Raw genomic sequence first — 115343 nt, forward strand, 5'->3', positions numbered from 1 at the left:
CAGGTATCATGAATGCCAAATATGTAAATGGGATGCCGCTTGCACGCCAGGAGCGGGAATTCGCGCGGTATGATCTGAATCTGTCAACCAAAACGATGGCAAACTGGATCATCCTGTGTGCCGGGCGGTATCTCCAGCCGGTCTATGACCTGATGAAGGAGGAATTCCTTTGCAGCAGGTATGTCCATAGCGACGAGACACGGATCCAGGTCATAGACGAACCGGGGCAGAAAGGTACGACACAGAACTGGATGTGGGTGTATCTTACGGATGAGAATAGTGGATCTCCGAGAATGGTACTCTTCCAGTATGAGAGAACCCGGGGCGGCTACCACCCGGTGGAGTTTCTGGGAGATACATTTGAGGGTTATCTTACCTGTGATGGATACCAGGCGTACCATAGTCTCCCGGAGAAGATCACCGTGACAGGGTGTATGGCCCATGCAAGGCGGCGTTTTGATGAAGCCCTTACAACATTGAAAAAGGATTTCACCAAAGAGCAGCTGAAAGAAACAACTGCATATCAGGCAATGGAGCGGATCGGCATGCTCTATAAGATAGAAGAAATGCTCCGAGGCAAATCGCCGGAGGAAAAATATACCGAGCGTCAGAAGCAGTCAAAACCGCTTTTAGATGCCTTCTTTGAGTGGCTGCATTCCCTGGAGGATGCAGTAGACAGATCATCGAAAATAGGAGAAGCGGTATTGTACACGATAAACCAGGAACAATACCTAAGAAGATACTTGGATGACGGACATTTGAGTATCGACAATACGGCCGCTGAGAGAGCCATTAAGAACTTTGCGGTAGGACGCCGCAACTGGCTGTTTTCTAAGAGTATCAAAGGAGCAGAGGCCAGCGCAACCGTATACAGCATAACAGAAACGGCGATCCTGAACGGACTCAAGCCCTATAATTATCTGACCTACATATTGGAAAAGATGAAAGATTTGGCTCCATTTCCGACAAAAGAAGACATTCTTCCACTATTGCCCTGGTCAGAAACAATACCGGAAAACTGTCGTACCAAACGACCAGAGGGGACATCCACTTAGCAGAAACTGTTAGGTGGATTTTTTTGTCAAAGTACGGATGAATCTCTATTCATCTTTAAGGAATATTTTACCAAATGCGTAGATTTATGAACAGGTACGGATTATTTCCTACTTACTTTTGTAAGATAATAGATGGGAAGCGGAGGATATAACATCTTCCGCTTAGTTACTTTTCAGGGGTCAGGAATGCGATGAACTGCTCATTCCGTGCGAACATGATTTAGGAGTGAGGGGCGTTTTTGCGCAGCAAAACTCTAAATGTCGCCCCGAACCGTTGCTATGAGCTGCCTTCCAGGTCGTGAATAGTATCTGTTTGGTGACTACAGCCGGGTGCTTCTCTTTTTATGTCTTGAACAATGGAGATTTTCTCAGTATAATAAAACCATAGCTAACAAGGCATAGTTGACCCGGCAGACCGATTAGCCAAAGCCGACCCGGGAGTAAAGAAAGCCCATATGCCGGAAGCAGAGCTGTACATGATTTTTACAGGAGAGCGTGCCAACAGACCGGAAAGTAAAGCTTAAAGTACTTTATGGCGGCAAGGGAAATGACATCATCAGCCAATATGTTGCATTCACAAAACTATATAGTGCACAGAGGTGAGAAAATATGGGAGGAGCCGGGAGGCTATCACAGAAACCATCTGTACTTGTAAAGACGGGGACGTGCTCCAAGATCTAATACTTGGTGGCAGGCAGATACAAAAAGAAAAATATATAGAACCCCCATATACTAGTACACCGAATAACAAGTAACCAGCCATATAACTTGCCTGATTTTCCATCTGCGTCGTTGTCATCAATCGGCGTAGCGCCCGCTACGCCTCATTCCTCCGCCTTGCATATAAAAAATTATTCTGCGTTATATGGCTAGGAACTTATTTTTCGGTGTACTAGAAAAAATGGCAGGATTATAGTATGATATTGAATATAGAAGTATTGCTTTATAATCGTAGAGATTTGGAAATGGTATAGAGCAATGCATAAGATAGGTATACCGAGAGCCGGAGGAAAACAGATGAAGGATTTTTCTTTTTGGATGGAGTATGATGGAGCTGCCGAAGGTAGTGGCCGAAGTGAAAAATTATGGCTTATGAATCCGGATACAGGACAGATTGGGTTGTTTAAGTTCAAAAAGGATACAGCAACAACAGATCATGTTTCGGAGTGCATAGCCTGTGATCTGGCAGGTTTAGTAGGTCTTTCATGTGCCAAATTTGAAATAGGAGTTTATGAAGGTAGAGAAGGATCCATCAGTTACAATATTGTTGATCAAAAAGGGATTGTATTAATTGAAGGAATTTATTGTATTAGCTCAATGTATCATGGTTTTGATGAAGAACTATTGTTGGATGTGGAAACAGGAGAAAAGTATTCACTGGATATGATAAAAACAGTTTTGGAACCATTGGGTCTTTTTAATGATTTTCTTCCTATTTTGGTTTTTGATTTTCTGATTGGCAATACTGACAGGCATCAGAGTAATTGGGCATTAATATTAGAAAAAGAAAAACTCAGTATAAGTCCGCTGTATGATAACAGTTCGTCACTTTGTGCTTATGTAAAAGAATCAAAAATTAAAGATTATTTAGGAAATGATAAGCTTCTGTGGAAATCACTTGTTGATACGAAATCAAAATCATTAATACGCATTTCAAGTAATGATACGAAACAGCCAACACATATGGCAATGGTTAAGTTTCTTAAGAAGAATTATTATAGCCAAACAATAAAAATTGAAAAAAAAATTGAGACACTTGTGACAGAAGATATGGTATATGATATATTAGATAAATATAAAGAGGTGCTTACCGAACAACGGAAAAATCTAATAGGTAAATATATTTTATCAAAAGTTCAACTGCTGAGAAAAGTTTATGGAGAAAAGGAGCTTCCTGTATAATATAAAGTGTAAAGGGAGTTGATAAAAAAAGATACCTCGTATATAGTTGGATTATTACTGACCAGCCAGTTGGTAAAATCCAAAAACACAAGAGGTATCTAAGATGAATGTTAAGGCAAATCAAACAAAAAAGCAAGTAAATGTAGAAAACCAGGCAAATCTTCTTTTGTCAAAAGAAGAACTTAGAAAGAGAATGGAAGGTGTTGAAAAAGAATTAAAATCGTATACATGGAGAGAACTGGAAACAAATGGTAAATTTTCCAAGAATGACAAACTTTCCTTCATTACAGATGACATGCTTATAGTTGGATGCGATATAGGCAGTGAAACCCATTATATAAGAGCAATCGACATCAGGGGAAGGGAACTGGGCAAAGGGGCATTTGAATTCAGTAACACGGCAGAAGGTTTTGAGAATGCGAAAGCATGGATGCTGAAACATGCGGCGCAGAATGAAAAAAGACAGATCGTCCTGGGTCTTGAACCGACAGGGCACTACTGGTTTGCATTAGCTGCATGGATGATTTCGAAAGGAATCAGCGTTGTTCAGGTCAATCCATATGCTGTAAAGCAGAGCAAGGAAATCGAGGATAACAGTCAGCACAAGGATGACAGAAAGGATCCGAAACTAATTGCAAATCTTGTAAAAGACGGTAATTATGGGATGCCTTATCTTCCGGAAAAAATCTACGCAGATATGAGAAGACTCTCGATGTTCAGAGACCAGCTTACAGAAGACCGAATCAGAAATATCAACCGTCTTCACAGAGAACTTAAGATCTATTTTCCGGAATACATGGATGCATTTGGAAAAATCGATGGTGCATTCGCATTGGAAGTACTGAAAGTATCCTGCATCCCGTCTGAGATTGCAGCACTGGGAACAGAAGGGCTGAGAAACATCTGGCATGATGCGAAGCTAAGAGGACGCGGTTATAGCAGGGCCGGTAAAATCGTGAACCATGCAGAGAAAAGCGTGGGATTGGAAGATGGAACCAGTGTTGGCCGTGAGACAGTGAAGTGGTTTTCAGAACAGATCATGAAGCTGGATGAACAGCTTGCCCGGATAGAAAGTACCTTACATAAGAAATGTAAGGAAATACCTTATGCAGAAAATATTCTGGAAATCAAAGGTGTGGGTGAGAACATTTTAGCCGGGATTGTGGCAGAAATGGGGGATATCAGCAGATTTGATGACGTAAAAGAAATCCAGAAGTTAAGTGGAATGGGTCTTGTGGCATGCAGCTCAGGTAAGCACAGGGGACAGACAAAAATCAGTCACAGAGGACGCAAACGGCTCCGGTACTGGCTGTTCCAGGCGGCAAAATCAGCGGTTTCACATGCAGAAGAATTTAAACAATTGCATGTGTACTACACAACACGGGCCAGGAATCCGCTAAAAAAGATGCAGTCACTGATTGTGATAGCCTGCAAGATACTAAGGGTGATCTACACAATCCTGAAGACGGGGGCAACATATGATCCGCAAAAAATGTTGAAGGATATCAAACGCCCGGAAGCTGCACCGGCCCAGATGGCGGCATAAGAAATAAAAATGAGCAATACACTCCAGAACTCTGTCGAGTCACTGATCATAAGCATTGGAGACTGGACAGGGTTCTGGAAGAGAAACCCGTAAACGATGGAGACTGAAAGGGACTGCATCAGCCAAAAACCAACAAGAGTCTGTAGTGGTATAGCGTCCACTGATTAAGTCAGTACCATGACAGGTGAATGCAGGTTAGTAACAATCAAACAGAAAAACAAGAGCTGTAGCCGGCATCGTTTTTTTCCGTGGGGCATGACCCCGTTTAGGAGCTTGGCCGGCACTCAGTGTATGGTAGATGGGACGAAGGAAGTTGGGACACGATCCCCTTAGACACGGAAGGTTCATCATCATAGTTGATCAGAGGGAAAATAGCCTTTATAAAGCGAACCAAAAGGGATACTTTAAAAACTATACCCATTTATCAGCTGTTCGGTACATGATACAACGATATCCATCACTCCCGGCTCTGTTTTTGAGGTAAATAAAATCGTCAAAGCCTATAAAATCAATAAATTTAGGCTTGACAGAATAGGAAGGAATAACATGTCAGTTAAAGATGGGAAAGACTACCTTTATTTGATTTGGAAATCTGAACAGACCAGAAAACAATATATTATTGGTCAGTTGACAAAGAATGGCCAATATGAATTCCAATATAGTGAGGAAGTACAATCTGCTATTGCTGATGGCTTTAAACCTTTGCTTTGTTTTCCAGACTTAAATAAAGTATATAAAGATGACAGACTTTTCGCAATTTTTAAAAGCCGTTTACCAGACAGAAAGAGAAAAAATATTCAAGAGATTTTGGGAAAATACGGCTTGGAGGAATATGATGATTATATGTTACTGAAAAGAAGCGGCGCACGTCTTCCAATTGATAATCTTGAGTTTATTGATCCAATATTAAGTTTAGATAATAATGTAACCAGGATTTTTTTTATGGCGGGCGTTCGACACTATTTAGATTGTGATGGTGAAGAGTGCAATCGGTCTATTAAAGTAACCCGTGGAGATGAGGTGTTTTTACGTGAAGAACCGGAAAACTTTCATGATCAAAATGCGGTACAGTTTTTGAACACTTCAGGAAAAGTATTGGGATATATTCCACGCTACTATAGCAAAGAGGTGTGCAAATTACTAAAGCAAGGAAAAAAAATTGTATGTCATATTTATAACGTAGATAAAAATAAAAATTGCAACGAATGTATAAAGATAATTATGAAAATTGCAAATTAGTGTTTGAAAGCCTTGAGTCAGTCTAGCTGCTTTTGGGGAACTACTTAAGTAAATAGAAGAACAATTTTTAGTCTTAGCTTGACACAACCGTACCGGAGCCAGTATGGGAGCGTGAACCCGGCGGCTATTGTGGGGCCGGGAATTGCGGCTACGGCGGTGAGTACGTTGGTGGCGGTTATATATTGTAAAGTGATGGATGGAAAGCGGAGGATATAACATCTTCCGCTTTCGTAGTATCCAAGAAGAGACGAAAAAGAGTTTTAAAAGTATATTGAGAGAAACACACTTTTAGGGTATACTAAGAAAAAGAATATAGCTTAAGTAAGAAAGGTGGTAATCGGACATGTCAATTTTACAGAGACAAGTAATTCAATCCCTTGATGGCTTGTCAGAAGACAATTTAAGCTTTTTACTCGAAATAATACAGCGTTTTATGAAGCCCTCCGAAAACGAAGAAGAACATGTTGACGAGTTGGCTATGAATAAAAAGATAGTTCGAAGAATTGGCAGTTTAGAAGGCCAGGATCTTATTGATGTAGATTATGATATAGATGAGTGCAATGATGAAATTGCAGAGATGTTTGGAGTGTGTCCGTAATGAAGATATTGATAGATACGCATATAGCTGTCTGGGCAGTATTAAATGATCCTAAGTTGCCTGGGAAAGCAAAAGAATTGCTTCTTGATATGGAAAATAAGATATTATACAGTACGGCTTCTATTTGGGAAATTACAATAAAACATATGCTGCATCCAGAGAAACTTCTCATGAATGGGAATATCCTGGAAAAAGGATGCGAAGACAACGGATAATTATGATAGCCCAAGCGAAAGCAGAAAAATTAATGTTTTTAACACATGATTCACTAATTCCATATTATGAAGAAAAATTTATTATATCGGTTTAATGTATTAGATTTTACATAGGAGGACATGGTGGAAAGATTGTGAGGTGCTGTGATTAACATGAAGAGGATTTCAGAGAGAGACTGGAAATTATTTCGGCGTAAGATTGTTGATTGGCAAGAAGCATATATGGACAGGCTGAATAAAGAATATATTGAAATTCTTAGTGTGGAAGGAAATCCGTCAGATAAGTTTTGGAAACTTGAGGAACGAATTAAGACAGACAAAAAAACTTGTGGTGTTCAATGTGAGATGAGCAGATTAAATCAGTTTTATATTATGATGTCACTGTTGAACGACGGTGCAATTACGATGGACGATCTAAATGATTTTAGTGATGAGTTGAAAGATATGATAGGACATTTCGCTAAAATGTAAAAGATGTATCATATTAAAATATATCTGAAAAAGATAAGGGATTTCTTAGTCTTAGAAAAGGATGCGGGAATTTGTAGATTCCTTGAATCACTACAGGGAATATGATTCCTATTTGGACTTCTGATTTGAGAAAACTAATCTAGCATAGTGTACTGTACCGTTCATATTTCGCCAAATAAATGGCACAGTACACTAGCACGCAATCCTAGTACACCGAAAAATAAGTTCCTAGTATAGGATCAGCTCTGACGCTTAAATTTATACTTACACTCTCAGAGTACATTGGATTTTATTTTCTCATTTTGCTTTATCAACGCAATCTTATTTAAGCCATAAAATCCCTGTATTCTGCTTTTTTAACTTTTGTTGTTATCTGCTCCTTCACCACCTTTCCACATGGTCCTCTATATCAACCGTATTTGTATCTTTTTAGCGATCTCTTCCTTGTATTCTCTCAATGGAGTCTCTTTCATGGATTCCAGTATCCTCCTGTGCTTTTGCTCCCTACTCTGCTTTACCTTTTTCCATATTTTTTCCCAAGCCTCCATGATCTGGCTGATCATGTGCCCAATCTGGATCAGATAATAATGGTTTTTCAGTGCCTGATAATTCCTGCTGTACTGGTGTTCCAGATGGTATCCCTGCCTTTTCTGCGCGTTAAACCCATCATTCTCGATTCTCCATCTCATCCTTCCGCGCTCCACCAGTCCTGCCACATTTTTTCTGGTGATTGGCAGATCTGTGAGAAACCAGAATTCTTTCCGGATCGTTTCTGCTTTTCCCTTTTTCCTGCCCTTTTTGCAGATATGCTCCCCGCTTTCTCCATACTCTGCCAGATTTACCTGATGTCCTTTATAATCTATATCTGTCACGTAATCATACCATTCCTTCCCAGTCTGTGTTTCGCGCTCCTGGTAATTCTTCTCCATTTCTTTCAGTTCTCTGTATTCTTCCCCAATGCTCGGGATGCTCCCCTCCTTATACCGCAGGATATACCGCCAGTTTTTTCCTTTGCATCTCTCAAAGAAACCTTCACAGGCATACAGACTGTCCCCGCACAGGCAGATCGGCAACCTTGGAAACGCTTTTTTCAGCTTTTCCATTAAACGCCAGCAGGCCTTCCTTTCACAGTCCTGTTTCTCCATTTCTTTTCCCTCTTCATTATCCACAAATTCCGTCTGAATACTGATCAGGATTTTCGGATGCAGTACCAGCTTTGCTTCCAGCACATAATAATAGTTCTCCTGATACTCTTTTTCCGTCCCCTTGTTATGGGTCCGGTGCAGGCTTTTCCCATCCAGTTCCCTCCGGCTGCTGCAAAGCTGCGTTCCATCTATGATCACCTGCCAGTACTTGCCCCTGATTCGCATATTTTCAAAAGCCCGGCTGCAAAGAAGCCTGCTGCAAAGGCGGTTTAAGATGTCCTGCAATTTTTCCGGATCTACTTTTTCCAGATACCGGTTGATGGTTTCCCAGTAGGGAAGCTCCTCCACGGTCTGTTCCTCCCCGGATAGATGCCAGATGTTTTTGATCATTTCACTGGAATTGAATTCTTCACTTGTTTTCCTCATACTGCTGATGTAAAATAGAGAAGAAAGGATACGGGTCATAAGAAGTAACACAGCAGGATAGGTAATATAGCTCTGGTTTCTGGGATCTGGAATCTGTTTTAACAGGGGTAAAAGATCTGGGAAAAAATGCCGGATTAGCTTGGCTAATTCACATGCAAGGTTCAACTGTTCCAGGTGTTCCCTAACCTCTTTTCTTCTGATTTTTATTCTTGCTTCATAGTAAAACCTCCTCTCTTTTATGGGGGTGCGAAAAAATAGTTGTCTGGTTACTTCTATTATCGCGCATCTTCCCATAAAATGGGAGGTTTTTTTATTAATTTTTTTTAAGCGTCAGAGCTGGTATAGGATAAATTAAGTTGTTGATATTTTCAATATCTGTTATAATGGATTTAACCAATACAATTTATGGAGGCCAATTATGCCAGCATTACCTTATAGGATTACAATATCAGATGAGGAGTGTACCTATCTGAAATCATTGATTAAAACCAGAACTATTCAGGCACAGGTTGTTGACCGTGCCCGCATATTATTGTGGAAGTCTGAAGCCAAAACGGATAAGGTCATTGCAGACGGTCTTGGTATTAGCGTGAATACCGTCCGGCGCTGTATTGGCCGTTATCTCAGTAGTGGGATTGCCCTTGCTATTTTTGATGACGAACGCTCCGGCCGCCCGACTGAGATTACTGATGATGCAAAATCATGGATTACCAGTATAGCCTGTCAAAAACCCTGCGATCTTGGTTATGACGCAGAGTTATGGACATTGGCAGCGCTGCACAAACACATACAAGCACATGCTGAGGAAGCCGGCTATCCACGCTTAAAAACAGTCACAAAACCATGGCTTCAAAAATATCTCAAAAAGATGGATATCAAACCGTTCAAAATCAAGTATTACCTTGAGCGTAAAGACCCTGATTTTGACAATAAGATGCATGATGTCCTTCTGGTTTATAAACAGGTCGAAATGCAGTTGGATGATAATGGAACTATCACCATACCAGACAGCGGGCACATGACACATACTGTTTCGTATGATGAAAAACCCGGCATTCAGGCTGTTGCCAACAAATATCCTGACCATAACCCAACGGTGGAAAACGGGTATGTCCGCCGGGATTATGAGTATGTGCGGTTTGGAACGCTGTCACTGCTTGCAGGTATTGACCTCCTGACAGGAGAGGCGATCCCGTTGGTTAGCCAGACACACAAAAGTTCTGATTTTATCGAGTTCCTAAAGATCCTTGATGCCAAATACCCGGAAGGTGATACGATCCGGTTGATACTGGACAATCACTCAGCCCATACATCAAAAGAAACACAGCGGTTTCTTGCAACATTACCAGAAGGCCGTTTTGTATTTGTATTTACTCCGACGCACGCCTCCTGGCTGAACATGATTGAAAGTTTCTTTAGCAAAATGACAAAGCAAATGTTAAAGGGTATCCGTGTCAATTCCAAGGAGGAACTATCGGAACGAATATACTGTTACTTTGATGAGATCAATGCTGATCCGATTGTCTATCATTGGACATATAAAATGGATGAAATTGATACTGATGAAGCGGCAGCTATTTAAACTATCAACAACTTAATATTTGCTATACTAGTAAAGCATTGCATTAATTTCAAAGTAATAGGTGACTGAATTTTGTGTCAGCGCAAGGCGGAGGAATGAGGCAATGCGGTGGCATTGTTGACTGACAACAACGAAGCGATGGCGCAAAAGGCAGGTACGTATTACTCGAAGATTAATGCAATGCTGTACTAGCCATATAACGCAATGATTTTTCATATGCAAGGCGGAGGAATGAGGCGTAGTGGGCGCTACGCCGATTGACAACAACGACGCAGATGGAAAATCAGGCAAGTTATATGACTGGTTACTTATTATTCGGTGTACTAGACACAGGCCGCTATGCCGCCGGTTCGCAGACGCACATCTGAAGCATCTTTTAGAATTTTACCCCCATCTTTATACTCTCCTGCGGATACTCCATAATATAACGTATATATGCACTGTCGCATTCTGAATAATCTGTTCCAGATAAGAATTCATATTCACCACTCCGCTTAATTAAGTTGGATTATCCTGGCCATACCTTCCTGCGGCAATACAACTTCCAACACGCCTTCTTCTGAATCCCAGCTTAACTTGCATCTCTCATCATCAGCAGGAAACGCCACCTTCACATCCACCTCTTCCCCTCTCCAATATACAAGCGGGAGGCGGCACGCCTCGCCTTCCTTCAATCTCCATACAGCCAGATATCCCTTCTCCTTGGTCTTAAGTCCCAGGCACATCCAGCCGTCTCCATCCTTCGCAAGCCCCAGAGGCCAGAACGGCAGCGCTTCCTTGATATCTTTCCTGATCCGCTTATAATAACCAAGCTCTTCCTTCACAATCTCCCTCTTATCTGCTGCCAGCGCTCCCATGTGCCCGCTCTGGTGGATTCTCAGAAGGCAGGAATTCACACAGTTGAAGATTGTCTGCTCTCTGGTCGAATCACTCAGCGGATAAGACCAGATCGCCGCCTGCTCCGGCGCAAGCGCAGACGGTGCATTCGCCGCAATGGAAGCGTATTTCAGATAATCAGTCTGATCACTGGTAGACTGAATACTATATCTGGAAAGCATGGCATAGTCCATCCTCATTCCTCCGCTGCTGCAGTTCTCAATGACAAGGTCTGGATAATCAGTAAAAATCCCGTCCAGCCATCTCAGATAAGCCCTGTTGTGTTCAAGCAGTCCGTCGCCAGGGCTGTCAGAATGATATTCCGTACCGATTCCCGCGTTAATATTATAATCAATTTTAAAATATCCTATCCCATACTCACGAATCAGCCTGTCCACGACACCTCTCGTGTATTCCCTAACTTCCTCATTCCTAAAGTCCAACTGATAACGGTCCCTGTCTAATGCCGCCTTCCCGTGTCTCTGGAAGAACCAGCCTGAATCCGCCTTACCGGTCAGATCACACTGCGTTCCCATAACCTCTATCTCCAGCCAGATTCCCGGCGTCATACCCTTTGCTTTTATATAATCTGTCACCTCGCTAAGCCCATTGGGGAATCTGATATCAGAAGGCTGCCATTCTCCAACCTTGTACCACCAATTCTCATCCGTATACCATCCGGCGTCTATACAGTAATATTCACATCCGGCCGCAGCCGCGGCGTCTATGATCGGCAGCTCCTTCCTGGTCGTTGGATCCGCCCACAGACAATTCATATAATCATTGAAAATAATCGGAAGCTTCTCATTATCCTGATTCTTTCTGCGGATCCGGCGGCGGTACTTAGTCAGAGCTGCAAATGTTTCATCAACGCCTCCCTCCACGCATCCTACTGCGGCAGGAACCGTCTCGAATTCCTCGCCCGGTTTCAGAGATTTCCACCAATGATGGTTGATCTCATCTGGGCCATTGATGACAAGCGCAAGCTGCCCCGCTCTCTCCTGAAGCTCCCAGTTCCATGCCCCGTTATGCTCGATCTGCCAGAACTGCATGATGCCTCTGCTCGAATTACGCAGGCACGCCAAGGGCAGATACTCCCCGGATGACCAGGAACCAATATTGCGGATCTGTATCCTCTTAGATGAAATTCCGCTGTCAGATATGATATGATACCCAAGCTGATTAACCGGCGTCTCCTTCCACTGTATCTCCTCCTGCCAGGAATTATGCGGGATCAGAAGGCTTATCTCCTCTTGTTCTTCAGATCCCAATCCCGCCTGAACATAGGAAGATACCGCTTCAAGACCGATCTCTTCGCTTCCTTCATTCTTCAGAAACAGACGGCAGCGTATCACAGGAATTCCGGTATAAAATTGATAAACCATTCTGCCGGACAGCCCCGTAACCTCATCCTTTGTATAGATCTCCACCACTCTGCCCATCTCATTTACCTGATCCGTATGGCTTACATAATTCATTCGGTTGCCCGGCAGCGTTCCGCTGTGCCCCAGACCGAAGTGTTCCAGACGGCTCTCGCCTGTAGTCTGGACTTCAAGCATGGTGTATAAGAATTTCTGATCCTCCTTTGGCTCCCGGCTCATCGGCCGCGCTCCCATATGCAGAAGCCAAACCGGCTGATCTGCTTCTATTTCAAATACAAGATATAATCCATTTTCTTCAATCTGTAATCTCATCTTATAATATTCTCACTCCTTTTCCCCGAATCGTAACCATTCAGCCGAAACCGTTCCGGCTCTATATATATTTCACCTGCCCTTACAATGTCTTCTAACTGCTCCGTATTCCTCGCTCCGGTTACAGGAAACACCTGGAACAGACTGCTGATCAAATACGCAGCCGACAAAGTCTGCAGGCTGTATCCAGTCTCCTCCTTAAGATTTAATAAGAATTCATATTTTCTCAGATTCTCTTCATTCAGATAAGCCTCACGAAGAGAAAGAGCGATATTCTCAATATTTCCCCCGGAAATAATCCGGCCGTCCTTTACTTCAACACATGCTTTATTCAACTTTTCAAAAAATCCCATAGCAGTCGAAGAAAACGGTACGGACGGAATCTGAGCCGCACAGTGCCACCGATATTCTTCTTCTGTTAATTCCACCAATGTAGGATCAGGGTTGGTATTTTTCCCAGGATTGACCGACGCCATACTCCATTGATTTGAAACCGCATAAGGCCCCGGCAGGCCTTTTGAGCGCATGTAAGTTTCTGCCTTCTCTAACCGTTCGGTACGGTAATTGGAAAGCCCGTAATAACGTATCTTTCCCTCCCTTCTAAGCCTTTCCAGAATATCCATGATCTCTTCTGCCGATTTCGTCTCGTCATCCCGGTGAAGCCAGTAGAAATCAATGACGTCAAGCCCCATAGTCAAAAGACTTTCCTCCAGATCCTTCCTGATCTCCGTCTCGTTCACTCTCGGAATCCTGTCCGGGGTATCAAACAGATAGTGGCCGCCCTTGGTGGCAATCACCACATCCTTATATGCTCCCCTTGATCTTAACCATTCTCCTAAAATCTTCTCGCTGCAGTTTGCAAGTCCTGGAATCCACCGGCAGTAGATATTGGCTGTATCAATAAAATTCCCTCCCCGGCGCACATACTCATCCAGAATCTCAAAAGACTCTTCCTTACTGAGTTTTTCACCAAAAGAAGCCGTCCCAAGGCAAATATTACTTAATTGCAGATCCGTATCCTTCAATATTCTGTATTGCATATCCTGCCTCCTCATAAATATTAACATGATATAATACTAACATATTTTCCCTGTTTCTCCCATGGCAAATACTCTTATTGCGCATTTTGCATCTTCTTTCATCGCATTCATTCCCCATCTTGAAATGTCATGGAACAATACCGGTCTCCGCCTCAACAGATGCCCCCGTCCGCTGCGCCATATATACTGCCTGCTGTGTATTTTGCACACTTTCTTCATATGGCAATGCGGATCCGTCATACATAACAGAAGTGAATCCCATCTCCAGCGCCTTTCCAATATAATCCAATGTCTCCCCATGGTCCAGATGCACGCATACCGGAATATTTGCCTTACACTCTTCTGCGGCATTTACTACAGCCATATGTAACTAACATCTTCCTATTCCTTCTCCGTTATCATTCTTACCTGTACTCCATACGATACCTCTTCATCCGGTCTGAGATATGTAAGCCTTCCTTCCCGGCGCACCTGATCCCGGCCGTCCGGGTAACAGTTTCCCGGCTCTAATCCCAACACATAATCCCTGTTGCCCATCATCTTCCACTGCATAAAACACAGAACTCTCCCATTTCGCCAGATTCCGAATAAACCAGGCCGCCTCCGGTAAAGGAAAATACATATGTCAGATACCGCCCGGGAACAACATACGGAACAATGGCATAATTCCCCTGATACATCTCCTGCCCCTTAGGGATTCCTTCATAGACAGGCGTATCAGAAAAGATCGGCTTCTCCGATTATAACTATTTTTACAGAGTGTTTAAGAAGGAAACAGGAATCTCTGCCAAAAAATATCGATATGAAAATACATATAGAAATTGTAAATAAATCACTTCATTTATTGAATCTATCAATTTGATGGTTTCAGCGCATATTGGTATAATATTCAGGAGAAACTTAATTATATGCAGGAGCATAAACTACGAGCAATCCTGTGTATCAAAAATGTCATTGAATGAGGAGGAAACTTATGAAGAAGAGACTAATCAGTACATTACTTATCTTATCCATGACGGCAGCCATGGCAGCCGGATGCAGCGGCAAAGAATCATCAAGTGATTCAAACACAGGAGGAACCGGGGGCGCTTCCTCTGATACAACAGCCTCAGATGATGGTGTGGACGGAGAAGGCGGCAGCATCACCTTCATGGCTCCCGACTGGGCGATCCCCACAGACGACCAGCTCAAAGCCTTCACCGACGAGACCGGCATCGAGGTTACGGTCAATGAAGTCGGCTGGGACGATATCCGCGACAAGATGGTCACAGCCGCGGCCGGCGGACAGGCTGTTGCCGACGTTGTGGAAGTAGACTGGTCCTGGGTAGGTGAATTCTATGCGGCTGACTGGCTGGAGCCGTTGGAGGTATCCGACGAAGTAAAAGCAGACATGCCTACTCTGGAGACATTTACCAAGGACGGTAATGTACTTGCGATTCCTTACGCTAACGACTACCGTCTGTCTTATTATAACACGAAGCAGTATGAAGACGCCGAGATCAAAGAAGAGCCTCAGACCTGGGACGAGGTATATGCGAACTGCAAGACATTGAAAGAGAAGGGCGTCTGCGATTATCCTTTCGCACTGCCTCTGAATGCAGAGGAGAAGACCTCGACTTACCTGATGTGGCTTGCTTATACTATGAACGGAATCGTATTCAACGACGACGGAACTCTGAACAAAGACTCTGTCCTTGCAGCGCTGAAATACGAAGAACAGCTTATCAAGGACGAGCTGGTGGATCCTGCAGACAAGACTTCTTCCGGTATGGACGCCTATAAACGTATCTTATCCGGATCTGCGAACTTCCTGACCGGGCCGACTTCCTTCGTATCTAAGAGCACCAACGAAGAGGACTGCAGCGTGATCGGTCAGATCACACCGATCCTGGTTCCCGGCAAGGACGCCAAAGCAACCGTTACTATGGCGCTGCCGGAGGCACTCGGCGTTACAAAGTTCTCCGAGAATAAGGATGCGGCAAAGAAATTCATCGAATGGTACACATCCGCCGAGATGCAGGAAGCGTTAAATGAGACAAATACTGCTATTCCTACGCTGAATTCTGTATTGAAGAAACTGATCGACGACGGCAAGATCCAGAACGCAGGCGCCATGATGGAGCAGGCAGAACTGATCGCTTCCCCGTTCCCGGGCGGAGTTCCGTCCTATTATGCGGAGATGAGCAACGCAATGTACAACGCAATCAACAAGATGGCGTTAGGCGAGATGACTGCCGATGAGGCTTATGCAGAGATGGAAGCCAAAGTAGCCGAACTGGCAGCCGAATAATGATTAAAAGGAAATAACGAATGAGAAAAAAGATATTACCTTATCTCTTACTGTCACCCATGATCCTGATCATGGGTGTATTAGTATTTTATCCTATTATAGCAACATTTTCATACAGCTTAAAGAAATGGAAGCTGACCGCCCCGAACGATATCCATATGGTGGGGCTTCGCAACTATGCCGCGATCTTAAAATCCGATTCCTTCTGGTACAGTTTTCAGAATACCCTTTTTATCCTTGCGGTCGTAGTCCTTCTGACAACTGTACTAGGATTCCTTACGTCCATTTTCCTGAATATTGATGTGAAATGGTCTGGAATCCTGCTGGCTGTCGCCATGCTGCCCTGGGCTCTTCCCCCCTATGTAAACGGTATCCTCTGGAAATTCGTATTCTCCTCAGGGTACGGTTTCATGAACAAAGCAGTCATCGGTCTTGGCCTTGCTGGCAAACCGATCGAATGGCTCAGTTCCCGCTGGTCGCTCCTTCTGATCGTATCCCTGGTTGTGACCTGGCGCAGTATCCCATTTACGGCGTTGGTATGTCTGGCGGGCAGGCAGTCGATCCCTGACGGTCTCTACGAAGCGGCACGCATCGACGGCGGAAACAGGCGGACGATCTTCCGGATGATCACCCTGCCTCTCATGCTTCCGTTTCTGGCGATCGGCATTACATCCACATCCGTCACAGCCATCAACGTATTCGACGAGATCATCGCATTATCTGGATACAGCGATCTGGGGAAAAACATATTGGTAGAGAGCTATATGACTACTTTCTCTTTCCTGGATTTCGGAAAAGGAAGCGCAGTTACTTATCTGGTAATGCTGTTTGCGGGAATCTTAGGGATCTTCTACCTTAGAAGTCTGAATAAGGAGGTAGAATACTGATGAAATTCAGCAAAAAGATCGGCTATTTCATAGCCCTCCTGATCTTCCTGATATTGACGCTTGGACCGTTCCTGTGGACATTCGTACTGTCCGTCACCCCGGAATACGCTATGATGGAGAAGACGACAAGACTGCTGCCCGAAGTCATTACCTATGACAATTACCGGGAACTTCTGACATCTGGAACACAGAAGGGCAGCATCCTGGTCACCGGCATAAGAAATGCATTAAAGGCAGTGGGGGCAACTCTGATCCTTGGAATCCCTATAGCCATGATGAGCGCATACGCCCTGAGCCGTATGGAATTCAAAGGGCGGCGCCTGATCAAGAACCTGCTTTTGATTACCATGGTCATTCCGGTGATGGCAACCATCATCCCCCTGTTCCGCCTGTTCGTAGCAAGACAATGGCTGGATGACGTGTTCTGGCTGAGCACTGTTTATGTAAGCTCTTATCTGCCAATGACAACCTGGCTGATGTCGAATTATTTCGCCACCATACCGAAGGAACTGGAAGAAGCCGCCCAGATCGACGGCTGCGGACGATTGTCTTCCTTTCTTCGGATTATTCTGCCGACCTCTTATCCTATTATCCTGTCGGCAGCGCTTATTATGTTCCTGAATACCTGGAGTCAGTTCCAGATCCCTCTGATCTTGGCATCCTCCCTGGAGACGAAGCCGGTGGCAATCGTGGTGTCTGAGTTCATGACGAAGGATTCTGTCCAATACGGCCTTACAGCTGCGGCAGGAATGATCGCGGTCCTTCCGCCGGCGATCACGGCGCTGATCTTCCGGAAATTCCTAATCTCGGGGATGATGGGCGGAGCGGTGAAGGGCTAGTATATCATTGCGTTAATCTTGAAGTAATAGTGCTTGATATTCGTGTCAGCTGTGCGTCTACGAACCGACGGTGTAGCGGGCTACATCTAGGTTCGAAGGCGTGCAGATGGCATGGATAGCAAGTGCTTATTACCAAAGAATTAATGCAATGATGTACTAGGAACTTATTTTTCGGTGTACTAGTATAAATTGGCAGCGAATATATATAAGAAAATTTTCATTCCTATTCCGCCGAATATATAGTATAATCGTATCAGTTCAGACTTTTTAATGAAGTCAAAAAGGGAGATTGGGAATCATGAACAAGACCGCTTATGGTAAACCCCAATAGTCAAAATCTCTTTATTGAAAATTGCTTGAAAGGCGGAAATATCATGAAACAGATCTTACTAGTGGAGGATGACTTAAGTCTGATCGGCGGGCTTTCTTTCGCCGTCAGAAAAGAAGGTTATGAAGTCGACGTCGCCCGCACAAGCCTTGAGGCAGATGCACTTTGGGCTGACGGGAAATACGATCTGGTCATTCTGGACGTCTCTCTCCCGGACGGTTCCGGATTCGACTTATGTAAAAAGCTGCGCCTGACTTCCAAGGTTCCGATCATGTTCTTAACTGCCGCAGACGAGGAGACGGATGTGATCATGGGACTTGATATCGGCGGAGACGACTATATCACCAAGCCGTTCAAGCTGGCAATCTTCCTCTCAAGAGTCAATGCCTTGCTCCGCAGAAGCAGTAATTTCAGCCGGGAGACTCCGGAATTGAATTCAAACGATATCCGTATTGAACTAATCAAAGGCGAGGTCTATAAAAATAACAAACTGATCGATTTGACGGCGAGTGAATATAAGCTGCTGTGTCTGTTCATGGAAAATCCCAATATCGTACTTTCACCGGAACAGATCTTGAACAGGCTGTGGGACTGTAATGAGAATTATGTAGATAATAATACCCTGACGGTCTATATACGGAGGCTCCGCACGAAGATCGAGGATGATCCGGGCAAGCCGGAGAGGATCGTAACCGTCCGCCGAATGGGCTATAAATGGAATACGGATAGAAAGGGCCTTTAATGGAAAATCTATGTAAGATACTTGCTAATCAGAAAATCAAGGCGTTGTTTTACCAAATCCTGTTGTGCATGACAGGATTTGCGCTGTTTTCTGCCGCTCTCCTGCGGCTTGAACCGAAACAGACCGCACATTATATCGCAGTCAGCGCTTTGTTGATGGGATTCCTGATCCTGACTGCCTGTTATAGATATTTCAAAGAGCAGGATGAGATCATGGAACATGCAGCGGAACAGATCAGAGAATACATTTCCGGCAACGAAAAAGCCCGTATCGAATGTCAAGAAGAAGGAGAACTCTACAGGCTGTTTCATGAAGTGAATACTTTAGTTTCCATCCTGAATGCCCACACTGAGAAGGAGGGAAAAGAGAAAGAATTCTTAAGAAATACGATATCCGATATCTCTCATCAGCTAAAGACTCCGCTGGCAGCCTTGAATATCTACAATGGAATTCTGCAGGGAGAAGCCGAAAACCTTCCGACGGTCAGAGAATTTACCGATCTGTCCGAACAGGAATTGGAACGGATCGAAACGCTGGTAATGAACCTGTTAAAGATCTCTAAATTTGATTCCGGTACAATTGTGCTTGAGAAGACGCCGGAAAATGTGTCCGAGATGATGGAACGCATCAAGAAGCATTTCTCTTTCCGCGCCGGGCAAGAAGGGAAAGAGATCATCCTCTCGGGAGACGAATCGACAGATTTCGCCTGTGACCGGAACTGGTTGATGGAGGCGGTCATCAATATTGTGAAAAATGCTTTGGATCATACGAAAAGAGGAGACTCTGTCCGAATCGAATGGAAGACGTCGGCATCTGCGCTTCAGATTGCAGTAATAGACAATGGGAGCGGTATCCATCCAGAGGATCTGTACTATATCTTTAAGCGATTCTACCGAAGCCGGTATTCTAAGGACACACAAGGGATCGGGCTTGGTCTTCCTCTCGCAAAATCTATCATCGAAGCACACGGCGGCAGCATCACAGCCGACAGCGATCTGGGACGCGGCACCGCATTTTACATCTATTTCCACGACCATTCCTACAAAACTGTAGGATAATTGTAATATTACAGTAGGGCTGATATGATATTCTCTTCGTACATCGAAAATGAACGCATTTCCGATGTACGAGTTTTTTATAGGAGGTCTTATATTTATGAATTTGTTGGAAGTCAAATCAATTTCCAAAACTTACGGAGAAGGAGATACCGCCGTACATGCACTTAAGAAAATAAGCTTTTCCGTTCCGAAAGGGGAATTCGTCGCGATTGTCGGGGAATCCGGCTCCGGCAAGAGTACCCTGCTGAATATGATCGGCGCGCTGGATACGCCTTCATTTGGAAAAGTCTATATCGACGGCAAAGATATCTTCGCAATGAAAGAACGAAGCCTTACGGTCTTCCGCCGCAGAAATATCGGTTTTATATTCCAGAGCTTCAATCTGATCCCTGAACTGACGGTTGAGCAGAATATCCTGTTCCCGGTACTTCTCGACTATCAGAAGCCCAACAGGAGATACCTGGAAGAACTGCTCTCCGTGTTAAATCTTACGGACCGCCGTCATCATCTGCCAAGTCAGTTGTCCGGAGGACAACAGCAGAGAGCGGCAATCGGGCGGGCGCTGATCACCCGACCTGCCCTCATCCTTGCAGACGAGCCGACGGGGAATCTGGACACCCAGAACAGCAGAGAGGTGATCTCTCTTCTGAAAGAAGCGTCCAAAAAATATGAACAAACCATCATCATGATCACCCACAGCCAAGGCATTGCGCAGACGGCCGACCGCATCCTGCAGGTATCGGACGGGGAACTGACAGATTTCGGAAGGGCGCAAGACGTCCGGGGGACGTCTGCTATGCGCGGAACGGAAAGGAAAGGAGACAGACAATGAAAAGTTATCTTAGCCTGATTCCAATCTCTGCGCGTATCCACAGACGGCAGAACCGCATGACACTCCTGTGCATTGTGATTTCGGTGTTTCTTGTGACAGCGATCTTCAGCGTAGCAGACACTTTCGTAAGGGCCACGGACAAATCCATGAAGGAAAAACACGGCAGCTGGCATATCCGCCTTGACAACATTTCACAGGAGACGGGAGATAAGATCAGCCGCCGGGCGGACGTTATGGCTGCCGGCTGGTCAGATTCATTCAACTTAGATGCGGATCATCCCTACTATATCGGTGAGAAAAAAGCAGCACTTTACGGCGCGGACGAAACCTATCTGTCTCAGCTTACAAGCAGCCTCGAAGAAGGCGGCATCCCGCAGAATGATAATGAGGTAATGCTTAGCAGCAATGCGAAACTGGCTTTGGACGTGCAGGTCGGAAGCCTGGTGACCCTGCGCACGCCCGCCGGGGATACGGATTTTACCGTGTCTGGCTTCGGTTCCGATGATAAGGAGTATTATCAGGGACAGATGTATATGACCGCCGTGTATATGACAAGGAACTCATTTCACACGATTATGGCTGCAAACGCAATAGAAGAACATCCCTCTTATTATGTGCAGTTTCAGAAGATATCCGGTGCGTCGGAATCGATTGCGGATATGAAGCAGCAATATGATCTGACCGATGAGAATATTTCCGAAAATACTGCCGTCATGGGAATCTCCGGTCAGAGCAGCAGCCAGTCTTTCAACGGGATCTATCAGATCGCGGCTATGCTGTTCGTCCTGGTATTATTAGCAGGAGTATTGATGATCTCCGGCAGCTTAAACAGCAATATCTCTCAGCGGACACAATTCTTCGGCATGATGCGCTGTATCGGCGCAAGCCGCCGGCAGATCGTAAGGTTTGTTCGCCTGGAAGCATTGAACTGGTGTAAAACTGCCGTTCCGGTTGGACTGATCTTCGGCACGCTGGTAAGCTTCGGGATATGCGCATATCTGCGTTATGGGATAGGCGGAGAATTTGCTTCCATGCAGGTATTCGCAATCAGTCCTGCAGGGCTTATCAGCGGAATGCTGGTCGGCATTGTGACTGTTCTGCTGGCGGCACAAGCCCCTGCCAAACGGGCAGCCAGAACCTCCCCTGTGTCGGCGGTTTCCGGCAATTCAGAAGCAGCCGCTTCGAAGCGGCGTGTGATCCGGCATAACGTCGGAAGAATAGAGCAGACTCTGGGAATTCATCATGCGGCCGGTTCGAGGAAGAACTGGATCCTGATGACCTCTTCCTTTGCACTCACGATCATCATAGCCTTATGCTTCTCGGTCGGCATCGATTTTGCACGGGGGCTCATGCCCAGCCTAAAATCCTGGCAGCCGGATCTTTTCCTTAATGGCTACAACAATGCACTGGTACTGGAACAGCATACAAAAGATGTGATTCTTGATATTTCCGGGGTGGATCGTGCTTTTGGAACTGCATACCTTGACCACATTCCGGCAACTTCTTCAAGACCGGGAATCGACTATATTAATCTGGAATCCTATGATGAGAATTTGCTGAAAAATGCCGAAGATGAGGTCGTCCAGGGGAATCTGCGGGATATCTCCGGAGACAGCAATAAAGTCATGACGGTCTACAGCAAGGATAATCCCCTGAAAATCGGCGACACTATCCAGATTGCCGGAAATGAGGTTGAGGTTACCTGTTCCGTATCCGGCAGCCTGTTTCCGGGCGAACGTCTTGTCATCTGCTCCCAGGAGACATTCGAGAGACTGACCGGAGCAGACGGACTTACCATGATTGGTATACAGCTTGACGAAGATGCCGATGAAGGGACCCTTCAGCAGATTAATAAATTAACCGGGAGTGATGTGATCTTCACGGACACCAGGGTACAGAACAGAGAGTCGAATACCACTTATATGGCCTTACGGCTTGGTGTATATGGCTTTCTGTCGATCATCGGAATGGTTACGATGTTCTATATCATGAACAGTATATCTATCAGTGTGGCGGCAAGGACGAAGCAGTACGGAGCTATGCGTGCGGTTGGTATGGACGGAACCCAGCTTATCCTGATGATCGTGGCAGAGGCATTTACCTATGCTGTGTCCGGCCTCATATGCGGCTTCGGAATCGGGCTTCCCCTGAGTTACCTCCTGTATGACCAGCTGGTAACGCGGCACATGGGAATGGTATGGCATCCGCCGGTGGCGCTGTTGTGTCTGATCGTCTTGTTTGTGGCGGTGTGTGCGGCGGCGGCAGTCTATGCCCCGGCAAAGCGGATCCGGAATATGGCGATCACGGAGACGATTAATGAATTATAAATATTTACAACGGCAGCAGCTTTTGACTGCTGCCGTATCTTTGAGAATATAACTCATCCGATCAATACCGTTTTCCCCTCAAATGCGAACCCATACTTCCGAATCCGTTCCTGTGAGATTCCTTTTGCCTCCAACACAGCGGTATATTTCTTACGGTCAATCTGATCCAAGGCTTCTTGAACTGTATCTGCAAGAGTATCTTCGTCATCCGGGTCATGAACTTTAAACTCCAGGATAATAGCATCGTCCGCATCTTCGGCAGGCTCTAACATTACATCATATCTCCCAAACCCGCTTTCACGGTTGGAGGTAATGGAATATCGCCCGGCAAGATCCACCATCAATCCAAGTACAAAACCATGGTAAAACCTTTCTGGTTCTGTTGCTTTAGAGGTATTCTTTCCTGTATCAAAATAACTAAAAGTCTCAAGCGCAACCCGGTTCATATATAGATTCATTGCTTTCTTATCATCTAGTAATAATGCTTTGATAAAATTATTATATGCCGGTGTAAACTCTGAAAACCAATCCTCTATCATCCATTCAAACATAAGAGATACTTCGCGGTTCGTGAGTACAAGCTCATATGTGGTCCTGTCTCTTTTATCCATGCTTAACTGCTTCACACGCAGATAGCCGCCTGCAAGCAGAAGACTCCAGACAGCGCCTTCTCTTCGTCCCAGTTGATTGAAGATAATCTGCTCATCAATCTGTGTATACAAGGACTTTCCAGACAGAAGATCCTCCATGATCATTTTTGTATCGGCGCTTCCCTCTCGAATCAGCTTCCCAACCAGACTGTTACTGCTGGTATTGGCCCAATAAGGAGCGAATTTTGCATATTTTAAATAATTTATGATAGACCAGGGGTTGTAGATATCGGTCCTATTACCGAATGTAAACCCGTCATACCAACTTCTGACCTCGTCTTTGTGGGATGATAATCCATATTCGTCCAATGCCCTCCAGACTTCCTGCTGGGTAAACCCGAAACAGTCTGTATACAGATCAGAGGTGGTTGTAACTACCGTCAGATTATTGAGGTCAGAAAAGACAGATTCCTTGCTGACCCTGGTAATTCCGGTCATGAGAGCCCTTGCAAGGAAAGGGTTTGTCTTAAATGTGGAATTGAATAATTTTCTGATAAAGGAAACCAGTTCATCCCAGTAGCCGTACACATAAGCCTCCTGCATAGGCGTATCGTATTCGTCCAACAAGATAATCACCTTTTTTCCATAATAACGCATCAGGTAATCGGATAATGCCTTTAAGGAATTGACAGCCAGATAATCCTCCATATCAACAGAGATATTTTGATATGCTTTTTTTTCATCTTCATTCAGATAACTGCCTCCCAAGAGGAAATCATATCTGTTATACAGATCTTTTATAATCTGACAGATACTTTTCCTTGCTTCGGGAAAAGTCGTTTCCTTCATATCGGCAAAACTAAAAAATATAACCGGGTATGTTCCCTGCAGTTCCCGGTATTTTTCTTCTTTCCAGACAGACAAATCCTGAAATAAATCACCTCTTCCGAAATAATTGACAGAGAAAAAATGATCCGTCATATCCAAATTCAATGTTTTTCCAAAACGCCTGGGTCGGGTGATCAAGGTTACTGTATCGTTATTCTCCCACCATTCTTTAATAAACATGGTCTTATCAATATAGAAGTTATCACTTGTTATCATCTGTTCAAAGTCCTGATGACCAATCCCGACTACTCTTGGCATAACGGCGCCCTCCAACTATTTTCTTATATCTTATCATTCTTCCGGCAGAAATTCAACGAGTATGGAGTTATGGTTCTCCTGAGATCCATTGCCCAGATCTGTTTGCGCTTGCGGCTTTCCGGAACATAATGTATTATAATCTCATTCAAATGTACTTGCAGGCATGCCACTTGGCTCGTTGCCCGCGGGAATAATTATGTCACACAAACCAAATTTCGAGGTATAGAACTGCCGGAGATTTCTGTCATGATCCGTAAGCGGCATCATTTTCTTATCCTTGAAATTGCAAATCCAATAAGTTGGATGGAGAATACGCCGGTTTATCTTCAGCTACAATGGTTTGACACTGTGGAAGAGGTAAAGGTATCGTCCGAACTGCGTAACAAACGATGGAACACGGAGATTACCGCGCGGGATGCTCTATATCTTGAAAAATTGGGGATGTCTATGCACTAAGTTTTTTAGTGCGTATTATACGACTTTTTGGATCAGACAGCAGAATACGGAACAAGATTGAAAAATATCAGGCTAACAGCGCTGCTATGTTTGAAACCGTTTACGGAGAATGAGATGCCGCTTACAAAGAACAGCTTGAAAGAATAAATTTTTGTCCGATATACTCTGTTGAAAGATAATAATAAACGGAGGTAGATGATTATGGTAAACAATGTAAAACCTCTCTATTCAGATGGAATACAGACGGCAGAAAGAGGAAAGCTTATAATGCATAAATTTGATGCATATGAAAAGGGAGAGCATGAAGAGTCTGCCGGATGCTATAGAATTGTGTCAATTCTATTATCTCGCATTTTTCCATAAATGGGAGGTTTTTTAATAATTTTTTTATATTTCCTCAAAATAAGCCACTGCAAAGAAAGGAAGATCCTATGCTTTACCCAGACACCACCCACCGGCTCGAAACTGTATTTGAACACGGCAGGCTGCCCACCCTTGTCTACATCAATAAGCAGAACCACACAAGGAAAGCCATCCGCCGACCGCTGCACCGGCATGACTCTATCTGTGAATTACTATTCGTATACCAGGGAACCGGCACCTATTATGTGAACGGGAAATCCTACCCGCTCTCGGAAGGCAGCGTGATCTACTACAACCAGGGAGATCTCCACGAGGTGATCTCCGAGACAGAACATGAGATCGGAGATTACTGTATCGGTATCTCTAACCTCCGCCGGTGTGATCTGCCTCCGGGATGTCTGATCTCTCCCGGCGAACCAAGCGTCCGGCAGGCCGGTTCCCTGTACCCAATGCTTCTGTCCATGTGTGAACAGATGTATACTCTGGAGGGAACCAACGACAAGGGCAAGCTTACGGCACAACTTCTATGCTCCGCGATCATCGTACTTACCAGTCAGTTAGAGAGCTTCCCGCTGACCGGCGCGAAGGAATCCGGCGAAGCACATATGGTACTGCGGATCCGCAACTATCTGAACGAACATTTTATGGAGGATATCACTCTCGACACTGCCGGGGAAGCATTGGGATGCTCGGCAACTTATATCTCCCATATCTTCAAGAAAGCAACTGGCAGAACCCCGATCCAATATATCATCCGCAGACGGATCGGACACGCCCAGACGCTTCTGATCTCAACCGATCATTCTGTCACGCGGATCGCTGCCATCGTAGGATACGATAATACGAATTATTTCAGTACCATTTTCTCTAAAGTCGTGGGAATATCACCTGCTCGATACAGAGAATTTTATAAAGAAGAAATGAAGGGGTTTAAGGATCAGTCATAGGAAGTCAAAGTACAGGATTATGAAGGCACGGCTGAAAAATCTATCTTAAACAGACCATTTTCCACATCAAACAGATATTTCCCATACAGCATAGTGAAGGCAGAATTTCCCAAATACTTTATAATATAAATATATAAACACAAAGCCGACCGCAGCAGATCATCTCATTGCTGCACAGATTGGTCAAAAAATTATCAGGAGGGAAAATTATGAGTATGAATATCTGCGGAGCGCCCTGCTGCTGGGGCGTAGACGATGTGAAGAATCCTTATCTCCCGCCGTGGCAGAGAGTTCTTAAGGAAGCCAGAGAAGCCGGATACCGGGCAATCGAGCTGGGGCCTTACGGATATCTTCCGATCAATGTGGAGGAAGTATCCGCGGAGCTTAAGAAGAACGGACTGTCTATCGTTGCGGGCACGATCTTCGACGATCTGGTTGACGAGAATAATTATGAAAATCTGCTGAAGCAGACGGATGATATCTGCTCTCTCATTACGAAGCTGCCGCCTCTTCCGGTACATGAAGGCCAGCACTATCCCACTCCCTATATGACCATCATGGACTGGGGTCACGACGAAAGAGATTACGCGGCAGGACATTCTGACAAGGCGCCGAGGCTTACCGAGGTACAATGGAATACCATGATCACTCACATCAAAGGAATCTGCAAAAAGGCGGCAGAATACGGCGTCCGCCCGGTGATACACCCCCATGCAGGCGGATATATTGAATTTGCCGATGAGATCGATGGAATCATAAGAGATATTCCTTACGAACTGGCAGGACTGTGCCTGGACACGGGGCATCTGTATTACTCCGGCATGGATCCGGTCGAATGGCTGAAAAAATACGCCTCCCGATTGGATTACGTTCACTTCAAAGACGTAGACGAGACGGTCTACCGGGAAGTTCTCGGTATGAAGATCCGCTTCTTTGAAGCCTGCGGCAAGGGCGCTATGTGCCCCATCGGCAAGGGGACTTTGGACTATCCGGGAATCAAGGAAGCTCTGCTGGAAATCGGATACAGCGGATATATCACCATTGAACAGGAACGAGACCCAAGGAATTCCGATACCAGCCTTCGGGATGTGAAGGAAAGCGTTACATACCTTAAGAGCGTCGGATTCAGCAAATGATCAGGAGGATAGAAACCATGTATTACGGAGAGAAGAAAATAGACAAACCAATCCGCTGGGCGATGGTCGGCGGAGGAAAGGGCAGCCAGATCGGTTATATTCACCGTTCCGCGGCGCTTCGGGACTTCAGCTTTGAGCTGGTCGCCGGAGCATTCGACATTGATCCAGAGAGAGGAAAAGCATTCGGCAGAGAACTTCACGTTGCAGAAGACAGATGCTATCCCGACTACAAAACCATGTTTGCCGAAGAAGCCAAGAGAGAAGACGGCATCCAGGCTGTTTCCATTGCAACGCCAAACGGAACACATTTTGAGATCACAAAAGCCGCACTGGAGGCCGGCCTTCATGTAGTATGCGAGAAACCTCTTTGTTTCACGGCCGAAGAGGCTAAGGAATTAGAAGAACTGGCCAAAAAGCAGAATAAGATCGTAGGCGTCACCTACGGATATGCCGGACACCAGATGATCCAGGAGGCGCGCAAGCTGATCGAAAAAGGTATGCTTGGGAAGATCCGCATTGTAAATATGCAGTTCGCCCACGGTTTCCACAACGTCGCCGTGGAGAAGAACACAGCCTCCACCAAGTGGCGGGTAGATCCAAAGGTTGCCGGACCTTCTTATGTCCTGGGCGATGTGGGAACCCATCCCTTATATCTGTCAGAGGTCATGCTGCCGGATATGAAGATCAAGCGCCTGATGTGCAGCCGCCAATCCTTCGTAGAATCCCGCGCACCGTTGGAGGACAACGCAATGACTATCATGGAATACGATAACGGGGCTGTCGGATATGTCTGGTCAAGCTGTGTCAACTGCGGCTCCATGCATGGTCAGAAGATCCGCGTGATCGGCGAGAAAGCCTCCCTGGAATGGTGGGACGAGCGACCCAATCAACTGACTTATGAGGTACAGGGGGAGCCTGTCCGTATCTTAGAGAGAGGCATGGGTTACCTGGACGAATCCTCTGTTCTGGAGGATAGGATCGGCGGAGGCCACCCGGAAGGCTTATTCGAAGCATGGAGCAACCTGTACAGCCGATTTGCACAGGCAATGGATGCGGCAGACCATGGGAAGACCGTTGACTTCTGGTATCCAGACGTACATGCAGGCGCAGAAGGCGTAAGATGGGTAGAGAACTGCGTCCGCTCTGCAGATAACGGGGCTTCCTGGGTAGATTACATATAATTTGCATGAAGGAGAGAAGCATATGAAAATAGCATTTGACGTCGATGTTCTGGCCAAGCAGATGGATATCAACCGTATGGTCCATCAGGTAGCCGATTGGGGATACAAATATATCGAACAGTCCCCGCATCCAAGAATCAATCCGTTCTACAAGCATCCTCTTTTCTCAAAGGAATGCGAGGCAGAATACAGAAAAGCGCTTAAGGAGACCGGAGTTGAGATCTCGTCTTTCATCGTAGTATACCGTTGGTCAGGACCGACAGAAGAGCAGAGACAGTTCGCGGTAGCTAACTGGAAACGAATGATACAGATCGCCGGCGATATGGGTGTCAAAGTCATCAACACGGAGCTCTCCGGCGACCCTAACCAGCAGGAGATCTGCAACGGCATGTGGTTTCGGTCAATGGAAGAACTTCTTCCGCTCATAGAACGCGAAGGGATCCGTGTAGAGATCCAGTCACATCCATATGATTTCTGTGAACTGAACAACGAGACCTGCGATATGGTAAAATCCTTCCGCTCAAAGCACCTGGGTTATGTCTATTCATCACCTCACGGCTTCTTCTACGATCAGGGAAAAGGTGATGTACGCTCCATGCTGCGCTATGCGGGAGATGAACTGACACACGTTCTGTTCGCTGATACCTTTAACCAGACTCTTGACTGCCGCTACATTGCTAATCCGCCGTGGCTCAACGGCAGAGGCAAGGCAGATGTGACTATCCATCAGCATCTCGCAATGGGCGAAGGAGACGTTGATTTCGACGGCATCTTTGAAACCCTGCGTGAAATGGACTTCGCAAACAAACAGCTTGGAACGGCTCCTCCGAAAGCAGGCGGAGACAACATCGCCTGTGTATCCATGTTCGGATTCCCGGAAAAGATGGAAAAGCAAGCGCCTCAGGCAAGAGAACGGATCGAAGCAGAATTACTCTAATTTTTCTAAAACACCTCAGATCAGTTATTTTTCTGTGAAAAACTACTGATTTGAGGTGTTTTTATTCCCGTGAGCAACGAGCCAAGCGGGCATACTTGCATGCACATTTGGCGACCGCTGCTATCGCAATATTTTTCCTAATACTAATATACGATAGATACTACCAATATATCCATATATTGATTATAATTATCAATTTAACTTTTGCAAAAATCTATGCTAATGTATTTTTTAGATACCACTACTATATTGTATTTTATGGTTGGTAATTTTATTCAGTTTAGGAGAAGATCATGTCAAAGAAACAAAAAGATTATATGGACAGCAGCCAGCTTGCCCATCTGACAAAACAACAGCTGCATGAACTGGAAGAAAAAGAGAAGACTGCATGGCAGAAAGCCCTGGACTGGCTCATCATGATCCTGCCGTTTGTCTGCGGCGGCGCAGCGGTTCTGGAATACTGGATGATCCCCAACGGAAGCCCTAACGATCATCCGTATACATACGTGGGATTTCTTGCCGTATTGATCGGCGCATATCTGGTTTATTTTCTATTTTCTGCTGCATTAAAACTAAGAGGAGACAAAACCAGAATCGATACACTCCGTTATCAGGCACCGCTTTTTTCGGCGCTGTTCTTGCTGCTTGCGGGCTATGATTACCTGACATTGAAGACAGGTATCCTGACACAGCCTTTTGTTCCCTGTATGAACTATATTATTAACATTGCGTGGATCGACCGCGCCTATCTGCTGGAATGTACGTTACACACGCTGCGTCTGCTGTTTCTGGGGTATTTCATAGGGATTGCCCTTGGCCTGGTCACGGGTATTACCTGCGGGTACTCGGAACGGGTGCGTTACTGGGTCAATCCGGTCATCAAATTCCTTGGTCCGATCCCTACTTCCACATGGATCCCCATTGTAATGGTTGTCGCAACATCTCTGTTTAAAGGGGCGGTATTTATCATTGCATTAGGCTCCTGGTTTGCCGTGACGGTTGCTTCCATGACGGGAATCTCTAACGTGGACAAAGACTTTTTCGACGCGGCAAGAACGCTTGGGGCGAGTTCCAGGCAGCTAGTGTTCCGGGTCGCAATACCTCATGCGATGCCTTCCATACTGCAAGGATGCACACAGGCAATGAGCTCCGCATGTGTAGCAATCATGATCGCAGAGATGATGGGTGTGAAGGCAGGCCTTGGCTGGTATATGAACTGGGCCAAATCATGGGCGGCTTATGATAAGATGTTCGCGGCGCTGTTCGTGATCTGTTTTATATTCACGATCGTTACTAAGGCGCTGGATCTTATCAAGAAGCGCGTATTAAGATGGCAGAATGGAGTTGTGAAATAGATGGCTGATAAGAAGGTTACGTTAGAGATTAAAAATGTATCGAAGAGTTTTGCGAAAGTGGAAAACGACGAGGTTACCCACGCGCTCAATAAGATCGACTTAAGCCTAGAAAGCGGTGAGTTCGTCAGTCTGGTGGGACCCTCCGGCTGCGGGAAATCTACAATCCTCAGACTGGTCGCAGGATTGATCATGCCGACGACAGGGAAGCTTACCGTAGACGGCAAGGAGATTACACAGCCGTCCCCGGAGAGAGGCATGATGTTCCAGAAGTCCACCTTATTCCCATGGCTGACGGTCGAGAAGAATATTGCGTTCAGCCTTAAGATGCAGGGCAAGCTGAGAGGAAATGAAGACAAAGTAGAGCGTCTGCTGAAGGTGATCGGCCTGGAGGCGTTCCGCAATGACTATCCGGGACAGTTATCCGGCGGTATGGCCCAGAGGGTCGCACTGATGCGGTCGCTGATCAACGAGCCTGATATTCTTCTGCTGGATGAACCCCTTGGGGCGTTGGATGCATTTACCCGCATGAATATGCAGGATGAGATCCTCAAGATCTGGCAGGCGAAAGGACAGCTTGCGCTGATGGTGACCCATGATGTGGACGAGGCTGTCTACATGGGAACCCGCGTTATCGTCATGGACGCCAACCCAGGACGGGTGGTGGCGGATATCAAGATCGATGAAGAATATCCAAGAGACCGTTCTTCGGCGGCGTTTGTCGAATACCGGAATCAGATCCTTAACCGGCTGCACTTCGGCGGGAGAGGGTAATTTATTGTTATGTTCCGTTGAATCAGGAGGAATTTAACCGTTCCCCAATGATTTTTATGGATAAATATTTAAGAAAAAGGAGAAAAAGTACAATGAAATGGATGGATGCAAAGCGTCTGGCAGCAACGGCAATGGTTGCGGCTATGACCGTATCACTGGCTGCCTGCGGGACACCGGGAGAGCCGGCAAGCAAGGATGATTCTGCAAAAACTGAGACCGAGAGCGAAAGCAAGGACAACGGCGCAGAGACGAACGCAGAACGTCCGGAAGCTGTTTCCGAAGAAGATTGGGAGGCTATGCAGAAGGAACCTGTATTCGGTACGGAGATAAACTATCTGTTCAACGGCGGAGCCTGTGTGTCTGCAAAATATATGGCGGAAGTGCAGGGATACTATGAAGAGTACGGTATCAATGCCACTTATATGGAAGGAGATTCTGTTGTGACGACTGTCGGGACCGGACAGTGTATGTGGGGCACCGACCACATTGCAACGATGCTCGTACCTGTGACCAACGGAGTAGACATGACCTTCGTTGCAGGAGCGCATATCGGCTGTAAGTCTATCTTTGTTAATGCCGACAGCGACATCAAGACAGTAGAGGACTTGAAGGGCAAGAAGATCGCGATTCATGACGGTATCGGAAATTCTGACCAGAACATTACATACCGCCTGCTGGATGAGTACGGTATCGATCCTACAACAGATGTAGAATATCTGGACATCGCCGACAGTGCGGCTACGGTTGCTGCAATGGAAAGCGGCGAGGTTGACGCGTCTATCTTCTCGGATTACTTTGTGCTTGCCAATTATCCTGAAGATATGCGTATGATCTGCTCCATTACTTACAGTCCGGAATTCCAGGATGAGCCATGCTGCGTTACGGCGATGAATAACAAATTTATTGAGGAAAATCCCGTACATGCAAAATACGTGGTAATGGCGATCAAGCGCGCCGGCGAGTACAGCCGTCTAAATTCCGAGGACGCGGTTCAGGCAATGTTTGACACCGACAAGATGACCGGCGAGAAAGAGGATCAGATGGTATTCTGGGATTCCCTGCATTTCGGACTGTCGGATGCATTTACCGAGAGAGCGCTTAAGGAGATTGCAGAGGATTATATCCGTCTTGGAATTATTGAGGACAAGGATATGACGGCGGATAAAGTGATGGAACTGGCATGGACGCCGATATGCCCGGATGATGAGATCGAAGGATTGACAGTCGGAGATCCTGTGGAACCGGACAATGCGGTTGTTCCAGTGAAGCAGAATGAGAATCCGGTTGTATCTGAGAATTTTGGGCTTTCAGAATAATATAAGAAAATATTCGGGGTGCGGTCTGATGAACCGCACCCTGTTTGCATTCATTTGTCACTTTTTCCCGTTAAAGATTGTATTTTCCCTCTGTGACGAGTATAATTTTATTATGTAAATATTTACCAGAAGATGAAAAAGGAGAGGAACGAATATGAAAACAAAAGACAGACCAACTGCCAGGCTCCGCAGGGGGAAGCGGGGTATTACCAGGAAGCTGGTAGGCGCGATCGTTGCGACGATCGTCGTCATGGTTGCCGCGCTCCTGATGATCGTATACAACCGTGTCTCAGACGCGTTGTTGGATAAGAGCGAGAAGCTGCTTCAGGAGACTACCGACAAGACACTGCAGGAAACCAGCGCATGGATGAACAAGACTCTGACCATGCTCCAGATGCAGCGGGATACCATTGAGTATGAGAATATGGAGATTCCCGAGATGATGGAATACATCCGGCACACCGTGGGACAGAATGATGCATACCCTGCCGGGCTGTATGTCGCATTGACGGACGGTTCTCTGTATCACGCATCCTTCGTACCGGGCCCGGATTTCAATGCACTGGAGAAATCATGGTATCAGGACGGCATTCAATCAGAAGATTTCATTCTGGGTGATGTGTATTTCGACGAAGACAGCCAGTCCTACGTGGTAGGCGCTTCCGGCAAGCTTAAGGACGCTGCCGGGCAGACACGCGGTGTCGCGGCTGCCGATGTATATCTGGATTCTATCTCTGATATCGTGGCCAACATCCAGTTGGAGAAGACCGGCGGGATCTTTCTTGTAGATACCCGGACGGATACGATCATCGGACATAAGGACAAGGAGATAACCGGGCGGACTCTGGGCGAATTCAAAGGCGATATGTATGCATATGCCGCTGAGAAGATTCAGCAGAAGGCATTCGGATTATCTCTCTATGATGGCAACACATACATACAGGCAGCACAGGTGCCGAACAGTGACTGGACCGCAGTCTCCTATGTATCCAAGGATGAAGTCTTAAGCGACCTCCGTCTGCTGACCGGAATGATGGTAACAGGTTCCGTTGTTGCTGTCCTTGTAGCCGTTTTCCTGATCATTCTTCTTGTAAGGAATATCATCGGCAAACCGGTTGCCGAACTGAATAATGTCGCCACTAAGATCGCAGAAGGCAAGTTGGATCAGACGATACGCCACAGCTCCAATGACGAGCTTGGCGAACTGGCTGATAATTTCAGCAAGACGGTTGTCCGCCTGCGTGATTATGTTGACTATATTGACGAAGTTGCTGAGAAATTACAGGAGATCGCCCGGGGCAATCTTGCATTCACACTTTCTCACGACTATGTCGGTGAATTTGCGAAGATCAAGGATTCTCTGGAAGGAATTTCCCTGTCTCTCAATGAAACTCTGGGGCAGATCAACGTATCTGCCGGACAGGTAGCCGAAGGCTCCGGTCATGTGGCTGAGGGCGCCCAGACGCTTTCACAAGGGTCCCTCCAGCAGACAGATGCGGTAGAGATGCTGGCAAGCCATATCAATGAAGTATCCGACGGAATCCAGAAAACCGCCATGGGAGCCAAAAGGGCCAGCCAGATCTCTCAGGAGGTAGGAAGCAGCATCTTAGAGAGCAATGAGAAGATGCAGCACATGAACCTGGCGATCCAGAAGATCAGCAGCAAGTCTACCGAGATCAATAATATCATCAAGACTATCGAGGATATTGCGTTCCAGACCAACATTCTGGCTCTGAACGCATCCGTAGAAGCCGCCCGCGCCGGTGTCGCCGGCAAAGGATTCGCCGTGGTAGCAGACGAGGTCCGCGACCTGGCAAGCAAATCCTCCGAAGCCGCGAAGAATACCGCAGTCTTGATCGATCAGACCGTGGAGGCCGTGGAAGAAGGAAGCACGATGGCAAAGGATACCGCTGAATCCATGCTTGCAGTTGTCGCTCAGGCCGATGAAGTCAACAAGCTGATCGAAGGAATCGCTGAGTATTCGGCGAAGCAGGCTTCCGCTACGGAAGAAGTCTTACGCGGAATCGACCGGATCTCCGATGTGGTACAGTCCAACCTGTCTACCGCTGAGAAGAGCGCCGCCGCCAGTGAAGAATTATCCGGCCAGGCTAATATGCTGAAAGAATTAGTATCCAAATTCCACCTGAAAAACAGATAACGGCAAAGAGCTGAGAAAACGAGGATCTTCCTCCATTCTCAGCTCTTATCTTCTGTATGTATAAAAAAATTTATAAATTATGCTTGCATTTTTATCTCAATGGGTATAATATACATATATATACAACGTAGTTTTTAAAACTACATGTTATGTTTTATTAAACCAGGAGGTGATAATATGTCACAGACACTCGAAGACCGCATCAAGGACCCGGGAAGCGCTATTACACATTTTATCGGAATGCTGATGGCCATATTTGCAGCCGTACCGCTTCTTATCAAGGCCGCTCATGAGCCGGGGCGGATATATGTTATCTCTATTGCAGTCTATGCTGCAAGTCTGATTCTATTATATGCTGCAAGCACTACTTATCATACATTCAACAGATCTGAGCAGATCAACACGATCCTGAAAAAGATCGACCACATGATGATCAGCGTATTGATCGCCGGAAGCTACACTCCCATCTGTCTGCTGGTACTCGGCGGCAGAACCGGGTTTATTCTTCTTAGCATCGTATGGGGAATCGCCCTTGTCGGAATCCTTATCAAGGCTTTCTGGGTATACTGCCCTAAGTGGGTATCTTCCGTATTATATATCGGAATGGGCTGGACCTGCGTGCTTGCATTTACCCAGATATTGAACTCTATGTCAACGGCCGCTTTCCTGTGGCTATTGGCAGGCGGAATCATCTATACGGCTGGCGGAGTGATCTATGCGCTGAAGCTGCCGTTATTCAACAGCAGACACCGGTATTTCGGCAGCCACGAGATCTTCCATCTGTTCGTAATGGGCGGAAGCGCATGCCACTTTGTAGTGATGTATGCTTTTGTCCTGTAATAGCGTAATTTTTATAAAATGGCTATGCGTTTCCACATAGCCATTTATATACCTTTTCTGACATTAGAATACCCCAAGAAAAGCAACTGTAGGACAAACTCTTGCATCATGGATTTTTATCTGCAGGAATTTTGTACGGATTCCTTTCAGCTGCGCTATATGCTTGTATCCAACTACTTTTCCGCGGTATACTTCACGCAAATTCCCATCTGTTTCAGCCCAAACGGAAAAACCTTCGATTCTCTGACTCATCTCTATATTTTCCTGCAGAATCAGATAATGAATTTCTGTTTCTTCTTCAAATTCGATGCCTATGGTACAGGAAGTAATCCCCTCCCTCGTAGAAAAATATTTGCCATATCCAGGCTCGCGGACATTTTCGATCTCAAACCCTTCCTTATAACTGTCAACAGCCAATACCGCTTCCTCTACAAGATTTCTTTTGAATGCTTTCCGAAGAAATTCCCCAAGCTCCTTCAGCCTTTCCACATCCTCTTTCGCCAGCAATCCTTCCTTATTCGGGGGAATGTTTAAAAGAAAGGTTCCGTTCCCCCCCACCGAATGGAAATAAATCTGGGACAGCTCTTCCAGAGAACGAACCTTATCATCCTCTTCCTGATGATAGAACCATCCTGGACGGATAGACGTATTGACTTCTACCGGATACCAGATCAAGTCCGGCTCATCCTTCAAAAACTCTCTGCTGCCCAGATCCGCATCACTAGAGGAAATCGTTCTTCTACGGAAAGAAAAATCCGTATCATCGGTCTGCTGGCTTTTATCTGCAATCATTTCCGTATCCCTCAAACGCGCCGGGACTACGCTCCACTCCGCATCCCGCGTATCACCGGCCTCGTTTCCGCACCATCTAATGTCAGGCCCGCATACATTGATACATGCATCTGGCTGCAGTTTCCGAATTACTTCATAATACCTTTCCCAATTATAGCACTGTCTCATGCCCCCTGCTCCTTCTCCGCAGGCGCCGTCGAACCAGACGTCAAAAACAGGACCGTAATTCGTTAGAAGCTCCGTCAATTGATTTACAAAATAGTCGTCATATTCCTCTCCCCGCCCATACAATTCGCTGTTGCGGTCCCACGGAGAAAGATATACTCCGAACTTAATCCCAGCAGCCTGACAGGCATCCGCAACTTCCCGGACAATGTCTCCTTTTCCCCCTTTATACGGACTGGCTGCAACGGAATGTCTTGTATATCTGCTCGGCCACAGACAGAAGCCGTCATGATGCTTACAAGTCAAGATCAGACCTCTCATGCCCGCATCTTTAATTGCCGTTACCCACTGCACCGCATCCAAATGATCCGGCATAAATATTTCCGGGCTTTCCGTTCCGTCTCCCCATTCTTTTCCTGTATATGTATTTATAGTAAAATGAATAAACGCATAAAATTCTACTTTCTGAAACTCTACCTGCCGCTTGTCCGGACGTACACGGACCAGCCGCTCATCTTCCCTTCGTTCCATCCCAGACACCATCTTCTCCTTTTCTTTTTTCTTCATATGCTTGATGGCATACTCCCGCTTCATAGCTTCTTCCTTTGTCGGAAATTCTTCGCAATAGACAAGCTTCACCGGCCGCCTGGACTTGGTATACTTCGCTCCTGTCCCGGAATTATGTGCTTCCATCCGTCTCTCTATATTATTCGTCCATCCTGTATACAAGGTTCCATCCTTACAGCGCACCATATATGTATAATTCATCACAACTTCTCCAGATCTGTCTTATCTAATACCTTGTATTATATCACATCTTTTTGGTACATGAGTCCTTTAATCGACAGAAATAACGCCGGAAACTTATCCCGGCGTCTTTCCATTTTCATCATAGTATGCTCTTTTCCTGTGATCTTGCAGATCCTTTACTCCTCCAGGTACTCCACCGGATTGATCGGCTGTCCGTCTTTCCTCATCTCGAAGTATACATTGCACCCTTCAACGCTGTAGTATTTCGTCGGCTGGCTTACATAACCAAGCACGCTCTTGGCTTCCACGTAATCTCCTACCTTGACCGGAACCTCCTTAAGCTGTCCGTAGAACAGCTCGTATCCGTTACCGATATCCACGTTAACGGTCGTTCCCGTCTCGGCTGTCACATCGATAGATTTGACAATCCCTGTAGTACCGCAGAGTACCTGGTCGCCCTCTGCTCCTGAGATCACGACTGCCGGATTATACTTATACTGATCCAATGTTGAGAAATACACCGTCTTGTCCATGCTGTAGCTCATAAGGACCGTGCCGTTCACCGGCCAGAGCAGTTTACTGTCTTCACCAAAATTGACCGACATCCCGCTCCCTGCGGTACTCTGGGCATTTCCTCCGGCATTCGTTCCTGTTCCGGCGTCATTTTCTGTTCCGGCATCCGTATCTTCCGGCACTGTCTCTGCCGGCTCTTCTGGTTCCTCTGGCTCATCCTGGTTCTTCACTACCAGATTATTGGCCTCCTCCGCTGGTTCCTTTGTCTCTTCTTCTTTTGTTCGATCTTCTTCATCCACCCGTGCAAGCTCCGCCTTCTGCTGTGTACGTTTGTAGTCATTGAATGTATATGTTCCAACGATCGCGATCGCCGCTACAAAACATAATACCGCTGCAACGGTAGCACCTTTCATTTTCTGTGAAGGTTTTTGCCTTTTGTTCATCTTAATCACCACCTCTGACTATATTTTTGCCAGATAGTGATAGACTTATTCTACGTCAAGTAATATTTCTGCGACTTCTTTTAGCTCGGTCCCTTCATAAAAATATTGCAGAATCGCATCGTAAGTTTCTCCCTCTTTTGCCATTTGGTCGGCGGAATACTGGCTCATCCCCAGTCCGTGCCCTTCTCCTCTCGTCGTGATCCGTATCTGCCCGTTGTATCGCTGCAAGGTAAAACAACCGGAAGCAAGATTATGCTCGCTGCGGAATTCCTCGCCGCTTATGTTCTCCTCACCGACACGGACACTTAGCACATATCCCGCCGTATCCGTCTGTGTCACCTCCGCATCCATATCCTCCGCCATCACCGTCTGAATCTGTCTCTTCTCCTCTATATCATAAGGACATTCTACGATCTTCAGATACGGATAAGCGTCGCTCCCAAGCACCTCCTTTCCGTCCCGGGTACATCCGTTGCTAAGCCGGAAGAAAGGCGTCAGTGCAAGCTCCTCTCCATAGAGCAGCACCATTCCCTCCGTACTCTTCCAGGCGTCCTCAAGCTTACTGTAATACCTTGTGAATCTGGCGCCCCAGGCATCCTCCATCTGCTTCTGCGTCCAGAATCCCTCTTCCAGTACGGTATCCTTACCCGACTCCCTGATCTTACGGTAGACCTCTGTGCGCACCAGAACAGCCTGTGCCTTAAGCGCCTCCTTCTCATAGGATGCCGGAATCTCCTTCGCAAGTACGCCGATACAATATTCCTCGATCGGCATGTCTGCTTCCTTCTCGCCGCTTTTTACCTTCACACTGGTACTGTCCACATGAGAATATGCCGTGATGCTTGGACCATTTAAGAACACAGTGATCACATATGGCAGCAATATGATGATAATAAGATAGCATCCTAATTTTTTCAGTTTCAGCCGCATAAAAATACCCTCCCATACACTGTATGGAAGGGTAGGATGTTTTATGCATATATTTTATGATACACGGATCGTTTTGTGCTTATACACACATGATCATCTTATTCCTCTGTCCTTGCCTCGATCGTCACCGGGTCCAGCTTCCAGATCTCTTCCACATATTCCCGGATCGTCCTGTCAGAAGAGAACTTGCCGCAGCATGCCGTATTCAGAAGCGCCATCTTCGCCCACCGCTCCTTATCGCGGTAAGCTTCCTCCACCTTCTCCTGCGCTTCTGCATAAGCCCGGAAATCCTTCAGGATAAAGTACATATCCGCACGGTCGCTGCCCTTCTTTACAAGAAGTGAGTTATAAAGGTCGCGGTACATCTCCGAATTACCATTTGCATAGGTACCGTCTACCAACTGATCTACGACGCTGTGCACATCCTGATCACTGTTATATACATCCCATGGATTATATCCTCCGTTCTGCTCATAATTAATGACCTCGTCAGAACTCAAACCGAAGATAAATGCATTCTCGATGCCAACCTCTTCTACGATCTCAACATTGGCTCCGTCCATGGTTCCAAGCGTCGGCGCGCCGTTCAGCATGAACTTCATATTACCCGTGCCTGACGCCTCCTTAGAAGCAGTGGAGATCTGCTCGCTGACATCAGCCGCCGCGAAGATCCATTCTGCGTTGGAGACGCGGTAATCCTCGATGAATACCACCTTGATCTTCCCGTTGATGCTGCGGTCATTATTCACCACATCAGCAACAGAGTTGATCAGCTTGATGATCTCCTTTGCCCGGATATATCCGGCAGACGCCTTCGCACCGAAGATAAATGTCCTTGGGAAGAAATTCTTCTCCGGATGCGCCTTGATCTGATTATACAGATACATTACATGAAGTATATTCAAAAGCTGGCGTTTATATTCGTGAAGCCTCTTCACCTGCACGTCAAAGATAGATCTCGGATCCACTTCGATTCCGTTATGCTTCTTAATGTATTCTGCCAGACGTTCTTTGTTCTTATACTTGATATCCATGAACTCCTTAAGAGACGCCTCGTCATCTGCATACTTCTTAAGCCCTGACATCAGCGACAGATCCGTGATCCAGTCCTTGGTCCCAAGCTTCTCTGTCACCCAGTCGGCAAGCAGCGGATTGCCGTGCATCAGGAAACGCCTCTGAGTAATACCGTTGGTCTTATTGTTGAACTTCTCCGGCATAAGCTGATAGAACTCTTTTAACTCCTGGTTCTTAAGGATCTCAGTATGGAGCCTTGCCACACCATTGACCGAATATCCCGCCACAATTGCAAGATGCGCCATCTTAACCTGACCGTCTCTTAAGATCGCCATCTTCCTTACCTTATTCTCATCTCCCGGATAAGTCTTCCGAATATGCTCGATAAATCTTCGGTCGATCTCCTGGATGATCTGATATACTCTCGGAAGCAGCCTTGAGAACAGATCGACCGGCCACTTCTCCAACGCCTCTGCCATGATGGTATGATTCGTGTAAGCACAGGTCTTCTTGGTGATATCCCATGCATCCTCCCATCCAAGTCCTTCCTCGTCAAGCAGGATACGCATCAGCTCTGCTACCGCTACGGTCGGATGAGTATCGTTCATCTGGATCGTCATCTTCTCATACAGCTTCTTAATATCGTCATGACCTCTCTTATACTTGGCAATCGCCGCCTGAAGGCTCGCAGACACGAAGAAATACTGCTGCTTCAGCCTCAGTTCTTTTCCCGCATAGTGATTATCATTCGGATACAGGACTTCTACAATGTTCTTCGCCAGATTCTGCTGTTCAACAGCCTTATGGTAATCACCGCGGTCAAAGGACTCCAGCTGGAAATCAACGATCGGCTCCGCATCCCAGATACGCAAGGTATTGACAACATGATTATTATAACCGACGATCGGGTAGTCATACGGAACTGCCTTAACAGACTCATAATTCTCCTGTACAAAACGTATCTTGCCCTCATCATCATATTCTACACGGATATTTCCGCCGAAGCGCACTTCCTTGGCATATTCCGGTCTTCTGAGTTCAAAAGGATTGCCGTTCACAAGCCAGTTATCCGGCGTCTCTACCTGATAACCGTCCTTGATCTTCTGCTTGAACATACCGTAGCGGTAACGGATACCGCATCCGTATGCCGCATATCCAAGGGATGCCAACGAATCCAGGAAGCAGGCCGCCAGACGTCCAAGTCCGCCGTTTCCAAGCGCCGGATCCGGCTCCTCATCCTCCAGCAGATTCAGGTTCATGCCCATCTCCTCCAGAGCTTCCTTCACCTCTGTATAAGCGGTCATATTGATCAGGTTGTTGCCAAGCGCCCTTCCCATCAGGAATTCCATGGACATATAATAGACGATCTTCGGATCATCCTTCTCATACTGCTTCTGTGTCGCGATCCAATCGTCAATGATCGCTTCCTTCACGGCATAGGAAACTGCCTGATACAACTCCTGCTGTGAGACCTCGTCGATCTCCTTGCGGAACAGATGCTTCACATTCTGCTTTACTTCCTTCTTAAATGCCTCTTTCTCAAATCTCGGATTATACATGTTACCTACCTCTTCCTTATTTTATTTCCTCTCTACTCCAAGCGTTACATCCTCGCCGTTGATCTTCCATTCCTTCACATAACCGGCGGGCGCCGCCTTTGTAACCTTAAGCGCAAGCGTTTCATCCCCAATAGTATCTGTATTTGCAGCAAATATTGTCTCGGCCTTTTCGGTTCCCTCGTAAGTGATCTCGATCTTATCCATCACCTCGAAGCCTGCTTCCTTACGCATCGTCTGCACCTTGCTGATGATCTCTCTCACAAATCCTTCTTCCAGAAGCTCCCCGGACAGATTCGTATCCAGTACGACAGTGATGCCGTTATCGTTCTCAGATACATATCCCTCCATCTGTGCGCTCTCGATCAGCAGGTCTTCCCTCAGAAGCTCAACCTCCTGTCCGTCAATATCTAATTTCAAAACATCCGCAGCATTCAATTCATCCATGGCCTTATTGCCGTCGATCGTCCCCAGCGCTGCCCTGATGCCGTTTAACATTTTACCATATTTCGGCCCAACTGTCTTTAGTTGAGGTTTAAAAGAATAGGTTGTAAAATCGCGTACTTCTTGTGTAAATGTTATAGTTTTTACGTTCAGCTCATCTCTTACGATCTCCTGATAGAATTCCGGGAGGTCAAAATCAGCCTTCACATACATCTGTCCAATGGGCTGACGGTTCTTGATGTTCGCCGTATTCCTGCACGCACGGCCCATAACGACCAGCTTAAGCACCTGATCCATATTGGCCTCCAGCTCCTTGTCGATCCAGGCCTCATTCACCTTCGGGAAATCACACAGATGGATACTCTCCGCCGCATCTGCATCGATACTCCTTACCAGATTCTGGTAGATATCCTCCGTCATGAACGGGATCATCGGCGCCGCCGCCTTGCTTGCCTCCACAAGTGCGGTATAGAGCGTCATATAAGCATTGATCTTATCCTGCTCCATTCCCTTAGCCCAGAAGCGCTCGCGGCTTCTTCTTACATACCAGTTGCTCATATCATCCACAAAATCCTGCAGAGCCCTTGCCGTCTCTGGAATCCTGTAATTCTCAAGATGGCTGTCCACATCCTTGATCAGCGTGTTGAGCCTGGACAGAAGCCACTTATCCATAACCGATAATTTGTCATATTCCAACGAATATTTTGTCGCATCGAATCCGTCGATATTAGCATACAATACGAAGAATGCGTAAGTATTCCACAATGTTCCCATGAACTTGCGCTGTCCTTCCACAACGGCCTTCCCGTGGAAACGGTTCGGCAGCCACGGTGCGCTGTTCACGTAGAAATACCACCGGATCGCATCTGCACCGTATTTCTCCAGCGCGTCAAACGGATCCACCGCATTCCCCTTGGACTTGCTCATCTTCTGCCCCTTCTCATCCTGCACGTGGCCCAGCACGATAACATTCTTATAAGGCGCCTTGTTGAAGATCAGCGTAGAGATCGCAAGCAGGGAGTAGAACCATCCGCGGGTCTGGTCCACCGCCTCGGAGATAAAATCTGCCGGGAACTGCTTCTCGAATAATTCCTGATTCTCGAACGGATAATGAAGCTGCGCGAACGGCATCGCGCCGGAATCAAACCAACAGTCGATCACTTCCGGAACACGGTGCATCTCCTTGCCGCATACCGGGCACTTGATCGTCACTTCATCAATATACGGGCGGTGCAGTTCGATATCCTCAGGACAGTTATCCGACATCTCCCTAAGCTCTGCGATACTTCCAACAGAGTGCTGATGTCCGCACTCACACTCCCAGATATTCAGCGGAGTACCCCAGTAACGGTTCCTGCTGATCCCCCAGTCCTGTACATTCTCAAGCCAGTCTCCGAAACGGCCCTTGCCGATATTCTCCGGGATCCAGTTGATCGTATTGTTATTCGCGATCAAGTCCTGCTTCACATCGGTCATCTTGATAAACCAGGACTCGCGCGCATAGTAGATCAGCGGAGTGTCGCATCTCCAGCAATGCGGGTAGCTGTGCTCGAAGTTCGGCGCTGAGAATAGCTGCCCCCTTGCTTCCAGGTCTTTCAACACCTCCGGGTCCGCCTTCTTGACAAATAATCCGGCAAACGGAGTAGACTCTGCCATATTACCCTTCTCATCGACAAGCTGCACGAACGGCATGTTGTATTTCCTGCAGACCTTCGCATCATCCTCACCGAATGCAGGCGCAGTATGAACCACTCCGGTACCGTCCGTCAGAGTAACATACTCGTCGCAGATCACATAGAATGCCTTCTTATGCTGATTGGCGATCCCGTCTGCGGCACACTGATACAGCGGTTCGTATTCCTTGTATTCCAGATCCTTCCCCTGGTACGTCTCGATCACCTCATACGCGCTCTCTCCCTCTTTCGCCAGAGGTCCAAGCACCGTATCAAGAAGCGCTTCTGCCATGTAATAGGTATATCCGTCGATACATCTGACCTTAGCGTAAGATTCAACCGGGTTGACACAGAGTCCAAGGTTCGACGGCAGTGTCCACGGCGTTGTCGTCCATGCAAGGATATATGCATCCTCGTCCTTCACCTTGAAACGCACGATCGCGGAACGTTCCTTCACATCCTTGTACCCCTGCGCTACTTCCTGCGCTGAGAGCGGCGTACCGCACCGCGGGCAGTAAGGTACGATCTTGAATCCCTTATACAGCAGTCCCTTATCCCAGATCTGCTTAAGCGCCCACCACTCGGACTCGATAAATTCATTGTGATAGGTAACGTAAGGATTCTCCATATCCGCCCAGAAACCAACCGTCCCGGAGAAATCCTCCCACATGCCCTTGTATTTCCACACGCTCTCCTTACACTTGTCGATAAACGGCTCCAGACCATACTCCTCGATCTGCTCCTTGCCGTCAAGCCCCAGAGCCTTCTCAACCTCTAACTCCACCGGAAGTCCGTGGGTATCCCAGCCGGCCTTCCTTGGTACTTCGTACCCCTTCATCGTCCGGTATCTTGGAATCATATCCTTGATGACACGGGTCAGCACATGGCCGATGTGGGGCTTCCCATTGGCTGTCGGCGGACCGTCGTAGAACATGTAGAGGTCACTGCCTTCCCTCTCCTTCATGCTCTTCTCGAAGATGTGGTTCTCCTCCCAGAACTTCTCGACAGCCTTCTCACGGTCGACAAAATTCAAATCAGTTGAAACCTTCTTGTACATAAAAACCTCCTTAATTAAACAAAAAACTCCCATCCTGAATAGGACGGAAGCTGCGCTCACGTTTATAAACCACCTAAACATACCACCATATGTCTTCCCTGTAACGGAGGACTCCCGTCAGTATCTACTTGACTTTTCTATCATACTTCTTCAAATATCATAAACAAGAATCTTTCGACAACTGCAGCTCAGAAGTGATATTCGAACATATCTTACTTGCACCGGGCTTCCACCCTCCCCGGCTCGCTGTTTCGTTCTGATATGATCTACTGTCTTCGTCATTGCTTTTTGTGTGTTTCCTATTATAGTAAAAAACCCCTTGAATCGTCAAGAGGTTTTTCTTTTTTTACGTTTTCTTTTCCTTCTGACCGAGACCACTGCCGTCAGGACGATCATCAATATTACAAGCAGCGCCCCTGCCCCGCCGAGAATACACTTCTCTGTAAATGACTTTTCCTGAAGGAAATCCAGAACTCCCGATAAACATTTTTCGTCCCTGGAATCCGCCTCTCCTTCGGCTTTGCTGTCCTCCGTCTGCGGCGGTATCTCTTCTTCTTCCGGAGACGCGCTGAGCATATCCATATACGACTGGCTGAGCGCTACCCGGGCGCTGCCCAGGAGATTCCCTCCATAACGGTACTCGATCGTACCTTCGCCTACGCTCTCGCTGTCTGGTATGATCTCCCTCTCCAGATCCCCGAAATCCACGCCGTTCGGCAATATGATCCGGGTATCCGCATCCGGCGCGTTCAATACCTCTGCCACATCTTCCGAAGACTCGTTCTCTGCTACCGACGCCTTGCCAAAATTCGTAAATGCATATTCCAGCAGATTCTTAGTATCAGGGTAAATATTCACTCCGTGTGTTTTAAGAACCACGCACACTAACTGCATACTGCCGTTATCCGCCATGGTAACCAGCGTTGACAGGGCATCGCTCGTATACCCTGTCTTGCCGCCGATCGCATATTCATAATAATTAGGATCTCCCTCAACCAACATCTTATGGTGCTGCTGGAAAATATGCTCTTCCGTCGTCTCCGATGCCGGAATCGTATACTGGTATGTCTGGGCGATCTGGAAGAATTCCGGGTGCTTGAACATCTCCCGCCCGATCAGCGCCATATCTCTGGCACAGGTATAATGATTCGGGTCGGGAAGTCCGCTTGTATTGGTAAAATTGGAATTCACACCGCCAAGCTCCCGGCATCTGACGTTCATCTGCTCCACGAACCAATCGTAGTCGAAGCCCGCATTCCTGCCCACATTGTCCGCGACTGCATACGCCGCCTCATTCGCTGAGGCAAGAAGCGTCGCGTACAACGCCTGCTCCAGTGTGATCTGATTCCCTTCTTTCATACCGATGGACGAATCTCCCGGTTCCAGAAATGCCACACAGTCATGCGTAAATACCACCGGATCCGCAAACTGTCCATACTCCAGTGCCACCAACGAGGTCAGTATCTTGGTAATACTTGCCGGATAGAATTGCGCGTCTATATTCTTCTCATACAGCACTGCCCCTGTCTCAACATCCATGACAATCGCAGCCTCTCCGTATGTTCCCGGTCCCTTCGGCCATCCCTCGGCCTCATTAGACTCCACCGGCATCGCATAAACCGCGTCAAGCTCCTGCTTAAGCTTCTCTTCTTCCGTCAGCTCTTCTGGATTGTCTTCTCCATCCTGAGCGGGCTGCCCCGCTTCACCGGGCTGCCCGGCCTCACTGGCCGGAGCCTCGGTAGCGCAAACCGTTATACCAAAGGCTGCATACAGTACAACTATCAGGACTGCTGCCAGCAATCGCTTACATTGTCTCATTTCTCGCATCCTCCAGACACCGCCTGTACATTTCTATAATACATCCTTCTTCTTCAGATAATAGAAGCCGAATGCAGGGATATTCACCCCTCTTGCTTCCATTTCCTTTCCAGATATCAGATCGACATACATACCGTCGTCTTCATTGATCCATGCCGTCTTATCATATTCGCTGAAATTAAATAATCCGATCAGCTTCTCGCCTTCATAATATCTTCCGATACTCAGGACTCCTGCTTCCCAAGTCTCGATCGTCCATGTATCCGCATATGAGACAAATACCTTCTCCGACTTACGAATCTCCTCTAACTGCCCCAGTCTCCGGAATACCCTGCTCTCTACACTCTCAAGGTTCTTAATGTTCTGAACAAGATCCCACTGCATAGCTCCTCTGTGGATATAGCGGGAATCCTCAGCCTTGTTCGGGTTTTCCTTATATGTGTAATCATTTACCTGACCGATCTCATCACCGCTGTAAAGCACCGGGATTCCAGACTGCATGAACATATATGCATGAAGCATGATATCCTTGTCAATGGCCTTCTCCATAGCCTCCTCATCCTGTTCAAATCCGGCCTTCTCAATACCGCACATAGAAGCTGTCGTTCCGCAGAATCTAGCGTCGCCTGTGACTGGGTCTGCATTATACAGTTCCCCGCGGCTTGTGCTGTCACCCACGTATCCCTGGAAATAATCATTCAGGTATTGCTTATGCGGACGCTCTCTAAGCCCTTCCTTCTCCAGAGACGCATAATCCAATCCCCATCCAATGTCATCATGGCAGCGCAGATAATTCAGGAATACATATTCCTTCGGCAGGCTGTTGACAATATCGAGCTGCTGACGCAATAATCCCACATCCCTGGTCGCCACAGTATGCCACGTAGTTGCCATCGTAGTAACATTGTATAACATATGGCACTCCGGCTTCTCTACCGTTCCAAAATACGGAACCACCTTCTCCGGCTCCATAACTACCTCTCCGAGAAGCAGCACACTCGGACATACGATCTCACTGATCATACGCATCATGCGGACGATCGTATGTACCTGCTTAAGATTCCTGCAGGAAGTATTTAACTCCTTCCAGATATACGGAACCGCATCGATCCTGATAATGTCAATTCCCTTGTTCGCAAGATACAGGAAATTATACATCATCTCATTAAATACTCTGGGGTTCTTATAATTCAGATCCCACTGATACGGATAGAAGGTCGTCATAACAAAATGCTCCGCATCCGCAAGCCATGTAAAATTCCCCGGCGCTGTCGTCGGAAATACCTGCGGCACAGTCTTCTCATACTCTGCCGGGATCGAATAATTATCGAAGAAGAAATACCTGCTCATATACTCTCCGATTCCCTGACGGGCCTTCTTCGCCCACTCATGATCCTCAGACGTATGATTCATGACAAAATCCATACACACATTGATATTCTTCTTGTGGCATGCCGCTGTAAGGCTCTCTAAGTCCTCAATCGTACCGAGCTTCTCCTGTACCTTTCGGAAATCTGCCACCGCATATCCGCCGTCAGAACGGCCTTCCACAGTGTCCAAAAACGGCATCAGATGAACATAGTTCACATTGCTCTTCTCAAGATATTCAAGCTTATCTTCCACACCCTTCATATTACCGCCGAAGTTGTCGATATAGAACATCATTCCGAGCATATCGTTCTGCTTATACCAATCCGGGTACTCCTCCCGCTTAAGATCGATCTCTTTCAGTTCTTCGTTACGCTCTTCATAAAAACGATACAGATTATCGCTCAGCTCCGCAAACATCGAACTATTGCCATATAATTCCATATAAAGCCATTTCAGCTCATCCAGGTGCTTCACAAACCTCCTCTCAAATGTTGCACGGCTAAGCGCCTTCTTCTCAGCTTCCTCTGCGGCTTTCTTGGCGGCGGCTTCTTCTGCGGCTTTCTTAGCAACTTCTTCGGCTTTCTTGGCTTCTTCTTCCGCGGCCTTCTTAACTGCTTCTTCTGCAGCCTTCTTAGCGGCCTCTTCTTTTGCAGCCTTTTTAGCAGCTTCTTCCGCGGCTTTCTTGGCGGCTACTTCTTCTGCTTTCTTAGCTGCGGCGGCTTCTTCCGCGGCCTTCTTAGCAACTTCTTCGGCTTTCTTGGCTTCTTCTTCCTCTGCTTGCTTCGCTTCTTCTGCTTTCTTGGCGGCTTCTTCCACGGCCGTCTCAGTCTTTTCGCCTATATCCTTTGGCTCTATTACCGCCTCCGTTTCCTGGGCTTCCACTCCAGCATTTTCCAACTTCTCTTCCGGCTTCACGTTCTGTTCACCCAAGCTCTGTTTTGTCACATTCTGCTTTGTTGCAGTCTTCTTACGATCTTTTCTTGATTTCTTTGCCATAAGTATTACCCCATTCCACATTTTTTATCATATATCGTTCTAAAATATACAACAACCATATTATACTAAAATTACCAGAAAGTGTAAAGTATCAGTAACAGGGCTGCCTGTCTGAATTGATACAATAACAAGAGAACGGAATGACTCTTGCCGATCATCCCGTTCCCCTGTTATAATTATCTGCGGTATTTCCAATCCTTCTCATCAAGTTCATTCAGAACTTTAACTACATGCTCTACAATGGCGTCATTCATCATCTTACCCTTTTCGGCAGTCGCCTTTGTCGCATCCCCGGTCTGTGCCGTATCCGTCAATTCCGAAAAGTCCCATTTGATCTCTACTTCATCCGGGAGATCCGGTACAACGCACGTTGCAAGCTTTGGCTCACACCAATCAGGAAACAGATGGTACGCAATAGATGTCTCACCTTCTCCGGCATGTCCAAGTCCTCCCCACACCTCAAAAGTATCCTTCGGAAGGAGATTACCTGCGGCTACCCACCACTGCGTCAGGGATGCTATCTGAACCTCCGGATATACTTCTTTGATTTTCCTGGAAGCAATCTCAATAGGAGCAATATTCCCGTCATGCCCGTTCATCAGGAAAATGCGTGTGATCCCATTGCGGACTACAGACTCGATAATATCATAGATCACTGCAGTCGTTGTATCATAACTCAGCGTCAGGGAAAATGGGAAGGAATCATAATGTGCGCTGTAGCCTACCGTGACCGGAGGCAGCACCAGCATTCCCTCAACCCGGTCGGCAATCTGTTTCGATAATTTATAGGAAACCAGCGTATCACAGCCCTCCGCAATGTGCGCGCCTCTGATCATGATCGTAGCGATCGTAGTTGGCGTGATCTTTGTCACACAGAGCGGAGGAGTCTCCACATTTTTGAATAAGGCATCAAGCCTTGGAGGACTTGGACTTGGAAATGGAATCACAGCAGTTGTGGGAAGCTGGATTGCCGGCGCAGTTATGGGTGTGGACTTATTCCGATTTAATAAAAATGTAAACGCTGTTTTCTGGTGCGCTGCATCCTGCTTCATCTTCACCAATCCGATCCTCAACGTAGTCGGATATATCGGCGCCGTACATATCGGAGAATATAATTACGTGATCTGGATGCTGGGTGTGAATCTGCTTGTGGCTCTGTTGGGTGTGTTTGTGTGGACAACAGCGTTATGGACCACCGATAACAGCGAGCTTTACTGTAACGCACTGTACACCGGACCTTCATTGGATGCATTCGGAATCCATGTAAGCCGAAAGAAATTAGTTGCTGTGTGCGGTATTCTGGGAACACTCTTAGGTGCGCTTGCATTCTACCAGTTATTTTTTGCCGATTTCATCAATGTGCTCGGTTCTATGGCGCCGCCGCTGTGTGCTCCTATTCTGGCAGATTATTTTGTCATAGGAAAGCGGAAAAATAAAAAATACAGCACTGAACTCTTGAACAAGCATCCGGCAGTCCGTTGGGCAGGCGTCGTCTCTTTCGCAATCGGAGCGATCCTAGGGTATGTCTTCCAGTATATCGTCCCGCTGCCTTATGGACTTCCCGCAGGCCTGTTTGCAATGGTCGTATCCTTCATAATTTATATTCTGATTTACAATCTGACCCCTGATGCAAGAATCGATGATAAAATGGTAAAAGAAATTTAACCTGGATTTATAAGGAGAGGATATGGTTTAATATCGATCCTCTCCGGCATTGGAGGCAGAGATGAAAAAGGTATTGTTATTGACGACAGGGGGGACCATTGCTTCAAGACCGACGCAACAAGGCTTAATCCCTGATATCACTTGTCAGGACATTATTCAGATGCTTCCTGTACCGCGGGATAACTTTTTAATAGACAGCAGGGATATATTCAGTCTGGACAGTTCAAATATACAGCCGGAAGAGTGGCAGTTCATGGCTGAGATCATCGCAGAAGCGCTGCCTCATTACGATGGAATTATCATCACACATGGAACGGATACCATGGCTTATACAGCCTCCGCTCTCAGCTATATGCTGCAGAATTTGGATAAGCCCATAGTCCTGACCGGAGCGCAGGTTCCGATCGAGCAGATGTTCACGGATGTATTTTTACTGAAACTGATCCCCGGTACAAGCCCGGATATCTTTGACTGGCTGCAGCAGAAGCACTACCGCGGAATTGTGATAGAAGCTTTTGGTATGGGCGGCACACATTTTGAACGCAGAAACCTGATCCCAAAATTAAAAAAACTTGTTGCAAATGATGTAAGTGTCGTTGTGTGCAGCCAATGCCTTTATGAAAAAAGCGACTTGTCTCTGTACGAGGTGGGACGCCGGCTTCTGGAATGCGGTGTGATACCCGGAAGAGATATGACAACGGAGGCAATTGTTACAAAATTAATGTGGGCATTGGGGCAGACACAGAATCCAACGGAAGTAAGGCAGATCTTCGATACTAATTATGCCGGCGAGGTTACGCTGTAATTCACAAAAATGGTACACACTAAAGAAAATGAAAAAGACACAGTCTCAATATCAAAAAATGAACTATGTCTTTTTTAAATTGACTTGGTTTTACATCTTCTCTATCTGCCTTCATACTTTCTTAGCCTTTCTTCCCGAAGTTCAGCGTTTTTACTCCTTCATGATTACACTTGATATTTCCTGGCATTGCCGCATATTTCTCTTACCAAATATAACTCTAATTTACAATTCAGAATACAACCTCTTAAGAAGACTCATTTCTGTCTGTCGTAACTGCAAACCAGCAAATAATACACCTGCTTTTTCACTCAAAGAGAACTTAAAAAGGCATAGTCTCGATTACCGTATCGGACTATGCCTTGAAAACATGGAATTATCAAGGCTTGACTTCAAAAAATATCAAACCATACTGAACTTCAAGCACCAGATTAATAATGTTCCGCCTAAACATATTCTATCAGAAAGCGCCAAGATCAGCAACAAGCAAGTTGACGAATATGGAGAAATAGCAGTAAGTCATCTGGAACAAACCCGTAGAGAGTTTAACGAAAATGAGTTAAAAGAAATAAGTTCCTTATATCAGTCTGGTAAAACCACTCGTGAAATAGGGGAAATATTCGGCGTCTGTAAAACTACTATCGTTAAGTTACTAAGGGAACAAGGAGTAGAAGTGACCAGAAGCAAAGTCCAAGCCAAGTTAAATGCCGAAGAAGTAATTTCTCTGTATAAGAACGGTTATACGTCTGGAAAAATCGCTAAACAGTTTGGCGTAAATCCGCAAACCATCCTCAAATGCCTAAGGAATCATGGGGTTAAAATCAGGAGTAGATGGGATTACGAATAGAACTAATTATAACAGCCTATGCTTTATGCCTAGAATTAGCGACATAAGGCATAGGCTGCCAATTTGTACATAAACAATGCTAAAAATCCATAAAAATCTTCATATATCTGTAAGCGATACAAAACACACCGTAATGAAAAGAAGTGCATGTCGTGATATACTCTATCAAAACATACACTTCTTATTTATTCTATGTTCCCTGAGTCGGCAGCTTTCTGGCAATGTTTCAGACCAGAGAAGATATGCTTCCAGTAATTCAGGATGGTTTCGGTGATCAAGATCCGGCAGGCTTTCTAATAAATAACATAGATAGCCAAATACATCCAGATGATTCAGCTTCGCTGTTTCTACCAATGTATATACGATGCTGCTGGCTCTTGCCCCTGCCGGTGAGTCTGCGAACAGCCATACTTTGCGTCCGGTTGCAAATGGACGGATACTGGCCTCACAGTCATTGTTTGGTGTTAGTATATAAGTGTGGACAGGAAAAGTTGAATAATCTATACTATCAAGTGAAAGAGCAAAGGAGATGTTCAGCATGGCGAAAAACCAAAAATCCCCCCCCAGATTGTCCGAAAAATGCATTAATCTAACAATCAAATTTGAATTTTTGCACTAAAAAATCAGGTATTCCCAGATCCTCTCACGAATCTTTTACCTGACCTTGAAAACTGAATAAAATACACAATTTTTATGCTGCTTCTCTTCCTACTTTTTCCATCAATTCCTCAAATCGAAACATATTTTCTGCTCTTGACAGGTTATATCCTGTTGCAAAGAGCGCAAATTCCCCATCCACTTTCCTCTTGCCTTTTAGCAGAAAGTAGCTTGCTCCCATTGCTCGTTTTATTGTTCCAAACGGATGCTCTGAGGTACATTTCCTCAGTTCCATTTTCTCCCTGCCTGGTCGGAATTTTATTCGTACCACCTTCTTCTTTTCAAAATGCCACTTCTCCTTTTTCCCTTTCTTTGGTTCTTTCCCAGGACCTTCTGGTCCTTCCGGCCCTTCCGGATTCCACCATGCTGCTTTCTTCTCCAGCGTATCTTTGTTGAAATCTATTTCTTTCCATTGCCCTTTCCCACTTATACATTGATTTCTATATGGACATTTCCGACATGCTGTTTTATTCGCGTATCTCGTGTCTCCGTTTTTCTTAACACTTTTATGCCGAAGTACCGCTCCTCCTGGACAATGTACTTTATCACGCTCCGGATCCCGTACATAAAATCCTTCCCCTGCACGCTCCTTCATCTCTTCCTCTGTTGCATACGGCTCTGCCATTTCTGCCGGTTCGTCGACTACTTTCTTCTTTGTCTCTACTACTTCTATTTTCTCTATTACTTCTTCATACACGTCTGGCACAATTCCATTATGCAGGCACTTTTTTATCTCTTCTGTTGATTTGCTCGATTTGTCACATCCCTTTTCCTCATACTCTATTTCCAACTCATATGTCTCCTGCCCGTCTGGCAATATCACATTCGGAATGATCCCTTTTTCAAGACATTCTATCATATCTTCCGGCTGTTGGTACCCTTTGTCTGCCAGCGCTTCTATGATCTCATCCCCCGCACCCTTTTTTATCTCTTCCATTGTTGATGCCATGAGTCCATGGTCCGTATTCCGGTTTGTCATCTGGTAATCCATCATCAAATGCGTCTCTGTATCTACTGCGGTCTGAACATTATATGCTGTATCCATCCCATTTTTATTTTTCATCAATCGGCAATCCGGATCTGTTAATGATATTTGTGTCAAGTTATGTTTGATCATCAAATCCCTATAAAATTTGTATTGATCTAAACGCTTCTGCGCCTCCTCTAATTTCTTCTCAAGCTCCTCTTTGGTAAGGCTTCCGTTTCCTGTTTCTTCATTTTCATCTGCTATTTCTATCTGACGTAAATATTCCTCTGTATGGTCTTCTAACCATTTGATACGGTCATCCAGTTTCATGGCCGTAAAGTTTCTGTCTTTTGAATTCCATGCCTTAAATTTACTCCCATCAATCGACACATAACCGGTATCCAGATCTACCGATATCCGTTTTGTAAATTCCTTGAATACTTTTTTCATACAGGCAATATTGTCTTTTCTAAAATCAGAAATCGTCCGAAAATCCGGCTGCAATCCATCCATCAGCCATATCACTTCAAGATTTGTTTTACATGCTGCTTCCAGCTTTCTTGATGAACGGATCCCTCTTCGGTAACCGTACAAATACAGCTTCATTAAATTGGATGGCGGATAGCATCCTCTTCCTCCTGCATTCGCTTCTGCCCTTTGAAATCCCATTTTCATGAGATCAACATGATCAACAAAAAAGTCAATGATCCGTGCAATGCTTTCCGGCTCTACAAGACTATCAAATGATGTGATCATAACTTGATTTCTGTCTATTTTCTTCTTTATATATGGCATGGGACTTTCTCCTAAAGTAATCAATTTTTATATTTCTATTTTATCACATTTGAGAGAAAAATTCTTCTATTAGGAGATAATTTGTATACTTTATTCAGTTTTCAAGGTACATTATTTTTATAAAAATCACTCGCTTAATTTGCGAATACATCTACCTATTAGATTAATTCATCAACTTATTAGTTTTCGGACAGTCTCCCCCGGAATTCAAGCAGCAGATTGTGGATCTGTACAATGTCGGAGGAACTTCGTATCCACAACTGGAACGTGAATATGGCGTAAATCGGAGCACACTCAGCAACTGGGTAAAACAGCTTTCTCCAATCAAAGTGTCTGAGGAGGAAACCGTTACATTAAAAGAGTACAAGGCTCTCCAGAAAGAAATCCAGCGCCTTAAAATTGAAAATGAAATATTAAAAAAGCGACCGCCATATTCGCGAAAGAACAATAGCTGAGATTGTTTCTTTTATCCGACAAAATTTAACCCATTATACTGTATCTCAGCTTTGCAATGCCCTGAGATTTCCAAGGAGTACCTATTACAAAGCTCTGGTTTGTGTGCCCGCAAACCGGCAGAAGGAATATGCGGAATTCAGCTAGAAGGTAAAGGAAGCTTATGAAGATTCAATGTAGCGGTACGGGGCAGTTAAAATATGCCGTACCCTCAATGGCAGCGGGACTCCCTGCAGCATAAAACGAGTCCAGCGGCATATGGAAAAGCAGGGACTGCGCTCTGTTGTAGTAAAAAAATACAACCATCATGCCAATCACGGAACCGTTCCAGATGATAAAGAAAACCTTCTGAAATGTGATTTCGGGACGGAAACCATCAACCAGAAATGGTGTACTGATATAACCTATATCTATGTACAAAAAGAGGGATGGACCTATCTGGCTTCAGTAATGGACTTGTGCAGCCGTAAGATCATTGGATACGCGTATGGAACATCCATGACAGCAGAACTGGCGGTAGAAGCTGTTGAGAACGCCTGTCTGAATGTCAGGGAGACAAAGGGGATCATTCTCCACAGCGACTTAGGAAACCAGTATACGAGTCAATCGTTTGAAAAATTCCTGAACAGCAGGGGGATACTGCATTCATTTAGCCGGAAGGGAACCCCTTATGACAATGCCTGTATCGAATCATTCCATTCTGTACTGAAAAAAGAAGAAATCTACCTTCATAATTATCAGGATTCTAAAGAGGCCCGAAGGGCAATCTTTGAATACATAGAGGGCTGGTATAACCGTAAACGGATACATAGCTCTATTGGTTATTTGACACCACAGCAAAAGGAGGATGCGGAACTAAAAAAAGCAGCATAATCTTTCGACTTTTTTGTCCAAAGTATTGACATAGGTCCACCTCCATGACGCGGCGGCAAAGGCACTAAAGGTGGCGCAGATCGACGGCAAGCTCCCCAGCGTCCCCGCCCTGCAAGCAGAGTATGAAAAGTTATAAGCGCAGAAAGAAAGCCTTTACGCCGACTATGGCAAGCTGAAAAAACAGGTTGCAGAGTACGACGTTATGGTGGCATTGCAGCTCCTTGTTGCGTAAATGGTGGTTGCTCATAACGGTATAGCCCTTGTTGCGCTACACTCGGAAAACTGCCATAACTTCATCACTCCTTTGTTGTGGATTTGTTACGCGATAGAACGCCGTTTTGCCGGGTTTAGGTAATAAATCCCTGTCCCCGGCAAAAGTGCGCCTGCAAAGCCGCATATAGCAAGACTCTGTTTGCCCCTACTGCGTAACATGAGGACAAAAAAAGGCGGCGTTCTTGTTCTCCCCGTTAGGGATAGAGAAACGCCGCGTCTGCGTCGTATTCAGTTTTCATTTATTCATTCTCAATGCTGTGTGCTGGTGGCTGGGCTTGCAGGGTTCCGGGCGGCATATCAAAGCTCTTTCCCTCAAAAGTAGTAAATTGGTAGTAAATTCAGCTTGAAATCCTGCTTGTATGCCCGTAAATCAAGGCTTTTTTGAGATAAGATAATCAACCATTTTTTTAATTAAACAGGATCTTTATTTTAGCAACAATAGTACGCTACTTACAAGATATGAAAGTGGAGGGAAAATATACCATTAAATATTGAAAATGCAAAATAAACATGCTATAATCAGACTGTAATTGTAACTTGACAACCAAATAGTGTTCTTCGCGTTGAAGAGGATGGAGGTTCCTATGAGAAATTTTTTACATAGGATTACCATACTTCTGCGACAAAGATCTAGTTTTGTGTATGACTTTCTAGAACAAAATGGATTCTTTGATGAAATGGTAAGAGGGATAGTAAAACTTATTTTCTTTATTATCATATTTTACTATTTTAAGCAAGCAGTATGGTAAGTATGAACCTTAACCTGCCTGAATTTATGCTATAAATTCATTCAGGTTAAGGCATCTACAAAATCACTTCTCGATATCAAGATAGCAGACGGGTGAGTAACGCATAGTATTTGTTGTTCAAACTCGTGTCGTGAGATGTTGGGTTAAGTCCCGCGACGAGCACAATCCCTAAAAAGGGACAAGCCTATTTATTCTTAGGGAAAACGCAATAAGTAGTCCACCTGGGGAGTACGTTCGCAAGAATGAAACTCAAAGGAATTGACGGGGATCCGCACAAGCGGTGGAGCATGTGGTTTAATTCGAAGCAACACTATTTGGTTTTATAAAAGAGGGATAATATATAAATATCCCTCTTTTAAATGGTAGATTATTTAGAAATGCTTATTTTAAAATTTTATACATTATCAGAATTCCACAACAGATCTACATCATATTCTTCTAATGATATAGGAGCAATTTCAGTTCTGTTATATGTATTCAGAAGATTAATAACCTTTTTCTCAAATTTGTTACCATACCGCCTGCGGCGGCACAAATGATGACGAAAGCCTCGATTCCATATTTCCATATAGACTAAATGGGTGTATTCTTATTTTCAGAGACGCCAGCATACTACAGAGCACGTTGTAACGCCTGGAGATCCAGAGCCCGAAAATTTATCAGTTGCCGCCATCCTTCTTGCACAAATGATAGGCGCTTTTAAAGCCCGTATACTTATGAATAAACCCGTCCTTAAAGGGTTCCCGCAGGGATAGCAGTCACTGCGGCGTCTCTTTTTCAGCCCTTCCATTTCTGAAAGGAGGCCCCTATGGCATCAAAAAAACGCAATACACAAAAGAAACACATCCGGTCTGAGGGAACCTATTCTTCCGAAGAACTCAAATGCCTTACACTTGATGACGGCACCCGCGTCATCACATCTGCTGACGGTGATATCAAACGCCCGGTCTGCGCGGGCATTGATGTCCACAAGGAAATCCTCATGGCCGCCGTCTGCCGGACGGATCCCGAAACCCTGAAAGCAGTCTTTTACGTCAGACAGTTCCAGTCGACAAACAAGGATATCCGCAATATGGCGCAATGGTTCAAAGCCCATGGTGTACGAGATGTCTGCATGGAATCTACCGGCAAATATTGGATTCCTGTTTTCAATATCCTGGAGCAGTGCGGTCTCAAGCCCGTCCTGACACATCCGAAATACGTCAAACAGGCCAAAGGGCGGAAAACGGATTTCCGGGATGCCATCCATATCGCCAGCCTGTTCCGGATGGATCTTGTCGTGGCATCCTTCATCCCACCAGCGGACATCCGGGATTTGAGGGAACTGTGCCGCTACCGTCTGAAGCTTACTTACATGCGGACTTCCGAGAAAAACCGTTTCCAAAATTCCATGACTGTATCCAAGGTGAGGCTGGACTGCGTGTTCTCCGATCCCTTTGGAAAATCTGCATCTGCCATCATGGAATATCTGATCGAGACAGATCCGGACCAGGTCAGCGATGAGGAGATACTGAACCTGGTGGACCGCCGGGTTCAGGCATCCAACGAAGATATCCTTGAAAGCATCCACGGCTATGAATTCATAGGAGTCCAGCGCGACAAACTGAACATCATCCAGCTACATCTCGGGCAGCTGAATGAATGCATCCGGTTGATTGATGAAAAACTGGAATATTACCGTCAAAAATACTTCCGTATCATCCGCCATCTGGTAACGATGGTAGGTATCACGGACATATCCGCCCTGTATATCCTGGGTGAGATTGGGACAGACATGTCCGTTTGGAAGGATGATGCCGCTCTTTCCTGCTGGGCGGGTCTCTCTCCGGCAAATAATGCAAGCGCAGGGAAGAAGAAGTCCACAAGGACGGGGGACGGCGGGCATTATCTGAAGCCCCTGCTCGTCCAATGTGCGCTTGCGGCTGCAAAAAGCACGCGGAAAGATCCCTATTTCCATTGTAAATACGAAACGCTGAAAAAGCGCCGGGGCCACAAAAAAGCGATCATCGCTATCGCAAGAAAAATGCTTGTGGCCATTTACCATATGATCCGGGATGATGCAGATTTCCTCCCGGTGGATTATGAAGATACCATACAAAACACCAAGAAAACTAAAGGGCTGAATTTAAACAATGTCATCGCTTTCTTAAAAGAACAGGGCGCTGATGAAAGCACGATCCACCTGATTGAGACACAGTGCTGTGGCAAGGAGACAGAAACGACAGATACCTGCAGCAAGTCACCTGTTGTCCAGGATGCAAAAGAAAAGCAATCCACTTCAGGAAGTGCAGATATATCCCAGCCAATACAGGAATCTGTAAATGGAAGTCCGGTACTTATCTCCGGCTCCCAACAGGGTCATGCCCTAAATTGTCATCCAAAAGATCCTGCGGTGGCAACTGCTACAGCCTAAACTGGATTGCTGTAGCTTATTGTATCATATCGTATCCCATTTAAAAAGCCCCTTTTCATGGGGAGGGGGATTTTATGCCCTTTTGCACTCTACAAGTCCTACAAAGCTTTCATACTTATCCTTATCAGGTTCCTTGTATTTGACCATGAGAAACTTTCCGGTACCAACAAGTTCTATTTCGGTGCGAACTTCATGAGTATTTGGATCTTCTACTACTTCTTTTGGTACTTCTTCCATAATCTCTTCTTTTACCTGAAGGAACCTGTACATGGATTCATCCTTCTTATCTTGTATTAGAATACTATAATTCATTTATACATTCACACCTTTACAACGTATAACTTTCTTCACCTTCAAATGAATTACTCAATGCACGAATTTCTGATAACTTTTCAGAAATGGCTTCCTTAATTCGTGTGGCAAAAAGTATTGCCTTTGCCTGCCCCAGCTATTCACGCTTTGAGAAAACTTCATTTAGCTCTGTCTCAGGGAATTTTGTAACATCTCTACTAAAAGTGATGTGCAAATCCTCATCAACAATAAACTGTTGGTAAGCGGTACAAAACATACCGTAATGAAAAGAAGTGCATGTCGTGATATACTCTATCAAAACATACACTTCTTATTTGTTCTATATTCCCTGAGCCGGCCTGTCCTGGAAGGATTTTGGGCGTGGGTAGAAGAGACCAGTGCAAAGTATACTGCCAATGAATCTCTCAAAACAGCCCTTACTTATACAACAAACCAGAGAAAATATCTGGAGACATTTCTGGAAGATGGGCGCATTCCGATTTCAAACAATGACTGTGAGGCCAGTATCCGTCCATTTGCAACCGGACGCAAAGTATGGCTGTTCGCAGACTCACCGGCAGGGGCAAGAGCCAGCAGCATCGTATATACATTGGTAGAAACAGCGAAGCTGAATCATCTGGATGTATTTGGCTATCTATGTTATTTATTAGAAAGCCTGCCGGATCTTGATCACCGAAACCATCCTGAATTACTGGAAGCATATCTTCTCTGGTCTGAAACATTGCCAGAAAGCTGCCGACTCAGGGAACATAGAATAAATAAGAAGTGTATGTTTTGATAGAGTATATCACGACATGCACTTCTTTTCATTACGGTGTGTTTTGTATCGCTTACCATATATCTTCTTTGTAGCGTGCATTAGAAAGAGTCAGCCTAATGTAATACACGAAACTATCTCAAAGATCGGCACCGCATGGGAAACTCAGCGGAGGGAGAAACCGTTCCAACGATTGTTGTAATCGGACGGATTAACGCCCGTAGGTGTCATCCATAAGTTGTAAGCGTTTGTAGACGACCTAGCAGTGCGCGACCAACCATAGCCCCTCTCGCCGACGTTGTACATCCTACCATCATTGAGATTGACGTTCCCACTACAGACAAAAGCTTTCAACCATAGAAGAACATAAGCAAAGAAGTTCGCTTCTATTGAGTCCAAGCCTTGGCATGGCTCAACTTCTCATCTCCGCTATTTCCTAAAAATCCAGAGAGCGACTTCACGATCTTTGTAAACGAGAACAACTAACAGTCGGAGCCTGACCTCAAGTGCTGTCCATCAGTTCCCATGGACGATATTATCCACATATTCATTTTAGCATATGGATAATATGCTGGATGTCTCCAACAACATCATCTCCCTGCCCCTAGCTTGTGTCCGTAGTGGGGGTATAGCCACTGGCGACGGTAAAGCCAGCTATGTCGGCTACAGCCTTTTTGGCTGGTCGCATATGGCTAAGTCTACCATCTATGGTTATGCTTTAGGTGTAAACCCTTTAGCTGTCGGTTTTTTCGATGATTATAATCGTTGGCGTGGTTTCCCCCTTCGCTGCCTCTACCTAGAGAAATGGAAAAGGAATAAGAGTAAAGAGGATAGTATGAGAAAACTATTATCTCATATCTAGCATGTTTTTATCTATCACAAAATAGAGCGCAGCAGTCAGTTTATTGTTTTCCGCACGCCCTTTAGTAAGAAATATCCAGATTCGTCTCATCATGTCTCCAATGTCTACAGTCAGAACAACTCCATCCCCAAATACGCCTCATCCCGCTCGTCCTGCGTGATTCCAAGGTAACGCTTCGTAATTTCATAACTGCTATGGTTATAGATGTCTACAATTACAGCCAGTGATACCTCACCACTCTTTACCGCATGGTATCCCCAGGTTTTGCGCAACGAGTGGCAGGCAATTTTTCCCATAATCCCCAGTTCCATGACCGCTGCATGAATAATCCGCCACGCCTGTATCCGGCTGATAGCTTTTGGCTCCTTACGGTTATTAGCAAAGATATAATCACCTCGGCGGTGAAGGTAACACTGCTTCAGCGCACCAATTACCTGTGGGTTTAGGGCGATGGTACGTTGTTTTCTGGTCTTCTTCTCTATAATAGTAATATGGGTGCGGAATGCCTGTCTTTCTTCATCGTATACATCTGACCATTTGAGCCGGAGCAGGTCGCTGATTCGGAGTACGGTATATGTTCCCATGAGTACTAGTGTATAGTTACGCAGTTGTCCCCTGCTTAAGAAATAATCTGCGAGTTCCTTTAACTGTTCTTTGCTTCTGATTGGTTCTGTTGCTGCCATAATAATTAAAGCCCCCTTGTCGTGTAAGATACGGCTGATTATAGCGTATCACCACGCACAAGGAGGCTGATGTAACACTTTATAGAATATTGATACAATTCTAACACTAAAACTATCTATATTCAAGAGGTTAGTTATACTAAAATGAAGAAAATTGGTACACAATATCATAATAAACGGCATTTATATAGCATATCAGCGGCTTGTGAAGCGTAAAAGATGTAGCACTCTTCTATAAAGTGTTACATCTTGTATTTAGCGGTTCATGAGCCGCAGTTTTTTGCTACTAAGCAATATTTCTCAGAATACAAATAGTAGGGGGTGATGCTAATTATGTGAAATAAACTTTTTGTAACTTCATAAATAGAAGGTTGTCTTATAGACTAAAAAGAAATCAGTATAGACAAGGTAAATAGGAGTTTCCTACGCTCAACTAATATAAAGCGGAAACTATTCAAAGATTTGTTGTAGAAGACTTGAACGCATTAGGAGGTAAATAAAATGGTTCATTATAGTATGGAATTTGATGTAGCTCAACAATATTCGCATTATACGGGGATTAGATCTGACATTTATGTTAGAGTAGGCTTTCATTTGGATGAAATCTTTTTTATGGACGTGCGTGGCTTGTTTAAGGCGAAAGTACGTGCTTGCAGTAGGTGGGACGCTTCAACTGGTGAAGTGGACGTGTACTACTCATCATATGACGCTGACAAATTATTTCAATCTGCAGATTCAGGAGTGTACCCCGATAGTAAACGTAAACAGGTGCTTAAGATGGTCGCACGAGCCGTAGGTGAGGTGAATCTTGGTGGAGCCGAGATAATTCAGGGACTTAAAACAGTAGCTCCAAATGGGGATTTTCCTTTCTTTATTGAACGCACACCTTTGACGCGGGGGATAAAGGTAATAACTGCTGATGGAAGTCCGGCGTCACTAGAAGATGTTGTCCGCTTTTTGATGAGGTAATATGCGGGCATTAACTTAATGAAACATTCTAAATCCCCCAGCAGAGCTGGGGAGACTAGCAGACGCAAGTGGCGATAAACAGAGTACCAGAATATCCCCCGTTGTATAATAGGTGCAGGTCTGGCAAACCGCACAAAACACAACGGAGGTATATTCATGGACACTCAAAGTTTATCACATAGTCGCTATAATTGCACGTATCACATAGTATTTATCCCGAAATATCGTAGGAAAGTGATGTTTGGGGATTTGAGAAAAGAGGTAGGCGAAGCCATTAGCAAGGTATGCAAGATGGAAGGAGTCACAATTATCAAGGCAGCAACGCTGCCGGATCATGTGCATATGTACGTGTCGATTCCGCCCAAGGAGAGCGTGTCGAAGGTAGTGGGTAGGATTAAGGGGAAGAGTAGCCTTATGCTTTTCGACAGACATCCGGAGTATAGAGACCGGTATAACCGTCACTTCTGGGCAAGGGGGTATTATTGCGAGACAGTCGGTAATGTAAATGAAGAAACGATAACAAAGTATATCAAAGAACAGTATGAGAGGGATCGACTGGAAGGAGAGCCCTCAAAGTAAGTACAACAGAGCCGCTTTTAAGCGGCCACCAGTAACATAATGAACAGGGTTTGTCAGACCGCCTTTAGGCGGAAACACAACAGGCCCCGGAGGGGCTTATCCAGGCCACCAGCAGAGCTGGTGGTTGAGCCGATGGCCGTGATTTGACATACCTTGCCTAACGCCTAGAAAATGCAATGTGCAACGAGATAATGCGCCAACTACTTTGGTGATTGTAAAACGGAGATTTCTGACATCATCAACCATGGGCGTGAAAGGATAAGAACATGAAAAAGAAACTTTTAATGACTATTTTACTGTTTAGCCTATTACTCGGTGGGTGCGGCACTTCCGGAGACAGCAGCTCCGCCGTTGTAGATAATACGGATATATGGGAAGATGATTCAGAAGACGAGAACACAGAATTAGACGATATGGAAGACGAATTGTTAGACGAGACGCAAGAAACAGAACCGCTTATGACATACGAGTTGGAAAATACCTGTACAGGAATATCAGATGCTGGAAATGGTTATAAAGCAGAATATACAATATCTGTTACAAATTGGATTCGTGCTTCAAACCCTGAAACACTTCAGGACATATGGGAGAGCATAGGCGGCAAAAATGATTTACCAGACATAAGTAGTTTCCATGAGCTTTCTAATGATGGCTTTACCAACGAAAATGCCGCTGTTGCTTTCGGAACACTATCATTCCGCAATATTACAGACGGATTTGATTTTACAGAAAGTAACCCAAGAACCTTTCGCTGTATACTAGATGCTCATGATATTTATATGAAAGGACACTATGTAGAGGGATATATAGAATATTCAAACAATCACCAGTATATTAACCTTTGGGAGATTGGGATGTCATCTGTGCTATCCGCCAATATGACTCATAATTCATGGGGGCCAGTTCCGTTGATGTTAGTGTGTTCCAATGCTTACACGCCAGATAATCCAAACGGCGATGAGGTCTTAAATGATTGCAAAATCAAATGTGGATACCCAGCTGCAGATGACCTTACATTGATATTAGAGCCTGACACGGTAGAATCTGACAGTTCAGCTGATACCGTAAGCGCAGATGAAACTTCCGAGGATAGTTACCTAAATTGATATTACTGCAGACAAAAGCTGGTGGTAAATTAAAATAGTTCGTCAAATATTATTCCAAGAAGAATTATCCTTAAGTCCAGACTACACGTTTGACACAAAATTAAACTTAGAAGGACTCCCTATTTATAGGGAGTCCTTCTAATAGCTATCGTTATAACTTCTATGAGATGCTATGAGTAACCACACTCATTAATAATCTAGGTGCTAGAACATAGTTTACTAAACGGTATTTCTCAATGATTTATTCCTCATCTCTTGGTAAATAGCCTACATAGATATACGCCATCTGCTCTTCATAGTCGAAGATTACGGTGCGATAACAATAGTTGAACAGATAAAGGTTCATCTCCAACCTGTCTGGTTTTCCATTCAATCGGTTATGATTGTCTGCAATTTCTTCATAGAAGGATTTACCGCCGAACTCCTTATAAACTTGTACGTCTAGGGATGTTTCTACATAATTACTGGCTGACATATTAGTACTACTATTAATAGTATAGGACGGTAGCTTAATATAATAGATTGTGCCGATCAATATGATTGTCAATAATGAATATAATAGGACAGTCTTTAGGGATTTCATATGTTTTCTTTTATGCGTTGCGCAAAGTGCGAACCGCATACCCTTTTAGTTTTCTGTATGATATTGAGCAAGTAAAACTTTGTTTTTGGGTTATCCTTTAATGCAGAATTGCCATCTTATATTAAGGATGTAACACAAAATTCATTATGTTACATTTGGGCACAGAAAAGTATATCATTAGGGCAAAAAATAAAAGCAACTAAGTAAAATTAGAATAGACACCACAATCAAACTCCGGTTTTTTGTAGTCAAAATCCAAATAGAACCTTGATTTCTTACAGTTTTGATGTTAAGATAGGTATCAATATGAATTTTCTGTTAATGAGCCCTTCAGCCCAGAGACGATGTATACTAATCTGGTATTAGTATATAAGGGGGCTTTATATTATGGCGGCTACAGAACCCATTAGAAGCAAGCAGGAACTCAAGGAATTAGCAGAATATTATTTGCGCCAAGGCAAAATACGCAATTATACATTAATTATAGTGGGCGTATATACAGCACTTAGAGTTAGCGATCTGCTTCGTCTGACATGGGCAGATGTCTACGACTCAGAAAAACAGGCGTTCCGGAAGCATGTGACTATTATCGAGAAGAAAACCGGTAAATCAAAGACTTTTGCGCTGAACAAACACGTAATTGGTGCTCTTAGGCTATGTTTCCCCCATCGCCGTGGTGACTTTATTTTTTCTAATAATAGAAAAGACCCAAAAATGCTGAGCAGAGTTCAAGTGTGGCGAATTATCCATGAAGCGGTAGTAGCAGTCGGCATTACTGGCAAAGTCTCGTGCCACAGTTTGCGTAAGACTTGGGGATATCACGCTTGGACAAGCAAAGACGTCTCCCCAGTAGTTATCATGCATGTTTACAACCATTCGTCCTATGAAATCACTCGACGATATCTCGGTGTTGCACAGGACGATCTGGACAAAGCATATTTAGAAATGGAATTAATATAGCCTGATACTTCTAGCAAGGAGTCGTAAAATTACATACAGAAATTATTAATTATAGTAAGGAGTACTTGAGTTTGGAGTGCGTCTTGCTCTTTTTGTGGTACAAGAATTTATTGTTATAGATAATATAAGCCTCATAATTAAGAGAAATAAGTGCATGAGGGATGAGATGCTAAGTACGGAACACGAGTTAATACGAGCATACAGCACCAAAAGATCGGCAATGTTGGTTCCATCTAAGTAGGAAGGATAAAGGTAGAGGGTTATGTCTCTACCTTTATCCTTACCTTATGATGGCAGCAAACTTTTACTCGTCAAACTTTACTTTGACTTGAGCCGTAATATAGTCATATGTAAAAGTAGTATTCGGCTGCGGAAGCTCATTCTCTAAATTCCTATGGCAAATAAAGAGAAGATTGCGCTCTCTGATTACATGGTCTTCACCAAGATTAAGCCCACCTAATCCATTATTCGGTTCAAGGCGTGCAGAATTATGAACATACTCCAGATGTATCATGTGGTTGCTAGTTAGTATGACAGAATCGCCGAATACAGCTGGATAGATTTCCTCAAAGGAAAAAAGTGCCGTTATCTGTATCTCTTTCGCAGGCTCCATAGGAATAGCCAGTATTCCAACTGAATTTGCCGGAATGGCACCATATCCATTTGGATCGCTGTGTATGCCGAGGCGCACTGTATAAATCTTGTCTTTATCTACCTTAAAACGCTTTCCGTACTGCACTATATCAGCCAACAGTGGCATTTGGTCATTGGGATCGCCGATAAGCCTTAATGTACGAGGAATCCCTAAAGGGACTTCTTCTATGACTGGTTTAGATCCGGCATTGGCTTGAAGCAGTCTAGCCATAGCTGATTGCCCTTGTTGATAGTTTGTTGCAGTGCGTTTTGTGTGAGAGAAATTACGGTTGTTGCTCCTATTGGATTCGTTGGTGGGTTTCATAATTATATTCCTCCTTCGGGATTTTTATTGATGAATGTCTCTCTGTCGGCGGAATTACCGCTAGAGAGACACCTCATTCACTTGGTAGTCAAATACCGTAACGCTTTTTTAACCATTCCGGCAAAACTTTTTTCAAACTCGTCCTAATCTTCTTTATTCTTTTTGAGATAGCAGCATCAGATACACCCCACATCTCTGCTACCTCTTTTTGCTTTAGACCATCTACACTGAGTAGTGTCAGTAGTTCAATATCTTTCTCGGACTGCTCTTTAACCCAGAAGATAATCTCAACGGTGTCCAAATCCTCAATCCAGTTCATACGCCCCCATTCGCAAATCTCTCCCTGAGTTACGCTGAGTTGTGCTAAGAATCTTTTTAGTAGCGGCAACCGTCCCTCATCGACAATATCGTTATCTTCATCTTCTGGCTGTTTCCTATTTTGTGTTCGAACCCTGCCCTTGCTTTTGTTATTGGAAGAATCGTAGCATTCGTAAGGCTGCGTATGAGTAATATATGCTCGGTCGCGATTAAGTTGGCGTAATAGTAAATCATGTACCTGCTCAATCATTTCTTCAGACTTGTTTTCTTCGCGACAAATAATTGCTAGTTCGTTATACTCTTCCTCCATAATCTTTCTGTTCTTTCCGTATGGGAATCTCATATTCCTGCTCCTTTCTTAGTGGCGGTGTTCCGCTGGAGCGTCTTTGGGAAATACAGAAAAAGACGACAGCGCGGATCACCAGTGTTTGATGTCCGTACTGCCGTCGCTTTGAGCCATCAGGCTGCGGTCTCACGGTATGATTAAGTTTGAGTTGTTGTTGTTGCCTACTCCATAGGCACAGTGCTACATTTGACCTGCAGCCGTGTGCAGGGTGGGATGATAATCCGTAAATAGCATCCTTTGATTGCGATCTCTATAACCCCCCTTCCTGGATAGTACTTAGCGAATAACTTGCCCCTGTGGTTGCGGATTTCTTGTACAGTAGGATGTTTCATGATGATTGCCTCCGTTTCGTTGTTTTGTTGGTTAATTTATTGCTTGAAATCATGTTACAACGCTTTAGGCTGACAGGATATAGCTGACGGACATACTGATAATCAGCGTAAAATTGCCTGTCAGTATCCCTGTCAGCTAGCGTAAAATTGACTAATTAACATGTCTTGTATTGACAAAATATTCTATGTGTGCTATATTATATATAACAATATAGTTTTAACTAACTTGTTAGCACATTGATTATTCTACTTTTGCTGTCAGCCCTCTGATTATTGCGGATTTTACCTGTACTTTAGAACAAAGGACAGGTAATGACGCGATAATCAAATAGAAAAGGAGGGTATCTAGATGGCAAGAATTAAATATGGCTGTTATTTGCTGGAAGATGCACATTGTTATGTAATTACAAATGCGGATTTGGATTACGCGGAAGATGTAACTGACGAGTCTTTTACCAACCCGCCCATTAAGATGACAGTGGAGGCTGTTGACAGGGATTGGGAATCTGCCTTTGACGCTGAAGAGAATCCCATGAATCATTCGAAGCTCTGTGACAACCTGATGGCCGTTTTGCGTGGGGAGATGCCAGAGTTTCGCCTGACTGGCGTAAATGTAGATGAAACTGGCATCTATCTGGTATACTATTCAACGTTACCACCTGAAAAATTTTATGACGGCACAGAAGGATACAGCGGTGGACAGATTCTTGTTCATGGAAATTATACGCTCTTGTTTGAAGTCGAATACCTTGATGGTTCACCAGTGAAACAATACCGTGTGGAATCCCAAAAAGCGGAAGACGGCGACAACAGGATTCAGGTGACAGAGTATGTCGGTGGACACAAATACCGCAAACTGGAGTTTTGCGACAAACATCCTGGTATTCCATATGCACCTGGTGGACAGTGTTGTATTATTACAGAATATTAAGAGCAGAATAACAACACAAAGGCTGCGGCTTCGGTCGCGGCTTTTTCTTGTAATATTAGGGAGTATATTGTATAATATTATCAAATATCACAATATGGGTGGTGAACTTGATAGTGGGCACAAATAAATCGGAAGCGGTAAAGAAAGCCTTGGAGAACATCCGCAAACCAAATGGGGATAAAACGCGACCTAAGAAAGAAATAAACACTGTTGAATCTATCGTTCCAAGCGTATGGAACGAACTCAAGCTGGAAGGAAATCCTGATTGTAAAATGCTTGAAAGTCTGCTTATTAGAATAATAAATGATCTATATGGTGATTGGGATCAGGAGGACAACAAAGATGAGTCGCGGAAAAAAGCGAAATTGCGGGATATAACCTTATTATCTTTCGGGCTTTTAGATGGTTATCCTCATACAAAAGGCGGGGCAAATATCTGGCTAAGTGATCGATATGAAGAGTATCTTGATAATAGCGACTTTATCGAACTTGAGTATCCAGGTCAAGGAACATATCAGGAAATAAAAAAGGCAACCAATATCAGAAATAAACGTGAAGATACGCATGTGCAGCCTACACCATTAAACACGCTTACAAAGATTTCAGGGGATGGCAGGGATGCTGTTAGAGATGAATTATGCAAAAAGTCAAACAATAGGGCAGCTTATAAACAATATTGTAACGAGGCCATAGAAATACCAGTATCTGAATTGACGTCAATATGTTACACTACAGACAATTTTTCCCCGGTCAGAAAGCCTGGGAATCTAACAGTAGCGTTAAGTGATGACGAGATGGGAAAGCCTGGTAAAACAAGTGAAAAAACAACAGACCAAGATCTGAAAAAAGAACCTAGGGTTAAACCTATTAAGCCAAACCCTTCAGATCCACCAGCTCCTATAATTGATGATTCACCCGATTTACACTCGAAACTTTCCAAAATGACAGGTTGGCTAAAAGTTGCAGTTACCGTGTTGATAGTATCAGTATTCGCTTTGGCAATTATCGGGATTGGAGGTATTATCACTACACAAAAAGCAATTTCGTTGGCTATGGAAAATTCAAAAGTAAATCAGAAACCATACAGTATTAAGTTTCGGAATCCAGATGAGTGGCTTCCCTTCGGAAAAAGTTATTATTTAACGGTAGAGCCAAAACCGAGCGATGGCACGCTGGAAGGGTTAAGATGTGAGAGTAAAAATCCTGATATTATAGAAATATTGTCTGAGCCAGAATTACATATTCAAGCTATTGAAGAGTCGGAAGACAGCAAAGAATGCAATGTTCGCATAAAAGCATATATGTCATATAACAAGAGTATTAAAGACGAAATGACTGTACATGTAATAAAAGACGGCGAAAACGAACCTGCGGGGAGGGGCGGGACTGCTGACGGAACACCCGATACCCCAAGATAAAAAGCTGACTGATAATTATGGAGGAGAATGCTGTATGAGATTTTCTAATATAACCTCTTTGATGAGGGTAGGGACATTAGTTATTGTCATGGCTATCCTATTGGCTCCTATGACAGTTTTCGCCTGGGGCGACAACTTTGGTTATAACCCAGAGACTGGGAAAAACGGGCGTTCAAGTTATACAACTGAAGAGATAAATGAAGGAATCCTGGGAAACCGGATTGTCCTTAACTCAATTTCTGATAGTATGCCTGTTGGTGATGGGATTAATGGTGGCAGTGAAAAGAACTTTGTTGCGGCAAGGGAGTGTATTTTGCTTGAAGATGGCAGTTGGGAAGGCGTAACTGAGAATACCAAATGGTACGGTAATGATATAACAGTTGAGGATGGTAAATACTATATCATTAGAACGTATGTTCATAATAATAATCCAAACGGAGAAAATGCTGTCGCAGAGGATGTTCATGTGTCTTTCAGTATTCCCAATGAATATGACGAAGAAAATAAGCAGATCCAGGTCAATGGTTATATTGATTCCTCAAACGCTACACCTTCTGAATATTGGGATTACATAAATCTGATAAGTGAGACACCTTTCCATCTTGAGTTTATCAATAATTCCGGGCTACTTGAGAATAACGGCATCGGTTTAGGTGGATTGATCCTGAGTGATGATGTGGTAAAAGCCAAGAGTGGCGGTGTCTTAATAGGCTATGATGCGCTTGATGGAAGGATTCCCGGATGCTATCAATATGACAATTTTGTAACGATAAAAGTACGGGCTGTTTTTGATTACGAATACACAGTTGAGCAAAAAGTCCGTCTTGCTGATAGTGACAATGATTGGGAAGATGCAATAGAAGCCAAAGTTGGAGATAAAGTTGAATTCCGCATTGGATATAAAAACACTAGCGACAAACAACAAGATGGTGTGACCATTAAAGACATTCTTCCATCTAATTTGAAGTATGTTGATGGCACAACTGTTTTGAAGAATAGCACTCATCCGAATGGTGCTACTGCTGCCCACGACTACCTTGTAAAAGAAGGTACTAAGATTGGTAGCTACGGTTCGGGCGCAAATGCTTATATCCGTTTCAAGGCAGAAGTAGTTGACGACAATTTAAAGACAGGAGCAAATACTCTCACTAACTGGTCACAAGCCGGGGTGGGACTAAAAACAATACAAGACCACGCTTCGGTTATCGTGTATAAAAATGCTGCATGGTTTCCCATCGTAACTACTATACTGGTTGTCCTGATTGTATTATGTTTTATCATTATTGTTGTATTATTGCTTTATAAATGGAAAATCAAAAAAATCTAAAATGAATATATTTTTCTACTACCTTTTACAAAGGACGTTTCATAGCGTCCTTTTTTGATGCCTTCAAGTTTATATTTATGCCCCATTTCTGTCTTATCAAATACTTTTCTAATATTTTTATGTCCAAAGGTTAAATTTCCAATCCTCTCGATGACTCCCGCAATGAAGAGGCGATGTAATCGCTCTTCCAAAATCATATCACAAGGAGGAATACCTATGAAGTATCCTAACATTGAATCCGTTGTCGAAACATTTTCCGGGGATGTAGTTGATACCATCCCCACCAAACGTAGCGTAAACGCGTTGCTTACTCCACGCCCGCTTAGGTTACTGCAGGAAAATGCCCTGCTAGCGGCCAGCGAGAACAGGTGCCGTGCAATGTTAGCACAATCAGCCATTAACGATACCGCCAGTATCGCCATGTCAGTTGACCGTCTAGCAAGTTTAGCTCCGTCTGGAAAACCCTATTACCAGAGGATCTTATCAGCCTACGCCGATACCGCCACAAGAACCATAGAAAGGTGGTGATCGAATGCTCGATATCATTATCTTAATTCTTTTAGGCGTCTGCCTGATCATAGCGGCAGATTGCTTGCTAGAGAAATACTATGATCTAAAAAGAATCGTGGAAGAAAAGGACGATTTTGAGAAACTGATGCGTAAACAGCTAGAGCTTGATGCCGCAAGGCTTAAGGCGCAGGAAGATTTACTCCACGAAGCTTGCCGTTCATGGGCAGAAGATGCTGGCAGCGATGAATAGGAGGAGGAAGCCGTCATCAACACATTGTTGACTTTTTTACAACATTAAGATTTAGCTACACTAAATTACTATTTAACCCCTGTTAAGGGGTGTCCAGTCGTTCTAACAGTTTTTATTTCTTATGTTTGGGATCAGGGCTGCTTTGGGGTACAATGGGCGTCAAAGCAGCCAACCAAAGAAAGGAACATGTATTATGGAAAGAATAATCAACAACACAGAAGCCAAAGACAATTCGGGCAAACGTTATGCTACCCTCCTCATTGATCCACCATGGGACATTATGCAAAAAGGGGCTTTTGGTGCAATTCAGCACTATAATCTGATGTCACTGGAACGTATCAAAGCAATGCCAATCAAAGAGCTGGCGGCAGACAATAGTCATTGCTGGCTCTGGGTAACAAATAATACGCTGCGATCTGGTTTTGACGTTCTAGAGGAATGGGGCTTCACCCCTCGCTCCGTGTTCACTTGGGTTAAACTTCGGATGGGACTTGGAACTTATCTGAGAAACTGCACAGAGCATATTCTGTTCGGGACTCGCGGGAGAGCTCCTGTACGTTGTAAAAATCAGATAAATTTTGGTGTTTTTCCGCTTCAAGATCACTCACACAAACCCGAAGAAATACACAAAATCATTGAACGGGTTTCTCCACCAGATTATCTTGAGCTCTTTGCACGTCGCCGACAACTCGGCTGGGATGTATGGGGCAATGAGATTGAAAGTGATATCGTTATTCCCGGTTATCCCGTGCCGCAGTATAGTGATAAAGTGCCAAAGTGGGAGGTGTGATGTTTGGAGCCACCAAAAGGATTGATCACCCGGATACTCGAACTTGCTTTCATGCTGGCGTTGAGTGCCTACCTCATCAGAACGGCGGCATATTGGATACAGGAAGTCTGGCCAATTCTTCTCACCATCGCCATTATCGTCACTGTCACCATCATCGGTATTCGTATTTGGAGACATAGACACGATGATTTGGGAAAATGGTAGAAATAAGCACAAGAAACATAGGAAGGAGTGGGCATTCTTGAAGCATCCAATTGAAGGCCTGGTCTGGCGCGAGCTGGTCTGGGCGCGACCTTACAAAATAGAAACCGTCTGGGAGACTCTCTCACATTTAGCGGCATTATCGCCACGGGGAGCAGTTATCTGGGAGGTACACAGCCGGAACGGGAAAGTGCGTTACCTCCTTGGAGCCGCCAAGCGGTATATCAGAAATATTGAAGAGGCAATTAAGGCACATGGCGATATCCAGTTCCATGAGGTGAGTGCAGAAAAACGTATAGCTGTTACTGCCGCCCGACAACTCAAGATTAGCCGTCCGATACTCTCCCTCAAAACCGACATTACACAGGCAGTAATTCGGGCGGGGCTGGCGGCGTTGACCGAAGATAAAAGCGGCACAGAAATAGTAATACAAGTTGTACTGGGGAGGGCTTATGCCCCTTCCCCAGTACCAGCCAACCTCGTCGACCCTAATGCGACATGGCTACAAATACTTCTTGGTGATGTGCAAAAAGCCACCGCTGAGAGCCGTAAAACTGTCAAAGAAAAATCCGAACAACATACTTTCCAAGCTACTATCCGTATTGGTACAACTGGAGAAAATACGAGCTTCCAGATACACAGTATTATTAGCGCGTTCAAGGTATTGGAGGCGGCAGGTGTACGCATCCGGGAGGAAGACAGTAAGATTTCCGACCTCAACACTGCTCATGTACCGTGGCATTTTCCCTTACAACTATCTGTCAAAGAATTAGCTAACTTTCTGTTGCTTCCTGCTGGGGAGGAAGAATTACCCGGAACGCCGGGTTTGCATCCAAAACTCACTCTGCCGCCTAACTGGTACAAGAATCCGACCAACCAGAAGAATGACCGCAGTTTTGCCGTCAGCATGAACGCGACAAACCCGAAGCGACTAAGTATTTCTCCAAGAGATAGCTTGGAACACTGTCACCTCATCGGTCCGACAGGCAGCGGAAAATCAACTGCTATGTTGCACCTGATTTTATCAGATATTAATGCTGGAAGAAGCGTCCTTGTACTCGATCCTAAAACTGACCTTGTGAACGATGTACTGATGCGGATTCCCGAAGAACGCATTGATGATCTAGTAATTATCGACTCGTCCGATTCCTGCCCCTGTGGGTTCAACCCGTTGGCGTTCAAGGATTATGGCAGCCCCTCGCTGATTGCGGATGCCATCCTCTCCGTTCTTAAGGAGATATTTAGTGATTGTTGGGGCATATATACACAAGATGTTTTGACAGCTGCACTTCTGACACTTGTAGGAGTAGAGGATGCCACGCTTTTATGGTTGTTGCCACTACTGACGGATGAGAATTTCCGGCGTAAAATCACCAGCAAAGTTAAAGACCGCATGGCACTCAGACCATTCTGGGAACAATTTGAGGCTTTACGGGATACAGAGAAGAAACAACAAATCTCTCCTGTCCTGAATAAACTCCGGCAACTGACTCTTAGACCGGGGTTAAGAAATGTCCTTGGACAAGCCAAGCCGAAGTTTTCTCTGATGGATTTATTCTATAAGCGCAAAGTTGTACTTGTTCCCCTAAACAAAGGATTAACCGGAGGAGAAAGTGCTAGGCTCTTAGGCTCACTAATTGTCGGCTTAACTTGGACACTGGCACTGTCACGGGCGGGTATTCCAGCAGAGAAACGTCACATTGTAGAAATCTACATCGATGAGCTTCAGGATTATCTCAGCTTGCCAACTGATTTATCCGACGCTTTAGCACAGGCGAGAGGCTTAGGCGTAGGGTTAACACTGGCGCACCAATATAGAGACCAGTTACCCATCAACATTCGCTCTGGGATTGATGCCAATGCGAGGAACAAAATTGTGTTTGGACTTAGCAGCAAGGACGCAAAGGATATGGCAGCAATGGCACCAGAACTTACAGCCGAGGATTTTATGACTCTGCCCCGTTACCAGATTTATACCTCGTTCCAATCAAATGGTAGGAACACTGGCTGGGTACAGGGCAAGACTTTATCGCCACCGCCAGCTTTGCGAAACGCTGCTGACCTTAAGGCTAGCTGTCAAGCCATCTATGGTATTCCAGCAGAACAAATTGAGGAGGAATACCTCAACATATTTACCACTAATAACAGAAACGCCGAGGAGAACCCCGGCGACATTAATATCGGAAGGAAGAAAAGACCATGACGAACCGACTGACGAACGGAGACAGCAAACCACAAGCGGAAACGCCCGCAGTACCGGACTTTTCCCGTTACAAGGTATGCGATTCCTACTCCGTACCGGTTACAGACTCTACTTCTGCAGGTACCACCCCTGATACCGACAGCCCTATATCTCAGCGGATATCTAGGAGAAAGTTGCAGGAGATTGACAGCCGCTTAGGAATACGTGACCGGGAGGTACTTCTGGCGGCACAGAAATATCGCTATCTTATGACCGGACAAATTGAGCGGCTATTATTCACCGATGCTGCTAACCCTTCTGCCGGACTCCGGGCTGCCAGCCGCAACCTCAAGAAGCTATGTAATTTTGGACTGGTTGACAGCCTCTCCCGGAGGATTGGCGGAGTAAGAGCCGGGTCTAGTTCACTCATCTGGTATCTGACCCATGCCGGGGAAAGGCTGCTTCGGCTGCACCACAACAAAGCACATCCTATACGGAGGTTCTTTGAACCTAGCCCTCATCATTTAGCTCATACTTTGGCGGTTGCAGAAATTGCTATCCGACTGACAGAGATTTGCCGAGAGCATGAACCAGAGATTGCCTCTCTACAGCTGGAGCCGGAGTGCTGGCGGACATACAGTAACGCCGGGGTGGCACTCTCCCTCAAGCCCGACCTCTATGCGGCAACTACAACCAAAGAATATGAAGACCGTTACTTTATCGAGGTTGACCTTGATACCGAATCACCCGTAAAGATTATTGAGAAATGTCAAAGATACCACACCTATTACCACAGCGGACTAGAGCAGATGGAATCAGAGATGTTTCCTCTTACGATTTGGATTGTGCCAAGTATCACCCGGAAAGAAAAACTTATCCGACACCTAAAAGCAGTTTTTGATAAACAACCGAAACTATTTGCCATAATCACCAGTGACGAGTTAGAGCAACTTATCTTAGAGGGAGGGGATCGGGGGATGCTGTGTTGATCCATACCGCCTCCAAAGAAACAAATAATGAATATAGAAAGGAAAACATATATGACAGTAAAAAGAAAACGCGGACGACCGATGTCCTCACATAACGTATCTGTTACGCCAGAGTTCAGAGAGATGCCGGATATTGAGAAATTGGGCAGAGTATTGATTTCTGTCGCAATTAATCGCTCTAAAACTAAGGACAGTAACAAAGCAGTAGATGATACTGCGGTAAAATCTACTGCTATGGAAGATAGGGGGATGTTATGACATAGTTTCAAATTACAAACCTATTCCCCCATACAAAATATCATAGGCGACTGTCCAAACAATATCTGTTTTACCAAAAGATAAATGTCTGGATAAAGCCAGAAAGGAGGATTAAAGAGCAAAAGACAAATAACACAAAAACCAAGTAAACATTGCAGTATGATGCGTGCCTGTAGTTTGGGGCGCATCCGTATATGCCCCATCCTGCCGCATATGGCTGCTAGAAAGGAGGGCAAATGTTTACTAAAAGATTTGGTCTGGAGATTGAGTTCACCGGGATTACCCGGACAGAAGCTGCAGAAACTGCCGCACATTTCTTAGGCGGCACGATTGACACTGCCGGGGATTATTATGATACCCATAAAATCACGGCTCCCGATGGGCGGATCTGGAAGATCATGTATGATGGCAGTCTCCACTGCCAGAAGAAGGAGGGGCGAAGAACCATATCCGCTGATGATAGTTACAGTGTGGAACTGGTTAGCCCCATCCTGCTCTACCGGGAAGATATTAACCGGGTACAGGCTTTAGCTAGAAGACTCAGAAAAGCCGGAGGATTTGTCAACAAGTCCTGCGGCATCCACATCCATCTCGACGGCTCCAACCATACACCCAGAAGTATCCGCAACTTCATCAACATCATCTATGCGCATAATGATCTGCTCTATAAGTCACTGCAGATTATGCCGGAAAGGGTACGTTATTGTAAGAAAATGGACGCTATCTTAGTAGAGCGGATGAATGAGGTTAAGCCAAAGACGCTGGAACAGATAGAATCTATCTGGTATGAGAATTATACGGGCAACCGTAACGGTCACTACCATACCAGCCGCTATCATTTTCTTAATCTACACAGTTTCTTCCACGGTAACCACACAGTAGAACTGAGGGGGTTCAACAGTACGCTCCATGCTGGCAAGATCCGAGCCTACATCGTACTGGCGTTAGCGCTCAACCATCAGGCATTGACGCAGAAAAGCGCCAGTTACCGCAAAGTACAGGAAGAAAATGAGAAATTTGCCATGCGGGTGTGGCTCAACCGTATTGGGTTTATCGGCGATGAGTTCAAGAGCTGCCGGGAGCATCTGTACCAGCATCTAAGCGGCAATGCCGCTTGGCGGTACGGCTCCAGAGAGAATGTCAGGAGTCACATTAACACCAGAAACACACAGAATGGAGGACAAAACATATGATGGGAACCAACAATCCAATCAAAGACAGATTCTATATCGCCTACGGCTCCAATCTCAACTTAGAGCAGATGGCAAAACGCTGTCCGACAGCAGAGGCTGTAAAAGCCACATATCTTAAGAACTACCGGTTGATGTTCCTGGGTAAAAGTACTGCCGTAGCCACGATTGAGAAACGCCAAGGCAGTAAAGTTCCCATCCTCATCTGGCGGTTGCAGCCAAATGATGAGCATAATCTCGACATTTATGAGGGCTATCCTCATCTTTACCGCAAAGAAATGCTAAAGGTGACGGTGGACGGCAAACGGGTGCAGGCGATGGTTTATATCATGAACAAACGACTACACCCATATGGTACGCCATCCCGCAGTTACTTTGACACCATCCGGCAAGGTTATAAGGATTCTGGGTTTGACGCCAAAATCCTGTGCCAAGCCGTACTGGACTCGGTCTGGGAGTCACATTTGTCTAAAAAGTACGAGGGAGGTGAATAGGATGACGGAGAGAATTAAAGAACAGATTGAAGCCATCCGGCAAAGCGGAGAAACTAATATGCTGGATGTAAAGATGGTACAGTGGCTTGCTAACCGCGACAACTACTTTGAGCTGATAATTTATCTGGAAGAACACAGAAAAGAGTACCTTAACTATCTCTTTACTGGTGAAGCTCCGGAAGAATAACACACATTAGCCCATAATTATTCCAGCAAAACAAGACTTGCTGGAATATGCAATCAGAGTGATAGATGTGTGTAAGCAAACGAAAGGAGCAAAACGTGAACATGAAGTACAATTACAACCTTAGCGGCAGTAATAGAAAGCCGCTGATTGAAGCCATCAGCCAGATATTAGATCAACCCGCTGCATACCAAGGCGCACCTAGTTTCTCCTATATCATTGGCAATTATACCGTAGACCGTAATGGTGTACTATCGTATAACAGCACCGTCCATCCCGACTTCGCAGCGGTTCTTGTCGGTGATTTACAAGAACGGGGCTTTGTGGCAGAAACGGTAGCCATAGATAATCCAGCAGAGGAACCCGGTGTGGAAGAATTTATGACGGAAGTATCTGTTGGCGAAGAAACTCCAGCAGACGAGGTAACGGAGGTTTTGGCAGGAGAAACCACAGCAACAGAGCCTATTATTGAGGAAATTGCTGCTAAAGAAGCTACAGCCACGGGAACCACCGTAGATGGGACAGAACCGGAAGAAATTACTACAGATGAGAATCTGCCAGATGATACAATACCAGATAGTGACACGCCAAATCAACTGACCATCGAGATCGCAGACACCGGGTTTACTCCCGAAGCACGAGCGAATCTGGAAAAAATCGTTGCCAGTAAAGCGACACTACTTAAGCAGGCTCTGGAAACAGGCAACCTGTCGATTGTAGAAACTGACGGTAAAATCACCTTCCCATGGTTCACACTACATGGACTAGATGGCGAAGCCGATGCTTACAGCCGCTTAGTTACCGCTATCTGTAACATGGCAAAGCGTCAGAAGCGAGTGACAGCAACAGAGAAGCCGATTGAGAATGCCAAGTTCGATATGAGGCTGTTTCTGATCAGGCTCGGCTTTATCGGGGACGAGTACAAAACCGCTCGGAAAATCCTACTCAGAAACCTCACCGGCAACAGCAGTTGGAAATCTGGTCATAAGCCGGAGCGTGATACGGACACCGTAATCTCGTCATATCCGACAGAGACAGCATCGTCAACTACGCCGAAACTCGTATTTCCGCCAGAGGAGATAAGCATTATAAGAGCTGAGCCAGAAAAAGAAGATGAGGAAGGTGAATTTTATGGCAAATAATTTCCCCGACCAGCGCACTGTAGAACAAGTGCGGAAAATGTACCCCAGAGGCACACGGGTAGAACTTATCCGAATGGATGACCCCTACAGCCTCCTTAAACCCGGCGATAAAGGCACAGTGCGCTTAGTTGACGATACTGCAACAGTGTTTGTTGACTGGGACTCTGGTTCCGGGCTTGGTGTTGTATATGGGGTTGACCGGATACGGAAGTTATAGTTCCATCGCTAGTACCTTAATCACAGCAGTAAAATGCTGCAAAACACACCAGTCTGCCCCATAGCGGGCAGACTTTCCATAATACTAAACTGATATTATTAACTTATTGATAACAAAGGCATAAACGGCTTGATGTGAGGTACGAACAGAGTTATAATCGCACAAATACCCAGAAAGGAGAGGTTTTATGAACCAAGCATCAGACAATCCTTTACAGTCTCTGGCTACTGCTATGGCTCCGAAGTTTGCTGTGTCCTATCTCCGCGTATCGACGCGTGGTCAGGCGGAGCGCGGCGGCGGGGCAGATGAAGGCTTTTCTATTCCTGCCCAGCGCGAAGCTAACAAGAAGAAGGCTTTATCTATGGGAGCAATGGTCGGAAAAGAATTTGTTGACCGTGGAACTTCCGCCAAGTCTGCCGATCGCCCGGAACTCCAGAAAATGCTGGAATATGTAAAAGAAAACGCAGATCGAGTCGATTACGTGATTGTACATAAGGTTGACCGTCTTGCCCGGAATCGTGGCGACGACGTTGACATTATGCGCACATTGCGTGATTGCGGCGTCCAGCTGGTATCTGCCTCAGAAAGCATTGACGATACTCCGGCAGGAATGCTGCTGCATGGCATTATGAGTTCCATTGCTGAGTTTTACTCACAGAATTTGGCAAATGAGGTCAGAAAGGGCTTAAACGAGAAAGTCAAAGGCGGCGGCACACCCAGCCGCGCCCCGCTTGGATATCTCAATATCCGGCGGATTGACGATAAGGGGCGTGAAGAACGAACAGTCATACTGGACGAAGAACGCGCTCCGCTGATTAAACTGGCATTTGAGGAATATGCCACCGGCAACTGGACAATACAGGATTTGGCAGAACATCTGGCGGCTTGCGGTCTCACTACCCGTGCCACGCCCAGAATCCCGTCCCAGCCTATCAACAAAAAGTCCTTAAACAAAGTACTGATAAGCCCTTATTACAAAGGCATTGTTGTATACCAGGGTGTAGAGTATGACGGAACGCACCCTGCATTGGTAGACGCTGACACCTGGCAACAGGTACAAGATATTTTGGAATCGCATTTTAATGGTGAACGTACCCGTGAACACCCACATTTCTTAAAGGGCAGTGTGTTCTGTAAAAATTGCGGGTCACGGATGTTTGTAAACTATACAAAATCCCATACGGGCGTCCGTTATCCGTACTTTGTCTGCGGCGGACGGCATAACAAACGCACCGATTGTAAACAGCGGGCAGTATTAATTGCCGACGTAGAGCATCAAGTGGAACAGCTTTATAACAAATATTCCTTCCCACCCAAAGTTGCTGATTACTTGGAAAGCTGGCTAAGGAAGAATATAGAGAAGGAACGTGATAAATATGCGGCAGAATTAGACGGACTGCGCCGGGAAAAGGACAAACTGGAACGAAAGCGTAAGAAACTCCTTGAGGCGCATTACAATGACGCTATTCCGCTTGATCTGCTTAAAACCGAGCAACAGAAAATCGCCAAACAACTTGCCGCGATTAATCACCAGACAAAAGCATATGATTATACATTTACCACAATCATTGAACGGCTGGATGATGCGATAGAGTTGATTACCGACTGCGGCTTAACTTACCGTCTGGCGAACGATAAAATGAAAAAAATGATGAACCAAGCCATCTTTACACGTCTGCTGGTTGGTCCCGACGGGAAAGTGACGGCAGAGTTTGCTGAGCCGTTTGCTATGTTTACAGAACCGATTAAAGATGAGTTAGCGCAGCTAAATGCTGCCGCAGATAACGCAGAAGTCCATGAGCATTTGCTCATGGACTTCCTATCTTCAATATCCAACCGCTTATCAAATTTTTTTGGTAAAGGTTGGAGTAACGACTTTTTGGTGGAGCATATGGGATTCGAACCCACGGCCTCAACAATGCGAATGTTGCGCGCTCCCAACTGCGCTAATGCCCCATAAACAGATTATACCACGAATTCTCGGAAAATAAAAGAAAAACTTTTAATTGATTCTCCTTCTTTCAAGTAGTATACTAAACACATTAATAAGCAAACTAGGAGGATGTTATACATGAACAAAAAGACAATATTATATTCCATATTGTTGTTCATCCTATGCAGCATCCTTTCTTGCGGCTGCGGCGGCGGACAGGAAAGCAATGCGGCTGAGTCCGGCGGCGGCAGTAAGAATGGTAAGAACACCGCCGATAAGGATTCTGGCCCGCTTAGAGATAACACCCCCAAGGTATTGAGTCCGGCGGCTGACGGAATCGTCTCATACGGCTCCGACCTTGTAACCATTGACGCATCCCACACAGACCAGGGATATGCTATGGTTCAGTATCGCGGAACCAATCCCAAAGTCAAACTGCAGATTGCAGCGCCCGGTGATATTACCTACACATATCTGCTGTCACAGAGCGGAGAATTCGAGACATTCCCTCTGGCAGCGGGGAATGGAGTTTATTCCTTTACTGTCTATGAGAATGTAGAAGGAGATATGTACTCGGTAGCATATACTGCTGATTTTGACGCGGCGATTTCAGATGAATTCCTGCCGTTCCTGTACCCGAACCAGTATGTGTCCTTCACATCCGATTCTCAGGCCGTTGCCAAGGCCAAAGACCTTGCATCCGAAGCTCATTCTGACCTGGATGTGGTACGCGAGATCTATCACTATGTGATCAAGAATGTAACCTACGATACCGATAAGGCCAAGAACGTGGCCTATGGTTATCTCCCTGATGTAGACGACACGCTGAAGACCGGCAAGGGTATCTGTTTTGACTATGCCGCTTTGATGTCTTCCATGCTCCGCTCCCAGGGCATTCCTACCAAGTTAGAAGTCGGTTATGCCGGCGAGGCTTATCATGCCTGGATCAGTACCTATATCAACGGTACCGGATGGATCGATGACATTATCGAATTCGACGGCACTTCCTGGAGCCTGATAGACCCAACATTTGCCGCCAGCACGAACAGCAAAGGCTTAAAAGAATACATCGGCGACGGTTCTAATTACGTTTTAAAATATTCTTACTAGAGAAAGGAGTTCATATGGCAACACTAACCCCCTTATCTAACACAGAGATTGCCTCCTTCTGTTCACAGATGGCAATGGTACTGCATTCCGGTATCTCTGCCATGGAAGGAATCTCTCTGATGCTGGAAGAAACATCCGATGAGGAAGAGACTAATCTTCTTAAGCTCATGGATGATACTTTACAGTCAACCGGAAGCTTTCACGAGGCGCTCGTCTCCACTGAGGCATTTCCTGACTATATGCTGCACATGGTACAGATCGGTGAATATACCGGGAAGCTTGATGAGGTCATGGACGCATTGACTTCCCACTATGAGCGCGAAGCTTCCATTTCCCAATCTATTAAGAATGCCGTAACCTATCCTCTTATCATGGTTTTCATGATGCTGTTGGTTATCCTGGTATTAATGACGAAGGTAATGCCTATCTTCAATCAGGTATTCCAGCAGCTTGGAAGTGAGATGACCGGATTCTCCAAAGCAATCCTCGATTTTGGAATCACTATCAATAATTATTCGGTGATCCTGATTGCTGTAATTGTTTTGTTCGTTATATTGATCCTGTATTTTACAAGGACGAAGAAGGGACGTAATTCTTTTGCTTCCTTTACATCCAGATTCGCATGGACCAGATCTTTCTCTGAGAAGCTTGCCGCCTGCCGGTTTGCAAGCGGGATGGCTCTGACCCTGAGCAGCGGAATGAGCCCGGAAGAAAGCCTGAATCTTGTAACCGGACTGATTCATAACGACAGCTTCACAGGCAAATTAAATTCCTGCCGGGAATCTCTTGACAAGGGTGAGGATTTCTCCAGATCTCTGCTGGATGCAGGCGTATTCTCCGGTATCTATGCACGTATGACTTCTATCGGTTCTAAGACGGGTGTTCTTGATGAAGTAATGCAGGAGATTGCCGACAAATACCAGGAAGAGATCGACCAGAAGTTCACCAATATGATCGCAACCCTTGAACCGACGCTGGTAATCATCCTTTCTCTGATCGTTGGTATGATTCTTCTGTCGGTAATGCTTCCGCTCATGGGTATTATGTCCAGCTTATAAGAGGTAACAGTCATGAAACATCGTTTTGAAACACAGAAAACAAGTTCCGTATCCAAGAACTTTATAATATCTGTCGGCTGTTTTATCCTGATCGTGTTCCTGTTCACAGCAGGGACCTCCCTTGTATCGGATAAGACAGACGAGCAGGAGATCAGAACTCTTAAGCAGGCTGTCAACCGAGGGATCGTTCACTGTTATTCCATGGAAGGCAGTTACCCGGAGAGCCTTCAATACTTGAAGGAGCATTATGGACTTACTTATGATGACGACAAGTTTTTTGTAGATTATCAGACGCTTGGCAGCAATATTATGCCGGACGTCACGATCATAGACAGGAGGGGCAGATAGATGAGATTTCAGACTCGAAGCAGGCATGTCATAGATTTTATATTTCCAATTGCATTATTCTTCGTATTTGCCGCTTCCTCGCTCGTCGTACTGATCCTCGCCGCAGATATTTACGGCTCTACTACGAATCAGCTTCAGGCAAATGATGAAAACCGCACGGCTCTGGCCTATATTTCCGAGAAGATACGGCAGAACGACGCCGGCGGCGCCCTTGAGATTGCTACTGTTGAGGGCATTGAATGTCTGGCTCTGGCCGCTGATTATAACGACGTTCCTCATACGACTTATATCTATGAATATGAAGGAATGCTTAAGGAACTGTTTGCCAGAGATGATGCATCCGTCTCCTTAAAGGACGGCAAAGATATTATGGAGATATCTTCACTGACCATCTTACAGATTGATGACCGTCTCTATCAGTTTATTACCGTTGACAGCCAGGACCGCGAAGATTCACTGGTTGTCTCAGAAAGGAGCGTTCAATGAAGAAGCATACATCCAGCCGCTCCGGGCTCCTTCTGATGGAGATCATCATTGCTATCCTGTTCTTCTCTGTTGTAAGCGCCATCTGCCTTCAACTATTTGTGAAGTCACATAAACTCGGACAGAATACGGAAGAACTGGATATGGCAGTAAGGCAGGCAAGTTCTGTAGCAGAGATTCTGAGCCAATCCAAACAGCCAGTCAATCATCTGCAAGAGATTTATTCCTATTGTGACATAGATGAAAACGGCGGTTCCATCTATTATAACGAGAATTTTCAGTCCTGCACCAAGGATTCCTCTGTCTATCATCTTGATGTCGATGCATCCTCTGCTGACCGCAGACTGACCGATTACCGTATCACAGTCTATGCCAATAATATTTCCAAAGAGATTTATTCTTTGGAAGTAACTGCCTATACGCCGTTGGTGAACTAACCGCTGACAATTCGACTACTTACACAGAGAGGACATTTTCCACTATGAAACAAAATTCATTTCCCGTAACGAATATAGGTTCCGTATCGTTACTTATGACATTCATTGTCCTGTGCCTGGTAACATTCTCAACACTGTCATTATCCGGCTCGGTAAGTGAATACCGTTACAGCCAGAAGCTAGCCGAACACAACACGGATTATTACAACGCATCAAATGAAGCGACCGCGGTACTTATGGAGATTGACGATATCCTTCACAGCGCTTATACCCAGGATCAGAGCCAATACTACGCAAAGGCCTGTGAACAATTGGATTGCTTAGACCGCATTACAGCCGATTTTTCGAAGGATATACCAACCATAACTTATGAAGTGCCTGTCAGCGAATCTAAGGTTCTCAGAGTAGCCCTGTCTCTGAACAGACCGGACCAGGTCAAAGAAGGATATTACAGAATCACATCCTGGAAAGAAGCCGCTGCATCAGATTGGAAGGGCGACGACCGTCTTAATCTTTTTACTCCTTAAGTAACGCCAGTGTTCTGCAGACCAAATGTATTTAATAGAATAGGAGAGATTTCATTATATGGATACAATAGAATTACTCCAGAAAGCAATCGAAAACAATGCTTCTGACATATTTATCATAGCCGGTCTTCCGGCCTCTATGCGAATGAACAATACCATGAACATAGATACCGGAGACCGTCTCCTTCCCAAAGACACTGCAGAGATCCTGAAAAATATCTATGAACTCGCAGGAAACCGCTCTATGGATCAGTTGATGATATCGGGCGATGATGACTTTTCTTTTGCCGTCCCCGGCATGTCCCGTTTCCGTGTCAACGCATACAAGCAGAGAGGGTCGCTGTCAGCAGTTATCCGAATCATCACTTTCGAACTGCCAGACCCGGAAACACTTGGAATTCCTTCCAATATCATGTCGCTGGCACGTTTTTCAAAAGGTCTGGTCTTAGTAACCGGTCCTGCCGGGAGCGGGAAATCCACAACCCTTTCCTGTATGATCGACGATATCAACCGTAATTTTGAGAAGCACATAATTACACTGGAGGATCCGTTAGAATTCCTTCATCAGCATAAGAAAAGTATCGTAAGCCAACGTGAGATCAGTGTGGACACCGAGAGCTATGTAACCGCTCTCAGGGCATCCCTCCGTCAGAGCCCGGACGTCATTCTCTTAGGAGAGATGCGCGACTATGAGACGATACAGGTTGCAATGACTGCTGCCGAGACCGGCCATCTGATCTTCTCTACCCTGCATACGATCGGAAGTGCGAATACCATCGACCGTATCATCGACGTATTTCCGCCAAGCCAGCAGCGCCAGATCGCAGTTCAGTTGTCTATGGTCCTGCAGGCTGTCGTATCACAGCAATTAGTTCCTTCCGTACACGGAACTATGGTGCCGGCTTTTGAGCTTATGACCGTTACACCTGCGATCCGCAACATGATCCGCGACAACAAGATTCCGCAGATCGACGGTATTATCTATTCCTCCTCCAACCAGGATATGTTCTCCATGGATACCTGTCTTGCCCGGCTTTGCCAGGAGGGAACCATCACAAGGGATACGGCGTTATCCTATGCAACCAATCCAGATATGCTGTCCAAAAAACTTCGCTAGATAATGCAGGCAGCACACTAATATATTACCTTCACCGGACAGGCGTCCTTGCAGGCGCCGCAGCGGATACACTCCGCGTGGTTGACATTCTTTGCAGGATCTACCTGCATCTTGCAAACTCTTGCACAGGCACCGCAGCCTGTGCATTTTTCTTTGTCTATCCGGTAGCGGAACACCGCGATCGGGTTAAATACCGAGTACACCGCCCCCAGCGGACATATATATTTGCAAAAAGGCCGGTAGATCACGACAGACAAAAGAATCGTGACAGCCAGCAGCACGCTTTTCCAGGCATACAGCCATCCAAGAGCGCCCCGCATGGATTCGTTAAACAATACAAGCAGAATTCCTCCTTCCAGCGTACCTGCCGGACAGATGAATTTGCAGAAATACGGCAACCCCTGCCCCAGCACATCTACCAGGAACATCGGAAGCAATATCACAAACACAAGCAATATCACGTATTTTAACTTTCGAAGCAGCTTGTCTCCCTTAAATGTATTTATCTTTCTCAAAAAAGGTATCTTGTACAGCAGATCTTGAATCAATCCGAACGGACACAGCCATCCGCAGACAAACCGTCCCATCAGCGCACCTATGAACATCAGAAAACCCGCCGCATAGAACGCGAATTTGAAGTTCCAGCTTCCGATCACCGCCTGCATCGCCCCGATAGGGCAGGAACCGACGGCTCCCGGACAGGAATAACAGTTAAGACCAGGAACACATAAGTTCTTAAGCTTCCCCCTGTAGATCTTCCCCTGTACGAATCCCACAAGATAGCTGTTGATAAGAAACGCCCATAATACCTGAATCATACGGCGTCTCTTCCCGGCTGCCCCTGTCTGCCTATCTTTATTTCTTCTATCCAATTCCCACACACTCCATACAGATATTGACTGCCTTTTCGAAAACTACCGGCATCTCTCCTCTTGAAATGCCGCATCCCATGATCAGAAGCCCTGCGGCAGCCACGATGATTCCGATCCGGGATGACCTGATCAAACGGATCATTGCCTTACTCCTTCCAGCTCTTTCTCCACAATACCTTTCCAATCTTCAAAAGAACGGCTTCCTGAATACGTTTTTCCGACGATATTGCCCTCTTTGTCCGCGAAAAATGTCTCCGGCACCGCACTGATACCTGCAAGCCTGCCGTTCAGATAGCCTGCATCCGGTATCAGGAAGGGATAAGCCGCCCCCGTCTTCTCTGCCAGAAGCTTCGCCTTCTCTATGGTCTCTTCATCTGCATTTCCGGCAACGTCCAGAACGATCCCGACAACCTGCACTCCCTGATCTTCCATTTCTTTGCTTAACTTCTCCAGATCCGGAATCTCCCGGATACACGGCGAACACCAGGTTGTAAATACATTGATCATAGTCAGGTCATGATCGGCGAACATCTCCTGGGTATAGGTCTCGCCGTTCACATCCTCCATGGAGAATTCTCCCAGACTTCCGCCATCGGAAGCCTCTGATCCGCCAGCATCCAGAATTTCCTGATCCGCCTTCTCCTCCTGCGCTGCATCTTCCTTTAGCTTGGAAGATGAATCTTCCCCGGATGCACAGCCTCCGGCAATGATCACACTGCACATCCCTAATATGGATAATGCCTGCAATAATTTCTTTCTAAGAATCATACTCATTTCTCCTCACTTTCCATATATTCTTCACAGCTTCCGATACACCTGCAGATACATTGCAATAAAACAAGAGCTTCCTCCGATCACATTGGATATTGGTTCTGCGAGAAAGACGCCGTCCACCCCAAGCCCTAATCTTGGCAGAAGGACCGTAAGCGGAGCCACAATGACCGCTTTGCGCAGCAGGGAGAAGAACACCGCCTGCTTCGACCGCCCAAGCGCCACGAAGGTACATTGTCCGCAAAACTGGAATGCCATAAAGCAAAAACCCATAAAGTACAGATTGAGGGCATGTTCCCCCGCATTCAGCATTTCTTTGTTATTCGTAAATACCGATAACAAGAACCGCGGCGAGACAATGACCGCTATCCACGCCAGAAGCGTGTAGACGATGGCCGTAACCGTCACGAATCGGATCCCTTCCCTGACCCTCCCCGGCTTCCCCGCCCCATAGTCATAGCCAAGGACCGGCTGTGATCCGCTGGTGAATCCATGAACCGGAAGCGTCATGACCTCCCGGATCGAATTGATCACCGTCATGATTCCTACATACAAGTCCCCTCCGAAATCCCGCAGCGTCGTATTGCACAGTATGCTCACGAGGCAGTTCGTGGACTGCATGATGAAGCCCGACAATCCCAGCGAAGCGATCTGCCCTGTCAGCTTCCAGTCGATTCTTAAGAATTCTCTCTTGATATGCAGGACCGCCTTCGATCCCGTAAGGAACCTTACCACCCACAGAGCCGATATCATCTGGCTGATCACCGTAGCCAGCGCCGCACCCGATACTCCCATGTGAAATACGAAGATAAAGAGAGGATCCAGGATCAGATTCAGGACTGCTCCTATGATCGTCGTGAACATACCCGTTCCCGGGAATCCCTGTGCGTTGATATAACCGTTCATTCCGGCTGATACCATAGAGAATGATGTACCAAGCAAATATATTTTCAGATACGCATCTGCATAGACATAGGATGCCTCGCTTGCCCCGAATAAAAACAGGATGGGCCTTCGGAAGATATAGCAGAATACAAGCAGAAGCAAGGAACATCTCAGAAGCATCGAGAATGCATTTCCCATGATCTTCCCTGCCTGTTCATCCTCACCCGCTCCTCTTGCCATAGAAAATAAAGGCGTACCGCCCGCTCCCAATAGCTGCGTGAACGCCATAACCAAAGTCGTAACCGGGAATGCCAGGCCTATCCCAGTCAGCGCCAGGCCGTCTGAACCCGGCAGGTGACCGATATATACTCTGTCTACCACATTATAGAGTATCTGTACGATCTGCGCAAGGATCAGAGGAACTGCCTGTGAGATGATATTTTTTGATACGGTATTGCGTGAAAAATCTGTCGCCATAATTTATCAAATATCCTGTATTCCTTTCTTATTATTTTACTTGTTATTATATCATATATGACAAAATTACTGTATTAAAAAGCAAAGGTTTACAGGATAATACTCTATCAACATACCGGGACCTTACCGTATTGTTGTCGAAATCCCCGGAAATCTGCCCGGCAAGGTATTACATATTATCATTTAATTTGGCATATACATACGTATCTTTCCAAATCTCTTTTCCAGTTTCATCTCTCCAGAAATATACATTTTTTCTAAAATGAGCTTCACGCTGAAATTCTAACGCTTCAAGTAATTTCCATGAATTCTTATTGTCGGGGTCACATTCTGCGTATATCCTATGCACACCATTTGAAAATGCCTGTTGAATTAAAGCCTTGCAGCTCTCAGCAGCATATCCTTTTCCCCAATAATTTTGATTAAATACATATCCTATTTCCAGTGCTTCAAAGTCACGTTTTCCCATATAAACATTTCCAATCATTTTATGCATATTTTTCAATTCGACAGCAATCATTTCATCTGTACCTATGCGCCATTCAAGATTTTCTTTTGTTTCATCAAAAGATAGCGGTTTATATGGTTCGTATTTCACAACTTCTTTATCAGATAAATATTCAAACAAGTCCTGTATATCTTCTTTAGTGTATCTTCTTAAAATTAATCTTTCTGATTCGGCTACGATTATTTTATTCCCCATGCATTCTCTCCTTATGCTCCTTATATTGTTCTGTGAAAATTATAGAAATTTCCATTTCCTCCACATGAAATAGTATAATCTATTTTATTATTGATAGGGGAACGCTTTGAATTTATAATAAAAGATGTGCCACATTTTCTACATGGCACATCTTTTATTATAAGTTCTTTGTTTTTTCCTGCCTTATAATTCTTTGAATACTTTTTTCCACAAGAAAATATTTTTGGGAGAGTTGCTTAATTGAAAGCCCGCTAATATATTCCATGTAAATATTTGTATTTCGTATAGATAGTTCTCTTTTTGCCAAAGTATCAACTTTTCGTCCTTTTTTCTTAGATTCCGATTTCGGGATATAGATAATCTGACCATCTACATAGGATTGTATCTGCCTAATTATCTCCATTGGCAATACATCTTTTGCACTTATATAGTTCATGTGCTGCACCTCCTAAAGAAATCATTTAGGATAAGCATGAACTATTACTTTTTATTTTTTGCAATAGCTCATGCTATGCAGCTTTTGTTCTACTCATAAATTAATCTTACCTCCTCTGCTAAAAAATATTATATATTTTAAAACAGTTAAAATCAATGCTCAGTTTGGTTTTCTGATATATAAAGATTTGGAAGATTCCGTAGTAGTCGGCATTGTGTGTATAGCTATCATATATCTATCTCATGCATCCATACGGCCATCTCTCCCACCCCGCGGTTATTCCAGAGGTAGTAAGGAATATATTTCAGTACCTTTTCTTCATATTCATTCGGCCGTTCAAATCGGTACAGACTATTATCCCATTCATCTATACGGAACTGTCTCCCTGTAACCTCAAGATCAATCTCTTCTTCCTCTAATATCCCCTGTATTTCACGAATCTCACTGTCCCTGCCAAGAAACATTCTGGTAATTCCACTACCATTATCTATCTCTTCCAGACAATAGATAAGCGGTCCCCTGGAGAGCGCCACCTTTCCCAAGTCTTCTCTTACACTCGGATGGGCGTAATTCTTCCTCGGAATCATCTCGAACTCAATCTGTACCTGATCTCCATTCTTAAATTCCCGTTCTATAAAAATATACCCTTTCTTCGGCTCATTGCAAACCTCTTCTCCATTGAGACATACACGGTACTTGCCGCACCATCCTGGAATTCTAAGCGCGAACGTATACTCCGCAGTTCCTTGCATGGTAAGACACACATTACCGCTCCAGGGGATCTTGCTGTCTACCAGAATCCGCACATCATCAAAAGGCAATACCACTTCTCCGCCTATGTATAGATGAAATGCTGCCAGCTTCTCACCGACAGAACATGCATAATTCCCTACAGATGCGATCATTCGTGCCAAATTCGGCGGACAGCATGCACATCCAAACCATTTCTGTCTCTCTATAGCGACATGCGTTTTTCTCTGATCCTTTTTACACGCTTCTGGATTTATCTCCAATGGATTCACATAGAAAAAGCGTTTTCCATCCATTGACATCCCGCTGACGCATCCATTGTAAAGAGCTCTTTCCATCACATCTGCATAGTCACTGTCAAGTTCTTCCTCCAACATTCTTCTTGCCCAGAATACAAGACCGATCGACGCACACGTCTCTCCATATATCTCAGCATTAGGCAGATCATATCCAAAAGTAAATGCCTCTCCATATTCAGAGGATCCGATTGCACCAGTAATATACATTTGTCTCTTAGTCACATCAGTCCAAAGCCTTTTTACTGCTTTCAGAAGGCTTTCATCCTGTATTTCCTTTGCCAAAGCCGTCATCCCTGAATATAGATATACCGCCCTTACCGCATGACCTTCTGCCACATCCTGCTCTCTTACCGGTTTCCCAGCCTGATAATACTGATATTGAAAAAGGCTGTCTTTCCAATAAAATGTATTTCCATTCTTCTTTTGCTCCTCGGCAAAATACAATGGTGAACGTCCTCTTTCATTAATAAAATAAGCTGCTAAGTTAAGATATCGCTCTTCACCTGTTACATGATACAGCCGTACCAGTGCCATTTCTATAATCTCATGTCCCGGGTAGGCATGAATCTTACCGGATTTTGCACCAAATGTCCGGTCTATGCAGTCTGCAAGCCTTTGAACAATAGTCAGAAGTTTCTTCTTTCCTGTTCCTTCGTAATATGCAACTCCCGCCTCAATCATATGTCCCGCACAATACAACTCATGATTGTCCGCAAGATTCGTCCACCTTTTCTCCAAACCATTAATGATATAATAAGTATCCAGGTATCCATCTTCCCGCTGGGCTTTTTCTATGATTTCAATAGCCTGATCAGCCGTGCTCTCTAAATCACTGTCCTCATGCCATGCCAGAGTGTATCCAACTGCTTCCAGCCATTTAGCCAAATCGCTGTCCTAGAACACATATCCGCCGAATTCTCCTTCGGCCATCCCTGCAGCTATCTTAAAATTATGAATACAATGACTGGGGACTGTATCCTTTAACTGGTCATTCAATGCTTTCCATTGATATGGAATCATCTCTGTTCTGACAATTTCCATCTTTGATTTCCAAAATGTATCGTTAACGCGGTAATCCTTCACCGCTTTCTGATTTCTTACATTTACGCAATACATGAACAGCAAAAAAAGGCTATTCGCCGCAAATCATAAAAAACTGCGAATAGCCTATTATCAATCTGACTTAACGAGCCTCCCCGCTGCTGATCATCCTCATGATCAGATCCACAGACCCCTGAATCCCGTAACTCGCGCTGTTGATACAGAGATCATAATTCTTCGCCTTCCCCCAGTTGCGTCCGGTATAATACTTATAATATTTAATATGTGCCTTATCAAGCTTCGCCAAGAGTCTCTGCGCCTTCTTCTCATTCTCCACGCCGCGCACCTCCATAACCCGATGAATCCGCTGCTCAAGCGGCGCCGTGATGAAGATGCTGATATGCGGGATCCGGTTATTGGTAAGAATCGCGTCTGCGCACCGCCCCATCACCACGAAATCCTCTCTCTTCGCCATATCACATAACAGATCGCTCTGGTTAAAGAATACCGCATCCTTCTTCGGAAGTCCATGATATCGGTTGAACTCCCGTAATTTCTCTTTGAGCGTCGACTTCGGCGCAGGTGCAAAAGCCGGTATCTCGTTTATATACTGCCTGCTGTCCGCAGCCCCCTTCTTATAAGGATAGCCTCCCTTATCCCGCACAAAAGCCTTCTCAGCCTCCAGACGCTTCAATACCTCGTCGAAGATCTCCACATCATAGTAATTGATCTTCAGCGTATCAGCCAGAGTAAATCCAATCTCACTGCCTCCGCAGCCATATGTCCGCCCAATACAGATGATCAGATGGTCCTTCTCCCCGAAACGGGCCTGCAGATTCAGTGTATTCAGCTGCGCCATCTTCTCATCCAGAATATCCCCCTTGATAAAGCTGGTGGGAAGCTCCGTCACTTCTTTTAAGATCTCATCGTATTTTGCCATGACCTGATGCCTGGCTGCATGGCTTGGAATCGTCCGCGCCATATTACTGATCAGCGCCAGCTCGTTTCTGAGGATATGGGCCTGGTTGCGTTCATGCATCATACGGACGGTCTCCTCGATACAATCTTCCTTCTTTCCGTTAAATACGCGTCCCAGAGAGGAGCCAAGTTCTCTGTAAACCTCCTCATCCAGATCATAGATCCGTCCGGCAAGCTCTCTTAAATTCTTCTCTTCATTTGCCATCCTAAATCCTCCTCCCTATCGGAAAAACAATAACGTATCCAGCAAAAATACCGGAACCAGAACCATCAGTGACCATCCTATATACCGGAAGAACGACGGCATATGGATACCATTCTCATCCGCAATCGCCTTCACCATGAAATTCGGCGCATTTCCAATATATGTATTGGCTCCCATGAATACCGCGCCGCAGGAAATCGCCGTCAGCACTTTCACAGGCACCATACCAAGAGCTGTAACAAGCCCGTCATTAAAACCAATCGCACCCGCTGTCGTCAAGAATACCAGATAGGTCGGCGTATTGTCAAGGAAGCTTGAGAGCACGCCCGTCGTCCAGAACATCTGGTAAGGCTCTGTAATCCCAAGGCCCGCGCCCATCCCCTTCAGTATCGCCAGGGCAGGCTGCATCGTGATAAAGATTCCGATGAATAACGTCCCGACTTCCTGAATCGCACCCCAGGTAAAATGGTTCTTCTTCCGGATTACCGGGTCCGTCGTCCGAAATGACAGGAAAGCCGCGATCAGAATGATCACGATCTCAATCATCGCCGGAAAACTTAACGACACTTCCTTGAAAATGTGTATCCCCCGCACATGTCCTTCTGCATCCTGAAACATCGGAAGATCCGGCAGAATCCCGCTTAAAACGACTGCTGCCACGATCATAGCAAGAAAAATCAGGTTGTGAAGACCACGGATCTGTATCTTCGTACCTGGCTTGCTGATATCTGGCTTCCGCCCCCTCGCCATATCCCGGCAATACCGCTTTCTGTCAATAAAATAGAAAATGATCAAAAGCACCACCATGTTAAATATCATGATCGGCAGCAAATGCAGGCTCCAGAAGAACGGAACCCCCCTGGAGAACCCCATCAGAAGCGGCGGATCTCCGATCGGTGTCAGACATCCTCCGATATTAGAAACCAGGAAGATGAAGAACACCAGAATATGCGAACGGTTCCTTCTCCAGGCATTCATCTTGATAACCGGACGCACCATCAGCATACTCGCCCCCGTCGTCCCAATCCAGCTAGACAGCAGCGTACCGATCGTAAGAAGAATGATATTCACCCTGGGCGAACCTGCCAGATCCCCTTCCATCGTGATATTTCCGGCTACGCAGAATAACCCAAACAACAGCACAATAAATGTCAGATAATCGTTGATCAGACATTCCAACACCGTCTCTAACGCCGTCCCGGCTCCGAACAAGACCCCAAAGGGTATAATGAAAAGAATCGACCATCCCGCAACTACCAAGGGCTGATGCGACTCCCACCACTCTCCTTTAACCAGCGGAAGCACCGCAATACAGAATAAAAGCCCTGCAAATGGAATACAGAGCCACATTGGTATCGTCATAATTTCATCTTCCTCCTTGTGAAATATTTATCAATTTACCAAAATATTATAATCAAATGTATTTCCAGATTCAAGTAGAAAATATACCAATTCTTAATTCATATTTGCATTGGGAAATATACAATTTAGAAAAAATAATTTTTAGCAATTCCTGAACATTGGCGCAGCATCTATTCTGTGATACAATACATTAAGCATAATACAGAGAGGATATAAACCATGACCGCAAATAATAATCAATCGCGCCCCTCTTTCCACGGGAGCGATATTGAACAGATTGAACAATACTATGGAATCCCCAAGGAGAGCATCGTAAAATTCGGCGCCAATGTGAATCCCCTTGGCCTATCGGATTCCGTACGCCAATCCCTGTCTGAACATCTGGACATTATCACCAGTTATCCAGACAGAGACTATAAGAGCCTCCGGCAGGTAATCGCATCCTACTGCAATACAGATATGGATTATGTAGTAACCGGCAACGGCTCCACCGAACTGATCTCCCTTCTGATCGGCCAGCGTAACGCCCGTCACGCCCTGGTGATCGGCCCCACCTATTCTGAATATAAGAGGGAACTGTCTCTCACCGGCGGGCGCATTTCCAATTATTATCTGGATGAATCCCAGGATTTCCGGTTAGATATGGACGATCTAAAGCATATCCTGGCAGATGATGTGGATTTCCTGATTCTGTGCAATCCGAACAATCCTACCTCTTCCGCCCTTATACAGAGCGAGTTACGCTCTCTGGCAGAATTATGCAAAGAGCGTGATATCTTCATCATGATCGACGAGACCTATGTGGAATTCGCTCCGTCCGTGGAAGAGATCACTGCAATTCCTCTGGTATCCGACTATGACAACCTAATGATCTTAAGGGGCGTATCCAAGTTCTTCGCCGCTCCCGGTCTCCGCCTGGGTTATGGGATAACCAGTAATCAGCGATTCTTAGATGAATTGAAGCGGCACCAGAATCCCTGGTCATTAAATAGCCTTGGAGCATACGCCGGGGAATTGATGCTGAAGGATACGGATTATATCAACCGTACAAGAGAGCTGATCCTATCGGAACGCAGCAGATGTCTGGCCGCGCTGAAGGAATTTCATCATGTAAAGGTATATCCTGCTTATGGGAATTTCATCCTGATAAAGATCGTGAAAGAAGATATCGCTTCCTTCGATATGTTCGAACACGCTATAAAACAAGGCATGATGATCCGGGATTGTTCCTCATTCGAGGGGCTTCCCGGAGAATATGTAAGATTCTGCATCATGAAGCCAGAGGATAATACGCGGCTTCTTAACTGCATGGGGGAATTGTTGGCGTAATATTAAAATACAAGGCAGCCGGGAATAATCTCACTTCCCGGCTGTCTGCAGTTGCTCTTCGTCCGTTGGAGCCTTATTGCACCACAGAAGCAAATCTCCAAGTCCTCCCTTCATCCCGCGACTCGAACAACATCCCCTCACTCTCCCACACATCTGAGGTTACCTTAATCGTCAGCACCCCATCCTCTTCTTCCGGCATATGACAATAATCATAATCCTCCAATGCAAATCCATACTGCGCCGAATGCTCCGGCAGCTCGGTAACCGTATCCATAGGAAGCTGCACGCTTTCAAAAGTTTCCCCGCCGTCTCTGGTAACATACAACTGTGAATGTGTCTGAGATGCCCCGGACAGCCCGGCAAAGCCAAATTTTTCATCGAAAAACACCAGTCCTTCCGCCACACCAAGATTCCCTTCAAACGGATTTCCATTGACATCTTCCCATGACGAACCGCCGTTTACTGTCCTCTCCAACCCATAGAACCGGCTTCCTGCCGCTGCATCTGTCACCTCCAGCTGCCAGCCCCTATCGTCATTCAAGAAGAAATACATCGTACCGTCCGCCTCATCCACTGTCCAGCCTGCCGTATCCTTTGCTTCTTCCGTGCTCTCCTGTTCCCGCTCCTTAATCAACTCATCCTGACTGATATATTCCGGCTCCATTATATAGCGGACCGGAGTCAACTCTTTGCCGGGAATATGCAGGGAGACTTCAAAACCAACAATCCTCCCGTCGATATTCAGATATCCATCCTCCGAGTCAACTCCGTCTCCATCCACATCCCCCGGAAGATAGACCAACCCTTCCTTCGTCTCAAAAGAACGCTTCCCCAGATACAATATCTCATACAGATCTGACTCGCTGTTCTTTGACCATTCCTTTACCTTTTTCTCATAATCGGCTCTCTCTAAGATCCTCAACATAGGCGACAGACGCATATTCCCGTCATAATCCGGATTCGCTTCACCATCTACCGAGACCCTCATATTCCTGCTCTTCTTGGCATCGTAATCTACCAGATAAGTATGCGTTGTTTCGCTTTCATCTCTTCCGTACATGAATATATAAATTGTCCGGATAATTCCATCCTGATCGAACGTAATCTGGCATTGATTCACAAGATACAGTTCATCCGGCAACCCTACAACCCTGTCCAGATCCATAAGTATGCCTGCCGCTCCATCCTTGAATATGTTATTATGCTCCAGCTTCACATCCCTCTTCCGCATCCAGTCATCGATCTTCCATGCCAGCGCTCCATTGTACGGAATCGCCGAATAGATAATCTGCCCGGCAAAATATGCGGTTACTATGAAAAAAAGAAGAATCTCTATCAGAACTATATTCTTTCTATTTTCAGAGGCTTCTTCCTGCTTATTCTTTCTGGAAATTACCCATAATACGAAGAACATGCCGCATCCTGCCAGGCTTACGATCAATCTGGGCAAATGGCTTCGTATGCCTCCATACTGGCACAAATGCCATAATTGGTATAAGAAATATATATAACATAGCAAACGGGCAATTTTTTTTGAATTATTCATGTCATCCTTCCAAATTTAACGATTTTGTAGTAATATTAGATTATGAAATTAACGATTTTGTAGTAAAATAGTTTTATAAATTTAACGATTTTTGCAGCAAGAAAGGAGAGATCTATGTTCAAACGGAAAATCTATGACAAGTTAAAACTCTGGAAAGCCGAATCTGACGGTAAAACAGCCCTCTTAATTGAAGGAGCCAGACGAGTCGGTAAGTCTACCGTAGTAGAAGAATTTGCCAAAAACGAATATCAAAGCTATATCCTGATAGATTTTGCTATGGCATCCCAGACTGTAAAAGATTTATTCAATGACGTATCCGATTTGAATTATATCTTCCTGCAGCTGCAGCTGCAATACAGAGTCGATCTGCATGAACGCAACTCCTTGATCATCTTCGATGAAGTACAGCTATGCCCTCCTGCAAGACAAGCAATCAAGGCTCTTGTAAAAGATCATCGGTATGACTACATCGAGACTGGCTCACTAATCTCCATCCGGCAGAATGTAAAGGACATTCTGATTCCGAGCGAAGAACGGAAACTCAATATGTATCCTATGGATTATGAAGAATTTCTCTGGGCGTTGGACGATCAAACCACCATACCTCTGCTAAACAATGTTTTTCAGAAGCAACAATCCTTGGGCGATCAGCTGAATCGTAAACTAATGCGGGATTTTCGCTTATATATGCTGGTCGGCGGTATGCCGCAGGCAGTAGATGAATATATTCAGACAAACAATCTGCGGAAAGTCGATATGATAAAAAGAGATATCCTCAATCTATACGAAGACGATTTCCACAAAATAGATTCTACCGGCAGAATATCCCAGCTTTTTGACGCAATTCCTGCTCAGTTGAATAAACATGCTGTCAAATACCAGATATCCAGTGTTTTGAACCATCAGCGGACTGACGATACCATCCTGAATCTGATTGCAGAACTGAAAGACTCTAAAACTGTACTTGCCGCATATCACACAAGCGACCCAAACGTTGGATTGGCAAACAACAAGGATCTGAGCAAATTCAAATTATATCTGTCAGACACCGGATTATTCACCACTCTGGCATTTAAAGACAAGGACTTTACAGAAAATATCATTTACGATAAATTACTCAACGACAAATTATCCTCAAATCTGGGATATCTGTACGAAAATGTTATCGCACAGATACTCACTGCCAATGGAAATGATTTATTCTACCATACTTTTATGAATGAAAAGTCCCGTCATAATTATGAAATAGACTTTCTGCTCGCACGGAAGAACAAAATATGTCCGATTGAAGTAAAATCTTCTGGATACAGAACTCACGCTTCTCTCGATGCATTTACAGAAAAGTTCTCTGACAGAATCCTGCAGAGATATCTGATCTACACGAAAGATCTGCGGAAAGAAAAAGATATCCTCTGTCTTCCTGCCTATATGGCTTCTTTTTTATAGAAGCCATATAGGTCCACCCCATCATCTATGACAGTTTCGGACACATCACTACCCGAACCTCATACTTCTTAAGCTTCTCGCCTTCCTCAAGCACCCTGTCGGTAAGCACATCCACTTTCCCTGCGAATACCTCCGGAAGCACAAGCTCCTCATCCTTAAAATTCAAGATAAAGTAGATCTCCTCCGTCTCCGTCTCCCTTCGCATCACTTCAAGTTCCGTCTCTTCCCCAATAACCGGGCTTACCTTCGCGTCGCCGCACGCCATCTCGAGAACCTTGGCAATCCCGTTCTCCGACGGCACCGTTCCGACATAATATGCATATCCCTCTCCGAAATGATTCCTCGTAACCGCCGGAGTCCCTGCGTAGAAATCACTGCCGTACTGCGCAACCTCTTCCGCTCCTTCCAGATGGATAACGTCACACAGCATCCTGCATTCTTCCCTGGTTCCGTCCTTGAATACGATCGCATTCCTGTGCTCCGGAGCCAGCGCGTCGATCTCCTCCGCCCAGATCCCCGCAAGCTTACGCAAAGGTCCCGGATAGCCTCCAAGATGCACATTATCCGACTGATCCACAATACCGCTCATGAATCCCGTCAAGAAGGTTCCTCCCTTGGCCACATACTCCTCGATCGCCTCTGCCATACCCTCCTTCACCATATACAGCACCGGCGCCACGACCAGGTCATACCTGCTAAGATCCGCATCCACCGGAATCATACTTACAGATATATTCTTTTTATAGAAATATTCATAATACTGCCAGATCTGATCCACATACTTAAGATCCACGGTCGGGCCGCTCGTATATTCCAAAGCCCAGTAGTTGTCCCAATCGAACATGATCCCCACCTTCGATTCATTCCGTGAGCCGATGATAAACTTACCGATCTTCTCAAGCTCCGCGCCTAACTCCGATACCTCCCGGAAAACTCTTGTATTCTCCGATCCCACATGACCGATCACCGCACCGTGGAATTTCTCACATGCGCCCACCGACCTTCGAAGCTGGAAGAACTGAATCGTATCCGCGCCGTGTGCGATCGTCTGATAGCTCTGGGCGCGCATCTGCCCCGGCTTCTTCAGGGAATTATAAGCCTGCCAGTTCTGCTGACTCGGCGTCTGCTCCATCAGCATGAACGGCTCATCCTTAAGCCCCCTCATAAGATCGTGGCGCAGCGCCGTCATACCCCACGGCGTATCATAGCCCGGATAGTTATCCCAAGATACAATATCCATCTCCTTCGCCCATTTGAAATAATCCAGTCCCTTAAACGTCCCCATCAGATTCGTGGTGATCGGGGTATCCTTGTCATACTGCCGTATAGCGTCCCGTTCCATCTTGAAATTATTCAGAATACTGTCTGAATTGAACCTCATATAGTCAATAGAAATGCCCGCAAATGCTGTCTTGTCCCCTTCCAGACCTTCACTGAGGGCATTCGGCAGTACAATCTCATCCCAGTCATAGATAGTATGTCCCCAGAATGACAGATTCCATGCCTTATTCAGAGCCTCTATAGTCTTATATTTCTTCCTGAGCCAGACACGGAACGCCTTCTCACAATTCTCACAATAACATTCCCCGCCGTACTCATTATTCACATGCCAGCACACCACATTCTCATTCTGTCCGTAACGCTGTGCCAGCCTCGACGCCAGCTCCCTGGCATAGTGCTGATAGACCGGGCTGTTCGGGCACGCATTATGCCGTTGTCCGAACTTGTGACGCCGCCCCTCATAATCGGTCCTTGACACCTCAGGATACCTCTTCACCAGCCATGCCGGAAGCGCCGCCGTAGACGTCGCCAGGACGATCTGCTTCCCTTCCTTCGCCAACATATCCACGATATCATCCAGTTCGCTGAAATCATATACCTCCTCCGACGGCTGGAGCTTCGCCCAGGAAAATACATTGACCGTTGCGCTGTTGATCCCCGCCAGATTGAACATCCTCATATCCTCCTGCCAGATCTCCCTTGGCCACTGCTCCGGATTATAATCCCCGCCGTATAACATTTGCTTAAACTTCGCTTTCATCTCCATTCTTGTCCCCTTTCGTGATTGTTATATACCATTATAATATATTCTTCCCGTCAACAGTATAAAAAGGTGAAACAAAAAGTATGAATTTTTGAAACATGAAAACAGCCCCGTGCATACTCTCATGCAAAGGGCTGTTATCCCATATTTAAATCTACTCGTACATTGCTCTACAAATAAATTCTATTATTACCAGATTACCCCATCTACAGACCGCAGATCGCCTTCACTATATAAGCGACAAAGATACCGACATAGTTACCGCACGCTCCGGCGATAACTCCCATGATCAATCCCACGTTGATCAGTGACTTCCAGTTACCTCCCGCTGCTGTCAAAGATGCCGTAGGTCCGTCTACGATACATCCGACCATGGAAAGAAGCACATACTCATACTTAATCTTGAAGAGACGGCATATCAGGAAATGAAGTAATGTACATCCAACCAACATAAAGAACACATACAATGTCATCAAAAATGCTGATCCGATAAACTGCTGCAGGTCAACTGCGAATCCGATAGTTGCCAGGAAACACAGTGATATGAAAAGTCCAAGGTCAAGATTACCGCGAAGCTTCTTGATCGGCTTCAACTGTGCCAGACAGATAGAAACTGTTGTTACCATAAGAAGTCTTCCTGCTTTCCAGAAAGTATCCGGGAATATTCTCTGTGCGATCATGGTTGTGACAAACGCTACTCCAAAACCGATGGTCAGAAGCCATGCAATATCCTTGATCGCCCACTTCTTATCAGCCATCAGCGGCTCTGTCTCGCCGTCATCCAATTCTTCCGGTTTAAATGAATACGGCCACAGCTTGTTCCATTTTTTAGATGCCTTGAAGAATGCCGGAGCTGCGAACATTGCTACCATCAAAGGTGTGGATACCACATAATCCGCTGCATTCGCCGCTGCCAGCGTCTCTCTTGAACAATCAACACCTGTAGCGATGGCTGTCAGGTTCGGTGTTCCGCCTGTGTAGGTTCCAACAAACATACCTGCGCATTTCCATCCTTCAATGATCCTTGGAGCAAAGATCATTCCAAGAACGATCGCAACAACACACACCGATGCGATCGCGGATACCAGCGCGATCACCGGTTCCTTGTTCAGCTTCTTAAGCTCCGTAACATTCATACTCAACAGACAGATCGAAATACCTGCCTGTACGCAATATGTAGAGATAGAATCATATAACTCATGCGAAATCGGCACAATATGGGTATTTGATAAAACAATACCAATAACTACAACTGTAAGTACAGGACCCAGTGACCTACATACTTTGTATTTCTGAAGCCAGAGGGAAAATGCTACCATCAATAAAATAACAAATAATAACCCTTGCGTACTTGATATGAGAGTTCCCATCCATTTCTCCTTTCATTCCTCAAATCCGTAATTTTGTACAATTTTACAGCTTGACATTTGCTTTAGTTTATTGTAGATTGTTTACAATGTACTTTGTTTTATTAATATATCACATTTACTTATAGATTGCAACAATAATTTAACCATTTTAGATAAATTTTTATCAAAATATTGTATAATTTTTGTAGGGTCAATCTCTGGTAACTATTAAACATTTATAAACTAAAGGAGGATTTTATGAACACAAAACAGTACGAAGATTTTATCATCAAGACAGCAGAATCGCTGCTCGCAATTGACAGCCCAAGCGGTTTTACAGGCCGTGCTTCAGATTACATTCTCGACACGGTCAGGGAACTCGGATATCCCGTATACCGTAATAAGATCGGTAATGTCATCGTAACCGTAGACGGCGAAGACAACGAAGAATCCGTTGCATTATCCGCCCACATTGATACATTGGGACTTATGGTACGTTCCATCACCAGCGAAGGCTATCTCATGATCACGGCGGTCGGAGGTCCGATCCTTCCCACACTGGACGGAGAATACTGCCGGATTCATACACGCGAAGGCAAGGTTTATACCGGAACTATCCTCTCCCTCTCCCCTGCGATCCACGTATTCGCAGATTCGTCAACGCGTCCGAGAGATGAACAGAACATGGCTGTCCGCATTGATGAGATCGTACATAGCAAGGAAGATGTAGAAGCGCTTGGCATCCGTCCGGGTGATTTTGTCTGCTATGACACCAAGACTACATTTACAGAGAGCGGCTTCTTAAAATCAAGATTCATCGATGACAAGGGCTGTGCATCCATACTGATCACTCTTCTCAAGATCATGAAGGAACAGAACCTCAAGCCGGCAAAGAAGACCTATCTCTGCTTCTCTACCCACGAAGAGATCGGATACGGCGGAGCAACCCTTCCTAAAGATATCAAAGAGCTTCTTGTCGTAGATATGGGATGCGTCGGTTCTGATCTTAGCTGTACGGAAGAACAGGTCTCCATCTGTGCCAAAGACTCTCTCGGGCCATACGATTGGGACATGACCAGCCGCCTTGTAGCTTTATCAAAAGAGCATGAGATTGATGCCGTTACAGATATCTATCCGCGGTATAATTCGGATGCTGCCGCACTGTGGAAAGCAGGCTACGACACATGTGCAGCGCTAATCGGTCCCGGGGTACATGCTTCTCACGGAATGGAACGGACACATATCAATGGAATCATGAACACCCTGAAACTGTCTGCAGCTTACCTGAGAATTCTTTAAAAAGCAACGGGTCAAAATCACTTTATATGATTTTGACCCATTCTTATCTCTTCCCTATGAAATTCAATAACGCGCCCAACCAGAGGTTTACCATTATAATTCATAGAAAATGTTCCAAACATTCTAACCTGATGAATCTGCTCTCCGTTATTATTTTCCTGCATCATACCCGTCACTGCTTTTTCCTCACCATTTCCTCATGTCTCTGTTCTACAAGTTCATAAAACATCCTGAAAAGTTCCAGAGAACTCCTGAAAAGTGCCGCCCTCTCTCCTGCTCTGATTTCCACCCCTGCATTCTGCTGTTCTGTCTGTAGAATACATGTATGGTCAATTCTCTCCTGCCAGCTTTTGGTAACTTTTTTATATTTAAACGATATTGCAGGCAGGAAAGTTAGAATCAAAGGTAAACATTTAATCAAAATGAACGATATAATATATGAATATATATTACAAAGTCTCTCAAATCTCTTAAAAAGGTTTAGACAAAAAGGAGGGTAAGATATGAGCAGAATTTCTGCAATCAGCAGTACAACACCTTATTTGTACGGACATATTGCAAGTGCTAACAGATTGCCATCTGCCGCTGACGGAGCAGCCGAACTGGCGATTACGGAGAAACAACAGGCACAGATCACAGGATACAACACCGGTACCAAGAATTTAAGCGACGGGATCAGTTTGCTGAACACTTCTGACTCAGCGCTTGGCAGTGTAACAGGTTATCTGCAGCGGATTCGTGAACTGGCATTACAGGCTTCCAATACAGCAACCATGAGCCACTCTAACCGGACAGAGATCCAGAAAGAGATCAATCAATTGAAGCAAGGCATCGAAAAAGTTGCCACACAGACCAATTTCAATGGTCTGAAGCTGCTAGACGGAAGTCAGAACAATGGTATTCAGCTCATAGCGAATGGGGATAATGATTCTATCAGCGTTAACAGCTCGGTAAATTCTACGCTGAAAGCACTTGGTATCGAAGATTTTGACGTTACTAAGAATTTTGATCTGCAATCCATTGACGACGCCCTGTCAATGGTTGCCAGCAGCCGCAGTTCCTTAGGCGCGCAATCCAACGGACTTGATCATTCCATCAACTACAACGATTATGCGTCGGTCAACCTTACTGCATCCAAGAGCCGCATGGGCGATACGGACATTGCGAAGGCCCTTACAGAACTGAAACATCAACAGACTTTACAAAGTATCTCCATGATGCTACAAAAGCAGAAAATGGCACAGCAAGGACAGAAGATGTCTGGTCTTTTAATGTTCAACCCGTCATAATAAGATTACGTCTGATCTAGCGAAATAGCATTGGTGTTAGTCAAAAAATATGTTGGTCTTGCTGAATGTCCAGATTTTGGTACACCCAGCAAGACCAAGTCACCTTATCCCCCTCCTTACGGATGTCATTGTGCCCCCTTCCATGATTAAACGGATTCGCACTGTCTGAACTGGACGGAGAATGCACCTTAAGCGCCGACCGCATCGTTGCCGACACCTGGTTCGCAACAGCGGTAAAGCATGGACACGGAGATGCCGAAGCGGGCGCAGAGTTTTTCTACCGTATACAAAGGAAGGAAGTATTCTGCCAGCACCCGCAGGATGAAGAAAAGGCCATATACAGAGTAAGGGATGATGACATCCGGGAGGATGGCATGGGTATGCCCGCAACTTGTACAGCACAGCCGCAGGACACAGATTTCCCCATAGACTGCCTTTCCATACGTGAAATCAGCCATGGAGCGCATGTAAGAGCCATGGGAGACGCAGTTCCCTTTGGAGCCGCACCATGGACATGCCTCATCCTCCCATGAATAAGACAGCATATATTCATTGAAAAGCTGTATGGATGTTTTTTTTATACGAATTATCTTGCAAATCAGGGAGTTTTTCTTATCATAGTATTGTAGTGTTTTTAGAATGAAGATTTTAATTTGCTGCAAACCTGCGGTAATAGATAAATTTAATTTGCTGGCTGACAGGGAGATATTCCGTAAATGTTTTGATGATTTTGATTATCAGAGCGTGGCAAAATATACGGAGGAAGATGTCCAGAGGATTATAGATACAGAAGGAATGATAAAGTCTGAGAGAAAGGTTCGTGCAGTAATCCATAATGCTCAGTGTTTTTTGAAGATACAAAAGGAGTTTGGTACATTCAGCGATTATTTGTGGGGATTTACGAAAGGCAAGATAATTCTGTATATGGGCCATCAAAAAGGAAGTCTTCCGACAAAGAACGGACTTTCGGATGAGATTGGCCGGGATTTGAAAAAGAGAGGGTTTAAATACCTTGGCTCTGTGACAGTATACTCCCATCTGCAGGCTTGCGGGATAATCAATGACCATACAGAGGAGTGCTTCCGCTACAAGGATGTCATGGAAGGAAAACAAGCAGTCCGTAAGAGAAGAAACAAAGAAGGCTGATAAAAGTATTTGACAGTGTATACTTATTGAACTACTAATTTTCAATAAGGTACACTTAATGGGCTGCTAATGTCCGTTATGGTATGATTTAAAGACTGGATTCTGAACGAATGAATGGAGATGGAGAGTATGAAATATAAAGTGAAAGTAACTGTAATTGATAAAAAACTATATCCTGAACTTCAACAGCAGTATTGTGCGGATCCTGCTTCCGGAGCATGTCAATGTTATAATGTGGGTGACGAATTCATTTTTTTCAGGGATGATGAGAGGGATGATTTCTGGCATATGGGACTTGACACACTGGTTAAAACAGAAGCTGATCCTGATACTGTGGCAGGTGGACCTAAAATGCCGCATTGTTCTGAGGCATGGGATGCAATCTCGCGATATATCTATGCGGGATTACAGGGTGGATGAAGGAAGAAAACACAATGATTGCTTGCTGCTCAGATGGTACAAGACCTGTAATTTTCAAAATTGAACGAATAGACTACGAATAATAGTGGAGATATTAAATACGATAATATAATTGAAAATGCAATACGGTTGTAATATAATTGTATTACAAAAAGGAGGTGCTTGTTATGGCTAAGGAGGCAACCCTGCAAGTAAGAATGGATTCAGAGTTAAAGGAACAGGTTGAATTATTGTATAAACAACTGGGGACATCTTTTGCAGAGGCGGTAAGAATATTTGCAAGGCAAAGCGTGGAGGATCAGGGAATGCCTTTTTCCATGCATTTATCAGCAGCCGGGCGGAAAAGAACATTGGGGATTGCAAATGGAAAATATAAGATTCCGGATAATATTGATGAGAATAATGACGAGATAGCAGAAATGTTTGGAGTGAAATAGACATGAGGATTTTGCTGGATACGCATATAGCACTATGGGCCATTGCAAATACGTCAAAGCTGTCGAATGAAGTGATAGAACTTCTCGAAAAGGAAAGTAATGAAGTATTTTATAGTATGGCCTCTGTATGGGAAGTTGCAATCAAGCATATAATCAAGCCAGAAAATATGCCTGTATCAGAAGAAGAATTTGTCCGGCTGTGTGAGGATACAGGATTTACCAGCCTGCCGATAGAGACAGGACATATTTTCCTGTTAAAGACGTTATCACGACCGAACGATGCACCAAAACATAATGATCCATTTGACAGGCTTCTGATAGCGCAGGCTAAATATGAGAATTTAGTATTACTTACACATGGAGAAAAATGTGTGATGAGTGTGTAATTAAGTCTGCCGTCCGCAATACAAAAATTATATTACCAGTATAATGACAAAGACAACAGTTAATTTCGTATATTACCTGAATAGTGAACATTATGAGACGCTGCACAGTAAAGAAAAAAAGCAGGGTTTGGTTTTGGTACGCTCATGTAAGGTAAGAAAACGGAAAACATGCGGTCTCGGATAGGCACTGCATAGCGCAGGCTTGACAGACGCAGGATATTTGATTAAAAAGCTATCTTTCTATACAGGAGACTGACAGATAAAAACATGGATATCAGATGCCGCTTATCTTGTATGAGGTAGGCGGTATTTTTTTGGTAAGCGATGAATAACCTGCCGGTTTTACAGATTCTAAAATCTGTGGGATAATCTTTTTGACTGACAAGTGAATGACATGATTCAAGATTTGTTTATAATCAAGTTCTTAATGAACCGAAGTATATAAGAATCATAAGTTCAAAGCCGGAAAGCTCCATATCCGGGAACTATAAGCGAAATATAACTCTTTATCAGCGATTTTTGTTTTTTTCATCACAATTAAGGGGCAGCTATCAGAGCGCGCTGTAGGAAACGGCGCATTTTCCTCTTGACCATTCCTGCCTGTTCCGATATAGTTTTTTTTGAAACAAAAAAAAGAGAAAGAACACCAACCTCCTACAGTTTGTTCTTTCTCTCACACCAGCGTGCCTGCCATATACGGGATCATGTCCCACTCGTGGGGCTTTGGCACTACCGACATATACTATGATAAGAGAAAACTCCCTATTTTGCAAGCTGATCCGTATAAAAACTTCATCAAAAGCACTATTTGAGTCTTTCATGGTTGGATTCCGTCCCCAGCTGCAGACCTGTCCCTTCTGCGGGGCAGCAGGCAGCTGCAAGATCCATGCCTATTATGACCGTTCCCTGGTGGATTTCATAGATGGCGCCCCTGTCCGACACAGCCTCTGCATCCTTCGCCTCATCTGCACCTGCGGCCATACCCATGCCATCCTCCCGGATTTCATCATCCCCTATTCCGGCTACGGCCTGTTCTTCATCCTCCGTGTCCTGGCAGAGTATTTCCTGCACCTCTCTACTATAGAGGGCCTCTGCAGGCGTTTCTCCATCACCCTTTCCCAACTGCACCGTTTTCTGGAACTCTTCCTGGTGCAGAAGGAAGAATGGCTCGGGGCACTTTCCTCTATGGAAGTCTCTTCCCTCTCCTTCCTGAAGACACTGTTCTCCCAGCCCTCCTATTCTGATTTTGCTTCCGCCTTTGTCCGCCGTTTTGCAAAATCCTTCCTCCAGTCCCATAAAAATCCGGCGTCTTACTGCCAACAGGTGTTCGGTCCCTGAGCTGCTTTTCCACGACCACACGACCAGGCATCGACTACTCAAAGTTAGGGGGTGGCTGTTGATGTTCCGTTCTTACTATTCGGATATCGGGCGGAACGATGCGCAAAATCCTACGCAACCGGGAGAAAGAACTTTCTTTTTCACGATACTGTGAATGGTGCGAGATCAAGCTCCATCATCTACAGCCTGGTAGAAACGGCAAAAGCAAATAACCTGAACGTGTTTCAATACCTTTACACACTATTGCTTTACATGCCAGACTATAAACAGGAGCCCGCAGGTGTGGAAGCAATGATGCCGTGGAACGACTTTATAAAGGAACGATGTTCCAAGGTGATGGACACGGAAACAGAAACACCGGAGAACCGGGGGCAGATACCGCTTTGATAGCTGCCCCTTATTTGTGATGAAAAAACAATCGTTGATAAAAGCTGTATTCGCTTATAGTTCCAGGATTCTATGAACCTTTCCAGTTTTGAACTTATAATTCTTATATACTTCGGTTCATTAAGAACTTGATTATAAACAAATCTTGAATCACGTCATTCACTTGTCAGTCAAAAAGATTTCCCACAGATTTTAGAATATGTAAAACCGGTAGGTTATTCATCGCTTACAAAAGAAAGAAGCTGTACATGAAAAAATAAACAGTGCAATCGCACTATGATCTGCTATAATTTTGCTATAGTAGCCCTGGAAAAGCTATAATATTGCTATGAAAAAATAAAGGAATTAATAAGAATTGAAACAAACACTGAAACAGCCCAGAAACCGCTTAAAATCTACGTTTCTGGGCTATTTCTTTCACTGAGCGTGCCGGGGTTCGAACCCGGGACAACTTGATTAAAAGTCAAGTGCTCTACCAACTGAGCTACACACCCATATCATAATTTGAGTAAACAAAATGCCCAGAGCCGGAATCGAACCAGCGACACGAGGATTTTCAGTCCTCTGCTCTACCAACTGAGCTATCTGGGCGGATTGCGGGGGCAGGATTTGAACCTACGACCTTCGGGTTATGAGCCCGACGAGCTTCCAGACTGCTCCACCCCGCGATATTCTATTATTTGCTTCTTACGAAGCCAAGCCGATGATCGGACTCGAACCGATAACCTGCTGATTACAAATCAGCTGCTCTGCCAATTGAGCCACATCGGCACGTATTATCATAGACTTAAGATGGGAAAGGATTCGAACCGTTTTGGTTTTAGCAAACGATTCACACTTTGCCACCAATGGATGGGGAAGGATTCGAACCTTCGAAGGCGTTGCCAACAGATTTACAGTCTGCCCCCTTTGGCCACTCGGGAACCCATCCAAATATATATGGGACCTATAGGGCTCGAACCTATGACCCTCTGCTTGTAAGGCAGATGCTCTCCCAGCTGAGCTAAGATCCCATATAACGACCCAGAAGAGACTCGAACTCTCGACCTCCGCCGTGACAGGGCGGCGCTCTAACCAACTGAGCCACTGGGCCATATAAAAGGTATTCATATACCTTCAAAACTGCATACAAGAAATCTTATTCATCCTCTTACCTATCTCCGCTTTGGTCATGCCCTCGACCGATTAGTTGCGGTCAGCTCCATACATTACTGCACTTCCACCTCCGCCCTATCTACCTTGTCGTCTTCAAGGGGTCTTACAACTTGCGTTGGGATATCTCATCTTGAGGGGGGCTTCACGCTTAGATGCCTTCAGCGTTTATCCCCTCCCGGCTTGGCTACTCTGCCATGACCTTGATAAGTCAACAGATACACCAGCGGCCAGTCCATCCCGGTCCTCTCGTACTAAGGACAGCTCCTCTCAAATATCCTACGCCCACGCCGGATAGGGACCGAACTGTCTCACGACGTTCTGAACCCAGCTCGCGTACCGCTTTAATGGGCGAACAGCCCAACCCTTGGGACCTACTTCAGCCCCAGGATGCGATGAGCCGACATCGAGGTGCCAAACCACTCCGTCGATGTGAACTCTTGGGAGTGATAAGCCTGTTATCCCCAGGGTAGCTTTTATCCGTTGAGCGATGGCAATCCCACTTTATACCACCGGATCACTAAGTCCTACTTTCGTACCTGCCCCACCCGTCGGTGTCGCAGTCAAGCTCCCTTCTGCCTTTGCGCTCTCCGAATGGTTTCCGTCCATTCTGAGGGAACCTTTGAGCGCCTCCGATACCCTTTCGGAGGCGACCGCCCCAGTCAAACTCCCCACCTGACATTGTCCCCAGGCCGGCTTACGGCCTCTGGTTAGAAATCCAATACTGCAAGGGTGGTATCCCAACAGCGGCTCCATGGCAACTGGCGTCACCACTTCTCTGCCTCCCACCTATCCTGTACATGCAATACCGAATCCCAGTATCAAGCTGGAGTAAAGCTCCATGGGGTCTTTCCGTCCTGGCGCGGGTAACCAGCATCTTCACTGGTACTTCAATTTCACCGGGTGCATTGTCGAGACAGTGCCCAAATCATTACGCCTTTCGTGCGGGTCGGAACTTACCCGACAAGGAATTTCGCTACCTTAGGACCGTTATAGTTACGGCCGCCGTTTACTGGGGCTTCAATTCTAAGCTTCGCTTTCGCTAACCTCTCCTCTTAACCTTCCAGCACCGGGCAGGCGTCAGCCCGTATACTTCACCTTTCGGTTTCGCACAGACCTGTGTTTTTGCTAAACAGTTGCTTGGGCCTATTCTCTGCGGCCAGTCTTACCTGGCACTCCTTCTCCCGAAGTTACGGAGTCTTTTTGCCGAGTTCCTTGACAATGCTTCTCCCGTCGGCCTTAGGATTCTCTCCTCATCCACCTGTGTCGGTTTACGGTACGGGCACAATAAGAACGATAGCGGCTTTTCTCGACGCATGGCTCACATACTTCCCTACTCTTCTTCGGTCCGCATCACGTATTCGGATCATTGTACGGATTTGCCTCTACAACTCCTACCTCGCTTGCACCGGTCTCTTCATTCCCGGCTTATGCTCTCCACACGTGTCCCCACAGTTCTGTCTTATTGTGGTACAGGAATCTCAACCTGTTGTCCATCGACTACGCCTCTCGGCCTCGCCTTAGGTCCCGACTTCCCCAGGGCAGATCAGCTTTACCCTGGAAACCTTGGATATTCGGCCGGAAGGATTCCCACCTTCCTCTCGCTACTCATTCCGGCATTCTCTCTTCCATACCGTCCACAGCTCCTTATCGGTACTGCTTCCTCCAGTATGCAATGCTCCTCTACCGATCATTTCTGATCCCTAAGCTTCGGCAGTGTGTTTCAGCCCCGGACATTTTCGGCGCAGGACCTCTCGACTAGTGAGCTATTACGCACTCTTTGAATGTATGGCTGCTTCTAAGCCAACATCCTAGTTGTCTTTGAAATCCCACATCCTTTTCCACTTAACACACATTTTGGGGCCTTAGCTGTAGGTCTGGGCTCTTTCCCTTTCGACTGCCCAACTTATCTCGTGCAGTCTGACTCCCATACACCATCTCGGCGGCATTCGGAGTTTGATATTCTTCGGTAAGCTTTGACGCCCCCTAGGAAATTCAGTGCTCTACCTCCGCTAGACTTGTATGAGGCTAGCCCTAAAGCTATTTCGAGGAGAACCAGCTATCTCCGGGTTCGATTGGAATTTCTCCCCTATCCACACCTCATCCCCACCCTTTTCAACGGATGTGGGTTCGGACCTCCATTGCCTTTTACGGCAGCTTCATCCTGGACATGGATAGATCACCCGGTTTCGGGTCTGCTCCGACCGACTTACTCGCCCTTTTAAGACTTGGTTTCCCTTCGGCTCCCTTCCTTATAGAAGTTAACCTCGCCGGCCAGCGCAACTCGCCGGACCGTTCTACAAAAAGTACGCGGTTCACCATATATAGGTGTTCCACAGCTTGTAAACATATGGTTTCAGGTTCTCTTTCACTCCCCTCCCGGGGTCCTTTTCACCGTTCCTTCACAGTACTATGCGCTATCGGTCACTAAGGAGTATTTAGCCTTACGGGGTGGTCCCCGCTCATTCCCACAAGGTTCCACGTGTCTCGTGGTACTCTGGATCCCGCCTTGTCATTCGTCTTTTCGCTTACGGGGCTTTCACCCTCTCTGGCCGGCTTTCCCAAAACCGTTCTGCTAAAACTCATGAATCAATTATGCGGTCCGAACCCCAGGATGCATGCACCCTGGTTTGGGCTCTTTCCATTTCGCTCGCCGCTACTTTGGAAATCGATGTTTCTTTCTCTTCCTCCGGCTACTTAGATGTTTCAGTTCACCGGGTTCCCTTCCTTACGTTATGGATTGGCGTAAGGATGACGGAGGTCTTCTCCGCCGGGTTTCCCCATTCAGATATCTCCGGATCGTTGGATATGTGCTCCTCCCCGAAGCTTTT

At 45.4% G+C, this 115343-nt stretch carries 101 protein-coding genes, 8 tRNA genes, 1 rRNA gene and 6 pseudogenes (2 of these 116 cut by a window edge); 70 read left to right on the forward strand and 46 right to left on the reverse strand.

The features are described 5' to 3' along the window. The 8 genes and pseudogenes from tnpC to VSQ62_RS29075 form a co-directional block, all read left to right on the forward strand. Window positions 1-1055 carry the 3' portion of an IS66 family transposase gene (gene tnpC, locus VSQ62_RS29045; RefSeq protein WP_334637473.1) on the forward strand. 607 nt of this gene lie to the left of the window's left edge, so 1055 of the gene's 1662 nt are visible here — the last part of the coding sequence; the start codon falls outside the window, past its left edge; the stop codon is at window positions 1053-1055. 1017 nt (window positions 1056-2072) lie between these two features. After that, the gene (locus tag VSQ62_RS29050; protein ID WP_334638352.1) at window positions 2073-2957 is read left to right on the forward strand and encodes a HipA domain-containing protein; all 885 of its coding nucleotides are present in this window, start codon (window positions 2073-2075) and stop codon (window positions 2955-2957) included. A gap of 103 nt (window positions 2958-3060) precedes the next feature. Next, complete coding sequence (locus tag VSQ62_RS29055) at window positions 3061-4503, forward strand: IS110 family RNA-guided transposase (protein ID WP_334638353.1); 1443 nt, start codon at window positions 3061-3063, stop codon at window positions 4501-4503. 546 nt (window positions 4504-5049) lie between these two features. Further along, complete coding sequence (locus VSQ62_RS29060; RefSeq protein ID WP_334638354.1) at window positions 5050-5742, forward strand: HIRAN domain-containing protein; 693 nt, start codon at window positions 5050-5052, stop codon at window positions 5740-5742. A gap of 90 nt (window positions 5743-5832) precedes the next feature. Continuing rightward, window positions 5833-5958: pseudogene (locus VSQ62_RS32745) on the forward strand (nucleoside recognition protein); the annotation flags it as partial. 127 nt (window positions 5959-6085) lie between these two features. Further along, window positions 6086-6340, forward strand: a complete 255-nt coding sequence (locus tag VSQ62_RS29065) for a hypothetical protein (RefSeq protein ID WP_334638355.1) — start codon at window positions 6086-6088, stop codon at window positions 6338-6340. Then, window positions 6340-6555: a type II toxin-antitoxin system VapC family toxin gene (locus tag VSQ62_RS29070; protein WP_334638356.1), complete on the forward strand. Its 216-nt coding sequence runs from the start codon at window positions 6340-6342 to the stop codon at window positions 6553-6555. Before VSQ62_RS29065 ends, VSQ62_RS29070 begins: the two co-directional genes overlap by 1 nt. Window positions 6556-6708: 153 nt before the next feature. Continuing rightward, window positions 6709-7026 carry a multidrug transporter gene (locus VSQ62_RS29075; RefSeq protein ID WP_334638357.1) on the forward strand — a complete coding sequence of 106 codons (318 nt, stop codon included), beginning with the start codon at window positions 6709-6711 and terminating at the stop codon, window positions 7024-7026. 404 nt (window positions 7027-7430) lie between these two features. Here the strand turns inward: VSQ62_RS29075 and VSQ62_RS29080 are convergent, their stop codons facing one another. Further along, a complete protein-coding gene (locus tag VSQ62_RS29080; RefSeq protein ID WP_334638358.1) occupies window positions 7431-8891 on the reverse strand; it encodes a transposase in 1461 nt (486 codons plus the stop codon). Window positions 8892-9015: 124 nt separating this feature from the next. On the opposite strand from VSQ62_RS29080, the gene VSQ62_RS29085 reads away from it, so the two are divergent. Then, window positions 9016-10179, forward strand: coding sequence for an IS630 family transposase (locus tag VSQ62_RS29085; RefSeq protein ID WP_334638359.1), 1164 nt, complete (start codon window positions 9016-9018; stop codon window positions 10177-10179). Between the two features lie 494 nt (window positions 10180-10673). On the opposite strand, the gene VSQ62_RS29090 is transcribed toward VSQ62_RS29085, so the two are convergent. From VSQ62_RS29090 to VSQ62_RS29105, 4 genes and pseudogenes are all read right to left on the reverse strand, one after another. Next, the gene (locus tag VSQ62_RS29090) at window positions 10674-12749 is read right to left on the reverse strand and encodes an alpha-galactosidase (protein WP_334638360.1); all 2076 of its coding nucleotides are present in this window, start codon (window positions 12747-12749) and stop codon (window positions 10674-10676) included. Further along, entirely contained in the window at window positions 12746-13789 is a 1044-nt protein-coding gene (locus VSQ62_RS29095) for an aldo/keto reductase (RefSeq protein ID WP_334638361.1), read from the reverse strand. Before VSQ62_RS29095 ends, VSQ62_RS29090 begins: the two co-directional genes overlap by 4 nt. A 139-nt stretch (window positions 13790-13928) precedes the next feature. Next, a pseudogene (locus VSQ62_RS29100) lies at window positions 13929-14156 on the reverse strand (class II fructose-bisphosphate aldolase); the annotation flags it as partial. 14 nt (window positions 14157-14170) lie between these two features. Then, window positions 14171-14413 (reverse strand): DUF4432 family protein, encoded by a 243-nt coding sequence (locus tag VSQ62_RS29105; RefSeq protein WP_502957880.1) that lies wholly within the window; start codon window positions 14411-14413, stop codon window positions 14171-14173. A gap of 102 nt (window positions 14414-14515) precedes the next feature. On the opposite strand from VSQ62_RS29105, the gene VSQ62_RS32555 reads away from it, so the two are divergent. The 8 genes from VSQ62_RS32555 (at window position 14516) to VSQ62_RS29140 (ending at window position 23092) form a co-directional block, all read left to right on the forward strand. Then, window positions 14516-14620: an AraC family transcriptional regulator gene (locus tag VSQ62_RS32555; protein ID WP_350339937.1), complete on the forward strand. Its 105-nt coding sequence runs from the start codon at window positions 14516-14518 to the stop codon at window positions 14618-14620. A gap of 142 nt (window positions 14621-14762) precedes the next feature. After that, window positions 14763-16079 carry a sugar ABC transporter substrate-binding protein gene (locus VSQ62_RS29110; RefSeq protein ID WP_334638363.1) on the forward strand — a complete coding sequence of 439 codons (1317 nt, stop codon included), beginning with the start codon at window positions 14763-14765 and terminating at the stop codon, window positions 16077-16079. A gap of 20 nt (window positions 16080-16099) precedes the next feature. Next, on the forward strand, window positions 16100-16966 hold the full coding sequence (locus VSQ62_RS29115; protein WP_334638364.1) for a carbohydrate ABC transporter permease: 867 nt from the start codon (window positions 16100-16102) through the stop codon (window positions 16964-16966). Next, window positions 16966-17805 carry a carbohydrate ABC transporter permease gene (locus VSQ62_RS29120; RefSeq protein ID WP_334638365.1) on the forward strand — a complete coding sequence of 280 codons (840 nt, stop codon included), beginning with the start codon at window positions 16966-16968 and terminating at the stop codon, window positions 17803-17805. Before VSQ62_RS29115 ends, VSQ62_RS29120 begins: the two co-directional genes overlap by 1 nt. Before the next feature lie 374 nt (window positions 17806-18179). After that, the gene (locus VSQ62_RS29125) at window positions 18180-18875 is read left to right on the forward strand and encodes a response regulator transcription factor (RefSeq protein ID WP_334638366.1); all 696 of its coding nucleotides are present in this window, start codon (window positions 18180-18182) and stop codon (window positions 18873-18875) included. Then, window positions 18875-19933 (forward strand): sensor histidine kinase, encoded by a 1059-nt coding sequence (locus VSQ62_RS29130; RefSeq protein ID WP_334638367.1) that lies wholly within the window; start codon window positions 18875-18877, stop codon window positions 19931-19933. The genes VSQ62_RS29125 and VSQ62_RS29130 overlap by 1 nt, the downstream gene beginning before the upstream one ends. A gap of 97 nt (window positions 19934-20030) precedes the next feature. After that, entirely contained in the window at window positions 20031-20765 is a 735-nt protein-coding gene (locus VSQ62_RS29135) for an ABC transporter ATP-binding protein (protein WP_334638368.1), read from the forward strand. Beyond that, entirely contained in the window at window positions 20762-23092 is a 2331-nt protein-coding gene (locus tag VSQ62_RS29140) for an ABC transporter permease (RefSeq protein ID WP_334638369.1), read from the forward strand. Before VSQ62_RS29135 ends, VSQ62_RS29140 begins: the two co-directional genes overlap by 4 nt. Before the next feature lie 53 nt (window positions 23093-23145). Here the strand turns inward: VSQ62_RS29140 and VSQ62_RS29145 are convergent, their stop codons facing one another. Then, window positions 23146-24828: an AAA family ATPase gene (locus tag VSQ62_RS29145; protein ID WP_334638370.1), complete on the reverse strand. Its 1683-nt coding sequence runs from the start codon at window positions 24826-24828 to the stop codon at window positions 23146-23148. A 246-nt stretch (window positions 24829-25074) separates the two neighbouring features. Here VSQ62_RS29145 and VSQ62_RS29150 point away from each other — a divergent pair, with 246 nt between their 5' ends. From VSQ62_RS29150 to trhA, 11 genes are all read left to right on the forward strand, one after another. Continuing rightward, window positions 25075-25284: a hypothetical protein gene (locus VSQ62_RS29150; RefSeq protein WP_334638371.1), complete on the forward strand. Its 210-nt coding sequence runs from the start codon at window positions 25075-25077 to the stop codon at window positions 25282-25284. A 201-nt stretch (window positions 25285-25485) separates the two neighbouring features. Continuing rightward, the gene (locus VSQ62_RS29155) at window positions 25486-25647 is read left to right on the forward strand and encodes a hypothetical protein (protein ID WP_334638372.1); all 162 of its coding nucleotides are present in this window, start codon (window positions 25486-25488) and stop codon (window positions 25645-25647) included. A gap of 68 nt (window positions 25648-25715) precedes the next feature. Beyond that, a complete protein-coding gene (locus VSQ62_RS29160) occupies window positions 25716-26594 on the forward strand; it encodes a helix-turn-helix transcriptional regulator (RefSeq protein WP_334638373.1) in 879 nt (292 codons plus the stop codon). Between the two features lie 209 nt (window positions 26595-26803). Then, complete coding sequence (locus VSQ62_RS29165) at window positions 26804-27730, forward strand: sugar phosphate isomerase/epimerase family protein (protein ID WP_334638374.1); 927 nt, start codon at window positions 26804-26806, stop codon at window positions 27728-27730. Between the two features lie 17 nt (window positions 27731-27747). After that, the gene (locus VSQ62_RS29170) at window positions 27748-28911 is read left to right on the forward strand and encodes a Gfo/Idh/MocA family protein (RefSeq protein WP_334638375.1); all 1164 of its coding nucleotides are present in this window, start codon (window positions 27748-27750) and stop codon (window positions 28909-28911) included. Window positions 28912-28933: 22 nt separating this feature from the next. Continuing rightward, a complete protein-coding gene (locus tag VSQ62_RS29175; protein ID WP_334638376.1) occupies window positions 28934-29848 on the forward strand; it encodes a sugar phosphate isomerase/epimerase family protein in 915 nt (304 codons plus the stop codon). Window positions 29849-30141: 293 nt separating this feature from the next. Beyond that, window positions 30142-31203, forward strand: a complete 1062-nt coding sequence (locus VSQ62_RS29180) for an ABC transporter permease (RefSeq protein WP_334638377.1) — start codon at window positions 30142-30144, stop codon at window positions 31201-31203. After that, window positions 31204-31974, forward strand: a complete 771-nt coding sequence (locus VSQ62_RS29185) for an ABC transporter ATP-binding protein (RefSeq protein ID WP_334638378.1) — start codon at window positions 31204-31206, stop codon at window positions 31972-31974. 92 nt (window positions 31975-32066) lie between these two features. Then, window positions 32067-33290 (forward strand): ABC transporter substrate-binding protein, encoded by a 1224-nt coding sequence (locus VSQ62_RS29190; RefSeq protein ID WP_334638379.1) that lies wholly within the window; start codon window positions 32067-32069, stop codon window positions 33288-33290. A 154-nt stretch (window positions 33291-33444) separates the two neighbouring features. After that, complete coding sequence (locus VSQ62_RS29195) at window positions 33445-35448, forward strand: methyl-accepting chemotaxis protein (RefSeq protein WP_334638380.1); 2004 nt, start codon at window positions 33445-33447, stop codon at window positions 35446-35448. A gap of 177 nt (window positions 35449-35625) precedes the next feature. Continuing rightward, the gene (gene trhA, locus VSQ62_RS29200) at window positions 35626-36288 is read left to right on the forward strand and encodes a PAQR family membrane homeostasis protein TrhA (RefSeq protein ID WP_334638381.1); all 663 of its coding nucleotides are present in this window, start codon (window positions 35626-35628) and stop codon (window positions 36286-36288) included. 63 nt (window positions 36289-36351) lie between these two features. Here the strand turns inward: trhA and VSQ62_RS29205 are convergent, their stop codons facing one another. From VSQ62_RS29205 to VSQ62_RS29240, 8 genes are all read right to left on the reverse strand, one after another. Then, entirely contained in the window at window positions 36352-38013 is a 1662-nt protein-coding gene (locus tag VSQ62_RS29205; protein ID WP_334638382.1) for an alpha-L-fucosidase, read from the reverse strand. A gap of 158 nt (window positions 38014-38171) precedes the next feature. Then, complete coding sequence (locus VSQ62_RS29210) at window positions 38172-38951, reverse strand: peptidoglycan DD-metalloendopeptidase family protein (RefSeq protein WP_334638383.1); 780 nt, start codon at window positions 38949-38951, stop codon at window positions 38172-38174. Window positions 38952-38996: 45 nt separating this feature from the next. Next, window positions 38997-39881, reverse strand: a complete 885-nt coding sequence (locus VSQ62_RS29215; protein ID WP_334638384.1) for a SpoIID/LytB domain-containing protein — start codon at window positions 39879-39881, stop codon at window positions 38997-38999. 98 nt (window positions 39882-39979) lie between these two features. After that, on the reverse strand, window positions 39980-42454 hold the full coding sequence (locus tag VSQ62_RS29220; RefSeq protein ID WP_334638385.1) for a glycogen/starch/alpha-glucan phosphorylase: 2475 nt from the start codon (window positions 42452-42454) through the stop codon (window positions 39980-39982). 21 nt (window positions 42455-42475) lie between these two features. Further along, on the reverse strand, window positions 42476-45625 hold the full coding sequence (gene ileS / locus VSQ62_RS29225; RefSeq protein ID WP_334638386.1) for an isoleucine--tRNA ligase: 3150 nt from the start codon (window positions 45623-45625) through the stop codon (window positions 42476-42478). A 327-nt stretch (window positions 45626-45952) separates the two neighbouring features. Further along, window positions 45953-47443: a D-alanyl-D-alanine carboxypeptidase family protein gene (locus VSQ62_RS29230; protein ID WP_334638387.1), complete on the reverse strand. Its 1491-nt coding sequence runs from the start codon at window positions 47441-47443 to the stop codon at window positions 45953-45955. Window positions 47444-47476: 33 nt separating this feature from the next. Continuing rightward, entirely contained in the window at window positions 47477-49288 is a 1812-nt protein-coding gene (locus VSQ62_RS29235) for an alpha-amylase family protein (RefSeq protein ID WP_334638538.1), read from the reverse strand. A gap of 698 nt (window positions 49289-49986) precedes the next feature. After that, window positions 49987-50682, reverse strand: coding sequence for a creatininase family protein (locus tag VSQ62_RS29240; protein ID WP_334638388.1), 696 nt, complete (start codon window positions 50680-50682; stop codon window positions 49987-49989). Between VSQ62_RS29240 and VSQ62_RS29245 the strand changes: the two genes are divergently transcribed. The 3 genes from VSQ62_RS29245 (at window position 50645) to VSQ62_RS29255 (ending at window position 53124) form a co-directional block, all read left to right on the forward strand. Continuing rightward, entirely contained in the window at window positions 50645-51475 is an 831-nt protein-coding gene (locus VSQ62_RS29245) for a cytosine permease (RefSeq protein WP_334638389.1), read from the forward strand. The two genes, VSQ62_RS29240 and VSQ62_RS29245, sit on opposite strands and share 38 nt — an antisense overlap. A gap of 61 nt (window positions 51476-51536) precedes the next feature. Continuing rightward, the gene (locus tag VSQ62_RS29250; RefSeq protein ID WP_334638390.1) at window positions 51537-52280 is read left to right on the forward strand and encodes an asparaginase; all 744 of its coding nucleotides are present in this window, start codon (window positions 51537-51539) and stop codon (window positions 52278-52280) included. A gap of 28 nt (window positions 52281-52308) precedes the next feature. Beyond that, complete coding sequence (locus VSQ62_RS29255; RefSeq protein ID WP_334638391.1) at window positions 52309-53124, forward strand: helix-turn-helix domain-containing protein; 816 nt, start codon at window positions 52309-52311, stop codon at window positions 53122-53124. Window positions 53125-53289: 165 nt separating this feature from the next. On the opposite strand, the gene VSQ62_RS29260 is transcribed toward VSQ62_RS29255, so the two are convergent. Then, on the reverse strand, window positions 53290-53724 hold the full coding sequence (locus tag VSQ62_RS29260) for a transposase domain-containing protein (protein WP_334638392.1): 435 nt from the start codon (window positions 53722-53724) through the stop codon (window positions 53290-53292). Window positions 53725-53815: 91 nt separating this feature from the next. After that, window positions 53816-55543 (reverse strand): transposase, encoded by a 1728-nt coding sequence (locus VSQ62_RS29265; RefSeq protein WP_334638393.1) that lies wholly within the window; start codon window positions 55541-55543, stop codon window positions 53816-53818. Between the two features lie 170 nt (window positions 55544-55713). Between VSQ62_RS29265 and VSQ62_RS29270 the strand changes: the two are divergent. Then, a pseudogene (locus VSQ62_RS29270) lies at window positions 55714-56869 on the forward strand (IS3 family transposase). Between the two features lie 214 nt (window positions 56870-57083). On the opposite strand, the pseudogene VSQ62_RS29280 reads toward VSQ62_RS29270, so the two are convergent. Next, window positions 57084-57158, reverse strand: a pseudogene (locus VSQ62_RS29280) (helix-turn-helix domain-containing protein); the annotation flags it as partial. A 1541-nt stretch (window positions 57159-58699) separates the two neighbouring features. Here VSQ62_RS29280 and VSQ62_RS29285 point away from each other — a divergent pair. Then, a complete protein-coding gene (locus VSQ62_RS29285) occupies window positions 58700-60304 on the forward strand; it encodes an IS110 family RNA-guided transposase (protein ID WP_304429581.1) in 1605 nt (534 codons plus the stop codon). 72 nt (window positions 60305-60376) lie between these two features. Here VSQ62_RS29285 and VSQ62_RS29290 read toward each other — a convergent pair whose 3' ends face one another. After that, on the reverse strand, window positions 60377-60616 hold the full coding sequence (locus tag VSQ62_RS29290) for a hypothetical protein (protein ID WP_334638394.1): 240 nt from the start codon (window positions 60614-60616) through the stop codon (window positions 60377-60379). 262 nt (window positions 60617-60878) lie between these two features. Here VSQ62_RS29290 and VSQ62_RS29295 point away from each other — a divergent pair, with 262 nt between their 5' ends. Further along, window positions 60879-61394 (forward strand): IS66 family transposase, encoded by a 516-nt coding sequence (locus tag VSQ62_RS29295; RefSeq protein ID WP_334638395.1) that lies wholly within the window; start codon window positions 60879-60881, stop codon window positions 61392-61394. Between the two features lie 951 nt (window positions 61395-62345). Here VSQ62_RS29295 and VSQ62_RS29300 read toward each other — a convergent pair. Further along, on the reverse strand, window positions 62346-62918 hold the full coding sequence (locus VSQ62_RS29300) for a tyrosine-type recombinase/integrase (RefSeq protein ID WP_334638396.1): 573 nt from the start codon (window positions 62916-62918) through the stop codon (window positions 62346-62348). 501 nt (window positions 62919-63419) lie between these two features. On the opposite strand from VSQ62_RS29300, the gene VSQ62_RS29305 reads away from it, so the two are divergent. The 3 genes from VSQ62_RS29305 (at window position 63420) to VSQ62_RS29315 (ending at window position 65572) form a co-directional block, all read left to right on the forward strand. Then, on the forward strand, window positions 63420-63887 hold the full coding sequence (locus VSQ62_RS29305) for a hypothetical protein (protein ID WP_334638397.1): 468 nt from the start codon (window positions 63420-63422) through the stop codon (window positions 63885-63887). Between the two features lie 150 nt (window positions 63888-64037). Beyond that, complete coding sequence (gene tnpA / locus VSQ62_RS29310) at window positions 64038-64466, forward strand: IS200/IS605 family transposase (RefSeq protein ID WP_196813919.1); 429 nt, start codon at window positions 64038-64040, stop codon at window positions 64464-64466. Between the two features lie 266 nt (window positions 64467-64732). Then, a complete protein-coding gene (locus VSQ62_RS29315) occupies window positions 64733-65572 on the forward strand; it encodes a hypothetical protein (protein ID WP_334638398.1) in 840 nt (279 codons plus the stop codon). Window positions 65573-65813: 241 nt separating this feature from the next. Here VSQ62_RS29315 and VSQ62_RS29320 read toward each other — a convergent pair whose 3' ends face one another. Then, complete coding sequence (locus VSQ62_RS29320; RefSeq protein ID WP_334638399.1) at window positions 65814-66047, reverse strand: hypothetical protein; 234 nt, start codon at window positions 66045-66047, stop codon at window positions 65814-65816. A gap of 495 nt (window positions 66048-66542) precedes the next feature. Here VSQ62_RS29320 and VSQ62_RS29325 point away from each other — a divergent pair, with 495 nt between their 5' ends. After that, the gene (locus VSQ62_RS29325) at window positions 66543-67115 is read left to right on the forward strand and encodes a tyrosine-type recombinase/integrase (protein ID WP_334638400.1); all 573 of its coding nucleotides are present in this window, start codon (window positions 66543-66545) and stop codon (window positions 67113-67115) included. A gap of 304 nt (window positions 67116-67419) precedes the next feature. On the opposite strand, the gene VSQ62_RS29330 is transcribed toward VSQ62_RS29325, so the two are convergent. Together VSQ62_RS29330 and VSQ62_RS29335 are read right to left on the reverse strand one after the other, a co-directional pair. Continuing rightward, window positions 67420-68073, reverse strand: coding sequence for a hypothetical protein (locus VSQ62_RS29330; protein WP_334638401.1), 654 nt, complete (start codon window positions 68071-68073; stop codon window positions 67420-67422). Window positions 68074-68161: 88 nt separating this feature from the next. After that, window positions 68162-68701 (reverse strand): RNA polymerase sigma factor, encoded by a 540-nt coding sequence (locus VSQ62_RS29335; protein ID WP_334638402.1) that lies wholly within the window; start codon window positions 68699-68701, stop codon window positions 68162-68164. A 717-nt stretch (window positions 68702-69418) separates the two neighbouring features. On the opposite strand from VSQ62_RS29335, the gene VSQ62_RS29340 reads away from it, so the two are divergent. The 3 genes from VSQ62_RS29340 (at window position 69419) to VSQ62_RS29350 (ending at window position 72745) form a co-directional block, all read left to right on the forward strand. Further along, window positions 69419-70000 (forward strand): hypothetical protein, encoded by a 582-nt coding sequence (locus VSQ62_RS29340; RefSeq protein ID WP_334638403.1) that lies wholly within the window; start codon window positions 69419-69421, stop codon window positions 69998-70000. Between the two features lie 107 nt (window positions 70001-70107). Further along, window positions 70108-71418, forward strand: coding sequence for a hypothetical protein (locus VSQ62_RS29345; protein ID WP_334638404.1), 1311 nt, complete (start codon window positions 70108-70110; stop codon window positions 71416-71418). Window positions 71419-71452: 34 nt separating this feature from the next. After that, complete coding sequence (locus tag VSQ62_RS29350) at window positions 71453-72745, forward strand: hypothetical protein (RefSeq protein ID WP_334638405.1); 1293 nt, start codon at window positions 71453-71455, stop codon at window positions 72743-72745. Here the strand turns inward: VSQ62_RS29350 and VSQ62_RS29355 are convergent. Then, window positions 72742-73167 (reverse strand): hypothetical protein, encoded by a 426-nt coding sequence (locus VSQ62_RS29355; protein WP_334638406.1) that lies wholly within the window; start codon window positions 73165-73167, stop codon window positions 72742-72744. The two genes, VSQ62_RS29350 and VSQ62_RS29355, sit on opposite strands and share 4 nt — an antisense overlap. A gap of 110 nt (window positions 73168-73277) precedes the next feature. On the opposite strand from VSQ62_RS29355, the gene VSQ62_RS29360 reads away from it, so the two are divergent. The 12 genes and pseudogenes from VSQ62_RS29360 to VSQ62_RS32560 form a co-directional block, all read left to right on the forward strand. Further along, window positions 73278-73505: a hypothetical protein gene (locus VSQ62_RS29360; RefSeq protein ID WP_334638407.1), complete on the forward strand. Its 228-nt coding sequence runs from the start codon at window positions 73278-73280 to the stop codon at window positions 73503-73505. Between the two features lie 193 nt (window positions 73506-73698). Beyond that, a complete protein-coding gene (locus VSQ62_RS29365) occupies window positions 73699-74295 on the forward strand; it encodes an MT-A70 family methyltransferase (protein ID WP_334638408.1) in 597 nt (198 codons plus the stop codon). Between the two features lie 3 nt (window positions 74296-74298). Further along, window positions 74299-74499: a hypothetical protein gene (locus VSQ62_RS29370; protein ID WP_334638409.1), complete on the forward strand. Its 201-nt coding sequence runs from the start codon at window positions 74299-74301 to the stop codon at window positions 74497-74499. Window positions 74500-74536: 37 nt separating this feature from the next. Next, window positions 74537-76699, forward strand: a complete 2163-nt coding sequence (locus tag VSQ62_RS29375; RefSeq protein ID WP_334638410.1) for a type IV secretory system conjugative DNA transfer family protein — start codon at window positions 74537-74539, stop codon at window positions 76697-76699. Then, the gene (locus tag VSQ62_RS29380) at window positions 76696-77667 is read left to right on the forward strand and encodes a replication-relaxation family protein (RefSeq protein ID WP_334638411.1); all 972 of its coding nucleotides are present in this window, start codon (window positions 76696-76698) and stop codon (window positions 77665-77667) included. The genes VSQ62_RS29375 and VSQ62_RS29380 overlap by 4 nt, the downstream gene beginning before the upstream one ends. 51 nt (window positions 77668-77718) lie before the next feature. After that, a complete protein-coding gene (locus tag VSQ62_RS29385; RefSeq protein WP_334638412.1) occupies window positions 77719-77925 on the forward strand; it encodes a hypothetical protein in 207 nt (68 codons plus the stop codon). A 236-nt stretch (window positions 77926-78161) separates the two neighbouring features. Then, window positions 78162-79118, forward strand: coding sequence for an amidoligase family protein (locus tag VSQ62_RS29390; protein WP_334638413.1), 957 nt, complete (start codon window positions 78162-78164; stop codon window positions 79116-79118). Beyond that, a complete protein-coding gene (locus VSQ62_RS29395; RefSeq protein WP_502957870.1) occupies window positions 79115-79609 on the forward strand; it encodes a gamma-glutamylcyclotransferase family protein in 495 nt (164 codons plus the stop codon). The genes VSQ62_RS29390 and VSQ62_RS29395 overlap by 4 nt, the downstream gene beginning before the upstream one ends. A 1-nt stretch (window position 79610) precedes the next feature. Next, complete coding sequence (locus VSQ62_RS29400) at window positions 79611-79796, forward strand: DUF5049 domain-containing protein (RefSeq protein ID WP_334638414.1); 186 nt, start codon at window positions 79611-79613, stop codon at window positions 79794-79796. A 101-nt stretch (window positions 79797-79897) separates the two neighbouring features. After that, window positions 79898-80935, forward strand: coding sequence for a hypothetical protein (locus VSQ62_RS29405; RefSeq protein ID WP_334638415.1), 1038 nt, complete (start codon window positions 79898-79900; stop codon window positions 80933-80935). Continuing rightward, complete coding sequence (locus VSQ62_RS29410) at window positions 80925-81152, forward strand: DUF4314 domain-containing protein (protein WP_334638416.1); 228 nt, start codon at window positions 80925-80927, stop codon at window positions 81150-81152. Before VSQ62_RS29405 ends, VSQ62_RS29410 begins: the two co-directional genes overlap by 11 nt. A gap of 232 nt (window positions 81153-81384) precedes the next feature. Further along, window positions 81385-82431, forward strand: a pseudogene (locus VSQ62_RS32560) (recombinase family protein); the annotation flags it as partial. 601 nt (window positions 82432-83032) lie between these two features. Here VSQ62_RS32560 and VSQ62_RS29415 read toward each other — a convergent pair. Then, a tRNA-Ala gene (locus VSQ62_RS29415) sits at window positions 83033-83108 on the reverse strand. A gap of 115 nt (window positions 83109-83223) precedes the next feature. Between VSQ62_RS29415 and VSQ62_RS29420 the strand changes: the two genes are divergently transcribed. From VSQ62_RS29420 to VSQ62_RS29450, 7 genes are read left to right on the forward strand one after another with little or no spacing between them, the layout of a single operon-like run. Further along, window positions 83224-84195, forward strand: coding sequence for a transglutaminase-like domain-containing protein (locus VSQ62_RS29420; RefSeq protein ID WP_334638417.1), 972 nt, complete (start codon window positions 83224-83226; stop codon window positions 84193-84195). A gap of 14 nt (window positions 84196-84209) precedes the next feature. Beyond that, the gene (locus VSQ62_RS29425) at window positions 84210-85253 is read left to right on the forward strand and encodes a type II secretion system F family protein (protein ID WP_334638418.1); all 1044 of its coding nucleotides are present in this window, start codon (window positions 84210-84212) and stop codon (window positions 85251-85253) included. Window positions 85254-85265: 12 nt separating this feature from the next. Next, the gene (locus VSQ62_RS29430; RefSeq protein ID WP_334638419.1) at window positions 85266-85601 is read left to right on the forward strand and encodes a hypothetical protein; all 336 of its coding nucleotides are present in this window, start codon (window positions 85266-85268) and stop codon (window positions 85599-85601) included. Next, on the forward strand, window positions 85602-86087 hold the full coding sequence (locus VSQ62_RS29435; RefSeq protein WP_334638420.1) for a DUF4860 domain-containing protein: 486 nt from the start codon (window positions 85602-85604) through the stop codon (window positions 86085-86087). Beyond that, window positions 86084-86521, forward strand: a complete 438-nt coding sequence (locus VSQ62_RS29440) for a type IV pilus modification PilV family protein (RefSeq protein ID WP_334638421.1) — start codon at window positions 86084-86086, stop codon at window positions 86519-86521. The genes VSQ62_RS29435 and VSQ62_RS29440 overlap by 4 nt, the downstream gene beginning before the upstream one ends. A 44-nt stretch (window positions 86522-86565) precedes the next feature. Next, entirely contained in the window at window positions 86566-87048 is a 483-nt protein-coding gene (locus VSQ62_RS29445) for a hypothetical protein (RefSeq protein WP_334638422.1), read from the forward strand. 58 nt (window positions 87049-87106) lie between these two features. Continuing rightward, window positions 87107-88165: a type IV pilus twitching motility protein PilT gene (locus VSQ62_RS29450; RefSeq protein ID WP_334638423.1), complete on the forward strand. Its 1059-nt coding sequence runs from the start codon at window positions 87107-87109 to the stop codon at window positions 88163-88165. A gap of 17 nt (window positions 88166-88182) precedes the next feature. On the opposite strand, the gene VSQ62_RS29455 is transcribed toward VSQ62_RS29450, so the two are convergent. The 10 genes from VSQ62_RS29455 to VSQ62_RS29500 form a co-directional block, all read right to left on the reverse strand. Continuing rightward, window positions 88183-88983, reverse strand: coding sequence for a 4Fe-4S binding protein (locus tag VSQ62_RS29455; protein ID WP_334638540.1), 801 nt, complete (start codon window positions 88981-88983; stop codon window positions 88183-88185). Between the two features lie 46 nt (window positions 88984-89029). Further along, complete coding sequence (locus VSQ62_RS29460) at window positions 89030-89179, reverse strand: CD1871A family CXXC motif-containing protein (RefSeq protein ID WP_334638424.1); 150 nt, start codon at window positions 89177-89179, stop codon at window positions 89030-89032. After that, a complete protein-coding gene (locus VSQ62_RS29465; protein ID WP_334638425.1) occupies window positions 89176-89805 on the reverse strand; it encodes a TlpA family protein disulfide reductase in 630 nt (209 codons plus the stop codon). Before VSQ62_RS29465 ends, VSQ62_RS29460 begins: the two co-directional genes overlap by 4 nt. Before the next feature lie 30 nt (window positions 89806-89835). Continuing rightward, the gene (locus VSQ62_RS29470; protein WP_334638426.1) at window positions 89836-91170 is read right to left on the reverse strand and encodes an MATE family efflux transporter; all 1335 of its coding nucleotides are present in this window, start codon (window positions 91168-91170) and stop codon (window positions 89836-89838) included. A 169-nt stretch (window positions 91171-91339) separates the two neighbouring features. Beyond that, window positions 91340-91873 (reverse strand): GNAT family N-acetyltransferase, encoded by a 534-nt coding sequence (locus VSQ62_RS29475; protein ID WP_334638427.1) that lies wholly within the window; start codon window positions 91871-91873, stop codon window positions 91340-91342. A gap of 157 nt (window positions 91874-92030) precedes the next feature. Next, the gene (locus tag VSQ62_RS29480) at window positions 92031-92309 is read right to left on the reverse strand and encodes a CD3324 family protein (protein WP_334638428.1); all 279 of its coding nucleotides are present in this window, start codon (window positions 92307-92309) and stop codon (window positions 92031-92033) included. A 227-nt stretch (window positions 92310-92536) separates the two neighbouring features. Then, complete coding sequence (locus VSQ62_RS29485; protein WP_334638429.1) at window positions 92537-94243, reverse strand: glycoside hydrolase family 127 protein; 1707 nt, start codon at window positions 94241-94243, stop codon at window positions 92537-92539. Between the two features lie 9 nt (window positions 94244-94252). Beyond that, complete coding sequence (locus tag VSQ62_RS29490) at window positions 94253-94399, reverse strand: hypothetical protein (protein WP_334638430.1); 147 nt, start codon at window positions 94397-94399, stop codon at window positions 94253-94255. A gap of 142 nt (window positions 94400-94541) precedes the next feature. After that, a complete protein-coding gene (locus VSQ62_RS29495) occupies window positions 94542-95582 on the reverse strand; it encodes a cytidylate kinase-like family protein (RefSeq protein WP_334638431.1) in 1041 nt (346 codons plus the stop codon). Window positions 95583-95597: 15 nt separating this feature from the next. Then, the gene (locus tag VSQ62_RS29500) at window positions 95598-96944 is read right to left on the reverse strand and encodes a sodium:proton antiporter (protein ID WP_334638432.1); all 1347 of its coding nucleotides are present in this window, start codon (window positions 96942-96944) and stop codon (window positions 95598-95600) included. 219 nt (window positions 96945-97163) lie between these two features. On the opposite strand from VSQ62_RS29500, the gene VSQ62_RS29505 reads away from it, so the two are divergent. Next, on the forward strand, window positions 97164-98273 hold the full coding sequence (locus VSQ62_RS29505; RefSeq protein ID WP_334638433.1) for a pyridoxal phosphate-dependent aminotransferase: 1110 nt from the start codon (window positions 97164-97166) through the stop codon (window positions 98271-98273). Between the two features lie 73 nt (window positions 98274-98346). Here VSQ62_RS29505 and VSQ62_RS29510 read toward each other — a convergent pair whose 3' ends face one another. Continuing rightward, window positions 98347-99723, reverse strand: coding sequence for a WD40/YVTN/BNR-like repeat-containing protein (locus tag VSQ62_RS29510; protein WP_334638434.1), 1377 nt, complete (start codon window positions 99721-99723; stop codon window positions 98347-98349). 210 nt (window positions 99724-99933) lie between these two features. Between VSQ62_RS29510 and VSQ62_RS29515 the strand changes: the two genes are divergently transcribed. Continuing rightward, entirely contained in the window at window positions 99934-101265 is a 1332-nt protein-coding gene (locus VSQ62_RS29515) for an ATP-binding protein (RefSeq protein WP_334638435.1), read from the forward strand. A 25-nt stretch (window positions 101266-101290) separates the two neighbouring features. Here the strand turns inward: VSQ62_RS29515 and VSQ62_RS29520 are convergent, their stop codons facing one another. Both VSQ62_RS29520 and VSQ62_RS29525 read right to left on the reverse strand, forming a co-directional pair. Next, complete coding sequence (locus VSQ62_RS29520) at window positions 101291-103306, reverse strand: beta-galactosidase (protein WP_334638541.1); 2016 nt, start codon at window positions 103304-103306, stop codon at window positions 101291-101293. A 209-nt stretch (window positions 103307-103515) separates the two neighbouring features. After that, on the reverse strand, window positions 103516-104679 hold the full coding sequence (locus VSQ62_RS29525) for a DUF819 family protein (RefSeq protein WP_334638436.1): 1164 nt from the start codon (window positions 104677-104679) through the stop codon (window positions 103516-103518). A gap of 237 nt (window positions 104680-104916) precedes the next feature. On the opposite strand from VSQ62_RS29525, the gene VSQ62_RS29530 reads away from it, so the two are divergent. Together VSQ62_RS29530 and VSQ62_RS29535 are read left to right on the forward strand one after the other, a co-directional pair. After that, the gene (locus tag VSQ62_RS29530) at window positions 104917-105957 is read left to right on the forward strand and encodes a M42 family metallopeptidase (protein ID WP_334638437.1); all 1041 of its coding nucleotides are present in this window, start codon (window positions 104917-104919) and stop codon (window positions 105955-105957) included. A 503-nt stretch (window positions 105958-106460) separates the two neighbouring features. Then, window positions 106461-107246, forward strand: a complete 786-nt coding sequence (locus VSQ62_RS29535) for a flagellin (protein WP_334638438.1) — start codon at window positions 106461-106463, stop codon at window positions 107244-107246. Window positions 107247-107434: 188 nt separating this feature from the next. Here the strand turns inward: VSQ62_RS29535 and VSQ62_RS29540 are convergent, their stop codons facing one another. Beyond that, entirely contained in the window at window positions 107435-107791 is a 357-nt protein-coding gene (locus tag VSQ62_RS29540) for a DUF6431 domain-containing protein (protein ID WP_334638439.1), read from the reverse strand. Between the two features lie 94 nt (window positions 107792-107885). On the opposite strand from VSQ62_RS29540, the gene VSQ62_RS29545 reads away from it, so the two are divergent. The 6 genes and pseudogenes from VSQ62_RS29545 to VSQ62_RS29570 all read left to right on the forward strand — a co-directional run bounded on the left by VSQ62_RS29545 (window position 107886) and on the right by VSQ62_RS29570 (window position 111360). Next, window positions 107886-108392 (forward strand): DNA-3-methyladenine glycosylase I, encoded by a 507-nt coding sequence (locus VSQ62_RS29545; protein ID WP_334638440.1) that lies wholly within the window; start codon window positions 107886-107888, stop codon window positions 108390-108392. Between the two features lie 129 nt (window positions 108393-108521). Continuing rightward, window positions 108522-108895 (forward strand): annotated as a pseudogene (locus VSQ62_RS29550) (TIGR04076 family protein). An 84-nt stretch (window positions 108896-108979) separates the two neighbouring features. Continuing rightward, window positions 108980-109249 (forward strand): type II toxin-antitoxin system RelB/DinJ family antitoxin, encoded by a 270-nt coding sequence (locus tag VSQ62_RS29555; RefSeq protein ID WP_162212047.1) that lies wholly within the window; start codon window positions 108980-108982, stop codon window positions 109247-109249. Between the two features lie 2 nt (window positions 109250-109251). Continuing rightward, window positions 109252-109635 carry a type II toxin-antitoxin system VapC family toxin gene (locus VSQ62_RS29560; RefSeq protein WP_334638441.1) on the forward strand — a complete coding sequence of 128 codons (384 nt, stop codon included), beginning with the start codon at window positions 109252-109254 and terminating at the stop codon, window positions 109633-109635. Window positions 109636-110454: 819 nt separating this feature from the next. Next, window positions 110455-110973, forward strand: a complete 519-nt coding sequence (locus VSQ62_RS32565) for a DUF6431 domain-containing protein (RefSeq protein ID WP_350339905.1) — start codon at window positions 110455-110457, stop codon at window positions 110971-110973. A gap of 150 nt (window positions 110974-111123) precedes the next feature. Beyond that, window positions 111124-111360: a transposase domain-containing protein gene (locus VSQ62_RS29570; RefSeq protein WP_334638542.1), complete on the forward strand. Its 237-nt coding sequence runs from the start codon at window positions 111124-111126 to the stop codon at window positions 111358-111360. Between the two features lie 421 nt (window positions 111361-111781). On the opposite strand, the gene VSQ62_RS29575 is transcribed toward VSQ62_RS29570, so the two are convergent. The 8 genes from VSQ62_RS29575 to VSQ62_RS29610 all read right to left on the reverse strand — a co-directional run. Then, window positions 111782-111854 (reverse strand) — tRNA-Lys (locus tag VSQ62_RS29575). A 24-nt stretch (window positions 111855-111878) separates the two neighbouring features. Further along, a tRNA-Phe gene (locus VSQ62_RS29580) sits at window positions 111879-111951 on the reverse strand. A gap of 3 nt (window positions 111952-111954) precedes the next feature. Further along, window positions 111955-112028: transfer RNA gene (locus VSQ62_RS29585), tRNA-Met, on the reverse strand. Window positions 112029-112058: 30 nt separating this feature from the next. Further along, window positions 112059-112131: transfer RNA gene (locus VSQ62_RS29590), tRNA-Thr, on the reverse strand. Between the two features lie 78 nt (window positions 112132-112209). Beyond that, window positions 112210-112291, reverse strand: a tRNA-Tyr gene (locus VSQ62_RS29595). Between the two features lie 9 nt (window positions 112292-112300). Next, window positions 112301-112373: transfer RNA gene (locus VSQ62_RS29600), tRNA-Val, on the reverse strand. 6 nt (window positions 112374-112379) lie between these two features. After that, window positions 112380-112453 (reverse strand) — tRNA-Asp (locus tag VSQ62_RS29605). A 72-nt stretch (window positions 112454-112525) separates the two neighbouring features. Next, window positions 112526-115343 (reverse strand): 23S ribosomal RNA (locus VSQ62_RS29610); it runs 70 nt beyond the window's last position.

This window comes from Sporofaciens sp. JLR.KK001, assembly GCF_036941055.1.
Taxonomy (GTDB): Bacteria; Bacillota; Clostridia; order Lachnospirales; family Lachnospiraceae; genus Sporofaciens.

What these genes read in the sequence shown, in the direction of transcription:
- VSQ62_RS29060 (WP_334638354.1), top strand. Translation starts at nt 5,050, where the DNA reads ATGTCAGTTAAAGATGGGAAAGACTACCTTTATTTGATTTGGAAATCT.
- VSQ62_RS29295 (WP_334638395.1), top strand. Translation starts at nt 60,879, where the DNA reads ATGAAAAGAAGTGCATGTCGTGATATACTCTATCAAAACATACACTTC.
- VSQ62_RS29490 (WP_334638430.1), bottom strand. Translation starts at nt 94,399, where the DNA reads ATGGAAATTGTCAGAACAGAGATGATTCCATATCAATGGAAAGCATTG.
- VSQ62_RS29360 (WP_334638407.1), top strand. Translation starts at nt 73,278, where the DNA reads ATGCTCGATATCATTATCTTAATTCTTTTAGGCGTCTGCCTGATCATA.
- VSQ62_RS29440 (WP_334638421.1), top strand. Translation starts at nt 86,084, where the DNA reads ATGAAGAAGCATACATCCAGCCGCTCCGGGCTCCTTCTGATGGAGATC.
- VSQ62_RS29055 (WP_334638353.1), top strand. Translation starts at nt 3,061, where the DNA reads ATGAATGTTAAGGCAAATCAAACAAAAAAGCAAGTAAATGTAGAAAAC.
- VSQ62_RS29155 (WP_334638372.1), top strand. Translation starts at nt 25,486, where the DNA reads ATGGTAAACAATGTAAAACCTCTCTATTCAGATGGAATACAGACGGCA.
- VSQ62_RS29320 (WP_334638399.1), bottom strand. Translation starts at nt 66,047, where the DNA reads ATGTCAGCCAGTAATTATGTAGAAACATCCCTAGACGTACAAGTTTAT.
- VSQ62_RS29180 (WP_334638377.1), top strand. Translation starts at nt 30,142, where the DNA reads ATGTCAAAGAAACAAAAAGATTATATGGACAGCAGCCAGCTTGCCCAT.
- VSQ62_RS29185 (WP_334638378.1), top strand. Translation starts at nt 31,204, where the DNA reads ATGGCTGATAAGAAGGTTACGTTAGAGATTAAAAATGTATCGAAGAGT.
- VSQ62_RS29425 (WP_334638418.1), top strand. Translation starts at nt 84,210, where the DNA reads ATGGCAACACTAACCCCCTTATCTAACACAGAGATTGCCTCCTTCTGT.
- VSQ62_RS29435 (WP_334638420.1), top strand. Translation starts at nt 85,602, where the DNA reads ATGAGATTTCAGACTCGAAGCAGGCATGTCATAGATTTTATATTTCCA.
- VSQ62_RS29080 (WP_334638358.1), bottom strand. Translation starts at nt 8,891, where the DNA reads ATGGGAAGATGCGCGATAATAGAAGTAACCAGACAACTATTTTTTCGC.
- VSQ62_RS29340 (WP_334638403.1), top strand. Translation starts at nt 69,419, where the DNA reads ATGGCAAGAATTAAATATGGCTGTTATTTGCTGGAAGATGCACATTGT.
- VSQ62_RS29300 (WP_334638396.1), bottom strand. Translation starts at nt 62,918, where the DNA reads ATGGCAGCAACAGAACCAATCAGAAGCAAAGAACAGTTAAAGGAACTC.
- VSQ62_RS29450 (WP_334638423.1), top strand. Translation starts at nt 87,107, where the DNA reads ATGGATACAATAGAATTACTCCAGAAAGCAATCGAAAACAATGCTTCT.
- VSQ62_RS29145 (WP_334638370.1), bottom strand. Translation starts at nt 24,828, where the DNA reads ATGCCAAGAGTAGTCGGGATTGGTCATCAGGACTTTGAACAGATGATA.
- VSQ62_RS29530 (WP_334638437.1), top strand. Translation starts at nt 104,917, where the DNA reads ATGAACACAAAACAGTACGAAGATTTTATCATCAAGACAGCAGAATCG.
- VSQ62_RS29330 (WP_334638401.1), bottom strand. Translation starts at nt 68,073, where the DNA reads ATGAAACCCACCAACGAATCCAATAGGAGCAACAACCGTAATTTCTCT.
- VSQ62_RS29445 (WP_334638422.1), top strand. Translation starts at nt 86,566, where the DNA reads ATGAAACAAAATTCATTTCCCGTAACGAATATAGGTTCCGTATCGTTA.
- VSQ62_RS29470 (WP_334638426.1), bottom strand. Translation starts at nt 91,170, where the DNA reads ATGGCGACAGATTTTTCACGCAATACCGTATCAAAAAATATCATCTCA.
- VSQ62_RS29325 (WP_334638400.1), top strand. Translation starts at nt 66,543, where the DNA reads ATGGCGGCTACAGAACCCATTAGAAGCAAGCAGGAACTCAAGGAATTA.
- trhA (WP_334638381.1), top strand. Translation starts at nt 35,626, where the DNA reads ATGTCACAGACACTCGAAGACCGCATCAAGGACCCGGGAAGCGCTATT.
- VSQ62_RS29545 (WP_334638440.1), top strand. Translation starts at nt 107,886, where the DNA reads ATGAAGATTTTAATTTGCTGCAAACCTGCGGTAATAGATAAATTTAAT.
- VSQ62_RS29220 (WP_334638385.1), bottom strand. Translation starts at nt 42,454, where the DNA reads ATGTATAATCCGAGATTTGAGAAAGAGGCATTTAAGAAGGAAGTAAAG.
- VSQ62_RS29555 (WP_162212047.1), top strand. Translation starts at nt 108,980, where the DNA reads ATGGCTAAGGAGGCAACCCTGCAAGTAAGAATGGATTCAGAGTTAAAG.
- VSQ62_RS29560 (WP_334638441.1), top strand. Translation starts at nt 109,252, where the DNA reads ATGAGGATTTTGCTGGATACGCATATAGCACTATGGGCCATTGCAAAT.
- VSQ62_RS29390 (WP_334638413.1), top strand. Translation starts at nt 78,162, where the DNA reads ATGTTTACTAAAAGATTTGGTCTGGAGATTGAGTTCACCGGGATTACC.
- VSQ62_RS29070 (WP_334638356.1), top strand. Translation starts at nt 6,340, where the DNA reads ATGAAGATATTGATAGATACGCATATAGCTGTCTGGGCAGTATTAAAT.
- VSQ62_RS29430 (WP_334638419.1), top strand. Translation starts at nt 85,266, where the DNA reads ATGAAACATCGTTTTGAAACACAGAAAACAAGTTCCGTATCCAAGAAC.
- VSQ62_RS29405 (WP_334638415.1), top strand. Translation starts at nt 79,898, where the DNA reads ATGAAGTACAATTACAACCTTAGCGGCAGTAATAGAAAGCCGCTGATT.
- VSQ62_RS29140 (WP_334638369.1), top strand. Translation starts at nt 20,762, where the DNA reads ATGAAAAGTTATCTTAGCCTGATTCCAATCTCTGCGCGTATCCACAGA.
- VSQ62_RS29065 (WP_334638355.1), top strand. Translation starts at nt 6,086, where the DNA reads ATGTCAATTTTACAGAGACAAGTAATTCAATCCCTTGATGGCTTGTCA.
- VSQ62_RS29095 (WP_334638361.1), bottom strand. Translation starts at nt 13,789, where the DNA reads ATGCAATACAGAATATTGAAGGATACGGATCTGCAATTAAGTAATATT.
- VSQ62_RS29285 (WP_304429581.1), top strand. Translation starts at nt 58,700, where the DNA reads ATGGCATCAAAAAAACGCAATACACAAAAGAAACACATCCGGTCTGAG.
- VSQ62_RS29395 (WP_502957870.1), top strand. Translation starts at nt 79,115, where the DNA reads ATGATGGGAACCAACAATCCAATCAAAGACAGATTCTATATCGCCTAC.
- VSQ62_RS29210 (WP_334638383.1), bottom strand. Translation starts at nt 38,951, where the DNA reads ATGAACAAAAGGCAAAAACCTTCACAGAAAATGAAAGGTGCTACCGTT.
- VSQ62_RS29385 (WP_334638412.1), top strand. Translation starts at nt 77,719, where the DNA reads ATGACAGTAAAAAGAAAACGCGGACGACCGATGTCCTCACATAACGTA.
- VSQ62_RS29410 (WP_334638416.1), top strand. Translation starts at nt 80,925, where the DNA reads ATGGCAAATAATTTCCCCGACCAGCGCACTGTAGAACAAGTGCGGAAA.
- VSQ62_RS29160 (WP_334638373.1), top strand. Translation starts at nt 25,716, where the DNA reads ATGCTTTACCCAGACACCACCCACCGGCTCGAAACTGTATTTGAACAC.
- VSQ62_RS29150 (WP_334638371.1), top strand. Translation starts at nt 25,075, where the DNA reads ATGATCCGTAAGCGGCATCATTTTCTTATCCTTGAAATTGCAAATCCA.
- VSQ62_RS29170 (WP_334638375.1), top strand. Translation starts at nt 27,748, where the DNA reads ATGTATTACGGAGAGAAGAAAATAGACAAACCAATCCGCTGGGCGATG.
- VSQ62_RS29050 (WP_334638352.1), top strand. Translation starts at nt 2,073, where the DNA reads ATGAAGGATTTTTCTTTTTGGATGGAGTATGATGGAGCTGCCGAAGGT.
- VSQ62_RS29455 (WP_334638540.1), bottom strand. Translation starts at nt 88,983, where the DNA reads ATGATTCAGGTATTATGGGCGTTTCTTATCAACAGCTATCTTGTGGGA.
- VSQ62_RS29230 (WP_334638387.1), bottom strand. Translation starts at nt 47,443, where the DNA reads ATGAGACAATGTAAGCGATTGCTGGCAGCAGTCCTGATAGTTGTACTG.
- VSQ62_RS29265 (WP_334638393.1), bottom strand. Translation starts at nt 55,543, where the DNA reads ATGCCATATATAAAGAAGAAAATAGACAGAAATCAAGTTATGATCACA.
- VSQ62_RS29205 (WP_334638382.1), bottom strand. Translation starts at nt 38,013, where the DNA reads ATGAATTATACATATATGGTGCGCTGTAAGGATGGAACCTTGTATACA.
- VSQ62_RS29525 (WP_334638436.1), bottom strand. Translation starts at nt 104,679, where the DNA reads ATGGGAACTCTCATATCAAGTACGCAAGGGTTATTATTTGTTATTTTA.
- VSQ62_RS29290 (WP_334638394.1), bottom strand. Translation starts at nt 60,616, where the DNA reads ATGAATTATAGTATTCTAATACAAGATAAGAAGGATGAATCCATGTAC.
- ileS (WP_334638386.1), bottom strand. Translation starts at nt 45,625, where the DNA reads ATGTACAAGAAGGTTTCAACTGATTTGAATTTTGTCGACCGTGAGAAG.
- VSQ62_RS29355 (WP_334638406.1), bottom strand. Translation starts at nt 73,167, where the DNA reads ATGGCGATACTGGCGGTATCGTTAATGGCTGATTGTGCTAACATTGCA.
- VSQ62_RS29175 (WP_334638376.1), top strand. Translation starts at nt 28,934, where the DNA reads ATGAAAATAGCATTTGACGTCGATGTTCTGGCCAAGCAGATGGATATC.
- VSQ62_RS29495 (WP_334638431.1), bottom strand. Translation starts at nt 95,582, where the DNA reads ATGGCAAATGAAGAGAAGAATTTAAGAGAGCTTGCCGGACGGATCTAT.
- VSQ62_RS32565 (WP_350339905.1), top strand. Translation starts at nt 110,455, where the DNA reads ATGGTTGGATTCCGTCCCCAGCTGCAGACCTGTCCCTTCTGCGGGGCA.
- VSQ62_RS29195 (WP_334638380.1), top strand. Translation starts at nt 33,445, where the DNA reads ATGAAAACAAAAGACAGACCAACTGCCAGGCTCCGCAGGGGGAAGCGG.
- VSQ62_RS29115 (WP_334638364.1), top strand. Translation starts at nt 16,100, where the DNA reads ATGAGAAAAAAGATATTACCTTATCTCTTACTGTCACCCATGATCCTG.
- VSQ62_RS29130 (WP_334638367.1), top strand. Translation starts at nt 18,875, where the DNA reads ATGGAAAATCTATGTAAGATACTTGCTAATCAGAAAATCAAGGCGTTG.
- VSQ62_RS29460 (WP_334638424.1), bottom strand. Translation starts at nt 89,179, where the DNA reads ATGATCCGTTTGATCAGGTCATCCCGGATCGGAATCATCGTGGCTGCC.
- VSQ62_RS29540 (WP_334638439.1), bottom strand. Translation starts at nt 107,791, where the DNA reads ATGCTGTCTTATTCATGGGAGGATGAGGCATGTCCATGGTGCGGCTCC.
- VSQ62_RS29305 (WP_334638397.1), top strand. Translation starts at nt 63,420, where the DNA reads ATGGTTCATTATAGTATGGAATTTGATGTAGCTCAACAATATTCGCAT.
- VSQ62_RS29165 (WP_334638374.1), top strand. Translation starts at nt 26,804, where the DNA reads ATGAGTATGAATATCTGCGGAGCGCCCTGCTGCTGGGGCGTAGACGAT.
- VSQ62_RS29075 (WP_334638357.1), top strand. Translation starts at nt 6,709, where the DNA reads ATGAAGAGGATTTCAGAGAGAGACTGGAAATTATTTCGGCGTAAGATT.
- VSQ62_RS29250 (WP_334638390.1), top strand. Translation starts at nt 51,537, where the DNA reads ATGAAAAAGGTATTGTTATTGACGACAGGGGGGACCATTGCTTCAAGA.
- VSQ62_RS29365 (WP_334638408.1), top strand. Translation starts at nt 73,699, where the DNA reads ATGGAAAGAATAATCAACAACACAGAAGCCAAAGACAATTCGGGCAAA.
- VSQ62_RS29315 (WP_334638398.1), top strand. Translation starts at nt 64,733, where the DNA reads ATGAAAAAGAAACTTTTAATGACTATTTTACTGTTTAGCCTATTACTC.
- VSQ62_RS29400 (WP_334638414.1), top strand. Translation starts at nt 79,611, where the DNA reads ATGACGGAGAGAATTAAAGAACAGATTGAAGCCATCCGGCAAAGCGGA.
- VSQ62_RS29215 (WP_334638384.1), bottom strand. Translation starts at nt 39,881, where the DNA reads ATGCGGCTGAAACTGAAAAAATTAGGATGCTATCTTATTATCATCATA.
- VSQ62_RS29255 (WP_334638391.1), top strand. Translation starts at nt 52,309, where the DNA reads ATGAAAAAGACACAGTCTCAATATCAAAAAATGAACTATGTCTTTTTT.
- VSQ62_RS29110 (WP_334638363.1), top strand. Translation starts at nt 14,763, where the DNA reads ATGAAGAAGAGACTAATCAGTACATTACTTATCTTATCCATGACGGCA.
- VSQ62_RS29335 (WP_334638402.1), bottom strand. Translation starts at nt 68,701, where the DNA reads ATGGAGGAAGAGTATAACGAACTAGCAATTATTTGTCGCGAAGAAAAC.
- VSQ62_RS29465 (WP_334638425.1), bottom strand. Translation starts at nt 89,805, where the DNA reads ATGATTCTTAGAAAGAAATTATTGCAGGCATTATCCATATTAGGGATG.
- VSQ62_RS29350 (WP_334638405.1), top strand. Translation starts at nt 71,453, where the DNA reads ATGAGATTTTCTAATATAACCTCTTTGATGAGGGTAGGGACATTAGTT.
- VSQ62_RS29135 (WP_334638368.1), top strand. Translation starts at nt 20,031, where the DNA reads ATGAATTTGTTGGAAGTCAAATCAATTTCCAAAACTTACGGAGAAGGA.
- VSQ62_RS29535 (WP_334638438.1), top strand. Translation starts at nt 106,461, where the DNA reads ATGAGCAGAATTTCTGCAATCAGCAGTACAACACCTTATTTGTACGGA.
- VSQ62_RS29380 (WP_334638411.1), top strand. Translation starts at nt 76,696, where the DNA reads ATGACGAACCGACTGACGAACGGAGACAGCAAACCACAAGCGGAAACG.
- VSQ62_RS29520 (WP_334638541.1), bottom strand. Translation starts at nt 103,306, where the DNA reads ATGAAAGCGAAGTTTAAGCAAATGTTATACGGCGGGGATTATAATCCG.
- VSQ62_RS29480 (WP_334638428.1), bottom strand. Translation starts at nt 92,309, where the DNA reads ATGAACTATATAAGTGCAAAAGATGTATTGCCAATGGAGATAATTAGG.
- VSQ62_RS29120 (WP_334638365.1), top strand. Translation starts at nt 16,966, where the DNA reads ATGAAATTCAGCAAAAAGATCGGCTATTTCATAGCCCTCCTGATCTTC.
- VSQ62_RS29500 (WP_334638432.1), bottom strand. Translation starts at nt 96,944, where the DNA reads ATGACGATACCAATGTGGCTCTGTATTCCATTTGCAGGGCTTTTATTC.
- VSQ62_RS29090 (WP_334638360.1), bottom strand. Translation starts at nt 12,749, where the DNA reads ATGAGATTACAGATTGAAGAAAATGGATTATATCTTGTATTTGAAATA.
- VSQ62_RS29475 (WP_334638427.1), bottom strand. Translation starts at nt 91,873, where the DNA reads ATGGGGAATAAAATAATCGTAGCCGAATCAGAAAGATTAATTTTAAGA.
- VSQ62_RS29515 (WP_334638435.1), top strand. Translation starts at nt 99,934, where the DNA reads ATGTTCAAACGGAAAATCTATGACAAGTTAAAACTCTGGAAAGCCGAA.
- VSQ62_RS29420 (WP_334638417.1), top strand. Translation starts at nt 83,224, where the DNA reads ATGAACAAAAAGACAATATTATATTCCATATTGTTGTTCATCCTATGC.
- VSQ62_RS29085 (WP_334638359.1), top strand. Translation starts at nt 9,016, where the DNA reads ATGCCAGCATTACCTTATAGGATTACAATATCAGATGAGGAGTGTACC.
- VSQ62_RS29125 (WP_334638366.1), top strand. Translation starts at nt 18,180, where the DNA reads ATGAAACAGATCTTACTAGTGGAGGATGACTTAAGTCTGATCGGCGGG.
- VSQ62_RS29190 (WP_334638379.1), top strand. Translation starts at nt 32,067, where the DNA reads ATGAAATGGATGGATGCAAAGCGTCTGGCAGCAACGGCAATGGTTGCG.
- VSQ62_RS29245 (WP_334638389.1), top strand. Translation starts at nt 50,645, where the DNA reads ATGATCGTAGCGATCGTAGTTGGCGTGATCTTTGTCACACAGAGCGGA.
- VSQ62_RS29505 (WP_334638433.1), top strand. Translation starts at nt 97,164, where the DNA reads ATGACCGCAAATAATAATCAATCGCGCCCCTCTTTCCACGGGAGCGAT.